The 113,222-nt window shown below is 68.1% G+C and carries 111 protein-coding genes, 3 tRNA genes and 1 riboswitch (1 of these 115 running past the window's edge); of the genes, 76 read left to right on the plus strand and 38 right to left on the minus strand.

Annotation, left to right across the window (positions count from 1 at the left end; all coding sequences use genetic code 11):
* On the plus strand, positions 1-1,240 hold a 1,240-nt coding region (locus tag E3O28_RS14300; RefSeq protein WP_166784842.1), incomplete at its 5' end, for an AAA family ATPase.
* 47 nt (positions 1,241-1,287) lie between these two features.
* Here the strand turns inward: E3O28_RS14300 and E3O28_RS14305 are convergent.
* The gene (locus E3O28_RS14305) at positions 1,288-1,668 is read right to left on the minus strand and encodes a four-helix bundle copper-binding protein (RefSeq protein ID WP_134342632.1); all 381 of its coding nucleotides are present in this window, start codon (positions 1,666-1,668) and stop codon (positions 1,288-1,290) included.
* A 488-nt stretch (positions 1,669-2,156) separates the two neighbouring features.
* On the opposite strand from E3O28_RS14305, the gene ftsY reads away from it, so the two are divergent.
* Complete coding sequence (gene ftsY, locus E3O28_RS14310; protein WP_104103088.1) at positions 2,157-3,032, plus strand: signal recognition particle-docking protein FtsY; 876 nt, start codon at positions 2,157-2,159, stop codon at positions 3,030-3,032.
* Positions 3,033-3,039: 7 nt separating this feature from the next.
* Complete coding sequence (locus E3O28_RS14315; RefSeq protein ID WP_134416567.1) at positions 3,040-3,543, plus strand: DUF2004 domain-containing protein; 504 nt, start codon at positions 3,040-3,042, stop codon at positions 3,541-3,543.
* A gap of 30 nt (positions 3,544-3,573) precedes the next feature.
* Here E3O28_RS14315 and E3O28_RS14320 read toward each other — a convergent pair whose 3' ends face one another.
* Entirely contained in the window at positions 3,574-3,885 is a 312-nt protein-coding gene (locus E3O28_RS14320) for a putative quinol monooxygenase (RefSeq protein WP_134416569.1), read from the minus strand.
* Positions 3,886-3,961: 76 nt separating this feature from the next.
* Here E3O28_RS14320 and ffh point away from each other — a divergent pair, with 76 nt between their 5' ends.
* Together ffh and E3O28_RS14330 are read left to right on the plus strand one after the other, a co-directional pair.
* Complete coding sequence (ffh, locus tag E3O28_RS14325; protein WP_104103097.1) at positions 3,962-5,536, plus strand: signal recognition particle protein; 1,575 nt, start codon at positions 3,962-3,964, stop codon at positions 5,534-5,536.
* 70 nt (positions 5,537-5,606) lie between these two features.
* A complete protein-coding gene (locus E3O28_RS14330) occupies positions 5,607-6,458 on the plus strand; it encodes an LLM class F420-dependent oxidoreductase (RefSeq protein ID WP_134416571.1) in 852 nt (283 codons plus the stop codon).
* Positions 6,459-6,806: 348 nt separating this feature from the next.
* Here the strand turns inward: E3O28_RS14330 and E3O28_RS14335 are convergent, their stop codons facing one another.
* On the minus strand, positions 6,807-7,943 hold the full coding sequence (locus E3O28_RS14335) for a glutamate--cysteine ligase (RefSeq protein WP_104103102.1): 1,137 nt from the start codon (positions 7,941-7,943) through the stop codon (positions 6,807-6,809).
* 285 nt (positions 7,944-8,228) lie between these two features.
* Between E3O28_RS14335 and rpsP the strand changes: the two genes are divergently transcribed.
* The 11 genes from rpsP (at position 8,229) to E3O28_RS14390 (ending at position 15,826) form a co-directional block, all read left to right on the plus strand.
* A complete protein-coding gene (rpsP, locus tag E3O28_RS14340; RefSeq protein WP_104103105.1) occupies positions 8,229-8,654 on the plus strand; it encodes a 30S ribosomal protein S16 in 426 nt (141 codons plus the stop codon).
* Between the two features lie 2 nt (positions 8,655-8,656).
* Positions 8,657-8,893 (plus strand): RNA-binding protein, encoded by a 237-nt coding sequence (locus tag E3O28_RS14345; RefSeq protein WP_104103108.1) that lies wholly within the window; start codon positions 8,657-8,659, stop codon positions 8,891-8,893.
* 31 nt (positions 8,894-8,924) lie between these two features.
* Positions 8,925-9,590: a ribosome maturation factor RimM gene (gene rimM / locus E3O28_RS14350; RefSeq protein ID WP_241973146.1), complete on the plus strand. Its 666-nt coding sequence runs from the start codon at positions 8,925-8,927 to the stop codon at positions 9,588-9,590.
* A gap of 87 nt (positions 9,591-9,677) precedes the next feature.
* The gene (locus E3O28_RS14355; protein WP_134343031.1) at positions 9,678-10,559 is read left to right on the plus strand and encodes a formate/nitrite transporter family protein; all 882 of its coding nucleotides are present in this window, start codon (positions 9,678-9,680) and stop codon (positions 10,557-10,559) included.
* 9 nt (positions 10,560-10,568) lie between these two features.
* Positions 10,569-11,318, plus strand: a complete 750-nt coding sequence (gene trmD / locus E3O28_RS14360; RefSeq protein ID WP_104103117.1) for a tRNA (guanosine(37)-N1)-methyltransferase TrmD — start codon at positions 10,569-10,571, stop codon at positions 11,316-11,318.
* Between the two features lie 36 nt (positions 11,319-11,354).
* Positions 11,355-11,933: an MFS transporter gene (locus E3O28_RS14365; RefSeq protein WP_104103120.1), complete on the plus strand. Its 579-nt coding sequence runs from the start codon at positions 11,355-11,357 to the stop codon at positions 11,931-11,933.
* 192 nt (positions 11,934-12,125) lie between these two features.
* Complete coding sequence (gene rplS, locus E3O28_RS14370) at positions 12,126-12,470, plus strand: 50S ribosomal protein L19 (RefSeq protein ID WP_104195167.1); 345 nt, start codon at positions 12,126-12,128, stop codon at positions 12,468-12,470.
* Between the two features lie 85 nt (positions 12,471-12,555).
* The gene (lepB, locus tag E3O28_RS14375) at positions 12,556-13,302 is read left to right on the plus strand and encodes a signal peptidase I (RefSeq protein WP_104103128.1); all 747 of its coding nucleotides are present in this window, start codon (positions 12,556-12,558) and stop codon (positions 13,300-13,302) included.
* Positions 13,303-13,305: 3 nt separating this feature from the next.
* Positions 13,306-13,947, plus strand: coding sequence for a ribonuclease HII (locus E3O28_RS14380; RefSeq protein WP_134374266.1), 642 nt, complete (start codon positions 13,306-13,308; stop codon positions 13,945-13,947).
* A gap of 12 nt (positions 13,948-13,959) precedes the next feature.
* Positions 13,960-14,283 carry a DUF2469 family protein gene (locus E3O28_RS14385; protein WP_066596196.1) on the plus strand — a complete coding sequence of 108 codons (324 nt, stop codon included), beginning with the start codon at positions 13,960-13,962 and terminating at the stop codon, positions 14,281-14,283.
* 73 nt (positions 14,284-14,356) lie between these two features.
* Positions 14,357-15,826 (plus strand): glyceraldehyde-3-phosphate dehydrogenase, encoded by a 1,470-nt coding sequence (locus E3O28_RS14390; protein ID WP_134374264.1) that lies wholly within the window; start codon positions 14,357-14,359, stop codon positions 15,824-15,826.
* A 30-nt stretch (positions 15,827-15,856) separates the two neighbouring features.
* Here the strand turns inward: E3O28_RS14390 and E3O28_RS14395 are convergent, their stop codons facing one another.
* Both E3O28_RS14395 and E3O28_RS14400 read right to left on the minus strand, forming a co-directional pair.
* A complete protein-coding gene (locus E3O28_RS14395) occupies positions 15,857-16,303 on the minus strand; it encodes a nitroreductase family deazaflavin-dependent oxidoreductase (RefSeq protein ID WP_104103135.1) in 447 nt (148 codons plus the stop codon).
* Between the two features lie 60 nt (positions 16,304-16,363).
* Positions 16,364-17,176 carry a metal-dependent hydrolase gene (locus E3O28_RS14400; protein WP_104103138.1) on the minus strand — a complete coding sequence of 271 codons (813 nt, stop codon included), beginning with the start codon at positions 17,174-17,176 and terminating at the stop codon, positions 16,364-16,366.
* A 141-nt stretch (positions 17,177-17,317) separates the two neighbouring features.
* On the opposite strand from E3O28_RS14400, the gene E3O28_RS14405 reads away from it, so the two are divergent.
* The 5 genes from E3O28_RS14405 to dprA all read left to right on the plus strand — a co-directional run bounded on the left by E3O28_RS14405 (position 17,318) and on the right by dprA (position 22,600).
* A complete protein-coding gene (locus E3O28_RS14405; RefSeq protein ID WP_134416573.1) occupies positions 17,318-18,433 on the plus strand; it encodes a dipeptidase in 1,116 nt (371 codons plus the stop codon).
* Positions 18,434-18,491: 58 nt separating this feature from the next.
* Positions 18,492-19,202, plus strand: a complete 711-nt coding sequence (locus tag E3O28_RS14410; RefSeq protein ID WP_104103143.1) for an SGNH/GDSL hydrolase family protein — start codon at positions 18,492-18,494, stop codon at positions 19,200-19,202.
* A gap of 241 nt (positions 19,203-19,443) precedes the next feature.
* Entirely contained in the window at positions 19,444-19,800 is a 357-nt protein-coding gene (locus E3O28_RS17085; protein WP_104103537.1) for a YraN family protein, read from the plus strand.
* Positions 19,800-21,335 carry a YifB family Mg chelatase-like AAA ATPase gene (locus E3O28_RS14420; protein WP_134343034.1) on the plus strand — a complete coding sequence of 512 codons (1,536 nt, stop codon included), beginning with the start codon at positions 19,800-19,802 and terminating at the stop codon, positions 21,333-21,335. The genes E3O28_RS17085 and E3O28_RS14420 overlap by 1 nt, the downstream gene beginning before the upstream one ends.
* Positions 21,332-22,600: a DNA-processing protein DprA gene (dprA, locus tag E3O28_RS14425; protein ID WP_134416575.1), complete on the plus strand. Its 1,269-nt coding sequence runs from the start codon at positions 21,332-21,334 to the stop codon at positions 22,598-22,600. The genes E3O28_RS14420 and dprA overlap by 4 nt, the downstream gene beginning before the upstream one ends.
* A 110-nt stretch (positions 22,601-22,710) precedes the next feature.
* On the opposite strand, the gene E3O28_RS14430 is transcribed toward dprA, so the two are convergent.
* The 3 genes from E3O28_RS14430 to E3O28_RS14440 form a co-directional block, all read right to left on the minus strand.
* Positions 22,711-23,580, minus strand: coding sequence for a hypothetical protein (locus E3O28_RS14430; RefSeq protein WP_134416577.1), 870 nt, complete (start codon positions 23,578-23,580; stop codon positions 22,711-22,713).
* 54 nt (positions 23,581-23,634) lie between these two features.
* Positions 23,635-24,687, minus strand: a complete 1,053-nt coding sequence (locus tag E3O28_RS16465; RefSeq protein WP_166784843.1) for a hypothetical protein — start codon at positions 24,685-24,687, stop codon at positions 23,635-23,637.
* Between the two features lie 113 nt (positions 24,688-24,800).
* Entirely contained in the window at positions 24,801-25,307 is a 507-nt protein-coding gene (locus E3O28_RS14440) for a hypothetical protein (RefSeq protein WP_134343035.1), read from the minus strand.
* Between the two features lie 199 nt (positions 25,308-25,506).
* Between E3O28_RS14440 and E3O28_RS14445 the strand changes: the two genes are divergently transcribed.
* Positions 25,507-26,406, plus strand: coding sequence for a phosphodiesterase (locus tag E3O28_RS14445; RefSeq protein WP_134416579.1), 900 nt, complete (start codon positions 25,507-25,509; stop codon positions 26,404-26,406).
* A gap of 11 nt (positions 26,407-26,417) precedes the next feature.
* Positions 26,418-27,464: a tyrosine-type recombinase/integrase gene (locus E3O28_RS14450; RefSeq protein ID WP_104103161.1), complete on the plus strand. Its 1,047-nt coding sequence runs from the start codon at positions 26,418-26,420 to the stop codon at positions 27,462-27,464.
* A 56-nt stretch (positions 27,465-27,520) separates the two neighbouring features.
* On the opposite strand, the gene E3O28_RS14455 is transcribed toward E3O28_RS14450, so the two are convergent.
* Positions 27,521-28,084: a M23 family metallopeptidase gene (locus E3O28_RS14455; RefSeq protein ID WP_104103164.1), complete on the minus strand. Its 564-nt coding sequence runs from the start codon at positions 28,082-28,084 to the stop codon at positions 27,521-27,523.
* A gap of 323 nt (positions 28,085-28,407) precedes the next feature.
* On the opposite strand from E3O28_RS14455, the gene rpsB reads away from it, so the two are divergent.
* From rpsB to E3O28_RS14500, 9 genes are all read left to right on the plus strand, one after another.
* Complete coding sequence (rpsB, locus tag E3O28_RS14460) at positions 28,408-29,328, plus strand: 30S ribosomal protein S2 (protein WP_104103167.1); 921 nt, start codon at positions 28,408-28,410, stop codon at positions 29,326-29,328.
* A gap of 9 nt (positions 29,329-29,337) precedes the next feature.
* The gene (gene tsf, locus E3O28_RS14465) at positions 29,338-30,165 is read left to right on the plus strand and encodes a translation elongation factor Ts (protein ID WP_134343040.1); all 828 of its coding nucleotides are present in this window, start codon (positions 29,338-29,340) and stop codon (positions 30,163-30,165) included.
* A 205-nt stretch (positions 30,166-30,370) separates the two neighbouring features.
* The gene (pyrH, locus tag E3O28_RS14470) at positions 30,371-31,087 is read left to right on the plus strand and encodes a UMP kinase (RefSeq protein WP_104103173.1); all 717 of its coding nucleotides are present in this window, start codon (positions 30,371-30,373) and stop codon (positions 31,085-31,087) included.
* 31 nt (positions 31,088-31,118) lie between these two features.
* Entirely contained in the window at positions 31,119-31,673 is a 555-nt protein-coding gene (gene frr / locus E3O28_RS14475) for a ribosome recycling factor (protein WP_104103176.1), read from the plus strand.
* A gap of 15 nt (positions 31,674-31,688) precedes the next feature.
* Positions 31,689-32,684: a phosphatidate cytidylyltransferase gene (locus tag E3O28_RS14480; protein ID WP_241973147.1), complete on the plus strand. Its 996-nt coding sequence runs from the start codon at positions 31,689-31,691 to the stop codon at positions 32,682-32,684.
* 46 nt (positions 32,685-32,730) lie between these two features.
* Complete coding sequence (locus tag E3O28_RS14485) at positions 32,731-33,279, plus strand: DivIVA domain-containing protein (protein WP_104103179.1); 549 nt, start codon at positions 32,731-32,733, stop codon at positions 33,277-33,279.
* 140 nt (positions 33,280-33,419) lie between these two features.
* Positions 33,420-34,028: a lytic transglycosylase domain-containing protein gene (locus tag E3O28_RS14490; RefSeq protein WP_104103181.1), complete on the plus strand. Its 609-nt coding sequence runs from the start codon at positions 33,420-33,422 to the stop codon at positions 34,026-34,028.
* A 39-nt stretch (positions 34,029-34,067) separates the two neighbouring features.
* Complete coding sequence (locus E3O28_RS14495; protein WP_104103184.1) at positions 34,068-34,364, plus strand: hypothetical protein; 297 nt, start codon at positions 34,068-34,070, stop codon at positions 34,362-34,364.
* A gap of 28 nt (positions 34,365-34,392) precedes the next feature.
* Positions 34,393-35,121 carry an alpha/beta hydrolase gene (locus E3O28_RS14500; protein WP_104103189.1) on the plus strand — a complete coding sequence of 243 codons (729 nt, stop codon included), beginning with the start codon at positions 34,393-34,395 and terminating at the stop codon, positions 35,119-35,121.
* Positions 35,122-35,133: 12 nt separating this feature from the next.
* Here E3O28_RS14500 and E3O28_RS14505 read toward each other — a convergent pair whose 3' ends face one another.
* Entirely contained in the window at positions 35,134-36,183 is a 1,050-nt protein-coding gene (locus E3O28_RS14505) for an AI-2E family transporter (RefSeq protein WP_104103192.1), read from the minus strand.
* Between the two features lie 20 nt (positions 36,184-36,203).
* A complete protein-coding gene (locus E3O28_RS14510; RefSeq protein WP_104103195.1) occupies positions 36,204-37,826 on the minus strand; it encodes a hypothetical protein in 1,623 nt (540 codons plus the stop codon).
* Between the two features lie 251 nt (positions 37,827-38,077).
* Between E3O28_RS14510 and E3O28_RS16470 the strand changes: the two genes are divergently transcribed.
* Complete coding sequence (locus E3O28_RS16470; RefSeq protein WP_174721916.1) at positions 38,078-39,880, plus strand: hypothetical protein; 1,803 nt, start codon at positions 38,078-38,080, stop codon at positions 39,878-39,880.
* Positions 39,877-40,878: a tetratricopeptide repeat protein gene (locus E3O28_RS14520; RefSeq protein WP_104103201.1), complete on the plus strand. Its 1,002-nt coding sequence runs from the start codon at positions 39,877-39,879 to the stop codon at positions 40,876-40,878. The genes E3O28_RS16470 and E3O28_RS14520 overlap by 4 nt, the downstream gene beginning before the upstream one ends.
* Positions 40,879-41,081: 203 nt before the next feature.
* Here the strand turns inward: E3O28_RS14520 and glgB are convergent, their stop codons facing one another.
* Positions 41,082-43,427, minus strand: coding sequence for a 1,4-alpha-glucan branching protein GlgB (gene glgB / locus E3O28_RS14525; RefSeq protein ID WP_134416581.1), 2,346 nt, complete (start codon positions 43,425-43,427; stop codon positions 41,082-41,084).
* A complete protein-coding gene (locus E3O28_RS14530; RefSeq protein ID WP_241973154.1) occupies positions 43,424-45,373 on the minus strand; it encodes a maltotransferase domain-containing protein in 1,950 nt (649 codons plus the stop codon). The genes glgB and E3O28_RS14530 overlap by 4 nt, the downstream gene beginning before the upstream one ends.
* Before the next feature lie 206 nt (positions 45,374-45,579).
* Between E3O28_RS14530 and glgP the strand changes: the two genes are divergently transcribed.
* Complete coding sequence (gene glgP, locus E3O28_RS14535; protein WP_134400917.1) at positions 45,580-48,153, plus strand: alpha-glucan family phosphorylase; 2,574 nt, start codon at positions 45,580-45,582, stop codon at positions 48,151-48,153.
* Positions 48,154-48,211: 58 nt separating this feature from the next.
* Here the strand turns inward: glgP and ybaK are convergent, their stop codons facing one another.
* The gene (ybaK, locus tag E3O28_RS14540) at positions 48,212-48,727 is read right to left on the minus strand and encodes a Cys-tRNA(Pro) deacylase (RefSeq protein ID WP_241973148.1); all 516 of its coding nucleotides are present in this window, start codon (positions 48,725-48,727) and stop codon (positions 48,212-48,214) included.
* Positions 48,728-48,767: 40 nt separating this feature from the next.
* The gene (gene glgX, locus E3O28_RS14545; RefSeq protein WP_104103214.1) at positions 48,768-50,810 is read right to left on the minus strand and encodes a glycogen debranching protein GlgX; all 2,043 of its coding nucleotides are present in this window, start codon (positions 50,808-50,810) and stop codon (positions 48,768-48,770) included.
* A gap of 95 nt (positions 50,811-50,905) precedes the next feature.
* On the opposite strand from glgX, the gene E3O28_RS14550 reads away from it, so the two are divergent.
* The 5 genes from E3O28_RS14550 (at position 50,906) to ligA (ending at position 56,482) form a co-directional block, all read left to right on the plus strand.
* Entirely contained in the window at positions 50,906-52,090 is a 1,185-nt protein-coding gene (locus tag E3O28_RS14550; protein ID WP_104103217.1) for a cysteine desulfurase family protein, read from the plus strand.
* A gap of 127 nt (positions 52,091-52,217) precedes the next feature.
* Positions 52,218-52,550, plus strand: a complete 333-nt coding sequence (locus E3O28_RS14555; RefSeq protein ID WP_233191536.1) for a winged helix-turn-helix domain-containing protein — start codon at positions 52,218-52,220, stop codon at positions 52,548-52,550.
* A complete protein-coding gene (locus tag E3O28_RS14560) occupies positions 52,550-52,789 on the plus strand; it encodes a hypothetical protein (RefSeq protein ID WP_104103220.1) in 240 nt (79 codons plus the stop codon). The genes E3O28_RS14555 and E3O28_RS14560 overlap by 1 nt, the downstream gene beginning before the upstream one ends.
* Before the next feature lie 191 nt (positions 52,790-52,980).
* Complete coding sequence (gene mnmA, locus E3O28_RS14565; RefSeq protein WP_134416583.1) at positions 52,981-54,198, plus strand: tRNA 2-thiouridine(34) synthase MnmA; 1,218 nt, start codon at positions 52,981-52,983, stop codon at positions 54,196-54,198.
* Positions 54,191-56,482, plus strand: a complete 2,292-nt coding sequence (ligA, locus tag E3O28_RS14570; protein ID WP_134416584.1) for an NAD-dependent DNA ligase LigA — start codon at positions 54,191-54,193, stop codon at positions 56,480-56,482. Before mnmA ends, ligA begins: the two co-directional genes overlap by 8 nt.
* 1 nt (position 56,483) lies before the next feature.
* On the opposite strand, the gene E3O28_RS14575 is transcribed toward ligA, so the two are convergent.
* Together E3O28_RS14575 and E3O28_RS14580 are read right to left on the minus strand one after the other, a co-directional pair.
* Positions 56,484-57,278: an alpha/beta hydrolase gene (locus E3O28_RS14575; RefSeq protein ID WP_134343097.1), complete on the minus strand. Its 795-nt coding sequence runs from the start codon at positions 57,276-57,278 to the stop codon at positions 56,484-56,486.
* Positions 57,275-57,820: a PadR family transcriptional regulator gene (locus tag E3O28_RS14580; RefSeq protein ID WP_134343098.1), complete on the minus strand. Its 546-nt coding sequence runs from the start codon at positions 57,818-57,820 to the stop codon at positions 57,275-57,277. The genes E3O28_RS14575 and E3O28_RS14580 overlap by 4 nt, the downstream gene beginning before the upstream one ends.
* 298 nt (positions 57,821-58,118) lie before the next feature.
* Here E3O28_RS14580 and E3O28_RS14585 point away from each other — a divergent pair, with 298 nt between their 5' ends.
* From E3O28_RS14585 to E3O28_RS14620, 8 genes are all read left to right on the plus strand, one after another.
* Positions 58,119-59,447, plus strand: a complete 1,329-nt coding sequence (locus E3O28_RS14585) for an alpha/beta hydrolase (protein ID WP_134400920.1) — start codon at positions 58,119-58,121, stop codon at positions 59,445-59,447.
* A 38-nt stretch (positions 59,448-59,485) separates the two neighbouring features.
* A complete protein-coding gene (gatC, locus tag E3O28_RS14590; protein ID WP_174720178.1) occupies positions 59,486-59,782 on the plus strand; it encodes an Asp-tRNA(Asn)/Glu-tRNA(Gln) amidotransferase subunit GatC in 297 nt (98 codons plus the stop codon).
* 3 nt (positions 59,783-59,785) lie between these two features.
* Positions 59,786-61,360 (plus strand): Asp-tRNA(Asn)/Glu-tRNA(Gln) amidotransferase subunit GatA, encoded by a 1,575-nt coding sequence (gene gatA, locus E3O28_RS14595; protein WP_134416586.1) that lies wholly within the window; start codon positions 59,786-59,788, stop codon positions 61,358-61,360.
* A complete protein-coding gene (gatB, locus tag E3O28_RS14600; protein ID WP_104103236.1) occupies positions 61,360-62,865 on the plus strand; it encodes an Asp-tRNA(Asn)/Glu-tRNA(Gln) amidotransferase subunit GatB in 1,506 nt (501 codons plus the stop codon). The genes gatA and gatB overlap by 1 nt, the downstream gene beginning before the upstream one ends.
* On the plus strand, positions 62,865-63,179 hold the full coding sequence (locus tag E3O28_RS14605) for a hypothetical protein (protein ID WP_134400921.1): 315 nt from the start codon (positions 62,865-62,867) through the stop codon (positions 63,177-63,179). Before gatB ends, E3O28_RS14605 begins: the two co-directional genes overlap by 1 nt.
* Before the next feature lie 5 nt (positions 63,180-63,184).
* Positions 63,185-64,282, plus strand: a complete 1,098-nt coding sequence (locus E3O28_RS14610; protein WP_233191537.1) for a VIT1/CCC1 transporter family protein — start codon at positions 63,185-63,187, stop codon at positions 64,280-64,282.
* Positions 64,283-64,828: 546 nt separating this feature from the next.
* Positions 64,829-64,993, plus strand: coding sequence for a hypothetical protein (locus E3O28_RS14615; protein WP_198411617.1), 165 nt, complete (start codon positions 64,829-64,831; stop codon positions 64,991-64,993).
* Between the two features lie 328 nt (positions 64,994-65,321).
* On the plus strand, positions 65,322-65,507 hold the full coding sequence (locus E3O28_RS14620; protein ID WP_241973149.1) for a hypothetical protein: 186 nt from the start codon (positions 65,322-65,324) through the stop codon (positions 65,505-65,507).
* Between the two features lie 29 nt (positions 65,508-65,536).
* Here E3O28_RS14620 and E3O28_RS14625 read toward each other — a convergent pair whose 3' ends face one another.
* Positions 65,537-66,100 carry a TIGR03086 family metal-binding protein gene (locus E3O28_RS14625; protein WP_104103241.1) on the minus strand — a complete coding sequence of 188 codons (564 nt, stop codon included), beginning with the start codon at positions 66,098-66,100 and terminating at the stop codon, positions 65,537-65,539.
* Positions 66,101-66,297: 197 nt separating this feature from the next.
* Between E3O28_RS14625 and E3O28_RS14630 the strand changes: the two genes are divergently transcribed.
* Positions 66,298-67,518 carry a DNA polymerase IV gene (locus E3O28_RS14630; protein ID WP_134343104.1) on the plus strand — a complete coding sequence of 407 codons (1,221 nt, stop codon included), beginning with the start codon at positions 66,298-66,300 and terminating at the stop codon, positions 67,516-67,518.
* A gap of 54 nt (positions 67,519-67,572) precedes the next feature.
* Positions 67,573-67,905 (plus strand): hypothetical protein, encoded by a 333-nt coding sequence (locus tag E3O28_RS14635; protein ID WP_134416588.1) that lies wholly within the window; start codon positions 67,573-67,575, stop codon positions 67,903-67,905.
* A 440-nt stretch (positions 67,906-68,345) separates the two neighbouring features.
* Here the strand turns inward: E3O28_RS14635 and nhaA are convergent, their stop codons facing one another.
* Positions 68,346-69,719: a Na+/H+ antiporter NhaA gene (gene nhaA, locus E3O28_RS14640; RefSeq protein WP_134416590.1), complete on the minus strand. Its 1,374-nt coding sequence runs from the start codon at positions 69,717-69,719 to the stop codon at positions 68,346-68,348.
* A gap of 360 nt (positions 69,720-70,079) precedes the next feature.
* Positions 70,080-70,189: riboswitch (TPP riboswitch) on the plus strand.
* Positions 70,190-70,226: 37 nt separating this feature from the next.
* On the opposite strand from nhaA, the gene E3O28_RS14645 reads away from it, so the two are divergent.
* Genes E3O28_RS14645 through E3O28_RS14665 form a run of 5 tightly spaced genes read left to right on the plus strand, consistent with a single transcriptional unit; the run spans position 70,227 to position 74,070 of the window.
* Complete coding sequence (locus E3O28_RS14645) at positions 70,227-70,859, plus strand: ECF transporter S component (protein ID WP_104103251.1); 633 nt, start codon at positions 70,227-70,229, stop codon at positions 70,857-70,859.
* Positions 70,860-70,869: 10 nt separating this feature from the next.
* The gene (locus tag E3O28_RS14650) at positions 70,870-72,393 is read left to right on the plus strand and encodes an ABC transporter ATP-binding protein (RefSeq protein WP_134416592.1); all 1,524 of its coding nucleotides are present in this window, start codon (positions 70,870-70,872) and stop codon (positions 72,391-72,393) included.
* Entirely contained in the window at positions 72,390-73,172 is a 783-nt protein-coding gene (locus E3O28_RS14655) for an energy-coupling factor transporter transmembrane component T (protein ID WP_134343107.1), read from the plus strand. Before E3O28_RS14650 ends, E3O28_RS14655 begins: the two co-directional genes overlap by 4 nt.
* Complete coding sequence (locus E3O28_RS14660; RefSeq protein WP_241973150.1) at positions 73,159-73,782, plus strand: ATP-binding protein; 624 nt, start codon at positions 73,159-73,161, stop codon at positions 73,780-73,782. The genes E3O28_RS14655 and E3O28_RS14660 overlap by 14 nt, the downstream gene beginning before the upstream one ends.
* A gap of 27 nt (positions 73,783-73,809) precedes the next feature.
* The gene (locus tag E3O28_RS14665; RefSeq protein WP_104103259.1) at positions 73,810-74,070 is read left to right on the plus strand and encodes a hypothetical protein; all 261 of its coding nucleotides are present in this window, start codon (positions 73,810-73,812) and stop codon (positions 74,068-74,070) included.
* Positions 74,071-74,114: 44 nt separating this feature from the next.
* Here E3O28_RS14665 and E3O28_RS14670 read toward each other — a convergent pair whose 3' ends face one another.
* The 5 genes from E3O28_RS14670 to orn form a co-directional block, all read right to left on the minus strand.
* Entirely contained in the window at positions 74,115-75,416 is a 1,302-nt protein-coding gene (locus E3O28_RS14670; protein ID WP_134400925.1) for a hypothetical protein, read from the minus strand.
* Between the two features lie 23 nt (positions 75,417-75,439).
* Positions 75,440-75,790 carry a metallopeptidase family protein gene (locus E3O28_RS14675; RefSeq protein WP_134416594.1) on the minus strand — a complete coding sequence of 117 codons (351 nt, stop codon included), beginning with the start codon at positions 75,788-75,790 and terminating at the stop codon, positions 75,440-75,442.
* 42 nt (positions 75,791-75,832) lie between these two features.
* Positions 75,833-76,717, minus strand: a complete 885-nt coding sequence (locus tag E3O28_RS14680) for an ABC transporter substrate-binding protein (RefSeq protein ID WP_166784844.1) — start codon at positions 76,715-76,717, stop codon at positions 75,833-75,835.
* A gap of 160 nt (positions 76,718-76,877) precedes the next feature.
* Positions 76,878-76,953: transfer RNA gene (locus E3O28_RS14685), tRNA-His, on the minus strand.
* Positions 76,954-76,995: 42 nt separating this feature from the next.
* Positions 76,996-77,616 carry an oligoribonuclease gene (orn, locus tag E3O28_RS14690; protein ID WP_104103271.1) on the minus strand — a complete coding sequence of 207 codons (621 nt, stop codon included), beginning with the start codon at positions 77,614-77,616 and terminating at the stop codon, positions 76,996-76,998.
* 91 nt (positions 77,617-77,707) lie between these two features.
* Here orn and E3O28_RS14695 point away from each other — a divergent pair, with 91 nt between their 5' ends.
* The 3 genes from E3O28_RS14695 to nadE all read left to right on the plus strand — a co-directional run bounded on the left by E3O28_RS14695 (position 77,708) and on the right by nadE (position 78,959).
* A complete protein-coding gene (locus E3O28_RS14695; protein ID WP_104103273.1) occupies positions 77,708-77,968 on the plus strand; it encodes a thioredoxin family protein in 261 nt (86 codons plus the stop codon).
* A gap of 41 nt (positions 77,969-78,009) precedes the next feature.
* Positions 78,010-78,082: transfer RNA gene (locus tag E3O28_RS14700), tRNA-Arg, on the plus strand.
* Between the two features lie 55 nt (positions 78,083-78,137).
* The gene (gene nadE / locus E3O28_RS14705) at positions 78,138-78,959 is read left to right on the plus strand and encodes an ammonia-dependent NAD(+) synthetase (protein WP_104103276.1); all 822 of its coding nucleotides are present in this window, start codon (positions 78,138-78,140) and stop codon (positions 78,957-78,959) included.
* A gap of 58 nt (positions 78,960-79,017) precedes the next feature.
* Here the strand turns inward: nadE and E3O28_RS14710 are convergent, their stop codons facing one another.
* The 4 genes from E3O28_RS14710 to E3O28_RS14725 all read right to left on the minus strand — a co-directional run bounded on the left by E3O28_RS14710 (position 79,018) and on the right by E3O28_RS14725 (position 82,075).
* Positions 79,018-79,716 (minus strand): hypothetical protein, encoded by a 699-nt coding sequence (locus E3O28_RS14710; protein ID WP_134416596.1) that lies wholly within the window; start codon positions 79,714-79,716, stop codon positions 79,018-79,020.
* 73 nt (positions 79,717-79,789) lie between these two features.
* On the minus strand, positions 79,790-80,029 hold the full coding sequence (locus E3O28_RS14715) for a DNA mismatch repair protein (protein ID WP_104103281.1): 240 nt from the start codon (positions 80,027-80,029) through the stop codon (positions 79,790-79,792).
* A gap of 76 nt (positions 80,030-80,105) precedes the next feature.
* Positions 80,106-81,062, minus strand: coding sequence for a DMT family transporter (locus tag E3O28_RS14720; RefSeq protein WP_134343111.1), 957 nt, complete (start codon positions 81,060-81,062; stop codon positions 80,106-80,108).
* Positions 81,063-81,067: 5 nt separating this feature from the next.
* On the minus strand, positions 81,068-82,075 hold the full coding sequence (locus tag E3O28_RS14725) for an aldo/keto reductase (RefSeq protein ID WP_134400928.1): 1,008 nt from the start codon (positions 82,073-82,075) through the stop codon (positions 81,068-81,070).
* Positions 82,076-82,092: 17 nt separating this feature from the next.
* On the opposite strand from E3O28_RS14725, the gene msrA reads away from it, so the two are divergent.
* The 5 genes from msrA (at position 82,093) to E3O28_RS14750 (ending at position 86,377) form a co-directional block, all read left to right on the plus strand.
* Positions 82,093-82,614: a peptide-methionine (S)-S-oxide reductase MsrA gene (msrA, locus tag E3O28_RS14730; protein ID WP_134343113.1), complete on the plus strand. Its 522-nt coding sequence runs from the start codon at positions 82,093-82,095 to the stop codon at positions 82,612-82,614.
* 432 nt (positions 82,615-83,046) lie between these two features.
* Positions 83,047-83,529 (plus strand): single-stranded DNA-binding protein, encoded by a 483-nt coding sequence (locus E3O28_RS14735; RefSeq protein ID WP_134416598.1) that lies wholly within the window; start codon positions 83,047-83,049, stop codon positions 83,527-83,529.
* 123 nt (positions 83,530-83,652) lie between these two features.
* Positions 83,653-84,186, plus strand: a complete 534-nt coding sequence (locus E3O28_RS14740) for a hypothetical protein (RefSeq protein ID WP_241973151.1) — start codon at positions 83,653-83,655, stop codon at positions 84,184-84,186.
* A gap of 5 nt (positions 84,187-84,191) precedes the next feature.
* Entirely contained in the window at positions 84,192-85,874 is a 1,683-nt protein-coding gene (gene ettA, locus E3O28_RS14745) for an energy-dependent translational throttle protein EttA (RefSeq protein ID WP_104103296.1), read from the plus strand.
* Positions 85,875-85,882: 8 nt separating this feature from the next.
* Positions 85,883-86,377 (plus strand): thioesterase family protein, encoded by a 495-nt coding sequence (locus E3O28_RS14750; RefSeq protein ID WP_104103299.1) that lies wholly within the window; start codon positions 85,883-85,885, stop codon positions 86,375-86,377.
* Positions 86,378-86,399: 22 nt separating this feature from the next.
* Here the strand turns inward: E3O28_RS14750 and E3O28_RS14755 are convergent, their stop codons facing one another.
* Together E3O28_RS14755 and E3O28_RS14760 are read right to left on the minus strand one after the other, a co-directional pair.
* Positions 86,400-86,813 carry a Rieske (2Fe-2S) protein gene (locus tag E3O28_RS14755; protein ID WP_134416600.1) on the minus strand — a complete coding sequence of 138 codons (414 nt, stop codon included), beginning with the start codon at positions 86,811-86,813 and terminating at the stop codon, positions 86,400-86,402.
* 63 nt (positions 86,814-86,876) lie between these two features.
* Entirely contained in the window at positions 86,877-87,752 is an 876-nt protein-coding gene (locus tag E3O28_RS14760; RefSeq protein WP_233191540.1) for an acyl-CoA thioesterase II, read from the minus strand.
* A 78-nt stretch (positions 87,753-87,830) separates the two neighbouring features.
* Between E3O28_RS14760 and E3O28_RS14765 the strand changes: the two genes are divergently transcribed.
* A complete protein-coding gene (locus E3O28_RS14765; RefSeq protein WP_104103304.1) occupies positions 87,831-88,508 on the plus strand; it encodes a hypothetical protein in 678 nt (225 codons plus the stop codon).
* An 85-nt stretch (positions 88,509-88,593) separates the two neighbouring features.
* Here the strand turns inward: E3O28_RS14765 and E3O28_RS14770 are convergent, their stop codons facing one another.
* Entirely contained in the window at positions 88,594-89,673 is a 1,080-nt protein-coding gene (locus E3O28_RS14770) for a nitronate monooxygenase (protein ID WP_134416602.1), read from the minus strand.
* Between the two features lie 70 nt (positions 89,674-89,743).
* The gene (locus E3O28_RS14775; RefSeq protein WP_134416604.1) at positions 89,744-91,309 is read right to left on the minus strand and encodes a PucR family transcriptional regulator; all 1,566 of its coding nucleotides are present in this window, start codon (positions 91,307-91,309) and stop codon (positions 89,744-89,746) included.
* A 144-nt stretch (positions 91,310-91,453) separates the two neighbouring features.
* On the opposite strand from E3O28_RS14775, the gene gabT reads away from it, so the two are divergent.
* The 3 genes from gabT to E3O28_RS14790 all read left to right on the plus strand — a co-directional run bounded on the left by gabT (position 91,454) and on the right by E3O28_RS14790 (position 95,861).
* Positions 91,454-92,815 carry a 4-aminobutyrate--2-oxoglutarate transaminase gene (gene gabT, locus E3O28_RS14780; RefSeq protein WP_104103312.1) on the plus strand — a complete coding sequence of 454 codons (1,362 nt, stop codon included), beginning with the start codon at positions 91,454-91,456 and terminating at the stop codon, positions 92,813-92,815.
* Positions 92,816-92,979: 164 nt separating this feature from the next.
* Positions 92,980-94,443, plus strand: coding sequence for an NAD-dependent succinate-semialdehyde dehydrogenase (locus tag E3O28_RS14785; protein ID WP_134416606.1), 1,464 nt, complete (start codon positions 92,980-92,982; stop codon positions 94,441-94,443).
* Positions 94,444-94,502: 59 nt separating this feature from the next.
* Entirely contained in the window at positions 94,503-95,861 is a 1,359-nt protein-coding gene (locus E3O28_RS14790; protein ID WP_241973152.1) for an NAD(P)/FAD-dependent oxidoreductase, read from the plus strand.
* A gap of 130 nt (positions 95,862-95,991) precedes the next feature.
* Here E3O28_RS14790 and E3O28_RS14795 read toward each other — a convergent pair whose 3' ends face one another.
* The 3 genes from E3O28_RS14795 to pepN form a co-directional block, all read right to left on the minus strand.
* The gene (locus E3O28_RS14795) at positions 95,992-96,450 is read right to left on the minus strand and encodes a globin (RefSeq protein WP_134374200.1); all 459 of its coding nucleotides are present in this window, start codon (positions 96,448-96,450) and stop codon (positions 95,992-95,994) included.
* Positions 96,440-97,684: a mechanosensitive ion channel family protein gene (locus tag E3O28_RS14800; protein WP_134374198.1), complete on the minus strand. Its 1,245-nt coding sequence runs from the start codon at positions 97,682-97,684 to the stop codon at positions 96,440-96,442. Before E3O28_RS14800 ends, E3O28_RS14795 begins: the two co-directional genes overlap by 11 nt.
* A 302-nt stretch (positions 97,685-97,986) precedes the next feature.
* Positions 97,987-100,530, minus strand: a complete 2,544-nt coding sequence (gene pepN / locus E3O28_RS14810) for an aminopeptidase N (RefSeq protein WP_134374284.1) — start codon at positions 100,528-100,530, stop codon at positions 97,987-97,989.
* 548 nt (positions 100,531-101,078) lie between these two features.
* Here pepN and E3O28_RS14815 point away from each other — a divergent pair.
* A complete protein-coding gene (locus tag E3O28_RS14815) occupies positions 101,079-101,888 on the plus strand; it encodes a GNAT family N-acetyltransferase (protein ID WP_134400933.1) in 810 nt (269 codons plus the stop codon).
* A 326-nt stretch (positions 101,889-102,214) separates the two neighbouring features.
* Here E3O28_RS14815 and E3O28_RS14820 read toward each other — a convergent pair whose 3' ends face one another.
* Together E3O28_RS14820 and E3O28_RS14825 are read right to left on the minus strand one after the other, a co-directional pair.
* Positions 102,215-103,717, minus strand: a complete 1,503-nt coding sequence (locus E3O28_RS14820; RefSeq protein ID WP_104103326.1) for an SDR family NAD(P)-dependent oxidoreductase — start codon at positions 103,715-103,717, stop codon at positions 102,215-102,217.
* A gap of 126 nt (positions 103,718-103,843) precedes the next feature.
* Positions 103,844-105,430 carry an MFS transporter gene (locus E3O28_RS14825; protein ID WP_233191541.1) on the minus strand — a complete coding sequence of 529 codons (1,587 nt, stop codon included), beginning with the start codon at positions 105,428-105,430 and terminating at the stop codon, positions 103,844-103,846.
* 186 nt (positions 105,431-105,616) lie between these two features.
* Between E3O28_RS14825 and E3O28_RS14830 the strand changes: the two genes are divergently transcribed.
* The 8 genes from E3O28_RS14830 (at position 105,617) to E3O28_RS14865 (ending at position 113,184) form a co-directional block, all read left to right on the plus strand.
* Positions 105,617-106,243: a disulfide bond formation protein DsbA gene (locus E3O28_RS14830; protein ID WP_134416610.1), complete on the plus strand. Its 627-nt coding sequence runs from the start codon at positions 105,617-105,619 to the stop codon at positions 106,241-106,243.
* 23 nt (positions 106,244-106,266) lie between these two features.
* On the plus strand, positions 106,267-106,755 hold the full coding sequence (locus tag E3O28_RS14835; protein ID WP_104103334.1) for a ribose-5-phosphate isomerase: 489 nt from the start codon (positions 106,267-106,269) through the stop codon (positions 106,753-106,755).
* A 2-nt stretch (positions 106,756-106,757) separates the two neighbouring features.
* Positions 106,758-107,741: a DNA-formamidopyrimidine glycosylase family protein gene (locus E3O28_RS14840; RefSeq protein ID WP_104103336.1), complete on the plus strand. Its 984-nt coding sequence runs from the start codon at positions 106,758-106,760 to the stop codon at positions 107,739-107,741.
* A gap of 57 nt (positions 107,742-107,798) precedes the next feature.
* Positions 107,799-108,437, plus strand: coding sequence for an FMN-binding negative transcriptional regulator (locus tag E3O28_RS14845; protein WP_104103338.1), 639 nt, complete (start codon positions 107,799-107,801; stop codon positions 108,435-108,437).
* Between the two features lie 2 nt (positions 108,438-108,439).
* The gene (locus E3O28_RS14850) at positions 108,440-109,939 is read left to right on the plus strand and encodes an amidohydrolase family protein (protein ID WP_134416628.1); all 1,500 of its coding nucleotides are present in this window, start codon (positions 108,440-108,442) and stop codon (positions 109,937-109,939) included.
* 99 nt (positions 109,940-110,038) lie between these two features.
* Positions 110,039-111,448, plus strand: a complete 1,410-nt coding sequence (locus E3O28_RS14855) for a sensor domain-containing protein (protein WP_104103344.1) — start codon at positions 110,039-110,041, stop codon at positions 111,446-111,448.
* 4 nt (positions 111,449-111,452) lie between these two features.
* The gene (locus tag E3O28_RS14860; RefSeq protein WP_104103347.1) at positions 111,453-112,139 is read left to right on the plus strand and encodes a response regulator transcription factor; all 687 of its coding nucleotides are present in this window, start codon (positions 111,453-111,455) and stop codon (positions 112,137-112,139) included.
* 73 nt (positions 112,140-112,212) lie between these two features.
* Positions 112,213-113,184 (plus strand): L-lactate dehydrogenase, encoded by a 972-nt coding sequence (locus tag E3O28_RS14865; RefSeq protein WP_104103349.1) that lies wholly within the window; start codon positions 112,213-112,215, stop codon positions 113,182-113,184.
* 32 nt (positions 113,185-113,216) lie between these two features.
* On the opposite strand, the gene E3O28_RS14870 is transcribed toward E3O28_RS14865, so the two are convergent.
* Positions 113,217-113,222, minus strand: a tRNA-Gly gene (locus E3O28_RS14870) (it continues 68 nt past the right edge of the window).

Genomic DNA, 113,222 nt, shown 5'->3' on the forward strand with positions numbered 1-113,222 from the left:
GGATACCGGACCTCGCGACGCGCTCGTCGCCGCCCTCGAGGCCGCGCGCGAAGCCGAGGTCGAGGCCCGGCTCCAGGCCGAGACCGCCCGCGAACGCGTGCGCGCCGGGCAGGCGCGGGCCGACGCGCTCGCGAAACAGCAGACTGCCGCGCGGGCGGCGGCCGAGGAGGCAGCCCGGCGTGCGGTCATCCGTCGCCGTCAGGTGGATGCCGCCAGCCGGGTGGCCGAGGCGCTCCCGCTGGTGCTTGCCTCGGTCGACGCCTCCGCCAGCGAAGCCAGGCTGCGCCTGGCCACCGCCGAGGCGGAGCGCAGCAGCCAGAACGAGGAAATCGCGGCGCTGCGCCGGGAGGACAGCGCCCTGCGCGCCCGGTTGCAGGCCGTCACCGAGACCGTGCACGGCCTGGAACTGGCCATCTACGAGAAGAAGCTGCACCTGTCCGGGCTGCTCGAGCGCGCCGTCAGCGACCTCGGTCTGACCGAAGACGTGCTCGTGGCCGAGTACGGGCCCGACCAGCCGATCCCGGGCGCCGTCCAGAACAGCCCAGACCCGACCTCCGAACCCGTCCGCTTCGACCGGGACGACCAACAGCGCCGCCTGACCGTCGCCGAGCGCCGCTACGCCCAGCTCGGCCGAGTGAACCCGCTGGCCCTCGAGGAGTTTGCCGCGCTCGAGCAGCGGCACCGCTTCCTCACTGAGCAGCTCACCGACCTCACCAACACGCGCCGCGACCTGCTCACCATCATCGAGGAGATCGACGAGAAGATGGGTGCCATCTTCGGCAGCGCCTTCGACGACACCCAGGCGGCGTTCGCCGAGGTGTTCCCGGTGCTGTTCCCGGGCGGGAGCGGCAGCATCCGTCTCACCGATCCCGACAGCCTGCTCACGACCGGCATCGAGGTCTCGGTCAAGCCCGCCGGCAAGAAGATCGAGCGGCTCTCGCTGCTGTCGGGCGGGGAGCGCTCGCTCGCCGCCGTGGCCCTGCTGATCGCCATCTTCAAGGCCCGCCCGAGTCCGTTCTACATCATGGACGAGGTCGAGGCTGCCCTCGACGACGCCAACCTCGGCCGGCTGCTGACTATCTTCGAGGACCTGCGCGCCACCAGTCAGCTCATCGTGATCACCCACCAGAAACGCACGATGGAGATCGCGGATGCCCTTTACGGCGTCTCGATGCGCCTCGATGGGGTCTCGGCCGTGGTCGGGCAGCGCATCGCGAAGGATGACGAGCAGGCATCCTGACACGTCGCCGCTGATCGCCGCTGATCGCCGCTGTCGAGTGAAGAACGCTAGCGCAGCACGGCCAGGAGTCGCGCGCAGGCCTCGTCCACCCGGCGGCAGGCCATGCTGCAGGTGTGCCAGCCCGGATGCAGCCGGGCCATGTTCTCGCAGGCCGCGATCGATGCCCGGGCGGCCTCGCGGCAGGTTTCCAGCAGCGCGATGGTCATCAGCCCGTCCTTGCGCGCATGCCAGGACAGCAGCCGGCTCGTCGACGAACACACCTCGATGCAGTCCAGGTCGGCGAAGAAGCAGCGGGTGATGTCGCCGTTGCCCTTGATGCGGAGGCAGGCGTGCGCGCAGTCCTCGCTTACCGTCACGAGAGCGTCGCACGCCGCGATGCACCGGTTGATCCCGGTGCGCACACTCTCGGGCCCTGTGCTGACTGCCATGCCGACACCCTAGACCGGGTCCGGGCGGCTGTCGGGGGGCTTGCACATTCCTGCTCGTTTTCGGGTGGTCGTTCCAGGACCGAAAGTCCCTCAGAACAACACCCTCACACCGGGCTGAGGGTCTCCGGCGTGTCCGGGCGCTGCACATCGACGAATCCGAGGGCAACGATCGGCTCCGGCCGCGCGGCCGCCAGCGTACGCATCAGGCTGCCGACCGCCGCCGGGCCGTGCGGGAAGGACGTGCCGTGATGTGGACGATGCCGACACAAGAGGATGAGGTCTGGGCCGTCACCCCGTCATTCTGCCGGGTCGGGTCGCTCGTGTGACGGCACGAATCGCACGAACGAGCGTTATCGGGGCGGTGCCGCTCCCGGTCCGCACCATCGGTTCGGAGGTCCACCGCTCGGTACGCGCCGGCTGCGCCGCTTCGCGCGAGGCACACCTGGGGCGCAGCGGCGCAGATACCGCGCGAGCCATAGGCTGTAGGTATGGCAGAACGCACCCCCTGGTCTCTCTCCGGCGCACTGCGCGGCATGTTCGCGAAGAAGCTCATCGACGCCGAAACCTGGGAAGACCTCGAAGACGCGCTCATCCAGGCCGACTTCGGTCCCAGCATCACGGAGGCGGTCGTGGCCGACCTGCGGGCCAAGGTCGCCAGGTACAACACGACCGACCCGACCGACCTGCAACGGATGCTGCGCGAAGGCCTCGAGGAACGGCTCTCCAAGCTCGACTCCACCCTCAACCTCAGCGCGCGGCCTGCCGTCGTGCTCGTCGTCGGCGTCAACGGCGTCGGCAAGACCACCACGATCGGCAAATTCGCGAAGTTCCTGCGCACCTACAACCGCAGCGTGCTGATCGGGGCGGCAGACACGTTCCGTGCGGCCGCCGTGGAACAGCTGGCAACCTGGGCCGAACGGGCGGGCGCCGACATCGTGCGGCCGCAGGCCCACGGCCAGGACCCGGCATCCGTCGCCTTCCAGACCGTCGAGCGGGCCATGAAAGACGGCACGGAGATCGTGATCATCGACACCGCCGGGCGGCTGCAGACCAAGGGCGGCCTGATGGACGAGCTCACCAAGATCCGCAAGGTGATCGAGAAGCAGACCCCGATCGCCGAGGTGCTCCTCGTGCTCGACGCGACGACCGGCCAGAACGGACTGGCCCAGGCCGAGGCCTTCATCCAGCATGCCGGCGTGACCGGGCTCGTGCTCACCAAACTGGACGGATCCGCCAAGGGCGGCTTCGTGCTCGCCGTGCAGGAGAAGACCGGCATCCCGATCAAGCTCGTGGGCCAGGGCGAGGGCATCAACGACCTCACCGGTTTCACGCCGCACGTTTTCGCACAAAAACTCGTCGGATAGGACAGTCATGACCATCGAACACGATTTCTTCGGAATTCTCGGCAGTGACGATGCTGGCGAGGTCTACTGGTCGGATTCGGCCGAACTGGGCGACCAGGACGTGCAGATCGACCTCAGCTCCCCCGACGAGGAGTCCGTCTCGGCCGAAGCGCTCGACATTGCGGCGGCCATGGTCAACGACATCGAGGGACTCGATTCGCAGGCCCGCGAATCGCTCGTGGCCGACCTCAGCAAGGAGGGCTCGGTGACGGGCGCATACATCACGACCGAACTCGACGAAATGGATCCCGAGGTTCTCGACGACGCCCTGATCTGGGATTCGGGCGACAAACAAATCGATTTCCTGCGCTCCATCCAGCTGCAGCGGATCGGTTTCCACCCGCACCACTTCCGTAGCGAGGAGCACTTCGCGGTGCTCGAGTACTCGATCAGCCCCGATGACACCGACGCCCTGCTCGTGGTCACGATCGACGTGCACGGCGACCCCGTGCTGATCGCCGTCGAGCAGTAGCGCAGCAGTCCGGTCGGACGTCGGTGCTCCCTACTGGATGGTGCCCTTGGCCGGGTCGCCGAACGGCACGTTCTGCAGCACCTTGACGTCCGTGGGGGCGGCCAGTGCGTCATCGGTGAGCGCACCAAGTTCGGTGATTCCCGCGCCGGTCGCGTGCACCGCGAGGTCGGCGACGCTGGCCCAGCGCTCGACCATGACCACCAGGTCACCGTCGGTGTGCGCGGCATACCGTTCGCAGCCGGTCTCGGCGTGCACCGTGGGGGAGACCACGGCGAACGCGTCCAGGAGCTCCTGGCTGCGACCGGGCTTCGGGGTGAGTACGGCGACGACGACAACGGACATGGTGACTCCTGGCTTCGGATGCGGTTTGCGCACCCGAACAAACGTAGGCTCCGCGACCGGTTAAACTAAACGCATTATGGCTACTTTTGGAAACCTCTCAGATCGCCTGGCCGAGACGTTCAAGAATCTCCGCACCAAGGGCAAGCTCAGCGCGGCGGATGTCGACGGCACCGTGCGCGAGATCCGGCGCGCACTGCTCGACGCCGACGTCGCCCTCGAGGTGGTCAAGGACTTCACCGGCAAGGTGCGCGAGCGTGCCCTCGGCGACGAGGTCAGCAAGGCGCTGAACCCGGCCCAGCAGGTCGTCAAGATCGTCAACGAGGAGCTCGTCGAGATCCTCGGCGGTCAGCAGCGCCGACTCGAATTCGCCAAGAAGCCGCCGACCATCATCATGCTCGCCGGCCTCCAGGGTGCCGGTAAGACCACCCTCGCCGGCAAGCTCGCGAAGTGGCTCGCGAAAGACGGCCACACCCCGATTTTGGTCGCGGCCGACCTGCAGCGCCCGAACGCGGTCACCCAGCTCGAGGTCGTCGGCGCCCAGGCGGGCGTGCCCGTCTACGCGCCCGAGCCCGGCAACGGCGTCGGCAACCCGGTCAAGGTCGCCCGCGACGGCGTCAAGTACGCGCAGCAGAAGATGCACGACGTGGTCATCGTCGACACCGCCGGACGCCTCGGCGTCGACGCGGAGATGATGAAGCAGGCCGCGGACATCCGCACGGCCATCGACCCCGACGAAGTGCTCTTCGTGATCGACGCCATGATCGGCCAGGACGCGGTGGCCACCGCCAAGGCGTTCCAGGACGGCGTCGACTTCACCGGCGTGGTGCTCTCCAAGCTCGACGGCGACGCGCGCGGCGGTGCGGCCCTGTCCGTGGCCTCGATCACCGGCCGTCCGATCATGTTCGCGTCGACCGGTGAGAGCCTCGACGACTTCGAGCCGTTCCACCCCGACCGCATGGCCAGCCGCATCCTCGACCTCGGTGACATCCTCACCCTGATCGAGCAGGCGCAGGGTGCCTTCGACGAAGACGAAGCACGCAAGATGGCGGAGAAGTTCTCCACCGACAGTTTCACCCTCGACGACTTCCTCGGGCAGATGCAGCAGCTGCGCAACATGGGTTCGATCAAGAAGATGATGAGCATGCTCCCCGGCGCCGGCGCCATGAAGCAGCAGCTCGAGAACTTCGACGAGCGCGAGATCGTGCGCACCGAGGCCATCATCCAGTCGATGACCAAGGCCGAGCGCACCACCCCGAAGCTGTTGAACGGATCCCGTCGGCTGCGCATCGCCCGCGGCGCCGGATCGACCGTGACCGAGGTCAACCAGCTCGTGTCGCGATTCGAGCAGGCCGCCAAGATGATGAAGACGGTCGCCAAGGGCGGCATGCCCAACATCCCCGGCATGGGCCCGGTCCCCGGCGGCATGGGCGGCGGCGGCCGTGGCAAGCCGCAGCCCAAGAAGAAGGGCTCGAAGTCGGGCAACCCGGCCAAGCGCGCGGCGGAGAACCTGGCGATCGCGTCCGGTGAGAAGCCCGCTGGCGCGGGCCCCGGTGCGGGCGGCGGCACGGGCTTCGGCCTCGGCGGCGCCAGGAAGGCGGGCGGTCCCACCGAAGACGAGATGGCCGCCCTGCAGAAGATGCTCGGTCGATGACACTGCGCCGCAAACGCTGAGCCGCTGACTGCGCTGCGGATGCCCCCGGCCGCCGGTTTAGGATGAGCGCATGACCTCCTCCACGCCTTCCTCCACGCCTTCCTCCACGCCTTCCCCCAGGGCCGACCGAGTGCGTATCGGTGTGCAAATCGCCCCGCAGCACGCCCTCTATCCGAAGATCCGAGTGACCGTGGCGGAGGTCGAGGCCCTGGGCACGGACATCGCGTTCGACTGGGACCATTTCTTTCCGCTCTCCGGCGAGAAGAACGGCCTCCACTTCGAGTCTTGGACGCTCCTCGCGGCCTGGGCGGAGCAGACCTCCACCATCGAGCTGGGCGCGCTGGTCAACTGCAACGGCTACCGCAACCCCGACCTGCAGGCCGACATGGCGCGCACCATCGACCACATCAGCGGCGGCCGGTTCATCTTCGGCACCGGCTCCGGCTGGTTCGAGCGCGACTACGACGAGTACGGCTTCGAGTTCGGCACCGCGGGCACCCGCCTGGACGCCCTCGAAGCCGACCTCCCGCGGATCGAGGCGCGCTGGACGAAGCTGAACCCGCCGCCCCTGCGCGACATCCCGGTGCTGATCGGCGGCGGGGGCGAGAAGAAGACCCTCCGGATCGTGGCGAGACATGCGGACATCTGGCATTCGTTTTCCACTCCCGCGGTGCTCGAGCACAAGCTCGGCGTGCTCTCGAAGTGGTGTGACACGGTGGGCCGGGACCTCTCCGAGATCGAGATCTCCACCGAGCTGCGGGCCCGCACCGTGACCGAGGCCGACGAGCTCTACGACCTAGGCGCCCGCCTGTTCACCCTTGGGCTGTCCGGCCCGCACTACGACCTGGCCTCGCTCACTGACTGGCTCGCCTGGCGTGATACAAAAAACGCGCTTGAGACGGGCTGCACCCGAGATGCGTGAGTCCTAATCGAGTGGTGGTATCGCTCCCGGAAGGTCAGTCCTGCCCGCACCACGTGGACGCTGATCACCACAGGCGGAACGCCGGCTTCGGTGGTGAACCAATTCGACGGAGATTTTGGTGTGAAACGGGTTTTTCGGTGTGTGACGGGCCGATTCCGCCAAAATCGCCGTCGAATTCGTTGGCGACGGAGTTGCTGCAGGGCCGCGGACCCGAGAGACACGGTGGCCGGAACGCACTCACATCCCGCGTCACGGTCCACTGCCTGCCTGCGTCGACATCACGAACACCCGGCTCGGAACCCCCAAGCCGCGATCCCGCATCGTCCACGGCCATGAGGGCTCAGTCAGCTATGCGGGGAGGCCCGTGCGGAGTTCGCGGGTCAGCGACTTCACGACGGCCGGCAGGCTGCCGCCGTGCGCCTCGGCGACGCGCAGCTGCCGCTGGTAGCTCGCACCCGCGGTGATGATCCGGTTCAGGCTCTGCAGCTCGTCCAGGCAGCCCAGACGCTCGGCGACGGGGGAGAGGATGCCGATCAGCCGGCGCACATCGTCGGTCACCAGGCTTTCGGCGCCCGCGGCATCCGTGATGATCTCGGCGTCCAGGCCGTAGCGAGCGGCCCGCCATTTGTTCTCACGAACGAACCACGGCTGCATCGGCCCGACCGTCTCGCCGGCGTCGAGACGCCCAGACATCCAGTCGACCAGGCACTGGATGAACGCGGCAATGGCGCCGAGTTCCTCCGTCGTGGACACGCCGTCGCAGGCGCGCACCTCGATGGTTCCCCATCGCGGCGAAGGACGGATGTCCCAGCGCACCTCGGTCGCATCCTCGATCACCCCGGTGGCCGTCATATCGGCCACGTAGCGCTCCCAGGCCTCCCAGTCCTGCAGGATCCACGGCAGGCCGGCGGTGGGCAACTGCTGGAACATGAGGGCGCGGTTGGAGGCGTAGCCCGTGTTCACGCCGGCCCAGAACGGGCTCGACGCCGACAGGGCCTGCAGGTGCGGCAGGTAGCCGAGCAGGCCGTTCAAAATCGGGATGACCTTGGCCTTGTCCTCGATCCCCACATGCACGTGGATGCCCCAGATCATCATGTTGCGGCCCCACCACTGGGTGCGGTCGATCAACCGCTGGTAGCGGGCCTCGTCCGTGACCTTCTGGTCGAACCACTGGCTGAACGGATGCGATCCGCTAGAGATGAGTTCGACGCCCCGCGGATCCGTGATGGCGCGCACCTCGTCAACCTGGACGGCGACATCCGTGACGGCGCCCGCAACTGTATGGTGCACCCCCGACACGAGTTCGACCGTGTTCAGGAGCAATTCCCCGGTGATGTGCGGATGCGGCGTGCCGTCGGGCGCGGCCAGAGCCGTCAGCACCTCTTCGGCCAGGCAGACCAGGTCACCCGACTCGCGGTCGACGAGGGCGAGTTCCCACTCGATGCCAATGGTTGACCGTTTCGACCGGGCAAATTCGATCCCCATGCGCGGTCCTTCCGATCCTGGTTCACCCCTTCGGGCGTGGTTGTGTGACAATCCTGACACCGATTGGCGAAGCGGCGCCCCAGCCGGACGCGGGTCCGGTGATGACCGCGCCGCCCAGCCGGTCGATTATCAGAAAGTCGTCGATGTCTGACAGAATGATTAGTCGAGTTCTCTTGCGTCCGACCCTCTACTCAGGCGCAGGAAAAAACCTTATTGAGCTTGTGCCGAGTGTGCCCCCACGCTCACGGCCCTCAGTTCGCCAAAAATCAAATACACAGGAGAATTGTGGCTGTCAAAATTCGTTTGAAGCGCATGGGCAAGATCCGTGCACCGTACTACCGCATCGTCGTTGCCGACGCGCGCACCAAGCGCGATGGTCGTGTCATCGAAGAGATCGGCATCTACCACCCCACGCAGGAGCCCTCCGTCATCGAGGTCAAGTCCGAGCGTGCCCTGTACTGGCTGGGCGTTGGAGCACAGCCGACAGAGCAGGTTGAGGCTCTCCTCAAGCTGACCGGCGACTGGGGCATCTTCAAGGGTGACAAGAACGCCGTCAGTACCGTGAAGTTCAAGGAGCCGAAGGCTCCGTTCGTCGCCGACGAGAAGAAGAAGCCGGTTCTGAAGCCGAAGGCCGTCAAGCCTGTGGCCAAGGAAGAGGCACCCAAGGAGACCGAGGCTGCCGCGGAGGCAACCGAAGAGGACAAGGCGTAATTTTGCTCGCTCCCGCGCTCGAGCATCTTGTCAAGGGGATCGTCGATCACCCGGACGATGTGCATGTTGTGACCCAGACGTCCCCACGGGGCGAGGTTCTCGAGGTTCGTGTGAGCCCCGAAGACCTCGGCCGCGTGATCGGGCGTTCCGGGCGCACCGCAAAGGCACTGCGCACCCTCGTGGCCGCGCTGGCCGACGGCCGGCGCGTGCGCGTTGACGTCGTCGACACCGATTTCTGAACTGGTAAATGAGTAGTTGGATATGAGTTCGGTGAACGACAGTACGACTCCGCGCAGCCAGTTGAGGGTGGGGCGCCTGACCAAGGCGCACGGTCTCAAGGGCGCGATCAAGCTGGAATTGTTCACGGATGACCCGGGACGTCGTTTCGTCCCGGGCGCCGTGTTCACCCTGCAGGTGCCCACGGGTTCACCCTGGCACGGCAAGAAAATCGAGCTCGTCGAGCTCCGCTGGTACAACCAGCACGCGGTCGGCTTCTTCAAGGATGTCCCCGACCGTGAAGCGGCCGAAGCCCTCGCCAAGGCGATCCTCTGGATCGACCAAGACGACGCGGAACAGTCCGGCGAAGAAGACGCCTGGTACGACCACCAGTTGATCGGCCTCTCCGTCGTGCGCGACGGCGTCCAGATCGGAACCATCGCGCGGCTGGAGCACCTTCCCGCGCAGGACCTGTTGATCGTGAAGACCCCCGCCGCCGAGGTCATGATCCCATTCGTGAAGGCCATCGTGCCCTCCGTCGACATCACGACCGGCATCGTCACCATCACCCCGCCTCCCGGCTTGCTCGAAGAGCTCCCGGAGGAACCGGACGACGACGATGACAACGTCGACAATAGTGACAACACCGCAGCCACGGCTGCCCCCGAAACTGAATCAGAACCCCAGGCCGAGGTTGACGGAGCCCCCGGCCGGAGCTGAAACACCTCCTCGGGGAGAGGCGCGCCGCGCCCGACCGGCTCCCCACCTCGTCACGACGCGGCAGACCTCTTATTGGAGCACCGTCGCATGTCGTACGTTAAACCGAGCCAACTCGTCGATGACATCACTCACTCCGGCATGCTTAAAACGCAACTGACCCTGGGGCAAATGGTGATGCGGGGTGCGCTTGCCGGGGCGATTCTCGGAGCGGCCACGACCGTCGCCTTAACCGCCACGGCCCAGACCGGGCTGCCGATCGTCGGGGCCGTGCTCTTCCCGGTCGGATTCGCGATGATCCTGCTATTGGGCCTCGAGCTGGTCACCGGTAGCTTCGCCCTTGTCCCGCTTGCGATCATGGAAAGGCGCACGACGGTCACCCGGGGACTCAGGAACTTCTTCGTGGTCATTCTCGCCCACCTCTTCGGGGCCGGACTGTACGCCTTCCTCTACACGACGTCGATCACTTACTTGGGCACGGACATGTCCGACCCGATGGTCCAGGCCATCATCGACCTCGCCGAGCACAAGGTGCTGCCCTACGAGGCGGTCGGTGCCGGCGGCATCCTTGTCGTGATCATCAAGGCCATGCTCTGCAACTGGATGGTCGCCATCGGCACCATCATGTTCTATACGTCCAAGTCCACGGGGGGCAAGATCCTCGCGATGTGGCTGCCGGTGACGACCTTCTTCAGCCTCGGCCTCGAGCACGCGATCGTCAACATGTTCGCGATCCCGGCCGGCATCATGCTCGGCGCCGACGTCACGGTCGGGCAGTGGTGGGTATGGAACCAGGCCCCGGTGCTCCTCGGCAACGTCCTGGGCGCCATCCTCTTCACCGCGCTGCCAATCTACTTCTCGCACCGTACCCATGTGAACCGCGCCCCGGCATCCGGTGAAGCAGTCGACGTCGACGCGGAGGTGGCCGCCGAGGCGACCGAGCCTGCCGAACCCACGCTCGTTCGCTCGTAGACTTCTCCCGTGCGTATCGACATCATCACGATCTTTCCGGAGTTCTTCTCCGTCCTCGACGTCTCCCTGGTCGGCAAGGCCCGGCAATCGGGGCTGATCGACCTTCGGGTGCACAACCTGCGCGACCACACCCACGACCGGCACCACTCCGTCGACGACACGCCCTACGGCGGCGGCGCCGGCATGGTGATGAAGCCGGAGCCATGGGGTGACGCGATCGACGCGATCCTCACCGACGTGCACCCGGGTGCCGAGCCGCCGGATGCGTCCGTCATGCCCGAAACGACGGCGACGGATGCCAGTCCGCTCCTGATCTTCCCGTCCCCGGCTGGGGATTTGTTCACGCAGGCCATGGCCCGGGAGTTGGCCGAGGAATCGAACCTCATCTTCGGCTGCGGACGCTACGAGGGCATCGACCAGCGGGTCTTCGACCACTTCGAGCAGGACGGCCGGGTGCGCTTGGTCAGTCTCGGCGACTACGTGCTCAACGGGGGAGAGGTGGCCGTGATGGCCATGATCGAGGCCGTCGGTCGTCTGATCCCGGGGGTCGTCGGCAACCCGGAAAGCCTTGTCGAGGAATCCCACGAGGACGGCCTCCTCGAATATCCGAGCTACACGAAGCCCGCGGCCTGGCGCGGCCTCGACGTTCCGTCGGTGTTGCTCAGTGGCAACCACGGCGCCGTCGCGGCGTGGCGGCGGGAGCAGCAATTCTTGCGCACGGCCCGGGTGCGCCCGGACCTTCTGCCGCCAGCGAACTGAGCTCGCCGGAGCAGGTCGCCCGGGTAGTCTGGTTTCGTGTTCGTACGCAGGTTCTTCTACTACTGGCAGTTCATTGCCGTCCTCGTGCTTCCGGCGTGGCTCCTGGTCGGCGCCTCCGTTTACGGCAGCGGCGGCTGGGACGTGGTCGGCAGCTTCTTCGGCGGCCTCGTGGTCGGTGTGGGCCTGCTCACCGTGAGCCTGATCTTCTTCGCCCGCACCGAGGTGCGCAGCACCCGCATGGTGTCGTGGGCCGACGTGGGCATCCTCACGCTCTGGCACGCCCTGATCGTGGGCATGGGCTTTACCTACGACGTCGCGCCGGGCCTCGCCGCGCTGGTGATCGTGGTCGGAATCGGCGCGTTCTGGTTCGCCATCTGGGAGCTGATCGCCGCCGCCCGCCGCAGCATGCGGGCCATGATGCTCCTGGTCGAGGAGACGGCGAGGGGCCCCGCGTTCCTGCCGACCGTGCCGCCCACGCTGCCGCCGACCGACGGTTTCATCCCCACGCCGGATCCCTCCGTCATCATCGTGCGCGAGCATTCACTCCGCCCGCCCGGGGAGTCGTTCGAGAAGAAGGAATCCGGGAAGAAGCACGGTCAGGCGCCGGAGGCCTGACCTTCACCCAGCTTTTGCGGGCATGGTGCGTTTCGTGACATAATCATCGCTTGTGCCGTGGCAAGCCTCTGCCACAGGGGAGCTGCAAGGTATCGGCACGAAACACACTCATTCATTTGCTGATTCGCTCGCCTCGCGGGTCGGATCGCATAAGCCGTAGTCGTCCTGTGGCGGATACAGAGAGCGAACAGTATGCATATTCTCGACCAGGTGGATGCCCCATCCCTCCGCAAGGACATTCCGGCGTTCCGCGCCGGCGACACCGTCAAGGTCCACGTCAACATCGTTGAGGGCGCTCGCTCTCGTGTGCAGGTCTTCCAGGGAGTCGTCATCGGACGCTCCGGCGAAGGCGTGCGCGAAACGTTCTGCGTACGCAAGGTCAGCTTCCAGGTCGGCGTCGAGCGTACCTTCCCGGTGCACTCCCCGGTGATCGACCGCATCGAGGTCGTCACCCGTGGTGACGTGCGTCGCGCGAAGCTGTACTACCTGCGCAACCTGCGCGGCAAGAAGGCCAAGATCAAGGAGAAGCGCGACTAACACCCGTCGCAGTCGACTTCCAGCTTGCGCTGAATTCCCCCTGAGCTCCTCACCCGTACACTGGGTCAGGAGCTCAGGCGGTTTAATGACAGATAATTCTCTGCCCACGCGATCCAATCGCCAGGGAACAGAAACAAAGCGCAAGAAGCGCGGCGTTGCACTCTTTATACGTGACCTGCTGGTCATCTTCGTGGTGGCGCTGCTCATCTCGTTCCTGATCAAGACGTTCCTGGTGCGCTCGTTCTACATTCCCTCCGGGTCGATGGAGACCACCCTCCTGATCAACGACCGGATCATCGTGAACCAGCTCGAACCGAAACTGATCCCGGTCGAACGCGGCGACGTCGTCGTGTTCCGGGATCCGGGCGGCTGGCTGCTGCCGCAGGCGCCCCTCGAGCAGAACGCCGTCATCGCCGCCGTGGACTGGGTCATGGCCGCGGTGGGGCTATCGGCGCCGGACAGCAACGACCACCTGATCAAACGCGTCATCGGGCTGCCGGGCGACCACGTCACCTGCTGCAACCCGCTCGGCCAGATGAGCGTCAACGACGTGCCTCTGTCCGAACCCTATGTGTCTCTGCCGACCGGGGAGACGAGCGTTTCGCAGGACGACTTCGACATCGTCGTGCCGGACGGCTCGCTCTGGGTGATGGGTGACAACCGCTACAACTCCAAGGACTCCCGCTACAACACCGAGACCCCCGGCAAGGGGTTCGTGCCCATCGACAACGTCGTCGGGCGCGCCCTCGTGATCAGCTGGCCGACCGCGCGCTGGTCCTGGCTCGACGACTACCCGGAGGTCTTCCAGGGCGTCCCCACGGAGACGAGGTAGGGAATGGTCGTGGATCCGACCCTCGACGTCGAACGGGCGTTGCTGGCCGCCGGGGCGACCTGCGTGATCGGCGTCGACGAGGTCGGCCGCGGCGCCCTTGCCGGTCCGGTGGGGGTAGGTGTGGCCGTCGTCAACGCCTCAGCTTCGGCCTTCCCGGCCGGTTTGCGCGACTCCAAGATGCTCAGTGAACCCCGGCGCGGGCTCCTTGCGCCGCTGGCTGTCGCCTGGGCGCTGCACTCAGCGGTCGGCCTCGCGACGCCGCTGGAGGTCGACCGACTGGGCATCATCGCCGCGCTCGGCCTGGCCGGCAAGCGGGCCCTCGCGCAGCTGTTCGCGGCCGGGGTCGACATCACCGGCGCCGTGGTGCTTTTGGACGGCAACGACGACTGGCTGAACAGGGCACTGAGCACTCCGCTCAACGTGGTGACCCGCGTGCGGGCCGACCAGGACTGCGCGTCGGTGGCCGCGGCATCCGTGATCGCGAAGGTGCACCGCGACGCTCTGATGATCGAGGCGGATGCCGTGACGCCCGGCTACGAGTGGGCCGGCAACAAGGGCTACGGCAGCCCCGCCCACATGGCGGCGATCGCCCTGCTCGGACCCACCCTGCTGCATCGCAAATCCTGGCTGAAGATCACAGCGTAGGATTGAGGAACCATGGAAGAAGATGAATTCGAGGACTACGACCGCGAGGTCGAGCTGGCCCTGTACCGCGAGTACCGAGACGTTGTGGGGCAGTTTCAGTACGTCGTCGAGACCGAACGACGCTTCTATCTCGCGAACGAGGTCGAGCTGGTGCGCCGTGACACGGAGCACGACTTCTACTTCGAATTGACCATGAAAGATGTCTGGGTCTGGGACGTCTACCGTTCCGACCGGTTCGTGAAGTCGGTGCGGGTGCTGACCTTCAAAGACGTCAACGTCGAGGAACTCGCGTCCAAGGAGTTCGAACTGCCGAAGGAACTCGCGCTCGACGAGTAGCACAACGAAGACTCAGGCCTGGGGGTCTGCACACTCGGCGCAACGATGCGGTCGAGAACGAAGGGTATGTCTTTTGCTTCAGGAATCTGATCGCGCTCTGGCCTCGTGGATCAACCGGGAGGCACTCGCTGAAGAGATGATCCCCTTGATCGGCCGTCTGTATCGGGAAAATCACGTCGTCACGAGCGTGCACGGCCGGGGACTGGTCAACCAGTCGGTGATCGGACTGCTCAAGGCGCACCGCTTCGCGCGCCACATCGACGATGTGGAACTGCCCCTGGAGGAGACCCTGCCGCTGCTGCAGACCCTCAGCACCCTCCGGCTCGGGACCGCGTCGATCGACCTCGGCCGGCTGGCCATGACCTACAAACTCGAGGGTGCCGGGCGCGGCCGGGAGGAATTCCTCCGGGCCGAGCTGGCGGATGTCGTCGACCGGCAGGGTGACTTCGTCACCGCGGGCACGGATGTCGTGCTGTACGGCTTCGGCCGGATCGGACGTCTCCTCGCGCGCATCCTGATCGACCACGCCGGCGGGGGACAGGGTTTGCGCCTGCGGGCCATCGTGGTGCGCCGCGGGTCGGACAACGACATCGTCAAGCGGGCGAGCCTGCTGCGCCGCGACTCGGTGCACGGACCATTCGAGGGCACCATCACCGTCGACCCGGTGGGCAACACGATCCTCGCCAACGGCACGCTGATTCAGGTCATCTACTCGAGCGACCCGGCCACCGTCGACTACACCCGATACGGCATCCAGAACGCTGTCGTGGTCGACAACACGGGACGCTGGCGCGACGCCGACGGACTCCGCCAGCACCTGGCCTGCCCGGGTGTCGCCCGGGTGCTGCTCACGGCTCCGGGCAAGGGCGCGCTGAAGAACATCGTGCACGGCATCAACCACGACGCCATCACCGCGGACGACACCATCATCACGGCGGCATCCTGCACCACCAACGCGATCACGCCCGTGCTCAAGGCCGTGAACGACCGCTTCGGTATCCGGGAAGGCCATGTGGAGACGGTGCACTCGTTCACCAACGACCAGAACCTGATCGACAACTTCCATTCGGGCGACCGCCGCGGGCGCAGCGCCGCCCTGAACATGGTGATCACCGAGACAGGGGCCGCGAAGGCCGTCGCCAAGGCGCTGCCCGAGCTGGCCGGCAAGCTCACCGGCAACGCCATCCGGGTGCCCACGCCCGACGTGTCGATGGCGATCCTCAACCTCACCCTCACGCAGGGCACCACCAAGGACGAGCTCAACACCTACCTGCGCACCATGTCGCTGCACTCCGAGTTGCACAAGCAGATCGACTACATCGACTCGCCCGAGGTGGTCTCCAGCGACTTCCTCGGCTCCCGCCGGGCCGGCATCGTCGACGGCCTGGCCACCATCTGCACCGACACGAAGGCCGTGCTGTACGTCTGGTACGACAACGAATACGGGTACAGCTGCCAGGTCATCCGGGTGCTCGAGGAGATGGCGGGCGTGCATCCGCCGGTGTTCCCGAAGGTGTTGATCGAGCCGGTCGCCCTGGTCTGAGTCACCGAGCGGCGTTGGCCCGGGTTCGGGTCAGCGCGGCCGGGGCTCGCAGATCACGACCGGGATATCACGGCCGGTTTTCTGCTGGTAGCCGTCGTAGCCCCGATAGGCCGCCACGATCTGCGGCCACAGCTCGGCTTTTTCCGCGGGGGACGCGGTTCGCGCCCGCAGCTTCAGGGTGGTGCCGCGCACGGTCAGCTCGACGTCGGGGTTCGCGACCAGGTTGAGATACCACTGCGGGTGGCGGTCGTCGCCGCCCTTCGAGGCGATCAGCACGAAGCGTTGGTGCCCGTGCACGGGGGCGGTGAGCATCGTCGTGCGACGCTTGCCGCTGGAGCGGCCGATGGTGTGCAGCTCGACCGCCGGCATCGACCCGAACGAGGCGAGCAGGCGCCCGCCGGAGGCCGTCAGCACCGCGCGGTGCAGCACGCTCATCGTCTTCATCTGCAGATCCGTCAGCCGATTACGCAGTCCCATGCCTCCAGCCTACGAGGTGAACAGGGGCGACCGACGGATGTCCCGGCGTCTTCTGCCCCGCTACAGGGGCAGCGCCCCGGCAATGTCCACCAGCGCGGCCTCCAGGTTGACGCCCCAGGTCTCCAGCAGCGCGAACAGCACGCCGTAGCCCGCATAGGCGGTGACCGGGATCAGCAGCAGCCACTCCCGCAGGGAGCCGGCGTTGCCCAGCACCGGCACGGACAGGTAGCCGCCCGATGACCACAGATTCTCGAGCACCGGCACCCGGCACCACCATCTGGGCGGTTTCGGGATCCACGGCCAGAACAGGGGCAGCCCGCCGGTGGTGAGCAGGTCGCCCAGAAGGTGCACGCCGTAGCCCAGTGTGAAGCAGATCACGAACCACGAGTGCTGCTCCGGGGCGAAAACGGCGATGAAAGCCGCCACGGCGAAGCCGATTGCCCAGGCCAGCCCCCACGACTGCTTCGAGAGGCCGAGCACCTTGGCCGCAAACGCGATCGCCGCGGCGCTCATCAGGGCCGGGCCGACGCGCACCGGTTCCGTGGCCCAGACGGGCTCCCAGAGCACCAGACCGATCACGGTGGCGAGCAGCCACGCCGAGAACAGGCCGAGCAGGCTGTGCAGGCCGTGCCGGTGGCCGCCGGAGGCCCGGGAGATCCCCGTGGTGACGAGCCGGCCGAGCACGGGGACGGATTGCGAGATGGTGGCCGAGTTGTGGTCGGCGTCGGCGAGGAGGGCCGCCCCGGCGCAGAGCAGCGAGCCGGCGATCGTGCCGACGGGCGTCACAGGAAAGAGCCCGAGGCCGTGCCCGGCGGTCGCCGTGACGGCGATCCAGGCGGCGGCGCCGGTCATGGCATGGTGTGCACCCATCATGAGAGGGGGTCCTAACTGGTCCAAGTCTGATTCAGGCCGTCGGGGGCATGCCGAGCCTCGACTAAGCCGGTTCACCAGTTCCCGTTCAACTGTAGGTGGCTTCCGCTCCCCGCCCGTGCCGGCCGGCACTAGCGTGGGGGCATGAGCACACCGGTTCCGTCCGCGCCCGCCGCGGCATCCGTCGTCGTGGAGCAGGCGCTGGCCCTGGCCCCGCTGATCGACGGCCACAACGACTGGGCGTGGGAGTGCCGGCAGAGCCGCGACTACTCCGTGGAGGGTCTCGGGGGCGGTCTGTCCACCGACACCGACATCGCCAGGCTGCGGGCAGGGCAGGTCGGAGCGCAGTTCTGGTCGGTCTACGTCAGCGACGACCTTACAGGCGCCGACGCCGTGCAGGGCACGCTTGAGCAGATCGACTGGGTCTACCGCCTCGCCGCGCGCTACCCCGACGACTTCGGCATCGCGCGCAGTGCCGCCGACGTGGAGGCCGCCCGAGCGATCGGGCGCATCGCCTCCCTGCTCGGCGCCGAGGGCGGATACAGCCTCAACGACTCCCCAGCCGCGCTGCGCATGTTCGCCCGGCTGGGCGTGCGCTACCTCACCCTCACCCACGTGCACAACACGACCTGGGCCGACTCGGGCACCGATGAACCCGAGCACGGTGGCCTCACACCCCGCGGCGTCGACTACGTGCACGAACTCAACCGGCTGGGCATGCTGGTCGACCTCTCGCACGTCTCCCCGGCCACGGCGCACGCGGCGTTGGACGCGTCCGACTCGCCCGTCATCTTCAGTCACAGCTCCTGCCGGGCCCTCAGTGACCACCCCCGCAATGTGCCCGACGACGTGCTGTGCCGACTGGCCGCCAACGGCGGGGTGCTCATGCTCACCTTCGTGCCCCAATTCCTGTCCGAGGACTACTCGGTCTGGTTCGAGGGCGACCGGGCCGGGCCGGCGCCGGTCGTGACGCTGACGGATGTCGCCGACCACGTCGAACACGCCCGCCGCGTCGCCGGAATGGCCCACATCGGCCTCGGAGGCGACTTCGACGGCACCGACGAGTTCCCTGCCGGCCTCGAAGGCGTCGACGGTTACCCGGCGCTGCTGTCCGAGTTGGCCCGGCGCGACTGGTCGGCCGCCGACCTCGCGGCTCTTGCCGGCGCCAACGTGCTGCGGGTGTTGCGCGAGACGGATGCCGCGTTCGCGGCCGCCGGACACGCGGCATCCGGCGCCTCGGTGCCCCGGTTGGTGCGCTGAGCATGCCGGGCCGGCGTGTTCCGCCAACCCTGCCGGTGCCCGGCTCCGAATCAGTGTCATGACCCCTCGACGACGCCCTGCCTTCTGGATCACCGTGTGGATCGCCGCCGCCGTGCTGCTCGCGGGGGCGGTGGCCCTGGCAATGCTCGCCCAGAGCGGCGTCCTGGGCCGCGGCCTGGGCGAGGCCGACCCGGGTCCCGCGGCCCGCGGCCCCGGCGAGACCGTGGTCGCCTTCTACGGCGACTCCTACACGCGCGGCACCGGCGGCTCGGCTGCGGACAAACGTTGGTCGACCATCGTCTCGGCAGAGCGCGACTGGACCGAGGTCAACCCGAGCCGCAACGGCCTCGGCTTCGTGAACCAGCGGCGGGGGGATGATCTGATCGACCAGGTCATCGCTGCCAGGCCGGACATCGTGATCAGCACCATGGGGCTCAACGACAACTTCTCGATGCCGTCCCGCGCCGACGAGATCGAGGCGGCGATCACCCGCGACTTCGAGACGATCCGGGCGGCCCTGCCAGAGGCGCGCCTCATCGTCGTGGAGCCGTTCTGGTACACCGAGGAGCGCCCGGACTCCGTGGAGCAGATCATCGGCTGGGTTCAGGCGGCCGCGCTCGGCGCCGACGCAGACTACATCTCCGGCGCCTCCTACTGGCTCGACGGGCACCCCGAGTGGATGGCCGACGACGGCCTGCACCCCAATGACGCCGGCTACGCAGCCCTCGCCGAGCGGATGGACGCGGCGCTCGCCGCGCTGGGGCTGTAGCTGGGGGAGTCCTGATCGATTGGTTGTGTCGCTCCCGGAACGGCAGAGCTGGTTGCACCGCGTGGACGCTGGTCAGCACAGACGGACCGCCGTGCCGGCGTCGAATTCGTTCGGGACGGTGGTGCTGAAGGCCGGGCCGGGGGTGGTCCTCCCCAGACGCGGCCGCGCCGCCGACCGCACAGCTTCTCGACCCCGCGAGTGCCGGGAGCGCCTACCCGGCACGCTGGGGGCGGAGGTGCTCGTGGCACGCAAAGACGAACTGGGCAGGCAGGGCGAGGAGTGCGCCGCCCTCTTCCTCGCCGCCGCCGGCTACCGGGTCGTGGAGCGCAACTGGCGCTGCGGGCAGGGTGAGATCGACCTGGTCGCCGAGCTCGGGGGAGAGGTCGTCTTCGTCGAGGTGAAGACGCGTTCGGGAACCCGCTTCGGGCATCCGTTCGAGGCCATCACTGTCGCCAAGCTCGCCCGGCTGCGTCGCCTCGCGGCGGCGTGGTGCGAACAGGCGGATGCCCGGCCCGCCCGCATCCGTGTCGACGCCATCGCCGTGATCATCCGTCCCGGCACCGAGCCCGTGATCGAGCACCTGACGGGCGTGTTCTGATGGGGCTCGCCCGCACGCATGCGGTGGCCCTGGCCGGGATGACCGGGGCACTGGTCGAGGTGGAGGCCGACATCTCCGGGCAGCTGCCGGGTATCATCCTGATCGGGCTGCCCGATGCGGCCCTGTCGGAGGCCACCGAGCGGGTGCGGGCTGCGGCGAAGAACTCGGGCTGTCCGCTCACCCGTAACAAGCTCACCATCAACCTCTCCCCGGCGTCGTTGCCGAAGCACGGGTCGGGCTTCGACCTGGCCATCGCGCTGGCCTGCCTCGGGGCCGACCAGGTGGTCTCGGCCGCGTCGGTGGGCCGGGTGGTGCACATCGGCGAGCTGGCCCTCGACGGACGGCTGCGGCCGACGCCGGGCATGCTCCCGGCGGTGATCGCGGCCTCCCGGCTTGGCCACGGCACGGTGATGGTGCCCGCCGGCAACGTCGATGAGGCGTCCCTCGTGCCGGGCGTGCGGGTGATCGGTGTCGCCTCCCTGCGGGACGCCGCCATCTGGCATGGCGCCGAACTCGAACCGATCCCGGTTGACCCCATCCTCGTTCCCGGCGACGCCGCGGCGGAGACGGCCGAACCCGACCTGGTCGACATCATCGGCAATGACGATGCGATCCTGGCGTTGCAGATCGCGGCGGCCGGCGGTCACCACGTCTTCATGGTGGGGCCGCCCGGCGCCGGCAAGACCATGCTGGCGGCCCGGCTGCCCGGACTGCTGCCCGACCTCGACGCTGAGGCCTCCCTCGAGGTCAGCTCCATGCGGTCGCTCAGCGGCCGCGCCGTCGGGCGCGCCCTGATCACCCGCCCGCCGCTTGAGGCCCCGCACCACACGGCGACGGCGGCGGCCATGGTCGGCGGAGGCAGCGGGCAGGTCCGGCCTGGCGCGGCGGCGCGCGCCTCGCACGGGGTGCTCTTCCTCGATGAGGCTCCCGAATTCGCCTCGGCGGTGCTCGACGCGCTCCGGCAGCCGCTGGAATCCGGGGTGATCAGCATTCACCGCGCCAACGCGGTCGCTCACTTCCCGGCCCGCTTCCAGCTGGTGATGGCGGCCAACCCGTGCCCCTGCGGGCAGTACGGCGCCCCTGACCTGGACTGCACCTGCCCGCCGAGCTCCCGGCGACGGTACTTGGCGCGCATTTCGGGACCGCTGCTGGACCGTATCGACATTCAGCTGCGGGTGCAGCGCATCACTGCCGCCCAGCTGAGGCTGGCCACCGAGACGCCCCGACTGGCGAGCGCCGTCGCCCGCGGACGGGTGATCGAGGCCCGAGCCGCCGCGGCCCAGCGCCTCGCCGGCACGCCGTGGACGCTGAACTCCGATGTGCCCGGCCCCTGGCTGCGCGGCCCCCAGGCCCGGCTGGGCAGAGCGGCCACGGCCATCCTTGACCGGGCGCTTGAACGCGGAGGCATCACCATGCGCGGATATGACCGAGTACTGCGGGTGGCCTGGTCCATCGCCGACCTCGAGGGCGTGTCCCGGCCCGGCATTGAACAGGTAGGGCAGGCCTTGTACCTGCGGAAGGGAATGACGTCATGATGCTGTTTGGGCTGGAGGAATCCACGGTGGTTGCGCTGACCGGGGGCGTGCGGGCATCCGCCGGGTCTGGCCCGACAGATGCCGCGGCCGCCGCCGATGTGTTCGCGCGCGCCGCGTGGACCGGCATCTCGGAGCCGGGCGACGGCGCCGCCGGACTGCTCGTGCAGGGGCTGGGGGCCGGGCCGGCACTCAGTGCCGTCCTCGACCTGTGGACCGGGGCCCGGCTCGCGGGCGCGCTGGCCGCAACGGGGTTGCCACTGACCGACGACCTGCAGGCCCTACTGGAGCAGGCCCTGCAACGCTGGCGGCCGCGGTTATCCTCGGCCGAGGTGATCCGTTCCCTGCAGCAGGCGGCGCGCGCGTCCGCCGGGCTCCTGGTGCCCACTGATGCACATTGGCCGAGAGGCGTCGACGACCTGGCAGTCCACGCGCCGATCGCACTCTGGTGGCGGGGCATCCCGACCGCTCTGACGGCGCTGACCGCGCTGTCCAACTCGATCGCCCTGGTGGGTGCCCGCGCGGCCACCGGCTACGGCGAGCATGTGACGATGGAGGCCTCCGCCGGGCTCGTCGACCGCGGCTTCCTCATCGTCTCCGGGGCGGCGTACGGCATTGACGGCATGGCGCACCGGGCGGCACTGGCCAGCTCGGGGCTGACCGTCGCGTTCCTCGCCGGGGGAGTGGACCGCTACTACCCGAGCGGCCACGACGCCCTGCTGAGCCGTATCGCCACGATGGGGGCGATCATTTCCGAACTGCCGTGCGGGGCCGCGCCCACCAAATGGAGGTTCCTGCAACGCAACCGGTTGATCGCCGCTGCCAGCGCGGCCACGGTCGTGCTCGAGGCCGGCTGGCGCTCGGGTTCGCTCAACACTGCCGGGCATGCCGCCGCTCTCGGCCGGCCGCTCGGGGCCGTTCCGGGCCCGGTGACCTCGCCGACGTCGGCCGGCTGCCATCGGCTGATCCGCGAGTATGACGCCGTTTGCGTCAGCACAGCCGCGGAAATGGCCGAACTGGTGGGCGAACGGATGCTGGGCCTCACCCTCGACCTGCCGCCCGCCGATGGAGACACGGCCGGGTTCGGCGGCCGCACGAGCGAGCAGGTGCGCGTGTTCGACGCTCTGAGCACGCGGGCGGCGCGCAGCGTGACCGACATCGCCCGTCGGGCCGGACTGTCGATGTCAACGGTGCAGGGGTCCCTCGGCGCCCTCGACCTGGAGGGGGTGGTTCGGGAGAAGGAGACCGGCTGGGTGCGCGGCCGGTAACGGTTCGCCGTTCACCCGACCACCCCCCTGGTCGTCCCCGTCCTTTCGGCGTACGAGCACGTCGACCGTGGCCCCGTCGTTGTCATCCATGATCACTGGAAGACTCCTGATCACTGGACGATCGTGACGATGACGGAGGCGCTCACAAGCCCCGAAACTTCCGCCGTGAACGTGTACAGGCCCGCTTGATTGCCTTGGTAACTGACCTGGCAGCCACTGAACGTAGCAACACCGTTGAGAGAAGTCCTGGTTGTCGCCGCGCACGACAGCGTGCCGGATCTGTTGGACGGTGGACTCGCAGAGAGCGTGACGCTTACAGCGGCGTTCGCTGTGTTGCCGAAGGCATCCTGGATCGTGATTTCCGGCTGAGGCACGAAGAAGCCGTTCCTCTTATGGCTCTTCTGAGGGAATGTTCCGGTGAAAGCGAGTTTTGACGCGGCCCCGGCCGAGATCGTGGTGGTGTTGCTCGTGGCCGTGATGGGGCCTGCCACGACGGCCGTCAGTGTGTAGGCGCCGGCCTTGTCGATCCGACAACCGGTGAAGGTCGTGACGCCGGCGGTGCTGGCGGAAGCACACGCGGACAGGGTGGCCCCGACGGGTGTGTTGGTGAGGCTCAATGTCACGGCTGCGGTGCTGTTCGTGACGGTGTTGCCACCGGCATCCTGCACCGTGACAACCGGTTGGGTGGAGAAGGCACTCTGACTGATGGCGGTGCTGGTCGGGAAGGCGATGGCTAGTTTCGCTACGGAGCCGACCGATATGGTGAGGCTGCTGGACTCGGCCGTCCAGGTCCCTGAGGCCGCCGTGAGTGTGTAGCTGCCGGGTTTGTCGATCCGGCAACCGGTGAAGGCCGCGACACCGGACGCGGCCGCGAGCGGGTTGCCTGAGGTGCAGGACAGCGCGGCGCCTGCCTGGGTCGTGAAGCTGAGGCTGATGGGGGCAGTGCTGGTGGTGACGGCGTTTCCGAACGCATCCTGCACGGCAATGACAGATTGGGTTGAGAACGGGGTTCCGCCGCTACTGCTGTTGGCGGGCTATGCGGTGAAGGCGAGTCTCTCAGGGGGCCCGGCGGTGACGTTGATGCCGTTGCTCGTGGCGTCGGCGAGCCCGGCCGAGCTGGCGGTGAGCGTGTAGCTGCCGGCCTTGTCGATCTGGCAGCCGGCGAAGGCGGCGATGCCTGAGACGGCAGTCCGGGCGTTCGCGGCGCAGGTCAGGCTGGCCCCGGCGGGTGAGGTGAGGCCGAGGCTGATTGTTGCGGTGCTGCCGGTGATGGAGAAGTCAACGGCAGGTTGGGTGAAGGACAGTTTCTTCGCGGAGCCCACGGAAACGGTCAGGGCGGTGCTCGTGGCGGCGGTCAGGGCACCGGAGGCCGCGGTGAGCGTATAGGTGCCGGCCCTGTCGATGGCGCAACCGTTGAAGACCGCGACACCGGATGCTGCCGCCAGCGGGTTGGTTGGGCACGTGAGCCTGGCGTCCGCGGGCGACCCGGTGATTGCCAGTGTGACCGGGCTGGTACTGGTGGGCACGGTCTCTCCGGCGGCATTCTGGATCGCGACGCTGGGCTGGGCAGTGAAGACGGCGCCGCTGGTCGCGTCGGACGGTTGGGCCTGGAACGCGACTTTCGTCGGATTCGAGATCGTCACGCTGCCACTGGGGGCGCTCGCCGCGGTCCAGCCGTTGTAGACGGCGGTGACCGTGTAGGTATAGTCGCCGGTCAGAACGAGCAGGTCGTCGCAAAACGCGGTGGCCACGATGATGGTCGGGCTGGTGCCGCAGGCCGGGGTCGGCGTGCCGGTGCCGGTCTTGGTGCGGGTGGCGCAGGAGCCGGTCGGCGCGGGCGTGCCGACGGATGCCGTCCAGCGCAGGCTCACGGTGCCGGCGCTCGTCGCGGGAACGAGCACGTCGGTGGGCGGAAGCAGCGTGCCGAGGGCTGCCGAGCCGGAGCCGAACCCGGGGGCGGTGTAATACGCGGAGGCGCCACCGGTTACGGACACGACCAACACGGCAAGGGTCACGGCGGCGGTGAGGCCGAAGAATGAGAGGCGGGTGTTTCCGGATGCGGAACGGTGGGCACGGAGGGAAGTCACGTCAACCTCTCACAGCTGTCGAACGAGCATGAATGTTCAGGGACTCAGATGTACCAAAATGAAAATCGCACAGGTGGGCAGGCTCGGAGAGAGCCTGCCCACCTGTGATCGAGCTAGTTGGACTTGAGCGTCAGCGTGACGGTGGCGCCCTTGCAGGCGTCCTGGTCGTCAGCGGTGTCAAGGAACATGAGCGTCGAGGCTCCCGTGATGGTCACATCGACGACGGTCTGGCTCCTGGGCATGCCCATCACGCGTGCGTCGGAGACGACGGACGGGGCGATCGTAAAGTTGTCGGCGAAGACACACCCCGGGGCGTCAGTGCTGCCGGTCTGGGAGATGGTTGCGACCTTGAGGCTGGACGTGCCCGCATTTTTTGCGGAGTACGTCACCGGCACGGAGGCGCCCGGGGTCAGACCGTCGGCCAGGTGGGCGCTCAGCACCAGCGAGCCGTTGGACTTGGCGTTGGCCGCCGCACCGGTGCCGGAGCCGGTCGTCGACCAGTAGGCGTACGCTCCGCCTCCGCCGACCAGGAGCATCGCGGCCGCGACGAGCGCGATGCTCCTCACCCGCAGCTGCTTGGCGGTGCCGGCGGTTGCCTCGGGTGTGGTCTTCTTGGTCATGTGATGCCCTTCTATCGATTTCGGGTCTCGACAGTCCTCATCTGTGAGGACACGTGCTGAAAGCTAGGGCGGTCTCGTGTGCGCCGTTAGGCCGGATGAGCCCACAGAATGGGGCTGCGGGCCCCCCCAATAGTGGGTTCGCGCGAATCCCACGTCGGGGGCAGGCCGTAGTCTGGGCGGCACCCACGAAAGGTGAGTCATGTCAGCCGTGCAACTGGGCCAGTACCCTCCAGCCACCCACCTCATCGCGCATATCAGCGACACCCACTTCCTCGGCGGAGGTCGAGCGCTCTACGGCGCGGTCGACACCGACACCACCGTGTACCAGGCGATGGCACAGTTGGAGCGGTCCGGTCTCCGGCCCGACGCGCTGCTCTTCACCGGTGACATCGCCGACCGCGGTGAAGCCGCTGCGTACCGCCGGGTGCGTGACATTGTCGAGGCCGCGGCCGAACGGATGGGCGCCCCCGTCATCTGGGTGATGGGGAACCACGACAAGCGCGAGGCCTTCCGCACCGAGCTGCTCCGGGAAAAAGGATCCTCGGCGCCGATCGACCGGGTATTCGATATCGGGGGAGTGCGCATCATCGCACTGGACACGAGTGTTCCGGGCTATCACCACGGCGACCTGTCCGGCGCGCAGTTGGCGTGGCTGGCCGAGGTGCTCAGCGAGCCTGCTCCGCACGGCTCCCTGCTGGCGCTTCATCATCCGCCCGTGCCTACGATGTCGCCGCTGATGTCCATCCTCGAGCTGCGGGGGCAGCCCCGACTGGCCGAGGTGGTGGCCGGCAGCGATATCCGGGCGATCCTGGGCGGACACCTGCACTACGCGACGACCGGACTCTTCGCGGGTATCCCGGTGTCGGTCGCCGCAGCGACCTGCTATACGATCGATCCGACCGCGCCGCAGGGGGCGCTCAGCGGTCTGCAGGGTGGGCAATCGATCAACCTCGTGCATGTCTACGACGACCAGATCGTGCACTCGCATGTGGCTCTCGGCGAGTTTCCGGCAGCGACCGGCTTCGACGCGGCCTTCCTCGACCGGATGGAGGCGCTCACGCCCGACGAGCGCACCGAGGCCTTTTCGCGGCAGGCCTGACCGAGGTGACTATGCCTGAGTCCGTTCGCATACCACCGCCGGTTCCCGCGCCGGTGCACCTCCTCGATGCGTCTGTCGACGACTTCGTGGTCTACCTGGCCGTTGAGCGCGGCTTCTCCGTGCACACCGTGCGCGCCTACCGCACCGACCTTGCGGGACTGATCGCCTTCGCCGAAACTCGCAGCGTCATCGACCCGGCGGCGCTGAGCCTCGATCTGCTCCGCGATTGGCTGTGGGTCGGAACCCAGTCGGGGCTGGCGCGGGCGACCATTGCCCGGCGGTCGGCCTCCGCCCGCAGCTTCACGGCCTGGCTGGCACGCACCGGCGGCAGCGCAACCGACCCCGCCGTGCGGCTGCGCTCGCCGAAACCCGGCAGACCACTGCCCCGAGTGATCAACCACACCCAAATGCAGGAGCTACTCACCCACCTGGAACTTCGTGCTGCCGGTCCCGACCCGGCGGCGCTGCGCGACCTCGCGATAGTGGAACTGCTCTATGCGTCGGGGTTGCGGGTCTCGGAGCTCGTTGGCCTCGACGTCACCGACGTCGATCTGCACCGACTCACCGTGCGGGTCACCGGCAAGGGTTCCAAGGAACGCGTCGTTCCCTTCGGCGTGCCGGCCCAGCACGCGATCCTCGCCTATCTCGAACGGGGCCGCCCCCGGCTCGTTGAGACCGCAGCGCCCGCCGAGACCGCAGCCCCCGCCGGGACCGTGGGGCCCGCTGCCGAGAACCGCGCGCACGCAGCGAAAACCGCTGCCGAGAACGCCGCGACGCCGGTGAGCGCGCTGTTCCTTGGTGCGCGCCGCCAGCGCCTCGGCGTGCGGGCGGTCTACCGGCTGGTCGCCACTCTGCTCGCCGATGTGCCCGGCAACGGGCCGGCCGGCCCGCACGCCCTCCGCCACACGGCGGCCACCCACCTGCTCGACGGCGGAGCCGACCTCCGGGCCGTGCAGGAGCTGCTCGGCCACTCCAGCCTCGGCACCACCCAGATCTACACTCATGTCTCGGCCGAACGCCTCAAACAGAGCTACCGCACCGCGCACCCGCGCGCCTGACTCCCCGGCGACGGGTTCCGGGACTGCTCCGCGACTACCTCGCGGCTGCCGGCCCCTCAGCTGTCTCCTCTCAGGAGCAGTGCCGGCAGCAGCACCGCGCGAGGAACTCCGACCAGATACAGCAGTGGTGACACATAGCCACCGTTCAACCGGGCGCCAAGATGCAGGCACTGCCCAGCGCAGTGCCCGCCGTCGGCAACCTGGCCGACGGGCTGCCCTGCCGCGACCCGGTCACCGACCGCGACACTGGCCGACACCGGCTCGATGCTGGATACCAGGCCGTCGGCATGTTCGATCGAGAGTACGGGGCGGTCGACCACGACCCCGGCGAACGAGACGATACCCTCGGCCGGTGCAACCACCTCCCGGCCGGCCTCGGCCGACAGGTCCAGACCTCGATGGCCCGGCGCATACTGGGTGGCCGGCGCCAGGAAACCCCGGAGCAACGGATGCGGCGGAGCCAGCGGCCAGTGCCAGGTGCCGGAGGTGGCCGTCTCCGCGGCCGTCTCCGTGACCGACGCCGCCCCGGGTAATGTCACACCCGCCGCGTCGCTCCGCACCATGGACAGGCAGGACAGCGGCAGCAGCGCGGCCGCGATGAGCAGACGGAAGGCATTCATGCCACCACCGTGCGGCCTCCGTCCCGCCCTAAACCGGCGAGGGCGGTATCCGTGACCGGATCCCGTACCACCCCGCCTGGGGAGGGACGCCCGCACGTGCCGGCGCGCGCACGGGGCACCCCCGTGGGTGCTAACCTTTGAGGAGCAGCGCTTGCGTGCTGACTACGCGTGCCCATTCGGCCTCCAGACCCACTCGGTCCTCGTTTCTTTCAGATGCGAGGCGGTTCTGTGCCGGGCACCAGGAGTGGTGATCATCCGATCACGACACAAACCGATTGGCGTTCGTCTGCATCGCAGCGCGCGCCGGACAAGGAGAACGGCTCATGGCCGTCGTAACCATCCGCCAGCTGCTCGACAGCGGCGTGCACTTCGGGCACCAGACCCGCCGTTGGAACCCGAAGATGAAGCGCTTCATCTTCACGGAGCGCTCCGGCATCTACATCATCGACCTGCAGCAGTCGCTCGGGTTTGTCGACAAGGCCTACGACTTCGTCAAGGAGACGGTTGCCCACGGCGGCACCATCCTCTTCGTCGGAACGAAGAAGCAGGCGCAGGAATCGATCGCCGAACAGGCCATCCGCGTGGGCCAGCCCTACGTCAACCAGCGCTGGCTCGGCGGCCTCCTCACCAACTTCCAGACCGTTTCCAAGCGTCTGGCCCGCATGAAAGAGCTTGAAGAGCTCGACTTCGAGGACACCGCCAAGAGCGGTTTCACGAAGAAGGAAATGCTCATCAAGAAGCGCGAGCTCGTCAAGCTGCACAAGAGCCTCGGCGGCATCCGCAACCTCACGAAGACGCCGTCGGCGCTGTGGGTTGTGGACACCAACAAGGAGCACCTCGCCATTGACGAAGCCCGCAAGCTCGGCATCCCCGTCATCGCGATCCTCGACACCAACTGCGACCCGGACGACGTCCAGTACCCGATCCCGGGCAACGACGACGCCATTCGTTCCGTCGGCCTGCTGACCCGCATCATCGCGGACGCTGCGGCCGAGGGCCTCATCCAGCGCCACGCCAAGCCGGAGGCTGAAATCGAGCCTCTCGCCGCGTGGGAAGCCGAGCTCCTGGCCGCTCCTGCCGAGAACGCCCCGGCAGCTGACGAAGCCGTCGCCGTCTCCGACGAGACCGCAGAGGCCGTCGTGGCCGCGCCGGTTGCCGACGAGGAAGCCGCCGCAGCCCCAGCCGCAGAAGCCGAAGCCGCAGCCGTTGTTGCAGCCGACGCTCCCGCCGAAGAAACCAAGTAAGGACCAAGCATGGCAAGCATCAGCCTCGCAGACGTCAAAGCGCTGCGCGAGCGCCTCGGTACCGGCATGGTCGACACCAAGAACGCCCTCGTTGAAGCCGAAGGCGACATGGAAAAGGCCGTCGAAATCCTTCGAATGAAGGGTGCGAAGGGTAACGCCAAACGCGCCGATCGTTCCACCTCCGAGGGACTCGTCGCTGCCAAGGAAATCGGCAACACCGCCACCCTGATCGAACTTGCCTGCGAGACCGACTTCGTCGCCAAGGGCGATAAGTTCGTTGCACTAGCCGAGAAGGTCTTGGACGCGGTCGCCGCTGCCGCGGCCACCACGGTCGAGGAAGGCCTGGCCGCTCCGGTCGACGGTCAGACCGTCGGCCAGCTCATCGACGGCGAGGCCGCGATCATTGGCGAGAAGTTCGAACTTCGCCGCGTCGCATCCGTCGCGGGTGAGAAGTTCGCGATCTACCTGCACAAGACCAGCAAGGACCTGCCCCCGCAGGTCGGCGTTGTTCTGGGTTACTCCGGAGGTGACGCGGAGACCGCGCGCAGCGTGGCTCAGCACATCTCCTTCGCGAACCCTGAGTACCTCGCTCGCGAAGACGTTCCCTCCGACCTCGTTGAGGCCGAACGCCGGATCGTCACCGAGATCTCGAAGAACGAGGGCAAGCCGGAGGCTGCACTGCCCAAGATTGTCGAGGGTCGCGTCACCGCGTACTTCAAGCAGGTTGCACTCCTCGAACAGGATTATGCCAAGGACAACAAGCTGTCCGTCAGCAAGGTCCTGGCTGACGCCGGACTGACCGTCTCGGGCTTCGCCCGATTCAAGGTCGGCGCGTAACCGGTCGTTTGATCGTAGTGAAGGAGATCGGGTTGCAGTCGCAATCCGGTCTCCTTCTGTGTGTGGGCACCCACCAGCCCACCCAGTAGTTTTAGAACACCGCCGGAACACGGCACGGCACGGCGCAACACAACCCAACACAACCCAACGCAACACTGCACGGCACAGCACGGCACAGAGCATCACGAGGGAAGAAGCGCACAGAATGTCAGACACGGTCAAGAAGCGCAGGGTCCTCCTCAAACTTTCCGGCGAAGCCTTCGGGGCAGGCAGCCTGGGCGTCAATCCCGACGTCATCAGCGCCCTCGCCCGCGAGATCGCCGAGGCGGCCAAGACGGTGGAAATCGCCATCGTCGTCGGCGGCGGCAACTTCTTCCGCGGCGCCGAATTGTCCCAGCGTGGAATGGACCGCGGCCGTGCCGACTACATGGGCATGCTCGGCACCGTGATGAACGCCCTTGCCCTCCAGGACTTCCTCGAGCAGGCCGGATCCGAGACACGGGTGCAGTCCGCGATCGCGATGACCCAGGTCGCCGAGCCGTACATCCCTCGTCGCGCGGAACGCCACCTCGAAAAGGGCCGCGTGGTCATCTTCGGCGCGGGCGCCGGGCTGCCCTATTTCTCCACCGATACGGTTGCGGCCCAGCGTGCCCTGGAAATCGATGCGGACATCGTGCTCGTCGCCAAGAACGGCGTCGACGGGATTTACTCCGACGACCCGCGCACCAACCCGGACGCGCACAAGATCGACCACATCACCTACCAGGAGGCCCTGCAGCGCGGCCTCAAGGTCGTCGACTCGACGGCCTTCAGCCTCTGCATGGACAACGGAATGCCCATGCAGGTGTTCGGCATGGCCCCGCACGGCAACGTGACGGCTGCCATTCTCGGCGCCGATCTGGGAACCCTTGTCTCCAACTAAGCTTGACAACGCCATCGAAGAAGGAGTCATCGTGATCACGGATGTTCTGTCCGACGCCACCGCCCGCATGCACAAGGCCGTGGAAGCTGCCAAAGACGACTTCGCGACCGTGAGAACCGGTCGTGCGAACCCGCAGATGTTCGCCAAGATCCTGGTGAACTACTACGGCACACCGACGCCACTGGAACAGCTCGCCTCGCTGCAGAACCAGGAGGCCCGCACGCTCCTGATCGGGCCGTACGACAAGGGCGCCCTGCGAGACATTGAGCAGGCCATTCGCGACACTCCGAACCTGGGCGCCAACCTCGGAAACGACGGCAACGTCATCCGGGCCACGCTGCCGGAGCTGACCGCGGACCGCCGCAAGGAATACGTCAAGATCGTGCGCACCAAGGCCGAAGATGCCAAGGTGTCGGTGCGCAACCTGCGCCGCAAGGCCAAGGACGACCTCGACGCCCTCAAGAGTGAAGTGGGAGACGACGACGTGGCCCGCGGCGAGAAAGAACTCGAACACATCACCAAGACCCACGTGGATGCCATCGACGACGCCCTCAAGCGCAAAGAAGCAGAACTCCTCGAGATCTAAGGACGATCCAGCCTCATGACGGACGAATCAGGCGATTCCGGAGAACGCGAAGGGCTGCGCGCCAAGCGCGAGCATGGTGTCAGTCGCGCCGAGTTCAGGGCCCAGATGCAGTCGAAGAAGGCCGATCTCGAACGTCAAATGCTGGCGACCCGGGCGCAGCTGGATGCGACTCAGGAACGCATCCAGGCGCGCACCGGGCGCAACCTGATCCTGGCAACCCTGATCGGGCTCGCGCTTGGCTTGTTCATGCTGTTCAGCCTCATCTTCATCAAAGACCTGTTCATGGTCTGCGCGATCGCGTTCGTGGGCTTCACGGCCTTCGAGCTCGCTCAGGCTCTCCGTCTCGCCGGACGTAACGTGCCGCGCGTACCGGTCGTCCTGGCATCCGTGGGCGTCGTGCCTGCCGCGTTCTACCTCGGCGCGGCGGGCCAGTGGCTGGGCACGCTCGCCGGCATTGGGTTGATCGCCCTGTGGCGGCTGGCTTTTCTCGTCCGGCGCGCCTACCGCGCTCCCTCCCGGGAGGTGCTCGGCGACATCGGTGGTGGCTTCCTGATCCAGGCCTACGTCGTCTTCCTCGGCAGCTTTTCTGTGCTCCTGGTCGCCCAGCCCGACGGGCAGTGGTGGACCCTCGCCTTCCTGCTGCTGGTCATCTCCGCCGACACCGCGGCGTACGCCGCCGGCCTCAGCTTCGGCAAGCACCGCATGGTCCCCTCAATCAGCCCGAAGAAGACCTGGGAAGGGTTCGCTGGCGCCGGCGTCGCCTGTATCGGGATCGGCGTGCTGCTGGCAGTGTTCATGCTCGACCAGCCCTGGTGGTTCGGCCTCGTCTTCGGTGTGGTCATCTTGTTCACCGCGACCTTCGGCGACCTGGCCGAATCCCTGATCAAGCGTGACCTCGGCATCAAGGACATGAGCTCCTGGCTGCCTGGTCACGGCGGTCTCCTCGACCGGTTGGATTCGATCCTGCCGTCGGCCGCAGCCGCGTACGCCCTCTACCTGATTTTCGCTTAGCGGCCTCGGTTTAGTCAGGCGCGCGGCAGTGAGGCAGAATGTTCCGGTGACCTCCACCTTCCCTCGGACCGGCAAGAAGACGCTCGGCTACAGCGCTCCGCAGGTGGAGGAGTTCCTCGCTGTCGCCCGAAAAGCGTATGACGCCACCGACGACAGCGTCGGGTTGACCGCCGAGGACATCCGTCACACTGCGTTCAGCATGCACAAGGGCGGATATTCGCCTGCGCACGTGGATGCGGCCCTCGAGCGTCTCGAAGACGCCTTCGCGACGCGCGACCGGGACCGTGCGGCGCAGGCGCAGGGCACCGAGGCGTGGCTCGCTGAGGTGCATGACCTCGCTCAGGTGCTCGTGAACCGGCTCAGCCGGAAGGACGGACACCGCTTCCACCGGGTGAGCGTTCTCAGCGTCGGCTACAGCCGGGCGGATGTCGACCGGTTCTCCCACAAGCTCGTCCGGTACTTCGAAGACGGGCTCCCCATAACGGTGGAAGATGTGCGCTGCGCCGTGTTCCGGCCCCAGCGCGGCGGTTACCGGGAAGCCCAGGTCGACGTTGTGCTGGACAGCGTCGTCGATGTGATCCTGGCCGTCCGTTGAGTTGCGCCGCGCGCCGTGTCGAGGTCAATCGGCACCGTTATCTGGCTGTTATGTCGGATTTCCGATAGGATCGGCAAATCGTGGGTAGACATTTGAACATCATTGCATCCGAACACGCCGGTAGGCCCTTCAAGGTGAGAATGAGAAGGTCCCGCTCGCGCGGGCGCGTCCCCCTCTTCGCCTTCACCGCCGCAGCGGCGTTCGTGCTCGTCACTATCGTCGACCCGTATTCCGGCGCGACGGCGTCACCCTACTTCCAGGTTGCCGGCGACCGATTCAACGGTGAGGCAGCCCAGGAGATCCAGGTCGCTGCGGCAGCCTCGAACATCTTCACGCGTGACAGTTTCACCGTCACCGAGAAACCCAAGCCTGTTCCCGTTCCCGTCGCCGCTCCCGTCGCGTCCAAGTCCGCGTCGAGTTCGGCTCCATCGGCGGCCGTTCCTGACCCCGGTTCGGCGCAGGCGATCGCCGCTGATGCGGTGGCCGCCCGCGGCTGGGGCGACGATCAGTTCAACTGTCTCGTGTCGCTCTGGAACAAGGAGTCCGGCTGGCGCGTCAATGCGGAGAACAGCTCCAGCGGTGCCTACGGAATCCCGCAGTCACTGCCGGGCTCCAAGATGGCCACCGCCGGCGACGACTGGGCGACCAACCCCGCGACCCAGATCCAGTGGGGCCTCGGCTACATCTCGGGCCGCTACGGCACCCCCTGCGGCGCCTGGGCGCACTCCGGCGACGTCGGCTGGTACTAGCGCTCCTTGTTCTTCCAGGCTCGCACGTAGACTGGCTCAATGGCCCGCAGCAACCGACCCCGTGGCCGCAAGCCCGGTCCGGGAGCCGCTGATGACGGCCTTGAGCGGATGCGTGCCGGCTGGCGACGCACGGAAACCCGCCGCGACGGCCTCTGGACGGTGCAACCCGTACCGGGGCCGCAAGCCGTGAAATCGTACGTGTGCCCCGGTTGCCACCGCGAGGTTGCGCCCGGCACCGCGCACGTGGTCGCCTGGCGCGGCGACGGCGTCATGGGTGAGGCATCCGACCTTGCCGCGAGGCGCCACTGGCACTCGCACTGCTGGAAGATCAAATAACCGCCCAAGCGGCACCAGGGGAGAAACCATGACTTCGAGTGTGGAAATTCGCGGCGGCGTCGAGCTACCGGCCGTGCGCGAGCAGATCGAGCTGCACACCGCGGACGGCCTGACCTTGGTCGGCGAACTGGCCACGCCCGTGAGCCGGGCACCGGTGGCGACGCTGGTGACGCTGCATCCGCTGCCCACCCACGGCGGCTTCATGGACTCGCACATCCTGCGCAAGGCGGCCGGGCGGCTGCCGGCCTTGGCCGACCTGGCGGTGCTGCGCTTCAACACTCGCGGCACGACCTCGCCGCGCGGCACGAGTGGCGGCAGCTTCGGCGGCGGCGTCGATGAGCGCCTCGACGTTGCCGCCGCGATGGCGTTCGTCGCCGAGCGCGGGCTGCCCGATCCCTGGCTGCTCGGCTGGTCGTTCGGCACGGAGCTTGCAATCAAGTACGGCCTGGAGCACCCGATCCGGGGTGCCATCCTCTTGTCTCCGCCACTGCACCGGGCCTCTGACGCCGAGCTGGCCGCCTGGACCGGCCGGGACGCGCGGCTGGTGGCCGTCATCCCCGAGTTCGACGACTATCTCCGCCCCGAGGAGGCCCGGGAACGCTTCGCGAGCGTGCCGGACACCCGGCTCATCGCCGTGGAGGGCGGGAAGCACCTGTGGGTGGGGGAGAGTGCCACCCGCCGCGTACTCGACGAGATCGTCGCCGTGGTCAACCCGGCCGCCGCGCCTCTGCCCACGGAGTGGACTGCGTCGGCCTAGTACCCGATCGGCCTAGAGTTTGTTCTGTCGGGGGATCACGACCTGCTTGATGATCATGATGGTTGCCGCGGCGACGGGGATGGCGATCAGCGCGCCGAGGATGCCGAGCAGACTGCCGCCCGCGAGAGCGGCGACCACAACGACGGCGCCGGGAACGGACACGGCCCGGTTCATGATGTTGGGGCTGAGCAGGTAGGCCTCTACCTGCATGTAGATCAGGTAGTAGATCGCGGCGACCAACGCTGTGAACGTCGAGCTGCCGATTCCGGGGATCAGGCAGGTCAGCACGATGATGATCGACCCGGAGATCGTGCCCACGAGGGGGATCAGCGAGAACAGGAACGCGATCAGCGCGAGCAGCGCCGGGAACGGCGCGCCGATGATCGACAGGAAGGTGAAGCTGAGCACGCCGTTGCAGAGCGCCAGGGCTCCCTGGCCGATCACGAATCGGCCGACGGATGTCGTGATCTGCTCACTGAGATCGGCGAACCGAGCCCGCTTCGAGGCTGGTACCAGCTGGTATACGGCCTGCTTGATGCTGTTCAGCGATGCCGTGAAGTACAGCGTGAGGATCAGGATGATCAGGGCGCCGAAAAGTCCGCTGACGATGGCGAGGCCGGACTGGATGATCGTGCTCGTGATGTTGGTGATGTTGCCGCCGACGAAATCGGTGACCGACTCTGTGATTTTCGATAGCGGGAGAGCCGGAAACTGCCTCTGTACATCGGCGAGAAAGGTGGAGGTGTTGATCGACGTGACCAGGTCCGGGATGGCCTTGGAGAGGTTAGAGACCTGGTTGACGATGATCGGCACGACGGCGAAGATCACTCCGGTCAGAACCCCGATCACGGCAACAAGCACCGTGAGCATGGCTGCCCAGCGGGGAAACCTCTTCTTCTCCAGCCAGGAGATGGCCGGGTCGAGCCCGAGCGCGAGGAACAGTGCCGCACCGATGTAGGTGATGATCGTTTGCAGAGTGATCACCGACGTGATGATGAGCAGGCCGACGCCGACGCCCAGGGTGCCGATCAGTCCGACGCGAAAAGCATTCTGGATCTTCACTGATATCCCCTCGGCTGGTGTCAGCGCTCGTCGTCGTCGCTGGCGGCGACCTTTTCCGCCTGTGTGAGCAGACCGCGCAGGCTCTCGAAGTAGCCGGCCACGGCGTCACGCTCAATCCTAATCTGGGACAGACGCTCCTCCGCGTCGGCCACAAGCACGCGCGTGCGCAGTTCGGCATCGGTCGCCAGCGCGGCGGCCCGCGTCTCGGCGTCCCGCACCAGACGTTCCGCCGACTCCTCGGCAACCTTCTTCGATGCCCTGACCTCGTCGCGGGCGGAGGCGTCCAGCTGGTCGTTCAATGCGCGCAGTTCGACCGTGCGCCGGTTGGTCTCGGCAAGCTGCTTGGTGGCATCCGCGACGAACTTCTGCGTCTGGGCCACCGCCTCCTGGTGGCGCTGCAGCTGGCCCTGCTCCGCTTCGTCCCGCCGGGCCTTCAGCTCGACGTCGAGGTCGGCCCTGGTCTGATCGATCTCGCGCTTGAGCTTGGCGGCTTCGTGCTCTCCCCGCTTGCGGGTGGCCGTCAGATGGTTCTCCAGGTCGATGCGCAGCTGCTCGCTTTCGGCGGTGAAGTCGGCGCGGGTCTGCTCATTGTCCCGACCGAGGTCGGCGTGTGACTGTTCGATCTCGGCCGCGAGGCCCACGCGCGCCTTGTCGACCTCGCGGCTGAGGTCGGCGCGCTGGCGTTCGAGGTCGCGGGCTAGGTCGGTCTGGGCCTGCTCGCTTTCAACGGACAAATCGGCGCGCTGCTGCAGCGTCTCCCGTTCGAGGTCGGTTTTCGCCTGCTCGATCTCGATCGCGAGAAGGTTGCGGGCCTGCTCGGTCTCGTGGGCGAGGTCGATGCGAGCCTGTTCGGTTTCCCGGGCGAGGTCTATGCGGTGCTGTTCCGTCTCGGCGGCGAGGTCGATGCGAGCCTGTTCGGTTTCCCGGGCCAGGTCGGCGCGTTGCTGGTCGAGTTCGTGGGCGACTTCGGAGCGGGTCAACTCGGTCTCGCTCGTGAGCCCGGCCGCGACCTCGCGGGCCTCGGTCGCCTCCCGCTGGGCCACCACGCGAACCTCGGCGGCCTCGCGCTCCGCTTCCGAGCGGATCGCGGCGACTTCCCGCTTCACGGTTGCGCGCAGCTCGGCGGCCTCGGTGGCCACCGCTCCGCGGATGGCCGCCGCTTCGTGCACGGCGTCCTGGGTGAGCGTGGTGGAGTCCTCGTGGGCCCGGGCGAGTAAGTCGTCGGCTTCAGCGACGGCATCATTGAGGATGCGGCCGGCCTTGACCGCGGCATCCGACAGTGCCCGTTCGGCCTGCTCCTTGCCCTCGCGGAGCAGGGTCTGCACTTCGCTTGCTGCGGAGGCGCGCAGCCGTTCGGCGTCGATGTCCGCCTGGGCGATCACCCTCGTCGACTGCTCTTCCGCCACGCGCAGGGTGTTCTCGAGCTTGGTGCCGAGGCCGGAGAACGTGGGGCTGCCGACCTCTTCGATTTCCGCGTTCAGATCGTCGATCTGGGTGGTGAGACGTTTGATTTCCTTCTTCGCCTCGGTGCCCTGGGTATTCGCCTGAATCAGGTCGCGGCGCAGTCCCTGGATGGTCTTGTCGACTTCGTCGCGGTCGTAGCCGCGGAATACCTGGGTGAAGTCTGCTTCGTCGTTCGCCACGCTGTCTCCTCAAAATGGGCCTCTGACCCCCGTTTACGGACTGACGAAGGAAGCCTCCACAATTTTAGTCTGTTCAGTAGGCACTGGCGCGTCCCAACCCGAGGGATTATTAGGTGCCTCTCAGGGGCAACCAGTATCGTAAGACGTCCTGTCTGTTGCTGATCGGGCCCGCATCCGGGTCCAACGTGCCCGTGTGCGCGATGAGCGGCCGGCGACACAGGAGGGTTGACGTGCGTTTTGTTCTTGCCATAGTGGCATTCGTCCTTGCTGCGGCAATGATTGTGCTCGGCATCGCCCAGCGGACCATTTTTCTCGATCCGGCCTCGGTGAGCCTGAGCGCATCCGTGGAGGACGCCCGCTTCGCGGTGGTCGAGCCCAGTGCTCTCAACGCCGTGCCGGGAAGCCAGACGATCACCGTCAGCGGTTCCGACACGGTTTTCCTGGCCTACGGGCGCACCGACGACGTCAAGGCGTGGCTCGGAGACGAACCGTACGTCGACATCCGCAAGGACAAGGACACGGTCGCCCTCAGCAGCACACTCATCGATCCGGCTACGGAGGCCGAATCGGCCGCCGAGTCTGAGTCCGGCTCTGCGGCGCCAGCGGACTCCGCGGCTGAGTCGGAGACGGTCACCAACCCGGAGGGCTCCGACCTGTGGCTGCAGGAGTTCACGGCTGAGAACACGCTGACCACCACTCTCAAGGTTCCCGACGGCATCTCCCTGATCGTGGCCTCAGACGGCACGGCCTCCGCGCCCACAGATGTCAGCCTGTCCTGGCCCACCGACAACTCCACACCCTGGGCAGGCCCGCTGATCGTCGGCGGCGCGGCCGTCGGCCTAATCGGCTTGATCATCTACCTCCTGGCGCTCCTGCACCTGCGCCGCTCCCGCGGCCCCCGCCGCAATCTGCCCCGCGGGCCACGGATGCCCCGGCTCCCGCGCGTGCCCCGTCCGAAGGCCATCAAGCCGAGCCAGATCAACGGATCCGGTAAGTCGATCGCTCGGTCCATGGTCGCCATGCCCCTGATCCTGGTCAGCGGTTTGGTGCTCAGCGGTTGCTCGGCCGATTTCTGGCCGGCCACGTCCGCTCCCGACGCCGCCACCAGCGGGACGCCGACTCCGACCGACACCGCCGGCCCGGCCCAGGACGTGCCGCCGCCCGCCGTGACGGTGCCGCAGCTCGAACGCATCGTGGCCGATATCGCCTCGCTGACCGCGGATGCCGATGCGAACCTCAACGCCGACATCCTCGCCACCCGGTTCACCGGCCCGGCACTGGAGAAGCGACTGGCGAACTACAAGATCCGGGGGGCCGACCCGGCCATCGCCGCGCTGCCGGCGCTGCCCACGTCACCCCTCCGGCTCACGCTGCCGCAGCAGTCCTCCACCTGGCCGCGCGTCGTCATGACGGTCCTCCAGGACGAGGCTGACACTGCCGCCGCGCCGACGGCCCTCGTGCTGCGACAGGAGTCGCCGCGGGCCGACTACCTGGTCGAATACATGATTCAGCTTGAAGCGGCCGCCACGGTTCCCAAGGTCGCCCCGGCGACCATCGGCGCCCCGATCATTGCACCCGACTCCACGTTCCTCCTGCTCTCACCCGACCAGGTCGCCGCGGCCTACGCCGACGTGCTCCAGCTGGGGGAGGCCAGCCCCTCCTACGCCCTGTTCGAGGCGGAGGGCGACAGCTTCCGCACCCAGGTCACCGAACTGAAGACCTCACGCCAGGCCGGCCTGCCCTCGACGGCGTCGATCGAATTCGGTGCGGCCGCCGGCACCGGGCGCACCGTGGCATTGGCGACCAACGACTCCGGCAGTATCGTCGCCGTGAGCCTGACCGAGACCGAGACGGTGAAACCGGTGGATGCCGGCGCGACCGTGAGCCCCGAGGGTGCCAGCAAGGCCCTCTCCGGCATCACCGCCACGGCCAAGGGCATCACCAGCACCTACGGCGACCAGCTCCTGTTCCATGTTCCGGCCGCCGGTTCGAACGAAAAAATCGTCTTCCTTGGTTTCTCCCAGGGTCTGATCTCATCAACGGAGCTTCCATGAGTGTTGTCCCCCCGTCCCTGTCCGGCATGAACCTGCGCGGAGCCGTCGACCTGTCTACGCTGGTGAACCGTCCACCGGCGCCGGCCGCGGGCGCACCGCCGGCGCCGGGCGCACCGCCGGCGCCGGGCGTGCCCGGTACACCCGCGGCGGGTCCGGTCGCGGTACCCAGCCTCGTGCTCGAGGGCACGGATGCGAATTTCGGCGAAATACTGGAACTCTCGATGAGTGTTCCGGTCATCGTGGACCTCTGGGCCGAATGGTGTGAGCCGTGCAAGCAGCTCACGCCGATCCTGGAAAAGCTCGTCCTGGAATACGCCGGCCAGTTCGTGCTGGCCAAGGTCGACGTGGACTCGAACCCGCAGCTCACCCAGGCCTTCCAGGCGCAATCGATCCCGACCGTGGCCGCCGTGATCGGCGGTCAGCCGGTGCAGCTGTTCAGTGGCGCACTGCCTGAGGGCCAGGTGCGCGAGGTTCTGCACCGGGTCTTCGAGCTCGCGGCGCAGCACGGCGTCACCGCCATGGCGGCCGCCCCGGAGGCCTCCGGCGACGCCGAAGCGGAGGCGCCGGCCTCCGGAGAACCCGAGCTGCCGCCGCTGCACCAAGAGGCCTACGACGCCATCGACCGCGGAGACTATGACGCGGCGATCGCTCTCTACAAGACCGCGCTGGCGCGGGACCCCCGGGACCAGATGGCCGTCGCCGGCCTGGCCCAGGTGAGCCTCCTGGCCCGGTTGCACGGCAAGACCATGGCCGAGATCCGCTCAGCCGCCGCGGCCGCGCCCGACGACCTGCTAACGCAGCTCGCGGTCGCCGACCTCGACCTCTCCGGCGGTCACATCGAGGATGCCTTCGATCGGCTGCTCGCCCTCTTTCCCGCGCAGGAGCCGGCCGGCCGCAACCTGATCCGCGAGCGCATCCTGGAGATGTTCGAGGTCATCGGCCAAGACGACCCGCGGGTGCCGCCCACCCGCTCCCGCCTCACCGCGCTGCTGTACTAGACGACGGCGTCGAACCAATTCGACGGAGATTTTGGTCTAGAACCGCTTTTTAGTGGTGTCTAGCGCTGATTTCGGCAAAATCTCCGTCGAATTCGTTTGGAATGGAGTCGCTCAGGCCCACGCGTCCGAAGTGGCAAAAAAATGGCCCCGTCGGCGTTTCGACGGGGCCATTTCCGCGCTCTCGCGAACTGGGGCGAAGCGGGTCAGCGTTGCAGGCGCAGCCAGAGACCGGCCAGCGGGGGCAGGGTCACCACAGCGGATGCCGGGCGTCCGGCCCACGGCACGTCGAGCGCGGTCACGGCACCCAGGTTTCCGACCCCGGAGCCGCCGAAGTCCGCGGCATCCGTGTTCAGAATCTCCTCCCACACCCCGGCGAACGGCAGGCCGACCTGGTAACCGTTGTGCGGCGCCCCGGAGAAGTTGAACAGGCAGGCAATGGGGTTGCCGTCGGCGTCCCAGCGCAGGAACGAGACCACGTTCTGGGCGGCCGCGCCGCCCTCGAGCAGCTCGAAGCCGCTCGGGTCGTTGTCCTTAGCCCAAAGGCTCGGGTTCGACCGGTACACCCGGTTCAGTTGACCGACAAGCGTGAACAGGCCGCGGTGAGCCGGCTGGTCGAGGGTCCACCAGTCCAGGCCGCGCTCTTCGCTCCACTCAGAGCGCTGCCCGAATTCCTGGCCCATGAACAGAAGTTGCTTGCCGGGGTGCGCCCACATGAAGGCGAGGTAGGCGCGCACGTTGGCGAGCTGCTGCCAGGAGTCACCGGGCATCTTCGCGACCAGCGAGCCCTTGCCGTGCACGACCTCGTCGTGGCTGATCGGCAACAGGAAATTCTCGCTGAACGCGTAGACGAATGAGAACGTGATCTGGTTGTGGTGGTGCGCCCGGTACATCGGGTCGACCTGCATGTACTCAAGCGTGTCGTGCATCCAGCCCATGTTCCATTTGAAACCGAACCCGAGACCACCGGCACTGGTCTGCGCCGTGACCCCACCCCAGTTAGTGGACTCCTCGGCGATCATGACCGCTCCGGGATTGCGCTTGTAGGCGGTGGCCGTGATCTCCTGCAACAGGCTGATCGCCTCGAGGTTCTCGTTGCCGCCGTGGATGTTCGGCTCCCACTGACCGTCTTCGCGGGAGTAGTCCAGGTAGAGCATCGAGGCCACGGCGTCGACCCGCAGCCCGTCGATGTGGAACTCCTCGAGCCAGTAGAGGGCGTTCGCGACCAGAAAGTTGCGAACCTGCTTCTGGCCGAAGTCGAAGACGTAGGTGCCCCAGTCCATCTGCTCGCCGCGGCGAGGGTCGGGATGCTCATACAGCGCTTCGCCGTCGAAGCGGGCCAGCGCAAAGTCGTCCTTCGGGAAGTGCCCGGGCACCCAGTCCATCAAGACGCCGATGCCGGCCTGGTGCAGCCGGTCGATCAGGTAGCGCAGGTCGTCGGGGTGGCCGAACCGGCTCGTCGGCGCGTAGTAGCCGGTGACCTGGTAGCCCCACGAGCCGCCGAACGGATGCTCGGTGAGCGGCATGAACTCCACGTGCGTGAACGCCAGTTCGTTCAGATAGTCGATCAGCTGGTCGGCGAGGTCGCGGTAGCTCAGCCCCGGACGCCACGACCCGACGTGCATCTCGTAGATGCTCATGGCCCGGTTGTGGGGGTCGGTGGCCGAACGGTCGGTGAGCCAGCGGGCATCCGCCCACTCGTAGCTGGTCTCACCGATGATGGAGGCCGTCTTGGGCGGGATCTCGGTGTAGCGGGCCATCGGGTCGGCCTTACGCACCCAGTCGCCCGAGCGGGTCATCAGCTCGAACTTGTAGTTGGAGCCGGCGGTCAGCCCGGGCACGAACAACTCCCAGACCCCGGTACTGCCCATGTTGCGCATGGCGTGCAGCGTGCCGGTCCAGGCGTTGAAGTCGCCGATCACGCGGACGGCCCGGGCATGCGGGGCCCACACGGCGAAGGATGTGCCAGACGTGGTGCCGAGCGGGCCCGCGTTCGGCCGGTAGTGGGCGCCGAGAACATCCCACAGGCGTTCGTGTCGACCCTCGCCGAGAAGGTGCAGGTCGAGTTCGCCGAGGGTGGGCAGGTAGCGATAGGGGTCATCGACGATCCAGGTGGGGGCGTCGCTGTAGCGGGCCTCCAGCAGGTAGTCCTGAAGGCCGAGAGTGCTCACGCCCTGCCAGATACCGTGGCCCAGGTGAGCCAGCTCCACATGCGCGCCCGTGGGCAGCACGGCGAAGACCTCGGTCGCGAGCGGGCGGAGGGCACGGATGACGGTGAGCGGGTCCGCGATACCTGCCTGCTCGATCAGGTGCTGGCCGAGGACCTCGTGCGGGTTGTAGTAGCTGCCGGTGGAGACGGCCTGGAGGACGTGGTCGGCGATGACCGGCAGCTCGAACGGCGCGGGGGAGTGCAGCGCTCCGGCAGGCTTCGGCACGCTCGCCTTGACGGTTCCCTGAGGCTGGGCGGCGCCCGCCTTGTCCAGGGTCTTCTTGTCAGCGGTCTTCTTGTCTGCGGCCCTTTTGGCCGCCGGACCTCCCTGTGCGTGCTTCATTGAGCTGGTCCTTTCACGTGCAGGATGTGCACCGGTTCGGTGAATGCGTTGAGGCGCACGAAGTTGTCGGCCGACCAGGTCCAGATGGCACCGGTGATCAGGTCCTCGACCTCGAACACGGAGCCGTACGGCAGACCGAACCGGGCGACGTCGAGGTGCACGACGGTTTGGCGCACGGAGTGGGGGTCGACGTTGGCGACGATGATCAACGCGTCCGAGTGCCCGCTGCCTGTGAACGGCGCGTCGAGGAATTTGCTGTAGACGAGGATCCCCTCGTCTTCGCTCTCGTGGAGATCGAGGTTGCGCAGCTGCCCGAGGGCCGGGTGCTCGGCGCGGATGCGGTTGAGGAGGGTGAGGTAGGGCGCCAGGGACGCGCCGGCCGCTTCGGCGCCCGCGAAGTCACGCGGCCGGTACTGGTACTTCTCGTTGTCGATGTTCTCCTCGGCGCCGGGCCGGGCCACGCACTCAAACAGGTCGAAGCCCGTGTACACGCCCCAGGTCGGCGCCGCGGTGGCCGCGAGGGCCGCCCGGATCTTGAACGCCGCCGGGCCGCCGAACTGCAGATACTCGGAGAGGATGTCGGGAGTGTTCACGAACAGGTTCGGTCGCAGGAAGTCGGCGGTCTCGTGGGCGAGGCCATCGAAGAATTCCGCAAGTTCCTGCTTCGTGTTGCGCCAGGTGAAGTAGGTGTACGACTGCTGGAACCCCACCTTGCCCAGGCCCTGCAGCAGGGCCGGCCGGGTGAAGGCCTCGGCGAGGAAGAAGACATCGGGGAATTCGGCGTTGATCTCGAAAATCAGCCACTCCCAGAAATCGAGCGGCTTCGTGTGCGGGTTGTCGACCCGGAAGATATTGACGCCCACTCCGATCCAGTACCGCACGATCCGCAGCACCTCGGCGCGGATACCCAGAGGGTCGTTGTCGAAGTTGACCGGGTAGATGTCCTGATACTTCTTCGGCGGGTTCTCGGCGTAGGCGATGGACCCGTCGGGCAGCGTGGTGAACCACTCCGGGTGCTCGGTGACCCAGGGGTGGTCGGGCGACGCCTGCAGGGCCAGGTCGAGCGCGACCTCGAGGCCGTTCTCGCGAGCGACCGCAAGAAAGAACTGGAAGTCGGCGACGGTGCCGAGGTCCGGGTGGATGGCGTCGTGGCCGCCGTCCGCCGACCCGATCGCCCAGGGCGAGCCGGGGTCGTTCGGTCCGGCGTTGAGGGTGTTGTTGGGTCCCTTGCGAAAAGCCAGGCCGATCGGGTGGATCGGCGGCAGGTAGAGCACGTTGAAGCCCATCGCGGCGACGGCCGGAAGCCGGTTAGCCGCGGTGCGGAAGGTGCCGCTCTGCCAGGAGCCGTCGGCGCGCTTCACGGCGCCCTCCGACCGAGGGAAGAACTCGTACCAGGAGCCGACGCCGGCCCGGGTGCGTTCGACCAGCACGGTCCGGGATTCCGAGACCGATTCGAGGCTAGCCATCGGGCGCACGGCGGCCGCGGCAGCCAGCTTCGGGCTGCTGAGCACATCGAAGCGGGCGGCGACGGACTTGGCCGGGTCGACGAGGGACTTCGCGGCCGCGGTGAACGTGCGCCGCTCGTTCAGAGGGCGGGTCTTGACGGCGCTCTCTCGGATGAGCAGCTCAGAGCCGATCAGGAACATGAGTTCCACATCGACCTCGGCGGGGATCTTCAGCGAGGCGTTGTGCCGCCAGGTGGCCCAGTCGTCGGCGTAGGCGCGCACGCGGTAGGTCCAGCGGCCCTGGGTTCCGAGGGTGACGAGCGTCTCCCAGCGGTCGGTGCCGGGGGAGTTCAGGGACATCGGATGCTGCGACTCGGTTCCATCGGGAGCGGTCAGCAGCAGCATGACGCCGATGAGGTCGTGTCCCTCCCTGAACGCGGTCGCGGCGAACGGAACCGCTTCGCCCACGAACGCCTTCGCGGGCCAGAGGTCGTCGTTCAACTGAGGGGACAGATCGAGGATCGGGATACGGCCGATCCGGGGTTCTGCCGGGTCTGTCGTCTGGACTTCCTGAACCGCGCCGAGGGTTTCAGGAGCCGCGCCTGTGCGTTTTACTGTCTTAGCCACCTACTGACCGTAGCGCGGATTGGGGGTGTAATGCTGCCTCTATTCACCCGCCGGACACGCCCCGCGCCTAGGCTGAGGATGTGAAAGCGATCCGCAAATTTACCGTCCGAACCGTGCTGCCCGAGTCGCTCGCCGCGCTCGACGAGCTTGCCGGCAACCTGCGCTGGTCCTGGCATGAGCCGACCCGCCAGTTGTTCGAGCACATCGCCCCTAAATTGTGGCGTGAGAGCGGTACCGACCCGGTCGCGTTGCTGGGGGCCGTCGACACGGCCCGCCTCGAAGCCCTCGCCCAGGACAACGACTACGTGGCGTGGGCGAACGCCACCCGCGACGAACTGCGCGAGTACCTCGAGAAGCCCCGCTGGTACCAGGGGCTCGAGGGCGACAAGCCGGCATCCATCGCCTATTTCTCCCCGGAGTTCGGCATCGCCGCCGCGTTGCCGCAGTACTCGGGCGGCCTCGGCATCCTCGCCGGCGATCACCTGAAAAGCGCCTCGGACCTTGGCGTGCCGCTGGTCGGTGTTGGCCTGTTCTACCGTGCCGGGTACTTCAGCCAGGCCATCTCACCCGACGGCTGGCAGCTGGAGAGCTACCCGCTGCTCGACCCCGACGGCCTGCCGCTGTCGGTGCTGCGCCGGGCCGATGGCTCGCCCGTGCAGGTCTCCCTCGCACTTCCCGACGACCGGACCCTGCACGCGAGGGTCTGGCAGGCGATGGTCGGTCGCATCCGGCTCTTGATGCTCGACACCGACATCCCCGAGAACACCGACGACCTGCGACTGGTCACCGACCGCCTGTACGGCGGCGGCGGCGAACACCGTCTGCTGCAGGAGCTGCTGCTCGGCATCGGCGGCGCGCGCGCCGTGAAGAAGTGGAGCAGCCTCAACGGTCAGGCCGACCCTGAGGTGTTCCACACCAACGAGGGTCACGCCGGTTTTCTCGGCCTCGAGCGCATCTCCAGCCTGATCGGCGAGGGGCTCAGTTTTTCGGAGGCGCTGCAGGTGGCCCGGGCCGGAACGGTGTTCACGACCCACACGCCGGTCGCCGCCGGCATCGACCGGTTCGAGCGCAGCCTGGTGCGGCGCTACTTCGAGACCGACCTGCTTCCGGGCGTCGCCGTCGACGACCTCCTCGCCCTCGGCGCGGAGAACTTCCAGGATGGCAACCCGGACGTCTTCAACATGGCCCTGATGGGCCTGCGACTGGGGCAGCGCGCCAACGGCGTCTCGAAGCTGCACGGCGAGGTCAGCCGGGTGATGTTCAAGGGTCTATGGCCAGGTTTCGACGCCGACGACGTGCCGATCGCCTCGATCACGAACGGTGTGCACGCCCCCACCTGGACCGACCCGGCCCTTCTCGCGCTCGCGCAGAGCCGTCTGGGCACCAGCGACACGTCCGACGCCGATTGGGCGTCGCCCGCCGTGTCCGACACGGACCTGTGGCAGGTGCGCGGCCAGATGCGCCTGCAGTTCGTCGAGGACGCCCGCCGACGGATCGCCGCGGCCTGGGAGGGCCAGAACCCGGGCGGCATCGTGCCGTCCTGGATCGGGCGGGTCTTCGACCCGAACGTTCTCACGATCGGGTTCGCCCGCCGCGTGCCGACCTACAAACGTCTGACCCTGATGCTGCACGACCCCGAGCGGTTGCGCGCGCTGCTGCTGCACTCCGAACACCCGATCCAAATCGTAATCGCAGGCAAATCGCATCCGGCCGACGAGGAGGGCAAGCGCCTGATCCAGAGGATCGTGCAGTTCGCGGCCGACCCGGCGCTGCGCACCAAGATCGCGTTCCTGCCCGACTACAACATCGGTATGGCCCAGCTGATGTACCCAGGCACGGATGTCTGGCTCAACAATCCGCTGCGCCCGCTCGAGGCGTGCGGCACGTCCGGCATGAAGGCGGCCCTCAACGGCGCCCTCAACCTGTCGATCCTCGACGGCTGGTGGCCGGAATACTACGACGGCAACAACGGTTGGGCGATCCCCACCGCAGACGCCGCCGGTGACGCGGCCGAACGTGACCGGCTCGAGGCGGACGCGCTGTACGAGCTGATCGAGCATCAGGTCGCACCGAAGTTCTACGACCGCAACGCCGACGGAGTGCCCGAACGCTGGGTCTCCTCGATTCGGCAGACGCTCGCGAAGCTCTCACCGGAACTCAACGCCGGTCGGATGGTGCGCCAGTACGTGCAGGAGCTGTACCGGCCTGCCGGCACGGCCGCGGCCCGCCTGTCCGAGAACAACTACCGGGCCGCCCGGGAATTGGCCGCCTGGAAGGGGCGGATCGTCTCGGCCTGGCCCGGCGTCGCCGTGACCCACGTCGAATCCGGCGGCGTCGCCCCGGTGCCGCAGGTCGGCGACGAACTGCACCTCCGCGCACACGTGCAGCTGAACGGTCTTGCGCCCGAGGACGTCACCGTCGAGGTCGTCTACGGCAAGAGCCTCACCAATGACGACCTGAGTGACGTCAACACCCTGCCGCTCAATACGGAACCGTTGGGGACCGGTGCGACGGATGCCAGTACGCCGACGCTCTTCACCGGCACGATAGAACTCGACCGTGGTGGCGCATTCGGCTACACGGTGCGGGTCGTGCCGCACAACGCGCTTCTGGTGAGCCCCGCCGAGATGGGTCTGATCGCCGTCGCCGGCTAGCGCTGACCGGCCTCACGAAAAAGCACCTTCGTTCCGACGGAGGTGTTTTTTCGTGCGGTTACGGGCGCGCGATCGCCGCGAAGACCGCGGAGGCGGCCCGGGCCAGATCGGCCGGCGTCAGCTCGATGTCGAAACCGCGGCGCCCGCCGGAGACGAAGACGGTGTCGAACGTCAGGGCGCTCTCGTCGACCACGGTCGTGAGCCGGCTCTTCTGGCCGATCGGGCTGATACCGCCCACCACGTAGCCGGTCTTGCGCTCGGCGAGCGACGGGTCTGCCATCACGGCCCTCTTTGCACCCACGGCGGTGGCCAAAGCCTTGAGGTCGAGCTGGCCGGTGACCGGCACGACGCCGACGACCAGCCGGCCGTCGACATCCGTCAGCAGAGTCTTGAACACCCGGCCGGCGGCGACGTCGAGTTTCTCCGCCGCTTCCAGGCCGAAACTCGTCGACGACGCCTCGTGCGGGTAGGCGTGCGGGGTGAACGGGATGCCGGCGCGCACCAGCGCCACCGTCGCCGGAGTACCGGCGCTTCCCTCCACCCGTTTGGCCACGGTCAGCGGCCCCCGGTCCAATTGCCCATGGTCCGGTTGCCCATGGTCCGGTTGCCCACGCTCAGTGCGCCCGGAGCAGCTGCATCGAGGCGGCCGGTACGAGGAACCGGTCGCCGGGGGCGTGCTCGATGACGGCGTCGCTCAGGTCGTCGTGGCTGGAATCCCAGAGCAGCGAGTACGAGGTGACGCCCGTGTGCAGGGGCAGCGTCACCGTCACCTCCTCCTCACGGCCCTGCACGATCAGCAGGATACGGTTGAAATCCTCGTGCTCCGGGGTGCTCGCCGCCAGGTACTGCAGAGTGCGCTCACCGGACGAGTGCCAGTCGTCCTCGGACATGGACCGGCCCTCCGCGTTGTACCAGTTCATTTCGCTGGCGCTGAGGGTCGTCTCACCGGGGCGTCCGAACCGTACCGGGCGCAGCGCCGGGTTCTCGCGGCGCAGCTGGAGCAGGCGCCGAGTCACCCGGTGCAGGTCCTCCTGCCAGTCGTCGAGGTCCCAATTCAACCAGGTGAGCTCACTGTCGTGGCAGTAGGCGTTGTTGTTGCCGCGCTGGCTGCGACCGAATTCGTCGCCCGCGGTGATCATCGGCACGCCGGCCGACAGCAGCAGGGTCGCGAGCAGGTTGCGCATGGCCTTGCGCCGGGCGGTCAGGATGTCCCGGTCCCGGGTCGGACCCTCCGCGCCGTGATTGAACGAGTTGTTGGAGTCGGTGCCGTCGCGGTTCGACTCCCCGTTGCCGACGTTGTGCTTGACGTTGTACGAGGTCAAATCGGCCATCGTGAAACCGTCGTGGGCCGTGATGAAGTTGAGCGAGGCGAGCGGGCCGCGCTCCCGGGAGAAGGTGTTCGCGGAACCTGCGAGGCGGGTCGCAAAGCGCCCGATCCCGCTCCCGGCGTGCCCGTCGCGGGCGGCCGCCAGGTCGGTCAGCCAGAACGACCGCATGCGGTCGCGGTAGCGGTCGTTCCACTCGGTCCAGCCGTCTGGGAAATTGCCGGTCTGCCAGCCGCCCATCCCGATGTCCCAGGGCTCGGCGATCAGCTTGACCGTCGAGAGTTCCGGGTCGGCCGTGATCGAGGCGAGCAGCGGGCTGTCCGCCTGGAAGTCGACGTTCTCGTCCCGGGCGAGCGTGGCGGACAGGTCGAAGCGGAAACCGTCGATCTGCACCTCGTTCGCCCAGTAGCGCAGCGAGTCGAGCACGAGTCGGCGGGGAACGTCGTGGGAGACGTTCAGGGTGTTGCCGCAACCCGTGACGTCGATGTATCCGCCGGCGCTGTTCTGCCGGTAGTAGGCGGCGTTGTCGATGCCGCGGAGGCTGCTGACGGGGCCGTTCGGGCCCTCCTCGGCGGTGTGGTTGTAGACCACGTCGAGGATGACCTCGAGGCCGGCCTCGTGCAGGAGCTTGACCATGCCCTTGAATTCCCGGAGCACCGCTTCGGGACCGGCGGCCTGGGACTTCTGGGTGGCGTAGTCGGCGTGCGGTGAAAAGAAGTTGAAGGTGTTGTAACCCCAATAATTGCTCAGACCCTGCTTTATCAGGCGCTGCTCGGACACGAACGCCTGCACCGGCAACAGTTCGACGCTGGTCACGCCGAGGTTCTTCAGGTAGCCGATGGTCGACTCGTGGGCAAGGCCCGCATAGGTGCCGCGGAGGTTCGCCGGCACCGAGGGGCTGAGGTTGGTGAGGCCGCGAACGTGGGCCTCGTAGACCACGGTGTGGTCCAGGGCGATCCTCGGTTTGACCGAACCGGCCCAGTCGAAATCGCCGTCGACTACGGAAGACTGCCACTGGTCGGGGCCGACCCGCACGAGTCCCCGGGAATAGGGTTCGATCAGTGTCTTCTCGGGGTGGAAGGAGTTGCGGGGGGCGGTGGGACCAGAGACGCGGATGCCGTAGCGGCGTCCGGGGGAGAGGGTTCGGGAGTGTCCGGACCAGACGCCGTGCTCATCCTTGACCATGGGCACGGTCTTGATGATCCAGTGGGGGTCGGTGGCGTCGAAGATGCACAGGTCGATGGCGTCGGCGGTCTCCGACCACACGCGGAGTTCGCCGCCGTGGGTCGTGACTCGCACGCCGAGGCTGCGCAGGGGATCAGGCGGGGTCATGCGTTCTAGAGTAATGAGTACAGAAGCCGTGATTTACCACCAGGAGACCCGCCGGTGGGACCTGGCGAAACTCGAGCGAGCGCGAAAGGAGCGAGATGGCGATCTATCTGGACCATGCGGCAACCACCCCCATGCTGCCCGAAGCCATTGACGCCTACGTTCGGGCGATGGGGGTGGTGGGCAATCCCGCATCCGTTCACAGCCAGGGTCAGAACGCAAAACGGATGCTCGAGGAGGCCCGCGAGCAGGTCGCTGCCAGCCTCGGCTGCGACCCGATCGAGGTAGTCTTCACCGGCGGCGGCACCGAGGCGATCAACCTCGGCATCAAAGGGCTGTTCTGGGCCAGGCAGCCGCGCACCCGCATCCTCGTTCCCGGAGGCGAGCACCACGCCACCATGGACACGGTCGAGTGGCTCGATCGGCACGAGGGAGCCGTAGTCGAGTGGCTGCCGCTGGACGCCGTCGGCCGGATCGACCTGGCAGCGGTTGCCCAGTCCATCGCCGCGAACCCCGACGACATCGCCCTGATCACCTGTCTCAGCGCCAACAACGAGGTCGGAACCCTGCAGCCGGTCGCCGAGGTGGCCGCGCTCGCCGCGGCGCACGGCATCCCGGTGCACGTCGACGCGGTGGCGGCGTACGGCCACGTTCCGATCGATTTCCACGCCCTCAGCCAGGCCGGCGTGGCCGCGCTCAGCGTCTCGGCACACAAGATCGGCGGCCCGGTGGGGATCGGGGCGCTCGCCCTCTCGCGCCGGGCCACGGTCGAGCCGCTGCTGCACGGCGGCGGGCAGCAGCGTCAGGTACGCAGCGGCACCCAGGACGTCGCGGCGGCCGTGGCGTTCGCGGTCGCGGCAAACGCCCTGCACGACCTTCCGGCGGAGAACGCGCGGATCTCCGCGCTGCGCGAGCGACTCGTCGTCGGCGTCTCTTCGGCCGTACCCTCCGTTGTGGTGAACGGCGACCCGGACCCGCAAAACCATCTGCCGGGCACCGCGCATTTCAGCTTCCCGGGCTGCGAGGGTGACTCGCTCCTGTTCCTGCTCGACGTGGCGGGCATCTCGGTGTCCACGGGGTCTGCCTGCCAGGCGGGCGTGGCCGAGCCCTCCCACGTGCTGCGCGCCATGGGCCGCAGCGAAGTGGAGGCGCGCGGCGCCCTGCGGATCACCCTCGGCCGCACCAACACTGAGGCCGACGTCGACGCTCTGCTCGCCGCCCTCCCGGCCGCCCACGTCCGGGCGGCCCGGGCCGGCCTGGCCGACCGGATGCCGGGCCGCTGAGCCGCGCCGCGGCATCCGTGCTCTGCTGCACGTCGTCGCTCCTCACCCGCGGCGCAGCTGCCGCGCGGCTGACGTGGCGGTGCTGGACGGCTTGGGCCTACACGTGTAAGGTATTTATTGCAGGTAGATGGATGTCGAGGGGAGCGTGGGCACGATGACGCTCGACGAGGAGATCGCCCGGCTGTCCGCCCTCGCCAACCCGCACCGGTTCCGCATCATCGCCCTGCTGGCGGAGGAGTCCCTCCATGTGAGTGAGCTCGCCCGCCGGCTGGGGATGTCCCGGGCCCTGCTGTACATGCACCTGCAACGACTCGAATCGGCCGGTTACGTGACCGGGCACCTCGAACTCTCCGACGACGGCAAGGCCCTGAAATTTTTCGAGGTCGTTTCGTTCGAGGTCACCACCAACGTCGCACGCATCGTTGCGGCGGTCGCAGCCGACACAGAAAGCACACATTGATGGACAACATTCCCTGGTTCGCCTGGATCGCCATTGTCGGCATTATCGCCGGCGTCACATCGAGCATCGTGGCGGCCGTGCTGCGGTCGCGCGAGAAGCAGGCGGAGTTCGCCGAAGCGGCGGACCTGCGCGGCCTCGTCGAGCAGAGCACCGCGAGCAACCAGGCCGTGCTCGACCGGCTCGCCCTGCTGGAGCTTCGCCTCGCCTCGATTGAGCGAACCCTGACCGATATCCCCTGACACCGGCCCTGGCCCTGGCTGGTGCCGCGGGCGTCTGTCGTCGCTCGCCCCGGCCCATCGTTTCGTTGCGCGGGGGCTGCGCCGCTGCGCGCCTGGCACGCCACGCGCGCAGCGACGCAGCTGCCGCGCTGGGGCTGCGCGAGGGCTGCGCGAGGGCTGCGCGGGGGCGCTCACCCGATTACACTCGTCAAGTGAAGGTTTTGGCAGCAATGAGCGGTGGGGTGGACTCCGCCGTCGCCGCAGCCCGCATGGTCGAGGCGGGACACGAGGTGGTCGGGGTGCACCTGGNAGCCCGCATGGTCGAGGCGGGACACGAGGTGGTCGGGGTGCACCTGGCCCTCAGCCGGATGCCCGGAACCCTGCGCACCGGCAGCCGCGGCTGCTGCACGGTCGAGGACTCGATGGATGCCCAGCGGGCGGCCAACATCATCGGCATCCCGTACTACGTCTGGGACTTCTCCGAGCGGTTCAAGCTCGACGTGGTCGACGACTTCATCGCCGAATACGCCGCTGGCCGCACCCCGAACCCCTGCATGCGCTGCAACGAGCGCATCAAGTTCGCCGCCCTGCTCGAAAAGGCCCTCGACCTGGGCTTCGATGCCGTCGCCACCGGTCACTACGCCACGATCGTGACGGATGCCGACGGCAACCGCGAGCTGCACCGCGCCAGCGCCTGGGCCAAGGACCAGTCCTATGTGCTCGGCGTGCTCACGCAGGACCAACTGGCGCACTCGATGTTCCCGCTCGGCGCGACGCCGTCCAAGGCCGAGGTGCGAGCGGAGGCCGCGGCGCGCGGTTTCTCGGTGGCGAACAAGCCCGACTCCTACGACATCTGCTTCATCCCCGACGGCGACACCCGAGGCTGGCTGGCCGAGCGCGTGCCGCCGGCGACCGGGGACATCCTCGACCGGGACGGCAACACCCTCGGCACGCACGACGGGGCGGCCGCGTTCACCGTCGGGCAGCGCAAGGGGCTGCAGATCGGCACCCCGGCCGCCGACGGCAAGCCTCGGTTCGTGCTCGAGGTGCGCCCGATCTCCAACACCGTCATCGTCGGGCCGAAAGAGGCGCTCGCGATCAAGAAGATCGCCGGCACGAAGTTCACCTGGTGCGGCGTGGCCCCCGCGCACCCGGAGATCGCCTTCGACTGCGACGTGCAGATCCGCGCCCACGCCGACCCGGTTCCCGCCGTGGCCCAGGTCGTTCCGCTCAAGGCCGGCTCGTCCGCCGAGACCAGCGCGAGCCGCGGGAGCGGCGCCACCACCGAGCTCGTGATCATCCCGGCCGAGCCGCTCACCGGCGTCGCGCCCGGGCAGACCGCCGTCGTCTACCTCGGCACCCGCGTGCTCGGGCAGTGCACCATCGATCGCACGGTTAGTGCCGTCAGTGCGGTCGCCGTCGATGCATAGCCCGGCGCCCGACCCGGCGGCAGACGCGCCCCTGCACGTCGCCGCGGCCGAGGTCTCCGACCTGACCCAGCGCATCCTGGAAGCCCGGGACGCGTACTACGACCGCAACGAGGCCGTCATCACCGACGCGGAGTACGACGCGTTGGTGCACCGCCTCGCCGAGCTCGAGCGGGAATTCCCTGAGCTGGCCAGTCAGGACAGCCCCACCCAGACCGTGGGCGGCCGCGCCGAGACCAGCCTGTTCGATCCGGTGCAGCATGCCGAACGCATGCTCAGCCTCGACAACGTCTTCTCGCTCGACGAATTCGGCCTCTGGGCCGCGAAGGTCGAACGGGACGCCGGGCGACCCGTGCACTACCTCTGCGAGCTCAAAATCGACGGACTCGCGATCAACCTGCGCTACGAGCAGGGGGTGCTGGTCAGCGCCGCCACCCGCGGCGACGGGGTGGTCGGCGAGGACGTCAGTGAGAACGTCGCCTTGGTGCCCGGCATTCCGAGAAAACTGCGGGGCACCGGGCATCCGCCCCTGATGGAGGTGCGCGGTGAGGTGTTCTTTCCGGTCGCCGAATTCCTCGAGCTCAACGCGCAGCAGGTCGCCGCCGGCGAACGCGTCTTCGCGAATCCGCGCAACGCGGCGGCCGGCTCCCTGCGCCAGAAGGCCGAGGGTAAGGCCGCGGAACCGCTGCGCCTGATGCGGGCCAGGCTCGGCCGGCTCCGGATGCTGGTGCACGGCATCGGCGCGTGGTCCACCCCGCCGGTCGCGTCCCAATCCGGGGTCTACGAGCTGTTGCAGGGCTGGGGTCTGCCTACCAGCAGCTACTACCGGGTGGAACCCTCCGCGGCTCTCGCGGCGGACTTCGTCGCCTACTACGGCGAGCACCGCGCCAGCGTCGACCACGAGATCGACGGCATCGTGATCAAGGTCGACGAGCTGGCCCTGCACGCCGAACTCGGTGCCACCAGCCGGGCGCCGCGCTGGGCGATCGCCTACAAGTACCCGCCCGAGCAGGTCAACACCAGGCTGCTCGACATCGTCGTCAGCGTCGGCCGGACCGGCCGGGCCACGCCGTTCGCCGTCATGAAGAAGGTGCGGGTCGCCGGTTCCGAGGTGCGCCAGGCCACCCTGCACAACCAGGACGTGGTCCAAGCCAAGGGCATCCTGATCGGCGACATCGTCGTGCTGCGCAAGGCCGGCGACGTCATCCCCGAGGTGCTCGGCCCGGTGGTTGAGCTGCGCGACGGCACCGAGCGAGCCTTCGTCATGCCGGTGAACTGCCCGGAGTGCGGCACGCCGCTCGCCCCGGCCAAGGAGGGCGACATCGACCTCCGCTGCCCGAACGCGCGCAGCTGCCCGGCTCAGGTGCGCGGCCGGGTCGAGCACATCGGCTCCCGCGGCGCCCTCGACATCGAGGTGCTCGGCGAGGTGGCTGCCGCCGCTCTCACCCAGCCCACCCGTCCGGTGGAGCCGCCCCTGCCCACCGAGGCCGGCCTGTTCGACCTCACCCTCGACGACCTGCTGCCGATCGAGGTCATCGTGCGGGACGCCGAGACCGGGCTGGCCAAGGAAGAGGATGACGGCTCCGTGCGGCTGCGCACGCCGTTCCGGCGCAACCCCACGGCCGCCGAGAAGAAGAAGGGCGTCGAGGGACCGCAGCCATCGTCGAGTGCGCTGAAGCTCCTGCGCGAGATCGAGCTGGCGAAGACCAAGCCGCTGTGGCGGCTTCTGGTGGCCCTCAACATCCGTCACGTCGGGCCGGTGGCGGCGCGCGCCCTGGCCGGCCACTTCGGTTCTCTCGAGCTGATCCGGGCCGCGTCCCGCGAGGAGCTCGCCGAGGTCGACGGGGTGGGCGGCATCATCGCCGACGCCATCATCGCGTGGTTCGAGGTGGACTGGCACCAGGGCATCGTGGAGCAGTGGACGGTGGCCGGTGTTCAGTTCCGCATATCGGAGCACCCCGGTCCGGGAGCCGCTGCGGCGGCCGGGGGAGTGCTGGCCGGGCTCACGGTGGTGGCCACCGGCTCGATCGAGGGCTACACCCGGGAAGAGGCGCAGGAGGCGATCATTTCCGCCGGGGGCAAATCCGCCGGGAGCGTGTCGAAGAATACCGACTTCGTGGCCGCCGGTCCGGGCGCGGGGTCGAAGCTGGCCAAGGCGGAGGCGCTCGGCCTGCGGATCCTCGACGCCGCAGAATTCCACCTGCTGGTCACGAGCGGCCCGAAGTCCCTGGCCGAGACGACGGCCGACGCCGACGCCGACGCCGACGCCGACACTGACCCGGTTTGATTCAACGGCTCTCCTCGCCCGGCACCTCTGACGCGTCGACCCAACCGAGCACCATCCGGGTGAACAGGTCCACATCCTCGATGCTCCAGACATGGTGCATGCCGGGTGCGGTCCAGGCGCGAGTCTGCGGCAGATGCGCGAGCAGCGCGGGAAAGCTGTCCCGGACGAGGCGGGACTCCCGTTCGCCCGCCACCGCCAGCAGGGGGCCGCGGTAGTCCTGCAGCCTCTCCGGGACGCCGCCGCGGTTCACCTCGGCGAAGACGCGCCGGGCGTTGTCGGTTCGGAGGCTCAGACCGTGTTCCACGAACAGGTCGACCGCGTCGGCGGGCAGGCCGAAAGCCTTCGCCTGGGCCCGCCAGTACCAGGGGCGGTCCCAGAGCCGCAGTTGCATCGTGCTCAGGAATCGGGCCGTGCCGTGCACCCCGGTGAGCGGCACGCCGGACACCAGGCAGGAGTGCAGCAGTCCCGGGTGCCGGGCCATGACGTGCGTGGCCACGAGGCCGCCCAGGGACAGCCCCACCAGATGGGCCCGGCCGCCGCGCGCGTGAGCGGCGATGATGCCGGCCACATCGTCGGCGGTCTGACCGAGGGAAAGCCAGTCCTCTCCGGCCCGGGCGCCGAAACCGGGCAGGTCGGGGGTGAGCAGATGCCGGTCGGGCATTCCCTCCACCTGCGGTCTCCAGGACCACGACGCGACGCTGCCGCCGTGCAGGAACATGATCGTGTCGGTCCCCGTGGTGTCAACGCCGTGCTGCAGGGGATAGCGGAATTTCAGGCGCTGGCGGGGACGGCTCATCCGAGGGCCTCCTTCGTCTCGACCAGCCACGCGAGTTCCGCCTCGGCGTGGAGGATTCCGTTCCGCAGCGTTGCGAAGCGCAGCCTGCGTCCGAGGTCGTCCGGGGCACGATCGTCGGGCTCGCGGTGGGCCTGCTCCTGCTCAGCGACGGAACGCAGTGCGGCCAGCATCGCGGTGGCCTGGCCGCGCCGCGCCCGCATCAGTGCCCGGGTAGCCGGCACCCCCAGGGTGCCGACGAAGAACAGCCGCATCAGGAACGCGTCGTGCGAGGTTTCGGGTTCCAGCGGCGCCCGCAGCCAGTCGCCCAGGGCCGTCCGGCCGGCCGAGGTGATGTGGTGCTCGCGCCGGTCGGGGCGTCCCTCCTGCGGAATGACCTCGACGTCGGCGAGACCGTCGGAGACCAGTGCCGCCAGCGTGCGGTAGATCTGGGATTGGTCGGCGGACCAGAAATGGGCGACGGATGCCTCGATGCTCTTTTTGAGGTCGTATCCCGTCATCGGTGCGAGGTCCAGGATCCCGAGGAGGGCGATTTTCAACGACATGTTTATATGGGATCACACCTATATAGGTTTATGCAAGTATCAACTTTGGCGCGATTGACCCTCGATCGGGGGTCTCCCAGACCCACTGTGGGGGCACGGCCGCACCATCCGTTTCAGTAGTCTGGAGACGCAATGCTTGTCTGTTAGGGGCCGGGTTGTTTTGCTACTCGGTGTTCGTGAGGGGACGTGCCCAGGTTTGCTGTTAGAAGCGGCGGTTCTAACGCTCTCCCTGGCTCTCAATGGAGTCAGTGAGACCTCTGGCGCGCACGCTCTCAGCACCACAGTCCAGGGCCAGCCGGTGCCGAACCGGGGCGCCGAACCCGCCGCGGCGGAACCGTTGTGGCTGAACCTGTCGGCGCGCACCGGCACCTCGGTCGCGGGGCCCGGCGCCGGCGACCCGCGGGTGTCCGCGCAGCCGATCGCATCCGTGCCGAAGTCCGCCACGGTCGCCACGGTCGAATCCGTGCGGGGACTGACCGGAGCCAACCTGCTGGCCGGGCTGTCCACCCTCTCCGTGGCCGACATGGCCGCGTTCGTGGAGCAGTCCCCCGGCCAGGTCGACGCTCTGTTGACGGCGCCGCCCGCAGCCTCCGCGGTGGCCGGCCTCTGGACGGAACTCGGCGCCTCCGAGCGGTCGTCGCTGCTGGCTGCCGCACCCAAGCTTGTGGGCAACCTGGAGGGTGTCCCCTTCCGGGAGCGGGGCAGGGCCAACGCTCGCTACCTCACGCAGAGCCTGGCCGACGTCACCCAGCGGCTGGCCGACGCGACCGACGACAGCGAGCGCACGCTGCTCAACCGAGAACTCGCCGTCCTGACCCAGGTCAAGGCGGCACTGAGCACCCCCGACGGCGCCCCGCGCCGTTCCTTGATCCTCCTCGACCCCGCAGGCGGCGGGCGTGCCGCGATCGCCCTCGGCAACCCGGACACCGCCGCATTCGTCACCTATCTGGTACCCGGCATGAACTACACCGTCGAGCAGCAGATCGTCAACTGGGCCGACACCGCAGACGCCGTGTACACGGAACAGATCGCGGTGCTGCGCGGGGGGGCGCCGTCCGGGCACGCCCTGACCGGCGGCATCCGCGCCGCCGGCGTCGCCACGATCGCCTGGATCGGCTACGAGGCCCCCACGGTGTTCACCGTGGGCGGGACGGGCCTCGCGGAGGTCGGCGCCGACTTCCTGGAGCAGTCGGCTCTGGGCATCGCGGCCGACCGAGGCACGCGTCGGCCCTTCGTTTCGGTGCTCGCGCACTCGTACGGGTCGACCGTGGCGCTCACGGCGCTGGCCCGCGGCACGTTCGGGGTGGACGCCCTGGTGCTGGTGGGGTCCCCGGGCAGCCAGGTGCAGTCCGTCGATAGCCTGAGCGTCGCGCCGGGCAGTGTCTATGTGGGCAGCGCCGACTGGGACCCGACCGTGAACAGCGCTTTCTTCGGCAGCGATCCCGGTGCGGAGTCGTACGGCGCGAACACCCTCGGCGTGTCCGGCGGGAACGATCGGATCACCGGCTCCTGGCTGAACGGATCGGTCGGCCACAACGCCTACTTCGACGCTGGAAGCGAGTCCCTGCACAACATGGCGTTGATCGGAACCGGCAACGCGGATCTTGTCACCGACGGCTCCGAATAGAATTGGGGAATCCACCCTCGACGATCGTACGGAGCAACATGTCTGAAATCACGGCCGAGCAGGTTGCCCATTTGGCCAACCTTGCCCGGATCGACCTCAGCTCGGAGGAGATCGCCCGCCTCACGACTGAACTCGGTCAGATCGTTGACTCGGTCGCGAAGGTAGCCGAAGTGGCCAAGCCGGATGTGCCGGCGACGAGCCACCCGATGCCGCTGACCAATGTCTTCCGCGCCGACACGGTGGTCCCCTCGCTCACGGTCAAACAGGCGCTCTCCGGGGCTCCCGACCGGGACGGCGACAAGTTCCGCGTGCCCGCAATCCTGGACGAGGAGTAATCCATGACCAACGTGATCAAGCTGTCCGCCGCCGACCTCTCGGGTCTGCTTGTCGAACGGTCCATCAGCTCCGTCGAGGTGACCCAGGCTCACCTGGACCAGATCGCGGCCGTCGACACCGGTGTGCACGCGTTCCTCCACGTGGCCGGTGAGGCCGCGCTCGCCGCCGCAGCCCGCGTCGACGCCCGGCGTGCCGCCGGCGAGGTGCTCGGGCCGCTCGCCGGGGTTCCGATCGCCATCAAGGACGTGCTCGCCACCATCGACATGCCCTCGACCGCCGGTTCCAAGATCCTCGAGGGCTGGATCCCCCCGTACGACGCCACCGTGGTCAGGCGCGTGCGCGACGCCGGGCTGATTTTGCTCGGCAAGACCAACATGGACGAGTTCGCGATGGGCTCGTCGACCGAATTCTCCGCCTACGGCCCGACGCACAACCCGTGGGACTACGACCGGATCCCCGGCGGCTCCGGCGGTGGCTCCGCGGCCGCGGTCAGCTCCTTCGAGGCGCCGCTGGCGCTCGGCAGCGACACCGGCGGCTCGATCCGCCAGCCGGCCGCCGTCACCGGCTCGGTCGGCGTCAAGCCCACCTACGGCGGTGTGTCCCGCTACGGCTCGATCGCTCTCGCATCCTCGCTCGATCAGGTCGGCCCGGTGACCCGCACGGTGCTCGACGCCGCCCTGCTGCACGACGTGATCGGCGGGCACGACCCGCTCGACTCGACGTCGCTCACGGACACCTGGCCCTCGATGGCGGCCGCCGCACGCGCCGGCCTCGCCGACGGGGCGCTCACGGGGGTGCGGGTCGGCGTGATCAAGGAGCTGAGCGGCGACGGATTTCAGGCCGGAGTTGAGCAGCGCTTCACCGAGACCCTCACGTTGCTTTCCGCGGCGGGCGCCGAGATCGTCGAGATTTCCGCCCCCAGCTTCGAGTATGCGATCGCTGCCTACTATCTGATCCTCCCGGCGGAAGCGTCGAGCAACCTGGCGCGCTTCGACTCGGTGCGCTTCGGCATCCGGGTCAACCCGGAAGACGGCCCGCTGACCAGCGAACGGGTCATGGCGGCCACGCGCGACGCGGGCTTCGGCCCCGAGGTCAAGCGCCGCATCATTCTCGGCACCTACGCCCTCAGTGCCGGCTACTACGACGCCTACTACGGCAGTGCGCAGAAGGTGCGCACGCTGATCCAGCGCGACTTCGACGCGGCCTTCTCGAAGGTCGACGTGCTGGTGTCGCCGAGTGCGCCGACCACCGCGTTCAAGTTCGGCGAGAAGATGGCCGACCCGATGGCCATGTACCTCAACGACGTCACCACGATCCCGGCCAACCTTGCCGGGGTCCCCGGCATGAGCCTGCCGATGGGACTCGCGCGCGAGGACGGCCTGCCGGTCGGCCTTCAGATCATGGCGCCCGCGAAAATGGATGCTCGTCTCTACAGCTTCGGAGCCGCCGTCGAGGCGCTGCTCGAAGCATCCTGGGGGCACACCCTCCTCAGCCGGGCGCCGGAACTGGCGCGGAGAGAAATGTTCGCCGGCACAGCCACAAGCACAGCGTTCACGAGCACAGAGGGAGCCGTCTGATGAAGAAGGCCGAACTGATGGACTACGACAAGGCCCTGGAGCTGTTCGAGCCGGTGCTCGGCTTTGAGGTGCACGTCGAGCTCAACACCAAAACAAAGATGTTCTGCGGCTGCGCAAACGAATTCGGCCAGGGTGCCAACACCAACACCTGCCCCACCTGCCTGGGTCTGCCCGGAGGGCTGCCGCAGGTGAACGCGAAGGCCATCGAATCGAGCATCCGTTTAGGGCTCGCCCTCGGCTGTGAGATCGCGGAATACTCGCGGTTCGCCCGCAAGAACTACTTCTATCCGGACACCGCGAAGAACTTCCAGACTTCGCAGTACGACGAGCCGATCGCGTTCAACGGTCAGCTCACGATCGAACTCGAAAGCGGACGCCTGGTCACGGTCGACATCGAGCGCGCCCACATGGAGGACGACGCCGGCAAGCTCACCCACGTGGGTGGGGCGACCGGTCGCATCCAGGGTGCCGACTACTCGCTGGTCGACTACAACCGCGGCGGAGTGCCGCTGGTCGAGATCGTCACCCAGATGATCGAGGGCGGTGAGGCGGACTCACCCGAGATCGGCCGCACCTACGTTGCCGCCATCCGCGAGATCGTGAAAGCGCTCGGCGTCTCCAACGCCCGGATGGAAGAGGGCAACGTGCGTTGCGACGCGAACGTGTCCCTGCGCCCGCGCGGCTCGAATGTGCTCGGTACGCGCACCGAGACCAAGAACGTGAACTCGCTGCGTTCGGTCGAGCGGGCCGTGCGGTACGAGATCCAGCGTCAGGCGGCCCTGCTGCACGCCGGTGGAACCATCACTCAGGAGACCCGGCACTGGCATGAGGACACCGGCATCACTTCGGCCGGCCGGCCCAAGTCCGACGCCGACGACTACCGGTACTTCCCGGAGCCCGACCTCGTTCCCGTGGCCCCGTCGCGGGAATGGGTGGAAGAACTCCGCGCCACCCTGCCGGAGCCTCCGGCCGCCCGCCGCAAGCGGCTTCAGGCCGAATGGGGCTTCGCCAACCTCGAATTTCAGGATGTCGTCAACTCCGACCTCCTCGACGTCGTCGAGGCAACCATCGCAGCCGGCGCCGCAGCCCAGGCCGCCCGCAAGTGGTGGACCGGCGAGGTTGCCCGCCTTGCGAACGCCTCCGGTGTGTCCGCCGACTCGCTTGTGCAGCCGGCGCAGGTCGCCGCACTGATCGAACTCGTCGTGGCCGGAACGCTCACCGACCGCCTGGCCCGGCAGGTGCTCGAGGGCGTCATCGGCGGCGAGGGCACTCCGCTCGAGGTCGTCGAGTCCCGCGGTCTCGCGGTCGTCTCGGACGATGGCGCGCTGATCGCGGCGATCGATGAGGCTCTGGCCGCCCAGCCCGATGTTCTGGCCAAGATCCGCGACGGCAAGGTTCAGGCGGCCGGAGCCGTGATCGGCGCCGTTATGAAGGCCATGCGCGGACAAGCGGATGCCGCGCGCGTGCGCGAGCTCGTGCTCGAGCGTGCCGGAGCGGCCGAGTAATGGGCCTCGGGAACACGCGCCAACCTGCCGCCGACGGGTACCCCGGTTCCCAGCCGGGTGCCCTCGGTGTGGGAGCGCAGGTCGTGGTGCGCTTGGACCGTGGTCGGTATCCGGACGCCGACGCCGAAGACCCGAGCGGCGTGATTGTGGCGGCCGGAGAACTCCAGGGCGCGGCCCTGTACGCCCCCGTTTCCGGACGGGAAACCGTATGGATCGTGGAATTCGACGAACCCTTCTACGGTCTCGACGGTTCTGGCCCGCACGCGTCGGCTCGGGTGGCGCAGAGCTCGCTCGAAGCCGCCCCCGAGGCGTAACCGTCGTGGAGCAGAAGCGCCCGGCCACCGCGCGGGACATCCGTCGCTGGCGCCGCTACCTGGCAGACGAACGGGCCGAAGCGACGGTGTACCGCGACCTCGCCGGACGCCGTAGCGGCGAGGAACGCGAGATCCTGCTGGCTCTGGCCGACGCCGAGGGGCGCCACGAACAGCACTGGCGGCACCTTCTCGGTGACCAGGTCGGAGCCCCACACCGGGGAGCGATCCGCACCCGTTTTCTGGGGTTCCTGGCCCGCAGGTTCGGATCGGTTTTCGTGCTTGCCCTCGCCCAGCGTGCCGAGGCCCGCTCCCCGTATGACGCCGATGCCGACGCCACAGACACCATGGCCGCCGACGAGCGCATCCACGAGGAGGTCGTGCGTGGGCTGGCCGCTCGCGGCCGGCAGCGGCTGGCTGGCACGTTCAGAGCCGCGGTCTTCGGGATCAACGACGGCCTCGTCAGCAACCTGGCCCTGGTGCTGGGCATCGGCGCCACCGGAGTGCCCGCCGCCACGATCCTCTTCACCGGTATCGCCGGTCTTCTCGCCGGGGCACTCTCGATGGGTGCCGGCGAATATGTCTCGGTACGGTCCCAGCGTGAGCTGCTCGAAGCCTCAACGCCGAATCCGGCCTCCCGGAACGTGCTGGCCCATCTCGATTTGGCTGCGAACGAACTGACCCTGGTCTATCGCGCGCAGGGGATGCCCCCGGAGAAAGCGGAGATCCATGCACGCGAGGTTCTGCGCACGGTGGCCATCGCGACCGGCCCGGTCGACGTCAAGAAGACCGGCGGCCTGGCTCCGGCGGTCGACGAGCACGAAGCCATCGGCACGGGAATCGGAGCGGCCACGTCGAGCTTCTGCTTCTTCGCCTCCGGGGCGATCCTGCCGGTGCTGCCGTATCTGTTCGGCCTCGACGGGATCACCGCGGTCATCGCGGCAGCCGTGCTCGTGGGGCTCGCCCTGCTGGCCACTGGCGCCATCGTCGGGCTGCTCTCGGGCGGGCCGCCCTGGCGGCGCGCCATCCGTCAGCTCATCATCGGTTTCGGTGCCGCCGGCGTCACCTATCTGCTGGGTCTTCTCTTCGGAACCTCGATCGCCTAACGCTGCTCCCGAGCCGCCGTGCTTGAGGTGGCCGCAATTCCGCTCAGAACGGCGCCGGTTGTTTCGTGTGCGCCTGCCGCACGGCCGGCTCCTATTCGGCCCTTTTTCCGGTGCACGGATGTTCGTGGCCGGTTCGCTGAGGAGGGTGCGCCCGGTCGGTGAGGTCCACTGCAGGGTTCTGCCGGGCAGGGGCACGAAGCTCCACCGGGTCTCGGACTGCTCGCTATATATGGGCTTCATGAGGGAGACGTTACGGGTACCCACTGACATTCGATGCCCCAGGTCGGCGACCGTCAGTGCCCAGTGGATAACCCGATCAAACTCATATTGCGGAGGAGGAGTGGTGCTCGCTGCGGGGCCTGCTTCGGGCATCCGTGATGGGGCGCGCCACCCGCATCCGTCCTCGCGGTATTACGGAGATTTTTGGGGAAACGCCGGTTTGGGAGCCGGTCTGGGCGGCGTGTTGCGACAATCTCCGAAGTAAGTGACTACGGCCGCGACGGGTGCTCCGGGCTGGGCGGCAACCAGAGCCCCTGCGACTTCACGGTGAGCCCCGACCAGTGCGAGATCTCCCACGCCGGCGACGAGGAGTACGCGGCGCAGATCTGGTACTGGTCCACTCCCATTGAGGACTGCCTCGACGGCCGCACCGATGTGAAGTGCACCGACTACTCCGACTGGACGACCGCCTGGCAGGAGATCAAGGGTTAGCGCGGCATCCCCATCCGGCCGAGCCGAATCGGAGGAATCATGACGGGTGACACGGCGTCGCCGGGGCAACGGATGCCGGTGCCGCCGCACCGGGACACGCTCGCCCGGCGGGGTTCGATCACGCTGAGCCGGCATCCGCGGCTTCGCCTGACGCTGATGCTGTCCACCCCTCTGCTCTGGCTCGGCCTGATCTACATCGTTGCCCTCGTTGCCCTCGCCGCCCCGCTGATCACCTCTCTGTGGACGGTCGACAGCTTCACGGGCACCACCACACGGTCCTGGACGCTCGATAACATCATCACCGTGCTCCGGTTCGCTCTACCAGACGGTGACGACCTTCACCGCGGGGGCGGGCATCAAGACCCTGCCGATCTGGATTCTGGACAACCTGTTTCGCCCCAGCCAGGCACCGATCGTCAACGTCATCGCCGTGGTGCTGGTGCTGGTGCTGGTGTCGATCGTTTCGATCTACATCGCCCAACGCATTACCGGCTCGGAAAAGGAGAGCCGCTAGCCCCACGCCTGGCAGGTGCAGCCCGCGGGCTACGGCCGGCGCGGATCCCGGCCGGTCAGGGCGAGCAGCCGCGTCTGCAGGGGCGCGTTCTCGTCGGATGGTATCGGGGAGGCGAAGAGGCCGCTGGCCTCGAGGGTGTCCCGCTGGGGCTCGAACACCGTCCAGACCGCCTCGATCAGGGCCGGGTCGAGGGACTCGTCGGCGGCCGTTGCCCGCGCCAGGTCCCAGGAATGGATCGTGACGTCGGAGACCTGCTCGCGCAGGTAGTCGGATGCCGCTACCGTGTCATACGACAGGGTCACCGGTGCGTCGGCCGGGGTCGTTGCCCAGGCTGCGGCCGCCAGCGCCGAGTAGATGGCCCATTCCTTCGCGAGGTCCGGGCCCAGCGGGGTGAGTGAGCGCCGGGCGTCGAGCACCGAGAGGCCGCGCAGCAGCGCGGGGACCCACTGCTGTTCCAGCACCACGTGGCGCACCAACTCGGTCACGGTCCACTCGGTGTCCGGTGTGGCGGCGGCCCAGTCGGTGATCATGTCGACGCGGGCCCCGAACTCCTCGGCGGCCTGTTTCTGCAGCGCAAGCCAGTCATGCGTCATGGGACTCCCTCGGTAGAACGGGTGGAACGGATGCCCCTGCAACGCTACAACCGGCATCAGTCCCCGTGCATTCCGTCACCGTGCATTCCGCCCCGGCGCTGTTTACGTTCTCCCGTCGCGGAATCGGTCGCGGCCTGTCGCCGGTCCGGGTTAGGGTCTCTCCATGAGCAGGCAGGACGCATGAGCAGGCAGGACGCATGAGCAGGCAGGACGGCAGCGATCGCACGGTCTCGACAGGCGCGGTCGACGACAGCACCGCGACCCTGCTCCACATCGACCTGGACGCGTTCTTCGCGTCAGTCGAACTTCTCGATCACCCCGAACTGGTGCACCGCCCGGTGATCGTGGGGCACCGGTCCGGGCGCTCGGTGGTCACGGCGGCGAACTACGTGGCCCGGCGCTACGGCGTCAATTCGGCCATGCCCATGGCGCTCGCCCTGCGGCGCTGCCCGGAGGCGGTGGTGCTCGAACCGCACATGGGGCGGTACAAGGAATACTCCGACCGGGTGATGCGCATCTTCGAAGAGTTCACGCCGCTGGTCGAGCAGCTGGGCATCGACGAGGCCTTCCTCGACGTGGCGGGTGCCCGGCGCCTGCACGGCACCCCGGCCGAGATCGGCGCAAAGATCCGGGCCCGGGTCAAGGCCGAAACCGGACTCACCTGCTCGGTCGGTGCGGCGAGCACGAAGTTCGTCGCCAAGATGGCGTCGGGCCGGGCGAAACCCGACGGCCTGCTCGTGATCCCCGCCGACGAGACCCTCGCATTCCTGCATCCGTTGCCCGTCGGCACCCTGTGGGGGGTCGGCGCCACGACCGAGCAGGCGCTTCTCGGGCAGGGCCTGCGTCAGATCGGTGACCTCGCCCGCACCCCGCTCGCGGTGTTGCAGAAGTGCGTGGGCGACGCGTCGGGCCGCAAGCTGCACGAGCTTGCCTGGGGGAGGGACCCTCGGGTGGTCACGGTGGAGCACGAGGAGAAAAGTGTCGGCCACGAGGTCACCTTCGAATACGACGTGACGGATGTCGCCCGGCTCCGTAGCGAACTGCTGCGGCAGTCCGTTGCGGTGGCTGCCCGGCTGCGCCGCGCAGGCCTCGTCGGCCGCTGCGTGGTGCTCAAGGTGCGCTACACCGACTTCAGCACCGTCACCCGCTCCCGCACCCTGTCGGAACCGACCAGCGTCGGACGCCGGATCTACGAGGAGGTGGCTGCCAGCTTCGAGGCTCTGGCGGCCTCCGGCATCCGGGTGCGCCTCATCGGCGTGCGCGTTGAGCAGCTCAGCGGTGGCGACGGCACTGGCACCGGTCTCTGGGACCCCGACGACGACTGGCGGGGAGCCGAACGGGCCGTGGACTCGGTCACCGCAAGGTTCGGGCGCGGCACGGTGCGCCCGGCGTCGCTGCTGGATCCGGACACACCCTGATCAGGCCCACTCTGATCAGGCAACCGCAAACCAGACAGGGGGTAGCCTGAATCCATGACTAGCCTTCCAGAGAAGCTCGCAGATATCTCTCGTACCGCCGGCGTCAGGTCGGCCTACGGTGATCCGGTCCAGGTGGACGGCGTCACCCTGATTCCCGTTGCTCTCGTCTACTACGGCTTCGGCGGTGGCGAGGGTGACTCCGCCGCCACCGGCAGCGGGTCCGGCGGCGGGGGCGGCGGGGCATCCCTGCCGATCGGCGCCTACGTCAAATCGGGCACGACGGTGCGCTTCGAGCCCAACGTCATCTCGTTGCTCGCGGTCGGCATCCCGTTCCTCTGGGTGGCCGGCAAGGCGGTCTCCCGCGTAGTCCGCGCGCTCAAACGCTAGCAGCGCAGGCTCCCAGCCGCCCGGTCGCCCAGCCACTCCGACTGAGGATGTCGGGCTGCTGACTGCGCTCCGGCGCTATCAGTGCCCGCCGGCCAGCTCGATGAGTGAGTCTCCATAACCGAGGTTGAGGGGGGTTCGCGGATCGCGGGCTCCGTTGCGCTTGTTCCCGATTCCGACGCGCGTTTTCCCGCGGACAGCGACGCGGTGGATGAACGTAGGCTCTAACCGCCGCGTCTTTCGAGTCCGCGGACCTGCGGCACATCCGTCCTGAACGAATTCGACGGAGATTGTGCCCTGAACAGCGCGTTTGGGCTCAAAAACGGGTGTTGATCGATGAATCTCCGTCGAATTGGTTCGGTGCCGGGCACGGCGTTCCGCCCGTGACGACCAGCAGACACTCCGGCTGAGGGAGTTGGGCGGCTGGGTGCGCTCCGGCCCTGTCAGTGCCCGCCGAACCGCTCGTCGCGAGCCGGATCGGCCCCGAACACGTCTGGGACGCCGTCGTTGTCGGCGTCGAGTGCCTCTTTGGCGGCGATGCGCCCGTAGTGCCGGTTGCGGCTCCGCAGCACCACGGTCGCGAGTAGTGCCGCCAGCAGCGAACCGGTCAGGATAGCCACCTTGGCGTGTTCGTCGTGCGGACTACCCTGCCCGAAAGCCAGCTCGCTGATCAGCAGCGACACCGTGAAGCCGACACCGGCGAGCATGGCGACGCCGATCACATCCACCCAGGCCAGGTCCGGGTCAAGGGCGCCCCGGGTGGTCTTGGTGACCAGCCAGGTGGCGAGCATGATGCCAACCGGCTTGCCCACCACCAGGGCTACGACGATTCCGATCGCGACCGGGTCGGTGAGGGCCGTTGTCAGGCCTGACACGCCGCCGATCGTGACCCCGGCGGAGAAGAATGCGAACACCGGCACGGCGAAACCGGCCGAGAGCGGGCGGATGCGGTGCTCGAGGTTCTGCGCCAGGCCCGGGCCGGCGTCGGGTCCGCCGCCACGTCGGCTGCGCAGCACGGGCACGGCGAAGCCGAGCAGCACTCCGGCCACCGTGGCGTGGATGCCGGAGCCGTGCACGAGAACCCAGGTGGCGAGGCCGAGCGGCAGCAGAACGGCGCCCGCGGCCCACCTGGTGGTGCCGAACAGATAGGAGTGCGTATGCGCCAGAAAGGCGAAGAGGCTCAGCGGCACGATGGCGAGCAGCAGCAGAACAGGCTGGAGGTCGCCGGAATAGAAGAAGGCGATGATGGCGATGGCGAGCAGGTCGTCGACCACGGCCAGGGTCAGCAGGAAGATGCGCAGAGCGCTGGGCAGTTTGGAGCCGATCACGGCGAGCACGGCCACGGCGAAGGCGATGTCGGTGGCGGTGGGGATGGCCCAGCCTCGTAACATTTCCGGCCCCGAGCTGAACACGATCGCGGTGAAGATCACAGCCGGAACGATGACGCCGCCGACGGCCGCGGCGACCGGGACGACCGCGCGGCTGAAGGTGCGCAGATCGCCGGCGACGAACTCACGCTTGAGTTCGAGCCCGGCAATGAAGAAGAAGATCGCCAGGAGTCCGTCGGCGGCCCACGCGCCGAGGCTCAGATTGAGGTGCCACGGCTCGTAGCCGATCTGAAAGTCCCGCACCGCATAGTAGAAATCGGAGGCCCCGGTGTTGGCCAGGGTCAGCGCGAGAACCGTCGCCACCAGCAGGAGAGCGCCGCCCACGGTCTCTTTGCGCAGGATCGTCGAGACGTGCAGGTACTCGGGATAGCTGCTGCGGCGAAAGACGTTAAGTTTCGGGGTGGGAGGAAGAGGTGGTGGTTTCGGCATGGACGAGCCTCAGTCAATCAGGATTTTGTGGCACACGGACATTGCTGTCGACCAGACTTCCCGACACACCACGTCGAGCGTACCGCGTTCGGGCGGTCAACGCCGCCCGCGCCAGTTACACCGCCAGCGTCCCAGCCGCTGGCGGGAGCCCGGCCCTTCCCGCCAGCTGCGGGGGATGTGCCAGGGTCCGCGCACGGGTAGCCCGCGTCGCATCCGTCGTCGCCGCAAAATGAAGTGGCGCAGCAACAGAAGCAACAGCCCGGCGAGGATCAGGGGAACGGTGAACGTCATTCGCGCCCGACAGTGATGCGGGGGCGAGGCGAGGACTCCATCCCGCGAGTCTAGGCCGAGGTCTATACTTGAATCGAACACGGGAGTCCGGTCAACCGGGCTGAGAGGAAGCTTCTGAAGCTTCGACCGTCGAACCTGATCTGGATCATGCCAGCGCAGGGAGGCAAATTTTCTCGTTCCCGTGCCCTGGAACCATCTACGGAAAGGGCACGACCAGTGCACGCTACAACAACTCTTCTCACCTCCACCACGTCCCGCCAGCCGCGTAACTTCCGGTGGCGGGTCGTCGACATCGTCATCGCCAGTGTCATCGGCGTGGCCAGCGGGCTCATCTTCGTCGTCTGGAACCAGGCGTACAACCCGCTCAGCGGCCTGCTCACCCCGCTGCTGCCGGGCCTGCAGGCTCTCCTGGGCGGCGGATGGCTGTTCGCCGGCGTGCTCGGCGGCCTCATCATCCGCAAACCCGGCGCCGCGCTCTACACCGAGCTGCTGGCGGCGGTCGTGTCGACTCTGGTCGGCGGCACCGCCTGGGGAGCCACCATCCTGGTCTCCGGCCTGGTGCAGGGTCTCGGCGCGGAGCTGGTCTTCGCGCTGTTCTTCTACGCCAACTACCGCCTCGTCGTGGCCCTGCTCGCCGGCGCGGGTGCCGGCCTTGCCCTCGCCGTCAACGACCTGTTGCTCTGGTACCCCGGATCGGCCGTTCCCTTCATCACCATCTACACCGCCTCCTCGATCGTCTCCGGCATTGTCGTGGCCGGACTGCTGTCCTGGCTGGCCATGCGTGGCCTCGCCCGCACCGGGGCACTGTCGCGGTTCGCCGCCGGGCGATCGAACCGCACCCAGGTCTAGGGGGACGGCGATGACACCGGCAGCAGCGGCATCCGTCTCGGGAGCGTCCGTCGTGGCCCGCGGCTGGGGATGGCGGCATGCCGGGCGGCGGGGCTGGGCCGTCAACGGCCTCGACCTGAGAATCGAGCCGGGCGAGCGCGTGCTGCTGCTCGGCGCCTCCGGGGCCGGCAAATCCACTCTGCTGCACGCCCTCGCCGGGGTTCTCGGCGGCGACGAGGAGGGCGAGCAGCGCGGTCAGCTGCTTGTAAACGGCGCCGAGCCGACCGCAGCGCGCGGCCAGGCCGGGCTGCTGCTGCAGGACCCTGACTCCCAGGTGATCCTGGCGCGGGTGGGCGACGACGTCGCCTTCGGCTGCGAGAACCTGGGGGTGCCCCGCGAAGAGATCTGGCGCCGGGTGAGCGACGCCCTGGACATGGTCGGCCTGAACCTGCCGCTCAGCCATCCGACGTCGTCGCTGTCGGGTGGACAGAAGCAGCGCCTCGCCCTCGCTGGGGTGCTGGCGATGCGGCCGGGGCTGCTGCTGCTCGACGAACCCACAGCGAATCTCGACCCTGGAAGCGTGCTGGATGTGCGCGATTCCGTTGCCCGCGTGCTCGAGAACTCCGCGGCGACGTTCATCGTGATCGAACATCGGGTCGCCGTCTGGCAGAACCTTGTGAACCGGGTGATCGTGCTCGACGCGGCCGGGGGAGTGCTGGCCGACGGCCATCCCGACGACGTGCTGACCAGGCAGGGGGAACGGCTCGCGGCCGCGGGTGTCTGGGTGCCCGGGCGGGGCAACGGCCTGACTGCATCGCGGCGCGAGACCAGCTCGGCGTCGGCGCCCGGCTCGGTCCCTCTGCTCCGCACGCCCGGCCTCGCGGTCGCGCGCACGCGCGCCGGCGTGCTCGCCCGGGACATCGACCTCACGGTGCACGCCGGCACCGCTCTGGCAGTCACCGGACCGAACGGCGCCGGCAAATCGACCCTGATGCTCACCCTCGCCGGCCTGCTGAAACCGGCCGGGGGAGCGGTTCTCGCGAGCCCGGAGTTCGCCGGCGGGGCCGACGAGGAACCGATCCGCTGGAAGTCCCGCCAGCTGCTCACCCGCATCGGCACCGTGTTCCAGAGCCCGGAGCACCAGTTCGTGGCCGCCACCGTGCGGGCCGAACTCGCCGTAGGGCCGCGCGCCCTCAAACGGCCGGAGGCGAACATCAATGCCCGGGTCGACGAGGTGCTGCAGCGCCTGCGCCTGGACCACCTGGCCGAGGCGAACCCGTTCACCCTCTCCGGCGGAGAGAAACGTCGGCTGTCGGTGGGCACCGTGCTGGCCACCCAGCCACGACTGCTCATGCTCGACGAGCCCACCTTCGGCCAGGACCTGCGCACCTGGCGGGAGATCGTGGCCCTGCTCGACGAACTCCTGCGGGAGGGCACCGCGGTGGTCGCCGTCTCGCACGACACCGACTTCGTGGTCGCCCTGGCTGACCGGGAGTACCATCTGACCGGGCGGGCCGGCCGCAGCGTCACGCCGCGGGCGGCGGTGTCCCGGTGAGCGTGCTGACGCCTGCCCGGGGAACCCAGGCCATCTTCCGGATCAACCCGGTCGCGAAGCTGGCCGCCGCGCTGCTGCTGGCGGGCGTGCTCATCCTCACCATCGACTGGGTCTCCGCAGTCGTCGCCCTCGCCTGCGAGTTCGTGCTCTTCTTCTGGGCCGGGCTGTCCCTGAAGGCCTTCGCGGTGCGCACCCTGCCGGTCTGGATCGCCGCACCCACCGCCGGCGTCACCACCCTGCTCTACGGGCAGGCGGCCGGGGCGGTCTATTGGTCTTTCGGGCTGGTGAACGTGACCGAGGGATCACTCGAGCTGGCCATCGCCACGACCCTGCGCATCCTCGCCATCGGACTGCCGTCGGTCGTGCTCTTCGTGACCGTCGACCCCACCGACCTGGCCGACGGCCTCGGCCAAGTCGTGAAACTGCCGGCCCGCTTCGTGCTTGGCGGTCTGGCCGGGCTGCGCCTGGTCGGCCTGTTCCTCGAGGACTGGCGCGCCCTCGAACTGGCCCGGCGGGCCCGCGGCATCGCGGACCGCGGCGTCCTGCGCCGGCTGCTCAGCCAGGCCTTCGCCCTGCTGGTGCTGTCGATCCGGCGCGGCAGCAAACTCGCGACGGCGATGGAGGCCCGCGGGTTCGGCGCCTCGGTGCGGCGCACCTGGGCCCGCCCCTCCAGCTTCCGGGGGCGCGAGGTGGCCCTGGTCGGCATCGGTCTGGCCGTGGCCCTGCTCTCGGTGAGCGTCTCCGTGGCGACGGGAAGCTGGAACTTTGTCCTCACCTGATCTGCCCACGGCCGCCCTCGAACCGGCCGCCCCCGATCCGGTCGGTGACCGACGGATGCTGCTGGCCCCCGTGCTCCGCGACCTTGCCGCCGCCGGGATGGCGCCCGTCGTTCTCATCGACGGGCCGAGCGGCGCCGGCAAGAGCACCCTCGCCGACGCGCTCGTCGTCGCCTGGCCGGGACCGCTCCGGCCCACCCTGGTGCGGCTGGACGACATCTACCCCGGCTGGCAGGGGCTGGACGCCGCCGTCACGCACCTGCGCGAACAGGTGCTCGCCCCGAGAAGACTGGGCCGGCCCGCCGCCTGGCGGCGCTATGACTGGGAGCGGCGCGAGTTGGCAGAATGGCACCCGGTCGACCCGGCCCGCCCGCTGATCGTGGAGGGGTGCGGAACCCTGGCGGCCGCCCACGCGCCACTCAGCGACATCCGGGTCTGGCTGGCCGCCGACGACCGCATCCGCAAGCAGCGGGCCCTCGCCCGGGACGGCGAACTGTTCCGGTCGCACTGGGACCAGTGGGAAGCGGGCTGGGACGCTTACCGAGAGCGGGAGGCGCCCGAGCGGCAGGCGACGATCCGGCTGGCCGGGACCCCGGACATCCGTCGCCCGTAAGTCGGTGCCCGGGACTAGGTTGGAGGTATGGCTGATCAAGGTGCTGAAAATGTCGTTTACACCGCGGAATTCATTGACGGTCCCCTCGCGGGCCAGGTCGACACCCGGGTGCTGATCCAGGGCAAACATGACGCCCGGGTCAGCATGATGGCCGCCGTCGAGGGGGTCGAAACGCTGTTCTGGTACGACGAGGAGGACGTGCGCGATGTGCAGGGCCGCGTGCACGTGCGCTACCGGTTCGACGCGGGCGAGAGCGACCCGTTCCTGCCGACCGGCGAGCGCGAGTAGCCGCAGACCAGTAGCCGGCGGGCGGTCGCGGCAGCCTTTCGCCGCTAGCGGTCCGCGGCGATCAGCGCCGAGATCATCGGCACGGGGTGCAGGAGCCGCCAACCGAGGCCCGGCGCGCTGATCGTGCGGTCGAGCACCAGCGTCGACGTCACCTCGGTGCCCCCGGTCTCCACCGTGACCCGGCCGACGGTCTTGCCCGCCCGGCCGGTCGACACCGTCTCCAGGATCACCTCCGCGTCGCCCGGCGCCTGGGCCTGCCAGCCGTACGTCGTCGTGGCCGTGCGCACGGTTCCGGAGGCCTCGGCCCCCCACGGTGTGCTGAACTCCACGTAGGCGTCACCCTGGGCGAGGGTTGGCAGCTCGCGTACCCCGGCGCGGGCGCTCTCCATCAGGGCGGTGACGTCACTGGTCAGGGTGTCGTAATCGGGTTCGCCGAGCAGGGCACCGGCAAAGGTGTAGGTCGAGTCCGGGCCCTGCACCTGACCGGTGAAGAGAAAACAGACGCCCGCCCCGTCCGTGTAGCTGCGGGTGATGCCGGTGACGCCCTCCTCGGCCAGGAACGCCGTGGTGTTGTCCACGCCGCGCTGGCCCACCAGGGCGGAGGCCGGCTGGGAGAGGATGGCACCGATCACCGGGTCGGCGGCGGCCAGGCCGGCCAGCCGGGCAAGGTCGGTGGCCGTTCCGACGCTTTCGTCGTTGAGCCCGGTGGCGTCGGCGACACGAGTGCCGTCGAGGCCCTGCTTGCCCAGCCAGGCGTTGGCGGCGGCGCTGTAGGCGTCGAGGGAGCCGAAGGCCCAACGCGCCAGCGTGTCGGCGTGATTGTTGCTGGAGCCGAGGATCATCGCCTGGAGCAGCTCGGTCTCGGTCCACAGTTCGCCCGGGAAGACCACGACGGTGCGGGCACCGGAATTTCCGTAGTCGATGTAGTCCTGGTAATCCGCGGCCGTGATCGGGATCTGAGGCCCCGTCTCACCAAGGGTCAGCGGTTTCGCGTCGAGCACGACCAGGGCGGTCACGATCTTCGTCGCCGCGGCCATCGGCAGCGGTTCGGCCGTGCCGGCCACGGCGAGAGGCAGGGTGGTGGCGAGAGCGTCGGCGTCCAGCGCCGTCGTCTCCGGGAAGGCCGGATCGGGTGTGACCGTGGCCAGGCCGATGACGGCGCTGCCGCCGGTGGCCGGCAGCGCGGGCGGGAACGGAACCGACTCGCGGGCCGCCGGCGTGACCAGCGTGGCGGTGGCCTCAGGCAACGGCCCCAGTAGGGTGGCCGGCCCGTAGACGCCGACGGACAGGATGACGAGGGCGCCGACCGTGGCGCCGATGACGCGGGCAGGCCGGGATCTACTCATGACGCAAGGCTAACGGTGGTTGGTCATCCCCAGCCGAGGTCGTGCAGCCTGTCGTCGTCGATGCCGTAGAAATGGGCGATCTCATGCACCAGAGTGATGTGCACCTGGTCGCGCAACTCCCCGAGATCCGCGCAGAGGTCCAGCAGCGGCTCCCGGTAGAGCACGATCCGGTCCGGCATCTCACCGAAGCCGTACTGCCCGCGCTCGGTCAGGGCAACCCCGTCATAGAGCCCGAGGGTGTCCATCGTGCCGTCTTCGGGTCGGTCCTCGACCACGAAGATCACGTTGTCCAGGCCGTCGACCATGTCGTCGGGCAGGAGGTCGAGCTCGTCGACGACGAGACGCTGGAACTCCTCGTGAGTCAGCTGCGGCATCCGTTCAGCATCTCACATTCGTTCAGCCTCTCAGGGAGCCGGTCAGCCGTTGATCGTGATGGTGCTCAGGCCGCCGTCGGTGACGCCCCAGGTCTTGAGGATCTCGCCGTAGGAGCCGTCGTCGACCATGGACTGCAGGGCAGCCTGCACGGCCGCTGCCATCCCGGAGTCCTTCGCCACGGCCATGCCGTACGGTGCCTCGTCGAAGGAGGTGCCGGCCTTCTGCAGCTTGCCCGCGGTCTGCTGGATCGCGTAGAGGGTGACCGGGGAGTCTGCGCTGAAGGCGTCGGCCTGGCCGAGCACAGTGGCGTTCGTGGCCAGGTCCTGGGTGTCGAACTTGAGCTTGTCGATCGGGGGCTTTCCGGCGGCGACGCATGCGGCGCTCTTGGCCGGGATTTCATCGGTGTCCTCGTAGGTGGTGGACTGCACGGCGATCTTCAGGCCGCAGGCGCCGTCGGGGTCGACGGTGGTGCCGGTGGCGGAGGCCCACTGGATGCCGGCCGTGTAGTAGTTGACGAAGTCGACCTGCTCCTGGCGCTTCAGGTTGACGGTGAAGGACGAGTTTCCCAGGTCCATCTCGCCGCCGATGATGCTCGGGATGATGGTGTCGAAATTCGCGACCTTGTAGTCGGCGGTCAGACCCAACTTCGCGGCAACCGCGGCGCCGAGTTCGACTCCCCAGCCGATCGGGTTGCCGGAATCGTCCTTGAACTCGTTGGGGGAGTAATTCGGGCTCGTGCCGATCACGAGCGTGTCGGAGGCGCGGACCTTCTCCGGGAGCAGCGCCGAGGCGGCGGCATCTTCGGTCACGGTCTTGGCGGGCGCGGTGGCGTCGGCTCCGGGAACCGGCACAGTGTTGTCGACGCAGCCGGTGAGCAGGAGGGCGGCCACCGCAGCGACGGCGGGGAGGGCGAAACGAGCACGCATGGAGAGATCCCTTTCAGCTGTCCCGGACGCCGTTGGACCGCGGGAAGGCCGAGGCGAGGACACCATTTCGGTGCGGCGTTTCGATGCCGGAAATGCGAACGCGCGGCCGAATCCGAGGGCCCGGTCGCGCGTTCGATGGACTGTTTCTGCGTGTTTCAATTGGGGTGAGTAACGGGGCTTGAACCCGCGGCCTTCCGGACCACAACCGGATGCTCTACCAGCTGAGCTATACCCACCATGCGCTGCTTTCTCACAGAGAAGGCAACTTGACAAGTGTATTACATGTTCGCAGCGAAAATGTTCACGGCTTCGGCCGCGCTGTTCTTCGCCTGTTGGCTGGACGGCCCGGGGTCGGCCACGAACACGGTTTGGCGGTAGTACGCCAGTTCGCGGATGGATTCGAGGATGTCAGCCAGGGCGCGGTGTCCGCCGTCTTTCGCGGGGGCGTTGAAGTACACCCGAGGGTACCAGCGGCGTGCGAGTTCCTTGATCGAGGACACGTCGACGTTGCGGTAGTGCAGCTGGGCGTCGAGGCGAGGCATAAATTTCATCAGGAAGGCCCGGTCGGTGCCGATGGAATTTCCCGCCAGCGGAGCCCTCTGCTCGGCCGGGATGAACTGCAGTACGTATTCCAGCACCAGGGTCTCGGCCTCGGCGGCGCTGATTCCGTTCGGGATCTCGTTGATCAGCCCGCTGGTCTCGTGCATGTTGCGCACGAAGTCGTTCATGTTCTCCAGCGACGCCTGATTCGGCTTGATGATGAGGTCGAGTCCCGGGTCGATGATGTTCAGGTCGTAATCGGTGATCACTACAGCGATCTCCACCAACTCGTCGGAATCAATGTCCAAACCGGTCATCTCGCAGTCAATCCACACCAACCGGTCACTACTTTTTTTCATGTGCCGAGTCTAACGGCGGACGCCGACCGGCCCTGTTGCGCTGATCCCGGCAGCGGTGCGACTGAGACGTGCGCTCCGTAGACTACCTCGCATGGAATTGACGTACTTCTCCTCCGCCTTCTGTGAGCCCTGCATGCAGACCCGGGCAGTCCTGGCCGAGGTCGAACGCCTCGTGCCTCAGGCGACCGTGCGTGAGCTCGACGTGGTGCGGGACGTCGCGGAAGCCGAGGCCGACGGCATCCGGATCACCCCCACGGTGATCATCCGGGACGCGGCCGGGATCGAGGTCTTCCGGGCCACGGGTGTGCCGACACTCGCCCAGGTGCTCGTGGCGGCCGCGAAGGCCGTTTGAGCGCCGGCGGGCCGGGTCTGCGGTATCGTTGATCGTTCTTCGCCCCCGTAGCTCAGTGGATAGAGCAGCGGCCTTCTAATCCGCTTGTCGTAGGTTCGATTCCTACCGGGGGCACCGCACAACACCCGTGAATCCTGTTGCTCTACCCTCGGTTTGGTAGATTCGGGAAATGCGAGAACTACAGGCGCGAATCATCGCGGAGCTGAACGTGTCCCCCCATATCGATGCATCCTCCGAGGTTCGCCGCAGAGTGCAGTTCCTCGCGGACTACCTGGTCCGAACGGGGGCACAGGGCCTCGTGCTCGGCATCAGCGGGGGTCAGGATTCCAGCCTGGCCGGCCGTCTGTGCCAGCTGGCCGTGGAGCAGCTCGCCGAGGCGGGACATTCGGCCATCTTCCAGGCCGTGCGCCTGCCGTACCGGGTGCAGCGGGACGAGGAGGACGCGCAGCTCGCCCTGGAATTCATTCGTCCTGCGTCGACCGTCACCTTCGACATCAAGCGCGCCGTCGACGGCATCGAAGCGGAATTCGCCGATGCGACGGGCCGCCCGCTGCCGGACTTCGACAAGGGAAACGTCAAGGCCCGGGTGCGCATGGTCGCCCAGTATGCCCTCGCCGGCTCGGCCGGCCTGCTGGTCGTGGGCACCGACCACGCCGCCGAGGCGGTCACGGGATTCTTCACCAAGTACGGCGACGGCGGCACGGACATCCTGCCGCTGACCGGACTGACCAAGCGTCAGGGGCGAGCGCTTCTGGTCGAGCTGGGGGCGCCGGACCGGTTATACCTCAAGGCACCGACTGCCGACCTTCTCGACGACAACCCCGGCCAGACCGACGAGGCCAACCTGGGGTTGCGGTACGAGCAGATCGACGACTTCCTGGAAGGGCTGCCCGTCGACGATCTCGTCGCCGAGACGATCGAGAACCGCTACCTCGGCACCGAGCACAAGCGCCAGGTCCCGGCATCGATGTTCGACGAGTGGTGGCGCTGACTCGTGAGAGCTGTGAGCCGCCGCCTCGCTCGGGAGCGCGGCGGCGGCTCACGGACGTCTAGCTCTGGAGCGGGGTGGGGCGCACTTCCAGTGCCTGCACGTCGTCGAGGAGGCGCTGGGTCTCCGTCGACGCCGAGGCCGTTCCAGACGCATATTGTAGCGGGGCAGGCACGGGCGCGGCCGGCGCGGCGGTGAACTGGTCGTGGTGCTGCTGGGCGGTCCAGGCATCCTGCTCGGCGAGGAGGTTCTTCTCGGTGCTGTTCTTGGAGATCTTCCACCGGTCGAGGTCGCTCTGGAAGATCTTGCGGGTGCGGCCCGGCTTGTCCTGCCATTCGACCAGGCGGTCGCGGAACTCGAGCAGCGCGGGCTCGAGCTGGTACCCGAACGTGGCCGAGGTGCGCTTGAGCTCAGCGAGTTGATGCGCGGCCCAGTTCGCGGCGACGCCCGAACCCTTGATCGGCAGGAGGCGCAGCTGCACGTCGGCCTGGCCCACCGCGCGGTCCGCCATGACCTGCTCCTGCGGCGTGAGCGAGTTCCAGACGGATGCCTCGGTCGCGGCATCCACGAGGGTGCCGATCACGGCCGCCTTGAGAGCCCGGTCGTTCTGCGCCAAGAGGCGTTTGATCGCCCCGCGGGAGATCACCGCCGCCAGAAGGCTTGCGACGACGATCGAGACGATGAGCACCACGGCGCTGAAAACCATGGACTGATTGCTGGCTGCCGTGAGCCAGGATACGAAACTATTCCACCACTGCATGAGCGCACTTTACCGGCGTCTCGTCCCGATCTCCGGGAGCGGCGCGGCGTGCCCTGCGGAGAGGTGCGCGCAGTCAGCGGAAGCAGTCGGCCGCGTCGTCAATGCGCCAGAACGAACCGACGTTCATTGTGCGGGTGGCGGCGAGCAGGCGCCGCGCGGCGAAGTGGTCGCCGTCGACCTCGGTGCGCCGCTCGATGTGCCCGAGCACCATGCCGGACCGGTTCGAGACCCGCCAGAGGCCGTCTTTCACGGGAACAAACTGCAGACCGCGGATGACCGGCAGTCGGGGAAGTGGGGACGCTGGTGTGGACATGGAATTCTCCGAGATCGACCGTACGCGGGTGAGGGTCCCCTCAGGCTACGGAGAGCCACCGACAGTGGTTTCGGCGCTACCGCAGAGGTCCGTTCAGCAAAACCATGTCCTGGCTGGCCAGGTCGAGGTCCACAACCCGGTTCGGACGTGCGGTCTGGGCGACGACGATGCCCGCGAGCACAAGGACCACCCCCGCCATCTGCAGCCCGTCGAGGGACTCGCCGAGCCAGAGGAACGCGAACGCGAAGGCGAAGATCACCTCCGAGGCAGACACGATGCCGGCCGCCGTGGCAGTCAGTCGGCCGAGCGCCATGTACGAGAACAGATACGGGGCGAAGGAGCCGAACACGCCGTTCCACAGCGTCAGCAGCCACAGCGGGAGAGACACCGCCCCGAGGTTGCCGTTCAACGCGACATCCTGAACCAGGGTCTGCGGCTCGACCTGCCACCAGGCGCTGAACACGAGCCAGAACGCGCTGGCGAAAAGCATGGACCAGAACGACACGGCCAGTGGCGAGGTCGCGGCGACCTGCCGCTCCCCGACCAGGAAATACACTGCCAGGCAGATTGCGGCGAGGATTCCCGCCAGCACACCCAATTCAGAGAGGGTGCTGGCCCAGATCTGGGCGACGACGGCCATGCCGATCAGAACGCAGCCGATGGCCAGCCAGATGCGGGATTTGACCCGCTCCTTGAAGACGAACCGGGCGACCAGGGCGACGATCAGCACCCCGGTGTACTCGAGCATGAGCGCGATGCCCACCGGCAGCAGACTGATCGCCACTGCGTAGAACCACTGGATCAGGGCGACCCCGGCCACCCCCAGGATGGCCATTACCGCGAGCTGGCGCAGGCTGATGCGGAACGCCCGCCGGTTGGTCACGAGCAACAGACCGCCGGCCAGGAGGGCGACGACCGTGACCCGGAAGAAGGTCAGCTGAGCCGGGGACAGGCCCGCATCCACGATCACCTTGGTGGTGCTGCCGTTGAGGCCGAAGAGCAGCGACGCGAGGAGAGCGTAGAGATAGCCCACTTCGCTCAGCCCAGACCGGTGCCGTGCACGGCGTACGGTTCGATCTCGTCGATTTCGATCTGGGTGAGAGGCGGGGCATCCAGGGCCGCCACGGTCTGCTCGAGCTGGTTCAGGCTGCTCGCGCCGACCAGCACACTGGTCACCGACGGCTGGCGCAGGATCCAGGTGACCGCCAGCTGGGCCAGCGTCTGGCCGCGCGCGGCGGCAATCTCGTTCAGGGCGCGGGCACGGCCCTGGTAGGTGTCGGTGAGAACGTCCTCCGACAGGAAATCGCTCGTCGCGACCCGCGAGCCTGCCGGAACGGTGCCGTCCAGGTAGCGGTCGGTGAGAAGTCCCTGTGCGAGCGGCGAGAAGACGATGCTGCCCATGCCGAGCTCGTCGAGCACGGGGAAGAGCCCGTCTTCGATGTGGCGGTCGAACATCGAGTAACGCGGCTGGTGGATCAGGAGGGGGATCTTGTGCTCGGCCAGCGCCGCCGCCGCGGCCCGCGTCTGCTCGGGGGTGTAGCTGGAGATGCCGACATAGAGGGCCTTTCCCTGCTGCACCGCCGACGCCAGCGCGCCCATGGTCTCCTCGATGGGAGTCTCCCGGTCCGGCCGGTGGGAGTAGAAGATGTCGACGTAGTCGACGCCGAGCCGGCCCAGGCTCGCGTCGAGGGAGGAGAGCAGGTACTTGCGAGAACCGAAGTCGCCGTAGGGGCCCGGCCACATGTCGTAGCCGGCCTTGCTGGAAATGATCATCTCGTCGCGGTAGGCCCGGAAATCTTCGGCGCAGATGCGGCCGAAGTTGGTCTCGGCGGCTCCGGGAGGAGGACCGTAGTTGTTGGCCAGGTCGAAGTGGGTGACCCCCAGGTCGAAGGCACGGCGCAGGATGGCGCGTTGGGTCTCGATCGGGCGCTCGTGGCCGAAGTTGTGCCAGAGGCCGAGAGACAGCGCCGGCAGTTTGAGGCCGCTCCGTCCGACGCGTCGGTAGGTCATGTCGGCATAGCGGTTCGGAGCTGGCACGAAGGTCATGCCGTTACTCTAGGGGTGTGCAAACTTTTGTGGTCGCAGGTGGATGTTTCTGGTGTCTCGATGCCGTGTATCGGGTGTTGCGTGGCGTGAGCGAGGTGGTTTCCGGGTATACCGGGGGAGGGGCTCAACGGCCAACGTATGAGTCGGTGTGCACGGGCCGTACCGGCCACGCCGAGGCCATCGCCGTGACGTTCGACCCGGAGGTCATCCCGGCCAGCGTCATCCTCGACGTGTTCTTCTCGCTGCACGACCCGACCCAGCTGAACCGCCAGGGCGCCGACGTGGGCACCCAGTACCGGTCGGCGATGTTCTATGCCGACGACGCGCAGAAGCGGCTCTTCGAAACCGCTCGCACTCGCGCCGCCGAATGGTGGGGCGGCGGCGTCGTCACCACGATCGATCCGCTCGGCGAATACTTCGTGGCCGAGGACCACCACCAGGACTTCTTCGCCAAAAACCCAGGTCAGGGCTACTGCATGGCCGTCGCGCTGCCCAAGGTGAACAAGATCCGCAAGTCCTACGCCGAATACCTCCTCTAGCAGCGCGAGTTCGTGTATTCGTAGGCGGCGAGTATCGCCGAGCGCGGCGAAATGAACGGGTTTTCTAGCTGCCGTGCCAGCGCCGCCGAGACCGCCGTGCGGAAACCCGGAGCCAAACGAATTCGACGGAGATTTTGCCCAAAGCGGCACTAGAAGCTGGGAAAGAGCGCTTTCACAGGAGAATCTCCGTCGAATTGGTTCGACACCGACCGCGGCGCGCACCCGGACCCTCTCCGTCAGAAGCGAGCCCAGCCCTCCCCAGCTGCGGGGGGCGGTCATTCGGCACCGGTTCCGGATGCCGCGGCCGCGCGTCGTCCTGCCGCCACACACTCGGAGTACGCGATCTGGGGCGGCGGAGACGGGCACGAGCCGTCGCTCCAGGTCGCGTGTTCCGGGCATTCGTCCGGGGCTCACAGGATGAGGGAGACCGTAATGAGCGACAGCATCACCGTGACCGGAATCGTGGCCACCACGCCCCGTCACCTTGTGACCAGTGCGGGGCTGGCCATCACGTCGTTTCGGCTGGCATCAAGCCAGCGTCGCTTCGACCGTGTGAAACAGACCTGGGTTGACGCCGAGACCAACTGGTACACGGTGTCCTCCTTCCGGCAGCTCGCCCACAACGTGGAGCGCTCGGTGCAGAAGGGTGAGCACGTAGTCGTGGCGGGGCGGTTGCGCATCCGGCCGTGGGAAAATGCCGACCGCAACGGTACCTCGGTCGAGGTCGAGGCAGAGACCGTCGGGCACGACCTGGCCTGGTGCAGCACCGTCTACACGCGCTCGCCGCCGCCCGGCGCAGCGTCGGCGCCACATCCGACCGAGCCCACGGACGGCTTCCTACCTGCCGATACTGACGACGCACCCCCGATGCGCGACGAGGCAGAGTCCGCGGCGTTAGTCGGGGTCGATTCCTGATGGCGGCAACTCGGCACAGTATCCGGCACAGTCACCGGGACAGTGACCGGAATAGACTCTCGGGGACACGGGGCATCTGGCAGACTCAGAGGTCTGACCGCACCGCGGTCGCGGAAGGACCACGTGCCGGCACCATCAGATCGGGAAACCCGGAGACGTCGAACCGGCATCCGTTCCCCACGCACCGGTAGCGCGTTGCTGCTCGGGCTGGCCGTCACGGTCAGCCTCGCGGCCTGCTCGGCGGCACCGGCCGCGACTTCCTCGAGCACGGCCACGGCGTCGGCGTCGGCTCGTCCGACCGCGAGCGCGGCGCCCATACCCGCGCCGCAGCTACAGCCGGAGAAGGATGCCGCGGCGAACCTGGCCTACTTCGACAGCGTCGCCACGGCGGTCGTCACCGCTGACGAGAATGCCGGCGGGCGGGCATTCGTGGACGCGCTGGGGGCCTCCGGCTTCGACCGGGCCCAAATGGAGGTTACCTTCGACGAGACCAACATCGACCTCCCAGCGGACTCTATCCAGTTCTCCGTTCGGTTCAACGGCGAATGCCTGATCGGGCAGAACGGACCGGCCACGGGCGGGTACCACAGCGCGGTCACGGCGATCCTCGCATCCGGAACGTGTCTGGTCGGGGCCACGCGGCAAATAGACTGGTAAGCACTATGGCTGAATTTATCTACACGATGGTCCGCGCTCGCAAGGCGGTCGGCGACAAACTGATCCTCGACGACGTCACCATGTCGTTCTTCCCCGGCGCCAAAATCGGTATCGTGGGGCCGAACGGCGCCGGAAAATCCACGATCCTGAAGATCATGGCCGGGCTGGACACCCCCAGCAACGGCGAGGCGAAGCTCTCGCCCGGCTACTCGGTCGGCATCCTGATGCAGGAGCCCGAACTCGACGAGACCAAGACGGTCCTCGAGAATGTGCAGGAGGGCGTCGGCCCGATCAAGGCCAAGGTCGACCGGTTCAACGAGATCAGCCTCGCGCTCGGCGAACCCGACGCGGACTTCGACGCACTGCTGGCCGAAATGGGCACGCTGCAGGAGGCCATCGACGCCGCCGACGCCTGGGACCTCGATTCCCAGCTGGAGCAGGCCATGGACGCCCTCCGCACCCCGCCGGGCGATTACTCCGTCGCCGACCTCTCCGGCGGTGAGAAGCGCCGCGTGGCGCTGACCAAGCTGCTGCTGCAGAAGCCCGACCTGCTCCTCCTTGACGAGCCCACCAACCATCTCGACGCCGAAAGCGTGCTCTGGCTCGAGCAGCACCTGGCCCAGTACCCCGGCGCCGTTCTCGCCGTCACCCACGACCGGTACTTCCTCGACCACGTGGCCGAGTGGATCGCCGAAGTCGACCGCGGCCACCTGTACCCCTACGAGGGCAACTACTCGACCTACCTCGAGAAGAAGCAGGAACGGTTGCTCATCGCGGGCAAGAAGGACGCGAAGATGGCCAAGCGCCTCGCGGACGAGCTCGAATGGGTGCGCTCGAATGCGAAGGGCCGCCAGGCAAAGTCGAAGGCGCGTCTCGCCCGCTACGAAGAGATGGCGGCAGCGGCCGAAAGCACCCGCAAGCTTGACTTCGAAGAGATCCAGATTCCCGTCGGCCCGCGCCTCGGTGCCCAGGTCATCGACGCCAAGAAGGTCAAGAAGGGCTTCGGCGACCGGGTCCTCATCGAGGATCTCTCCTTCACCCTCCCGCGCAACGGCATCGTCGGCATCATCGGCCCCAACGGCGTGGGCAAGACCACGCTGTTCAAGACGATTGTCGGACTCGAGCCACTGGACCTGGGTGAACTGAAGATCGGCGAGACGGTCGACATCTCCTACGTCGACCAGAGCCGCGCGGGCATCGACCCGAACAAGTCGCTTTGGGAGGTCGTCTCCGACGGCCAGGACTATATCCAGGTCGGCAAGACCGAGATCCCGTCGCGGGCCTACGTGTCCACATTCGGCTTCAAGGGTCCCGACCAGCAGAAGAAGGCCGGCGTGCTCTCCGGTGGTGAGCGCAACCGCCTCAACCTGGCGCTCACCCTCAAGCAGGGCGGCAACCTGCTGCTGCTCGACGAGCCCACCAACGACCTGGACGTCGAAACCCTCGGCTCGCTCGAGAACGCGCTCCTTGAATTCCCCGGCTGCGCCGTGGTCATCACCCACGACCGGTGGTTCCTTGACCGAATCGCCACGCACATCCTCTCCTATGAGGGCACCGACGAAGACCCGGCGAACTGGTACTGGTTCGAGGGCAACTTCGAGTCGTACGAGCAGAACAAGATCGAACGCCTTGGCCCGGATGCCGCGAAACCGCACCGGTCCGCGTACCGCAAGCTGACCCGCGACTAGGACCCGCGGTGAAGCTGCGCGTGCCGGTGAAGTTGCGCTGGTCGGATCTGGACGCCTACGGCCACGTCAACAACGCCGAGTTGTTGCGTGTGCTCGAGGATGCGCGCATCCAGGCGTTCTGGCCGGATGAAGACGGCGACGGCCCCGGGGCGTTCGCCGGCACCGCCGTGCTGGACGGGCGCCCGGGCGCGGCGACGCTGACCCTGATCGCGCGGATGGAGGCCGAGTATCTGGCTCCGATTCCGTATCTGAGGCAGCCTCTGGACATCCGTCTCTGGCTCGGCAAGCTCGGCGGCGCCAGCCTCGAGGTCTGCTACGAGGTCTGGACTCCGATCGGCCTGGAGCCAGCGGTTCTCTTCGCGCAGGCGAGCACCACAATCGTGTTGGTGGACGCCGCGACCGAGCGGCCGCGCAAGATCAACGAGGTCGAGCGCGCCGCTTGGGCTCCATACGTAGACGAACCCATCCGATTCACCCGGCGCGCGTCCCTGCCGGCTGAGTAGGCCGGCCCGGACGCAGTCCGCCTCAGCCGGCGGTGACGGCGTCGCCGGTGACGGTGACCTTCACCGACGCCAGCGGTTCGGTCGCCGGTCCGGCGAGGGCCTCGCCGGTGGCACGGTCGAACTTCGAGCCGTGGCAGGGGCAGTCGAACTCGTCCTTTACCGCTTTGACCACGCAGCCCTGGTGGGTGCAGATCGCGCTGAACGCCACCACGGTGCCGGCCGTGGGCTGGCTGATCAGGATGGGCTTGCCATCGAGGGAGGCCTCGATCGAACCGCCCACGGGGATGTCGGCGAGCTTGGCTAACTCCACCGGGCCAATCTTGCCGGTGCCGGAGTCTGCGGCGCCGTCGGTGCTGCAGCCGACCAGCGCGACGGCGGTGCCAGCGGTGCCGAGCAGGAGCGCGGTGCGGCGGGAGATGTCGGTGGCGTTCGTCATGGTTCTCCTCGATCGGGCGGGCGTTCAGAGATGCTCAGAGACGCTCAGAGCATGTGAGAGAGGCTACTCTGCGTTCGTGGGCACGCGCAGCATGCCCTCCTGCGCGACCGTGGCGAGAAGCAGGCCCGCCCGGCTGTAGATGCTGCCGGTGGAGAGACCGCGTCCACCCTGGGCGGTCGGGGAATCCTGTACGTAGAGCATCCACTCGTCGACCCGGCCGAAGCGGTGGAACCACATGGCGTGGTCCAGGCTCGCAACCTTGAGCCCGGGTGTGGCCCAGGCCACGCCGTGGCGACGCATGACAGGCTCCATGATCGAGTAGTCGCTGGCGTATGCCAGCGCGGCGCGGTGCAGGTCAGGGTCGTCGGGCAACGGGCCCATGGTCTTCATCCACACGGCCTGGCGAGAGGTGTGCTCGCCGTCCACCTTGAGGTAGATCGGCGACGGCAGGTGCCGCATGTCGAACGGACGCTCGTTCGCCCAGTAGCGGGCGATGGAGTGGTCGACCTGGGCCAAAGCATCCGCCGCCGTCGGCAAGGACTCCGGGTCGGGCATATCGGTTGGCATCTCGATCTGGTGCTCGAGGCCTTCATCACCGTCCTGGAACGAGGCGATCATCGACAGGATCGGATGCCCGTCCTGATAGGCCTGCGTGCGGCGGGTGGAGAAGGAGCGGCCGTCGTGGATGCGATCGACGGAGAAGGTGATCGGCTGGCCCACGTCGCCGGGGCGCAGGAAATAGCCGTGCATCGAGTGCACATGGCGGTCGTCGGGAACCGTGCGCATCGCGGCGACCAGTGACTGGGCGAGCACCTGCCCGCCGAAAACGCGGCCGAGCGGCATCCACTGCGACGGCCCGGTGAAGATGTCCTCGCTGGTGCGGGCGCCCGTGTCGGTGAGGTCCAGGGCGGTTAGAAGGCCCTCCATCGGCAAGTCCATGTGGCCTCCTCAGGCGCGTGGCGGAGCAGACGCGCGCACCGGTGTGACGCGCGCCGTACCTTGGTAGTTTAGGAGCAGATGAGTAAGTCATTTTCTCTCCCAGAGTCCCTGTCCCTTCGCGACCTCCAGGTCTACCTCTCCCGCGCTAGCCGGGTGGAGGACGGTTCCGTGCGCCTCATTCAGGCCGCGGGGGTGCTCGCTGTCTACACCGCGATCCTCTACCCGCGCGGTCTCCTCGACTCCAGCCCGACCGTGCTGGGCCTGCGCACCTTCGCGCTCACCGCACCGGTCGAGCTCGACGCGGTCGTTCCCGTGCGCTCCCTGCTGGACCGCCTCGCCCGCCTCACCGCGGCCGTGCTGGAGGACGAGGCGACAGTGACCGTAACCGTGCCGCTGGAAGTGACCACCGTGACCTGGGCCGGTATCTCGCCGCCCCAAGGCGGCTGGACCCTGCTCGGTGAAACGGATGCCGCCCTGCTCGACGGTGCGGCGCAGGCCGGCATTGAGGAAGTCGCCGCCGTCATCCCGGCGGGAACCGGCGGGCAGATCGTGCAGCGGGTGCGCTCCGAAGTCTGGAGCCGCCCGATCCCCGGCCTGGAAATCGTGCCGGCCGGCGCCGCCTTCGCGGCCGTCAGCCTCGGTTTCCTGCCGAAAAACGAGCCCGTGCGCCTGTTCGAGACGGGCCTGTGGACCCGGCTGAGCACGAGCCGCGGCCACATCCTCGTGCGTCGCAAGCCCTGGTCGCTGAGCCGCTGACTATTCGCTGGGTGTTCGCACCGTGCCCCGAACGAATTCGACGGAGATTTTGCCCGGATCGGCCTTAAACTGGCCGAGAATCGGCTCAAACATCAAAATCTCCGTCGAATTGGTTCGACACCGGTCGCTGACTCGGCGACACGCGGGCGTCCTGCCACAGCCGGGTGAGCACGTCGGCCGCCGGTTCTGCGCGGGCAGAGCGGAAGCCGGTGCCCGCCCAGAGGGCGAGTCCGTCGGCGTCGCCGCGTCGACCCGCATCCGCCCTGAGGCCACTGGTGAGATGGTTCACCTGAGGATAAGCCCGGGGCGCGGTGGCGTCGTGCTCGATGATGAACGCGTTGCGCAGCCCCCGTGCCGGACGCCCGGAGAACGCGCGCGTGACCACGGTGCGATCAAAGTTCGGGTCGACGAGCGCGTCCTTGTGCGCCTGCTGGGCGCCGGACTCCGCGGTGCGGAGGAACGCCGTGCCCAGTTGCACGGCGTCCGCGCCGGCCGCCAGGAGCGTCGCGATCCCGGCACCGGAGTGGATGCCCCCGGCCGCGATGAGCGGCAGAACCGCCAGGTCCGAAATGGCGCGGACCAGTTCGATCAGGGGAGTGGTCTCCGGTTCTTCGGCCGTCGTGAAGGTCGCCCGGTGTCCGCCTGCTTCCGGGCCCTGCACGCAGAGCACATCGACTCCGCGTTCCTCCGCGAGAACCGCCTCCCGAACCGAGGTGACCGTGGCGATCACGCACGCGTCGACGGCGTGCAAACCGTCCACGGCCTCGGCCGGCGGCAACCCGAAGGTGAACGACACCACGGGGACTCGGTGCCCGATGAGAAGGGACACCTTGGCGGAGAACCAGTCATCGTCTGCGGCCAGTGTCGGGGGCAATTCCACGCCGTGTTCCAGCGCGGTCGCTGCCAGGCTCCGGCGGTAGGCATCGACTCCGGCCTGGTCGGTCAGTGGTGGCCCGGGAACGAATACGTTCACGCCGTACGGCGGCCGCGAGCCCTGGTGCACGTCGGCGATCTGCCGGGCCAGCGCATCCGGGGTCTTGTACCCGGCGGCCAGGAACCCGAGGCCGCCCCCCGCGCTGAGGCTGCGCACCAGGGCTGGGGTGGACGCGCCACCGGCCATGGGTGCCGCGATGATCGGAATGCGAAGGTCCTTCAGACTGAACATTGTCTCTTTCCGGTGTGTGGGTGCTTGCGTCACAGTGTGCGAGCCGCCTCGTGCGTGCGGTGTTTCCGGCCTATCCCGCCGACGCCAGCAGCGCCGCCCAGAGGTCGGCGCGGGCGTGGAAGGCGCCGAGGTCCCGCCCGAGCAACTGCTCGGCGTGGCTGATCCGGCCGCGCACGGTGTGTCGGTGCACGCCGAGCTCCGTCGCGGCCGGGCCGAACTGGCCGTTGCGCTCGAGCCACACCCGCAGGGTGGGGAGCAGCGCCGTGCCGTGGGCGGCATCGTGGTCGGAGAGCGGCCGGAGGGTGGCGCGGCCGACCTCCGAGGCATCCGTTCGGGCCAGGAACGCGAGCACGCCCTGCCGTGAAATCACCTCGAATTCGACGATGCCCGCCGCGCCTTCGTGGGCGCGCTCGAGCGCCTGTCGGGCCTGGGCCGCCGCGTGCGGCAGGGCACGATAGGCGCTCCGGTCGGAGACGCCCACGTGCAGCCCGAGGCCCACCAGCTCGGCGAGCACCGGATCGGCGGCGACATCGAGGACAAGCAGCACCTGGCCGCCGTCGCGGGCGAAGAACAGGTGCCCGGGGCGTTCCTCGACCCGCAGTTCGAGCAGCTCGGCCAGAGCGTCCAAGCGTTCGGGCGGCGGGGAGACGACGGCGACCCGTACCGGCTCGGCCGGGAGGGCACCCCAGAGCTCCCGGGAGATGCTCTGCACCAGCGGCAGGTCGCCGCCGAGCAGCGCCTGCAGCAGCCCGGACCGCAGGTGGCCGCGGGCGCGACCCTGGGCGCTGTTCTGCTCGAGCGCGAGCCCGGCGAGGGCGATGACGCTGGTCACCACCTGCTGGCTGGCCTGGTCGAGCAGGGTGCCGCCCCCGAGGGCCAGCACCCCGCGCAGCTGGCCTTGCCTCCCCAGGGTCTGCAGGGTCAAAGTCGCGCCGCCCTCGTCGAGGGTGGTGCCGGCCCGCTGCCCGCGGCGGAGCAGCCGGCCGGCCTCCGCCTGCACCTGCGGCAGGGCGCTGGAGGAGGCGGAATCGGAGAACGCGTCGCGGGGGAAGACCCGGTCGAGCGTGCCGCTCGCGTCAAAGAGCGCGACCCAGTGGCCCAGCTGCCGGGACAGCTCGCTAAGAATGTTGCTCAGGCCGTCGGGTCGGAGGGCCGCGTGCGAGATGGCCCGCTGGGCGTCCAGCGCCCAGGTGTTGCGGGCATAGCGCAACTCGGCGACCAGGTCGCCGGCCGCGCGGGCCACCGCGATGAACGGAGTGTCATAGGGCACCTCGATCAGGGGCAGCCCCTCGGCAAGGCAGGCCGCAACGAGAGCCTCCGGCGTGCCGGCGCGCACGACCTCCGTGCCGAAGCCGAGACAGGCGATGCCGCGGGCCGTGAGCCGGCGCACGTAGTCGCGGTAGTGGGCATCCGTCATCGGGTCGGCGAACTGGGTGCCGGTGGTGAGGAGCACTTGGCTGGCGGAGAGAAACGGCGTCGGGTCGGCCAGGTCGGAGCCGTGCACCCACTCCACGGGCTGGTCGAGCGCGCGTGCCGGCAGCTGCGGCTCGGCCGTGAGCAGGCGCAGCTGGAGGCCGGGCTGGGCCAGCAGGCGGCGCACGGTGGGCAGGAGCGGCGGGGCCAGGTTCGGAGCCATGCGACGAGTGTACAACGTGGCGAAAGTTCACCCGCGCGTTGTACACGGTGCCGGATGTTGCGGGTGGCCGCCCTGCGTAGCCTTCTGGAATCGGTATCGTCGCCGGCCCCGCGCCGATGCAACAGCCAGCGAACTGGAGCAGCAATGACCCTCGTAGACGCCCTTTCTGTGATCCCGGTCGGCGGACCGTCCCTTCCCCAGGAACGCCGCCTCGTCACCGCCATCCCCGGCCCGAAGTCCCAGGAGCTCGGACGTCGCAAGATCGAGGCCGTCTCCGCCGGGGTGGGAGTGACCCTGCCTGCCTATATCGTCGCGGCCGGCGGCGGTGTGCTTGTCGACGTCGACGGCAACTTCCTGATCGACCTCGGCAGCGGCATCGCCGTGACCGGCATCGGAAACAGCGCCCCCGAGGTCGTGGCCGCCGTGGCCGCCCAGCTGGCCCAGTTCACGCACACGTGCTTCACCGTGACGCCCTACGACTCGTACATCGAGGTAGCCGAGATGCTCAACCGGCTCACCCCGGGCGACCACGCCAAGCGCAGCGCCCTGTTCAACTCCGGCGCCGAGGCCGTGGAGAACGCCGTCAAGATCGCCCGGCACTACACCGGCAAGCAGGCCGTCGTCGCCTTCGACCACGCTTACCACGGCCGCACCACCCTGACCATGGGCCTCACCGCGAAGAACCAGCCGTACAAGAACGGCTTCGGCCCCTTCGCCGCGGAGATCTACCGGGCACCCATGTCGTACCCCTACCGCGACGCCGGACTCGACGGGGTAGGGGCCGCCCGGCGCGCCATTTCCCAGATCGAGAAGCAGGTCGGCGCCGACAACCTGGCCGCCCTGATCATCGAGCCGATCCAGGGTGAGGGCGGCTTCATCGTGCCCGCACCCGGCTTCCTTCCCACCCTGGTGGACTGGTGCCGCGCGAACGAGGTCGTCTTCATTGCCGACGAGGTGCAGACCGGATTCGCCCGCACCGGCGACCTCTTCGCCAGCAACCACGAGGGCATCGTGCCTGACCTGATGGTGATGGCCAAGGGCATCGCCGGCGGCCTGCCGCTCTCCGCCGTCACCGGCCGCGCCGAGATCATGGACGCACCGCAGGTCGGTGGCATCGGCGGCACCTACGGCGGCAACCCGCTCGCCTGCGCCGCGGCCCTGGCCACCATGCGCAGCTATGAGACCGAGAACCTGGCCCAGCGCGCCCGTGAAATCGGCGCCATCCTGACCGAGCGGCTGAACGCCATCCGTGCCGTCGACAAGCGTGTGGGCGATGTGCGCGGCCGCGGCGCCATGATCGCCATCGAACTGGTCGACCCGGTGACCGGAGACCCGGATGCCGCCCTCACCGGCCGCGTCGTGGCTGCCGCCCACGCCATGGGCGTCGTGCTGCTCACCTGCGGCACCTACGGCAACGTGATCCGCTTCCTGCCGCCTCTGAGCATCTCCGACGACCTCCTCGTCGAGGGCCTGCAGGTGCTGGCGAGCGTGCTCGCCGCCGCATGAGCCCTGGCTCCGCGGTCTCCTGCCCGAACCCGACGGGGGCACAGGGCGATCAGTCATACTGGGGGAATGCCGCGGGGAGGGTGGCGGAAACGCACTTTCTGCACGGCCTCCACCCCTGATCAAAACTTCATTCGCATTTCCCGTATCGCATCGGAAAGAGTCTCATCGTGTCCACTCGTGAAACCGAACTGCTCGCCCGCGTCCCGGACGGCCTCTACATCAACGGCACCTGGCAGCAGGGTGGCGGTAAGGCCATCGAGGTCACCGACCCGGCGACCGGTGCTGTGCTCAAACGGATCGCGAACGCGGATGCCGCCGACGGCATCCGTGCCCTCGATGCGGCTGTCGAGGCGGCCGAGTCGTGGGCGGCTACCGCGCCGCGTACGCGGGCCGAGATCCTGCGCCGGGCCTTCGACCTGCTGCAGGAGCGCCGCGATGACTTTGCGCTGCTGATGACCATGGAGATGGGCAAACCTCTCGCCGAGGCCAATGGAGAGGTCACCTACGGCGGCGAGTTCCTGCGCTGGTTCAGCGAGGAGGCCGTGCGCATCAGCGGTCGCTTCGGGCTGAACCCGGAGGGAACCGGCACGATGGTTGTCTCTCAGTATCCGGTCGGACCGTGCCTGCTGATCACTCCGTGGAACTTCCCGCTGGCCATGGCCACCCGCAAGATCGCCCCCGCGCTCGCCGCCGGCTGCACGGTCGTCGTGAAGCCCGCCGAGCTGACCCCGCTGACCACCCTCTTCTTCGTGCAGCTGCTCGAAGACGCCGGGGTACCGGCCGGCGTCGTCAACGTGATCACCACGTCGACCTCTTCCGCCGTTGCCGGGCCGATCATCGCCGACCCCAGGCTGCGGAAACTCAGCTTCACCGGGTCGACCCCCGTGGGCCGCAAGCTCATTCAGCAGGCGGCCCAGGGTGTGCTGCGCACCTCGATGGAGCTCGGCGGCAACGCCCCGTTCGTCGTCTTCGAAGACGCCGACCTGGACAAGGCCGTCGAGGGCGCGATGCTCGCCAAGTTCCGCAACATCGGGCAGGCCTGCACCGCGGCCAACCGTTTCATCGTGCACGAGTCCGTCGCCGCCGAGTTCGCCCGCCGCCTGACCGAGCGTGTCGGCGCGCTGAAGATCGGCCGGGGCACCGAAGCCGGCGTCACCATCGGCCCGCTCGTCAGCGAGGCTGCCGTCGCCGGCACCGACGCCCTCGTGCAGGACGCGCTGGCCCACGGTGCCACCCTGCTCGCCGGCGGCAAGCGCCCCGAAGGCGCCGGCTCCTTCTACGAGCCCACCGTGCTGACGGACGTGGCCCCGGCCAGCGCCCTCCTGACCGAGGAGATCTTCGGCCCGGTCGTCGGCATCGTCACCTTCGCCGAAGAGGCCGAGGGCGTGCGCCTGGCCAACTCCACCGAGTACGGCTTGATCAGCTACGTGTACACCCAGGACCTCGCCCGCGGGCAGCGGATGATCGCCAAGCTTGAAACCGGAATGATGGGTCTGAACACGGGCCTGGTCTCCAACGCGGCGGCACCGTTCGGCGGTGTCAAGCAATCCGGTCTGGGCCGCGAAGGCGGGCTCGAGGGCATCCAGGAGTACCTGTCCACCAAGTACACCCTCATCCCGGTCTCCTGACCGGCGACGTACCTGTTTTTCACCTGCTTCCCCACCACCAGAACGCAATGGAGCAATCCTTGAGCATCATCGAACGTGACATCGTCATTATCGGCGCCGGGGCATCCGGCCTGACCGCCGCGACCGAGCTGCGGAAGACCGGCCTCACCGTGGCCGTGCTCGAAGCGCGAGACCGCGTCGGCGGCCGCCTCCACACCGACGACATCAACGGTGCCATGCTCGAGATCGGCGGCCAGTGGGTTTCGCCCGATCAGGACGCACTCAAGGAGACCATCGCCGAGCTGGGCCTCGAGACCTTCGCGCGGTACCGCGAGGGCGAAAGCGTCTACATCAACGCCGCGGGGGAGCGAACCCGGTTCGAGGGCGAGATCTTCCCGGTCTCGGCCGACACCGAGCGCGAGATGGTGGCCCTGATCGCCACTCTCGACGAGCTCGTGGACCAGATGGACCCCGACCGTCCCTGGGCACACCCGCGTGCGGTGGAGCTCGACCAGATCTCCTTCCGGCGCTGGCTGGAGCAGGAGACCGACGACCAGGAGGCCCGCGACAACATTAGCCTCTTCATCGCCGGGGCCATGCTGACCAAGCCGGCGCACGCTTTTTCCACGCTGCAGGCCCTCCTGATGGCGGCCAGCGCCGGCAGTTTCAGCAACCTCGTCGACGCCGACTTCATCCTCGACGAACGGGTCGTGGGCGGGCTGCAGCGGGTGCCGATCCTGCTGGCCGAGAACCTCGGTGACGACGTATTCCTCGGGCAGGCCGCCCGCACCGTGCGCTGGGGCGACGCCGGCGTGAGTGTGCTCACCGACGACCTCGAGGTGCGTGCGCGTCGCGTGATCGTTGCCGTTCCTCCCGTGCTCTACACCCGGATCTCCTTCGATCCGCCGCTGCCACGCCGCCAGCAGATGATGCACCAGCACCTCTCGATGGGCTTCGTGATCAAGGTGCACGCGGTCTACGAGACCCCGTTCTGGCGGGAGGACGGCCTCTCCGGCACGGCCTTCAGCCCCTACGAGCTCTCCCACGAGGCCTACGACAACACCAATTTCAACGACCCGCGCGGCACTCTGGTCGGCTTCGTCTCCGACGAGGCCGCCGATGGCGTGTTCACCGTCTCGGCGGAGGAGCGCAAGCAGCGCATCCTCACCTCGCTCTCGCACTACTTCGGCCAGAAGGCACTGACGCCCGTCGTCTACTACGAGAGCGACTGGGGCACGGAAGAGTGGACCCGCGGCGCCTACGCGGCGAGCTTCGACCTGGGCGGGCTGGCTCGCTTCGGCGCGGACCTGCGCACACCGGTTGGCCCGATCCTGTTCTCCTGCAGCGACCTCGCCGGAAAGGGCTACCAACACGTCGACGGCGCAATTCGGATGGGACGCGCAACGGCCGCGGAGATCGTCGCCGAGCTCGACTTGTAAAGCAGGCGCGGCGGCATCCGTCGGCCGGCCTGGTTCGGTCGGCCTGTGTCTCGCGGCGCAGATTGCAGAAGCGGGCGCACGGTAGAACGTGCGCCTGCGTCCCAAGGGTGCGCCGAGAGCGGGTGCGCTGCTACTCGTCGAAGGTATTGAGCATTGCGAAGGCCGCGCGCTCGAGGTAGTCCCAGAGCTGGTCGCGCTGCAGCGGTGCAAGAGCGGCCTTGTCGACGGCGGCGCGCATGTGGTTCAGCCAGCGGTCGCGGGAATCCGGGTTCACCTTGAAGGGCTGGTGCCGTTGGCGCAGCCGCGGGTGGCCGCGCTGCTCGCTGTAGGTGGTCGGGCCACCCCAGAACTGCTCGAGGAACATGGTCAGACGCTCGGCGGCCGGGGCCAGGTCGTCCTCGGGGTACATCGGCTTCAGTACCGGGTCGGTGGCGACGCCGCGATAGAACTCGTTCACCAGATTCTCGAAGAACGGCCTACCGCCGACCTGCTCATAGAACGTGGCGCCGATCGCGGTGCCGTTCTCGCCCGCGCGCAGGTGGACCGCACCGGGCGTGGCAGGAGTGGGGGCGCCGGCGTCATTCGTCATCGTGAGTCTCCGGATCTGGTGCCGTGTGCGTGGGTGCCTCGGTCTTGGGTGTCGGGGCCTTGGGTGCCGCGGTCTTGGGTGTCGGGGCCGTGGGCACAGCCGGGTCTGTACCGGAAACATCCGCTGACGCTGCGCGTGGGTGGGCCTCCTGGGGCAGCGCGGTCGCGGCGTTCTTGGGTCGGCGGGGTGCGCGGGGAGCCTTTTTCTTCCGCACCGGGATCGGGGCCGTGAACGGGCCGGTGGTGAGGTCCGGCATGGCCGCGGCTGCTTCCGCGGCCGCGTCGGGCGTTCCCTCGGAGCCGGGGTCGGAGCCGGCGGCGACCGTGCCATCCGTGCCGGCCATGACCACGCTGTTGAGCGGAGTCAGACCGATGCCGAGCCCGTCCAGCGCCTTCTTCAGGTGCAGGCGCAGGTCGCGGGCGAAGTCCCACTTCGCCGCCACCCGGGTCTTGACGACGAGGCGCACGACGAGGGCCTCGGCGGAGATCGACTCGAGTCCCCAGATCTCCGGCTTCTCCAATATCACCGACCGCCACTTGCGGCTGGAGGCGAGCGCCTTCGCGACGCGCAGCAACTCGTTCTGCACCGCCTCGACATCGGACGAGTAGGGGATGGCGAGGTCGATGATCACGCGCGCCCAGCCCTGGGACATGTTGCCGACGCGCAGGATCTCACCGTTGCGCACGAACCACAGAGTGCCGTCGATGTCACGCACCTGGGTGACACGGATGCCGACGGTCTCCACAACCCCGGAAGCGAAGCCCACGTCGACGATGTCGCCCACGCCGATCTGGTCCTCCACGACCATGAACAGCCCGTTCAGGATGTCCTTGACGATGTTCTGCGCGCCGAAACCGAGACCGGCGCCGAGCGCGGCCGTCAGCAGGGCGAAAGAGCCCAGGATTTCATTGTTGATGATGTTGACGATCAGCAGGATAGTCACGATCAACAGGGTCACGTTGATGATATTCGAGAGCACCGAACCGAGGGTGCGGGTGCGCTGCACGACGCGCACGGCGGCTAGCGGCGAAACGCTCAGCGCCTGCGTGTCCTCCACGTTCTGTGTCTTCTTGACCCCCGTGACGATCTGTTGCACGACGCGGTCGATCACGAAGCGCAACACCCACCGGATGACCAGCGCGGCCACAATGATGACGACGATATTGATGACCCTGAGCCACAGGTCGATTTTGAAAAATTGAATCAGTTCAAGCCAGATTGCGTCAAAGTCCATAACGATCCGAGTCTACAGAGCCGCGTCCTGTCCAAGTCCTGAGTCCGCGGCTCCGCACCCAGCCGCACCCTGTTGACCCCTGCCACCCGCCCGAACGAATTCGACGGAGATTTCTACCCAGGTGACGAGCTGAACCGGTTTTGTGCGGCTCGGGGAGCAGAATCTTTGTCGAATTTATTAGGGGCGAGGGCGAGGGCGAGGGTGGGAGCGAGAGCGAGAGCGGGGGTGGGGACGGGGGCGAGGGCGAGGGCGGATGCGGCGTGGGGCACGAACGGCGCGGGCGGGCGGATGCCTCGGCGCGGCTACTCCGCGTCGCGCGCCTGGGCGGCGAGGGCGCGTTCGACCCCGGCCAGGTTCTCGATCACCAGGCGACGCAGTGCGAGCGGCTCCGGGTTGGCGTCGAGCCACTTTCGCGTCGCGGTGACGAGCGCCCGGTCAGCCAACGGCGCCGGGTATAGGCCGAGCACCAGCTTTTCCGCGATGGAGAAGCTGCGGGCGGCCCAAACCGGCTGCAACATGGCGAAGTACTGCTCGACGAACGGCTCCAGCAACGTGGTGTCGTTGGCCCGCAGGAAACCGGCTGCCGTGACCCGCACGATGGTGTTCGGCGCGGTGTCCACGTCGATCAGAGACGACCAGGCGGACTGCTTGCCCTCCAGGGTGGGGATGGCGGCGCGGGCCTGCGCGGCCGACTGGGCGCCGGTCGCGGTGTTGTCCGCGGCCAGTGCTGCGTCGATCTCGACCGCGTCGGCCTTGCCGCCGGCTACGAGGGCGATGAGCAGCTCCCAGGAGAGGTCGGTGTCGATCTCGAGGCCGTCGAGCGGCGCCGTGCCACCACGCAGCGCGGCAACGGATGCCAGCTGGCTGTCGGTGGTCGCGATGGCGGCGAAGAACTTCACGAACTGGAACTGCTCGTCGCTGCCGGCGTCGGCGTGGCGGGCGAGGGACCAGAGCGCGTCACCGACCTCCTTGACTGTACTCGTACGGAATTCCTCGGCGACGTAGTACGAGGCGGCGAGCACAACCTGGCCGAGCACGGTGCGCAGCGTGGTGGACTCGGATTCCGTCGCGACGTTGCCGAGCACAAGCGTGATGAAGTCGCGCGCCGAGGTCTCGGCGTCGCGGGTGGCGTCCCAGACCGCGCCCCAGATGATGGCGCGGGCGAGGGGGCTCTCGATCGCGGAGAGGTTCTCGAGGGCCACCTCCTGCGATTCCGGGTCGAGGCGGATCTTGGCGTAGGCCAGGTCATCGTCATTGAGCAGAACGAGGTCGGGTTGTTGGCGGCCGAGCAGTGACGGGACATCCGTCTGCTCGCCGTCGACGTCGATCTCGATCCGGTGAGTGCGCACCAGGGCGCCGTCCACCCGGTCGTAAAAGCCGATGGCGAGGCGGTGCGGGCGGATGGTGGGGTAGTCGGCCGCGGCGGTCTGCAGCACCGTGAAGCCGGTGATGGCGCCGGACTTGTCCACGACGATCTCGGGACGCAGCGTGTTCACGCCCGCGGTCTCGAGCCACAGCTTCGTCCACTCGGTGAGATCGCGGCCGCTGGAGGCTTCGAGCAGGGCCATCAGGTCGGTCAGCTCGGTGTTGCCCCACTGGTGCTTCTGGAAGTACGCGGCGACGCCGGCGAAGAATTCATCGCGGCCGACCCAGGCCACGAGCTGCTTGAGCACGGAGCCGCCCTTGGCGTAGGTGATGCCATCGAAGTTGACCTGCACGTCTTCGAGGTCGTTGATCGTGGCGGTGATCGGGTGGGTGGAGGGCAGCTGGTCCTGCTTGTAGGCCCAGCTCTTCTCCATCACGGCGAAGGTGGTCCACGCTTCGGTCCACTCGGTGGCCTCGGCGGTTGCCATGGTCGACGCCCACTCGGCGAACGACTCGTTCAGCCACAGGTCGTTCCACCACTTCATGGTGACGAGGTCGCCGAACCACATGTGCGCCAGTTCGTGCAGCACGGTGACGACGCGGCGTTCCTTGATGGCGTCGGTGACCTTGGACCGGAACACGTACGTCTCCGTGAAGGTGACCGCGCCGGCGTTCTCCATGGCGCCCGCGTTGAATTCCGGCACGAACATCTGGTCGTACTTGTCGAACGGGTACGGGTAGTTGAACTTGCCCTCGAAGTATGCGAAGCCCTGGCGGGTCTTCTCGAACAGGTAATCCGCGTCGAGGAACTCGAACAGGCTTTTACGGCAGAAGAGCCCGAGCGGGATGACGCGGGCGTCGTTGGAGGTCAGCTCGCTGCGCACGACTGCGTAAGGGCCGGCGACGAGGGCAGTGATGTAGCTGGAGATGGTGTGGGTGGGGGCGAACGCCCAGGTCTTGTGGCCGCTGCCGGCATCCGTCGGCTCGGGCGTGACGGAGTTGGAGATGACTTCCCAGGCGCCGGGGGCGGTGACGGTGAAGGCGAACGTGGCCTTGAGGTCGGGCTGCTCGAACACGGCGAAGACGCGGCGGGAGTCGGGCACCTCGAACTGGCTGTACAGGTAGACCTCGTTGTCGACCGGGTCGACGAAGCGGTGCAGGCCCTCGCCGGTGTTCGTGTACTCGGCGTCGGCGACGACGGTGAGCGTATTCTCGGCGGCTAGGCCGTCGAGCTGAATCCGGATGCCGTCACTGACGAGTGAGGGGTCGAGCGCGGCGCCGTTCAGCGTCACCGAGTGCACGGTGCGGGTGATCGCGTCGATGAAGGTGGACGCGCCGGGCGTCGCGGTGAAGTGCACCGTGGTCTCGCTGCCGAACGTTTCCGGTCCGGTCGTGAGGTCGAGGGTGACCTCGTAGCTCTGAACGGTGATGAGCGCGGCGCGCTCCTGGGCTTCGATCCTGGTGAGGTTCTCTCCGGGCAACGGTTTCTCCATCTCGGTTTCGCGGTCTGCACGCGCGCCGACGCTTGTGGCGCAGCGCACCGACAATCAGCCTAGCCAAGGAATATGGTGTCTGCACGAGGGTAAGCACCGACCCGCGGGCCGCGACGGACGACCGGTACCGTGAGTTTGCTGACGTGGGAGCGCGCGGTATAAGCGCCTGCTAAGAGGCGTGGGCGCACAAAGTGTCGGATGACCCGGCGACCTCCGCTCCGATCGACCGGCTCTCGGCACTGAAACGGCTTCGTGCTCGCGCCCGATGCCGAACTCCTCGCAGTCCCCCGGCCGCATAGGCGGGCGCTGCACTGGCGGTGAGCAGGGACCGTCGCCCCGGCAGGTGAGCGGAGGCGTCGCCCGGCCGTGCGCGTGCGCTCACCCGACATCCGGTGTCTGGTGTCCCGCGTCCGGTGTCGGGCGTGGAGTCAATTCGACGGAGATTCTGCGGAAAAGGGCGGATTGAGGCCTCCGTGGAGCCGTTTCGCGCAAAATCTCCGTCGAATTCGTTCGGGGCGGCTCTAGGGTTATCCACAATGACAACCCGAGACGCGCTCCGTGATGCCTACGACGCACAGCTTCGGCTCTGGGTTCCGACCGACCGGCCCACGGGCATCCGTTACGAACTGTCGGGCCCGGTTCTGCGGATCTTGGGACGGCACCAGGGGCTCGTCGAGACCGCTCGCGACGTGGGTGCGACCGGCGCGGCGCTCGACGCCCTGATCGCGGAGCACCGCGATTTCTTCGCTGCCCGCGGCGAGGCCTTCGAGTGGAAGACCCGCGGCCACGACCTGCCAGCCGATCTGCCGGACCGCCTGCTTGTGGCCGGCTTCGTGGCCGAGGAGCTGGAGACGGTCGTCGTCGCCGAGACCGAACGCCTGAACGCCGTGCCGGTGCTGCCGGTCGGCGTCACGATCAGGCAGGTCGACACCCGGGCCGACTTCGAGCGCATCGCCGCGCTGCAGTCGCAGGTCTGGGACGAGGACTACGCTTGGCTGGCCGACCAGCTGGAGGCCGGTGTGCGTGAGGCCCCGGGCGACGTGCTCGTGTTCGTCGCCGAGGCCGGCGGCGTGCACGGCGGCGAGCTCGTCTCCTCGTGCCGGCTCGAGTTCACCCGCGGCACTGATTTCGCGGGACTCTGGGGTGGGTCGACCCTGGCCGCCTGGCGGGGCCGCGGCATCTACCGGGCGCTGGTGGCATACCGCGCGCGGCTCGCGCACCAACGCGGTGTGCGCTACCTGCAAGTGGATGCCTCCGACGATAGCAAACCGATCCTGCTGCGGCTGGGCTTTCAGGCCATCACGACGACGACCCCCTGGGTCTGGACCCCGCCGGCTCCTGACTGAGGTGCGGTTCGGCGGGGCGCGATCCCGGTGCCGGCACCCAGCGGCATCCGCTCGCCGCACCAAAATGGCCCGCACCATGTCGCCCGCCCGAACCAATTCGACGGAGATTCTGCCGAAACCAGGCCGCAACCGGCCGCCCGGGTGCGCAAACCTCAAAATCTCCGTCGAATTGGTGAGGGGCCTGCCGGCTGTCCTGCTGCCTGTCCAGCGCGCCGACGTGACTCGCCGACTCGACCCGCCGACTCGACCCGCCGACTCGCAGGCCGACCCCGCCGACGACCTGCCCCGCCGACTCGCAAGCCGACCCCGCCGACGACCTGCCCCGGCTACCAGGCGCCGGGCTTGTAGTCCTTGAGGAAGACGCCGCAGAGGTCCTCGCCGCCCTCGCCGCGCACAATCGGGTCGTAGACCCTCGCCGCGCCGTCGACCAGGTCGAGTGGGGCGTGGAAGCCCTCCTCGGCGAGGCGGATCTTGGTGGGGTGCGGCCGCTCGTCGGTGATCCAGCCGGTGTCGACGCTGGTCATCAGGATGCCGTCGGACAGCATTTCCTTCGCGCTCGTGCGGGTGAGCATGTTCAGCGCGGCTTTGGCCATGTTCGTGTGCGGGTGGCCGGGCCCCTTGTAGCCGCGGCCGAACACGCCCTCCATCGCCGACACGTTCACAATGTAGGTGCGGCGGGCGTCGGATGCCGCGAGCGAGCCACGCAGACGGCTCACCAGCAGGAACGGGGCCGTGGTGTTGCACAGCTGCACCTCCAGCATCTCCAGCGGGTCGACGTCTTCCACGTTCGCGGTCCAGCTGTTTTGGGAGTGCAGGTCGGGCACGAGCCCGCCGGCGTCGATCGCGGTGCCGGCGGCGAGACGCGCTAGAGACGAGGAGCCCGGTGCGAGCGCCAGGGCGGTCAGGTCGTCGGCCGTGAGTGCGCCACTCGCTCCGGCTGCTGCGGCCAGGATCGGGTGGCTGGTGACGGATGCCGCGAGCGCGGTCGGGTGCGCGTCACTGGTGTGCCCGAACGTGACGATCTCCGGGATGACGCCCTCCGGCAGCGGCGACTGCTCGGCCTCGACCAGCATCGAGTAGGAGCCGGGGGAGCGGCGCACGGTCTGGGCGGCGTTGTTGATCAGGATGTCCAGCGGCCCGGCCGCGGCGACGGAGTCGGCCAGGCCGATCACCTGGGCCGGGTCGCGCAGGTCGATCCCGACGATGCGGAGACGGTGCAGCCAGTCGGCCGAGTCCGGCATGGCGCTGAAGCGGCGCACCGCGTCGCGCGGGAACCGGGTGGTGATGGTGGTGTGGGCGCCGTCGCGCAGCAGGCGCAGGGCGATGTACATGCCGATCTTGGCGCGGCCGCCCGTGAGTAGGGCGCGCCTGCCGGTCAGGTCGGTGCGGGCATCCCGCTTCTCATGGCTCATCGTCGCGCAGGCAGGGCAGAGCTGGTGGTAGAAGGCGTCGACGAGGGTGTACTTCTGTTTGCAGATGTAGCAGGCCCGCGGCACGAGCAACTCGCCGGCCGACGCCCGGTCGGTGCCCAGGCGCAGCTGGGCGCCAATGGTCTCGTCGTCGATGCGGGTGGCGGCGCCGGTCGCGGTCGCGGCGATGACCTCCCGGTCGGCATCCGCAATCGCCTGCCGCTTCTCGCCGCGTCGCACCATCTTGACGGACTTGAACATCTTGGCGGTGGCCTGCCGCACGGTGACGAAATCGGGGTCTTCGGGGTCGATCTCGCTGAGCGAGGCGAGCACGCGCAGGGCGATCGCCATCTCGGCAGGGTCGATGCTGAGGGTGGACACGGCCCCGGGAGCGGGCTCGGTCGGAGGCGTCGTGGTCATCGAACAATTCTACGATGGCCCCCGCGATGGCCCGGCCCGGTGCACACAGCACACAGACCGGTGGCCCGGCGCGCCGAGACCAGGGTCTCCGAACGCCGGGCCACCGGTCGATGCAGCAGGGTGTCGCTAGACCTTCAGCGGCTCCGGCTCGGTTTCCGGCTCCGTCGCGAGCGATGAGAGATCCATCGACGAGGTCGGCGGCTCATAGGTCTCGTCGAACGGCATCTCGTCGGTGTCCAGGGCAGGGTTGTCATCCTGCGTGGCTACCAGTTCGCGGGCCTCGAAGACCGAGTCCACGCTGGGCATCGAGCCGATCAGCGGACGCCCGGCAGACTCGCGCAGGAAGAAGATCGCGATTCCACCGATGACGGATGTCCCCATCAGGTAGTAAGCCGGCATCATGTCGTTCTCGGTCGTGGCGATCAGCGCCGCGATGATGAACGGCGTCGTGCCACCGAAGATGGCCACCGAGAAGTTGTACGCGATGCCCATGGCACCGTAACGGCTTTCGGTCGGGAACAGCGCCGGCAGGGCCGAGGCGAGGTTGGAGACGTAGAACGTGACGGGCAGGGCGATCAGAGCCAGGCCGAGCAGCGTCGTCCAGATCTCGCCGACGCCGATCAGCATGAAGGCGGGGATGGAGAGCACTACGGCGCTGAGCGAACCCATCCAGAGCACGGGACGACGACCGATCTTGTCGGACAGGCGGCCGGCCAGGGGGATGCAGAGCGCCATGATAACGAGGATCGGGATGGTGAGCAGTGTCCCGTGCAGCTCGTCGTAGCCCTTGGTGGCGGTGAGGTAGGTCGGCATGTATGAGGTGAGCGCGTAGCCGAGCGTGTTGGCCGCGGCGACGAGGATCATGGCGACGATGATGCCGCGCCAGTGGTTCTTGAAAATGCTGACCGGGCTGTTGGACGGGGCGGACTCGTCGGAGAACGACGGGTCGGTCGCGGCCAGTTCCTTCGCGTCCAGGGTGGCCTGGAAGGTGGGGGATTCCTCGATCTTCAGACGGAACCAGATGGCGATCAGGCCGAGCGGTCCGGCGATCAGGAATGGGATGCGCCAACCCCAGTCTTCCATGACGGGCTGCCCGAGGGTGACCTGCAGGATGGACACGAGCGCGGCGCCGATGGCGAAGCCGAGGTAGCTGCCCATATCGAGCAGGCTGGCGAAGAAGCCGCGGTGCTTGTCGGGCGAGTGCTCGCTCACGAAGGTGGTCGCACCGGCGTACTCACCGCCGGTGGAGAAGCCCTGCACGAGTTTGGTGAAGACCAGCAGCGCGGCGGCGAGCATGCCCACTTGGGCGTAGCCGGGCAGCAGGCCCACGGCGAAAGTGGATGCCGCCATCAGGATCAGGGTCATCGACAGCACCTTCTGGCGGCCGATCTTGTCCCCGAGCCAGCCGAAGAACACACCACCCAGCGGACGGGCGATGAACGTCGCGGCGAAGGTGCCGAGCAGGAACAGGGTCTGCACGGTCGGGTCGGACTCGGGCAGGAACACCGGACCCATGGTCGTGATGAGGTAGCCGAACACGCCGACGTCGTACCACTCCATCGTGTTTCCCACGATGGTTCCGCCGAGGGCTTTCTTCAGCCTTGACTGATCGACCACGTTCACGTGCGACACCTTCAAGCGGCGCTGCAGGAGCGGATTCTTGGTCTTCACCGCCGTGCCGTCGGCACCGGAAAGTGAGCTGGTTCTGGGCATGGGAACTTCTCTCGTAGAGATCATGTTGCTGCGAAAAAAAGGGGCCCGCTTTCGGGCATAACGAATAATTTTAGTCGGAAATAGGCAACAACCAGACATTTTGCCGAGGATACCCTCTCTGGACAGGGGTTTACGTCCGGTCTCCGTCGGCGCTTTCCCAGCCGGGAGACACTTAGGCTGGGCCCCATGGCTGACTCTGTGAAGTTCTGGTTCGACCCCTCCTGCCCCTGGGCCTGGATGACCTCCCGCTGGGTGGAGGAGGTCTCCGCCCTGCGCGGTTTCGACGTCGAGTGGAAGGTGATGAGCCTCGCCGTCCTGAACGAGGACCAGGACGTGTCCGAGGAGTACCGCGCGTTCTTCCCCCGGGCTCTCAAGTACACCCGCCTGGTTGCTGCCGCACAGGAACTGCACGGCCAGAAAACGGTCAAGGCGCTCTACGATGCCCTGGGCGCCCGCATCCACCTCGGTGGCAGCACAAACCCCGACGAGGTCATTCCCGCCGCGCTCGCCGAGGTGGGCCTGCCGGCATCGTTCGCGGAGTGGGCCGACAGCGACCACTACGACGTGCAGATGCGCGCCAGCCACTTCGACTCCATGGAGCGGGTGGGCCAGGATGTCGGCACCCCCGTCATCGCCGTGAACGACGTGGCCTTCTTCGGCCCGGTCATCTCGCCCGCGCCGAGCGGAGATGTGGCGCTCAAGCTTTGGGACGGTGTGGTGGCCGTTGCCGGGTACGACGGTTTCTTCGAGCTGAAGCGCTCCCGCACCCGCGAGCCGATCTTCGCCGCGGCTGCGACGGTACCAGCCGAGTAAGCCGAGTAAATATAATCGGTTGCATGCGCATCCACATCGCCACTGACCACGCCGGCCTCGACTTCAGCCACCAGCTGGTCACGCACCTCGCCCTTGCCGGTCACGAAGTCGTGGACCACGGGCCGGAGGTCTACGACGCCCTCGACGACTACCCCGGTTTCTGCATCCGGGCGGCCGAGGCCGTCGTCGCCGACCTGTCCGTCGGCGTCGACGCGCTCGGCGTCGTCTTCGGCGGCTCGGGCAACGGCGAGCAGATGGCCGCTAACAAGGTGAAGGGCGTGCGCGCCGCGCTGGTCTGGAGCCTCAGTACCGCCAGGCTCGCCCGCGAGCACAACGACGCGAACGTCATCTCCATCGGTGCCAGGCAGCACAGCATCGAGGACGCCATCGACTTCATCGACGCCTTTATCTCGGAGCCGTTCCCCGGCGACGAACGCCACTGCCGCCGCATCCTGCAGCTGGCGGAGTACGAGGCGCACTGCACCATCAACGGCACGCGTCTCGCCGACTAGCCGTGCCTGAGGGTCATTCCGTCCACCGCATTGCGCGCCAGTTCGCCCGCAACTTCGTGGGTAAAAGCATCCGACTGTCGTCGCCGCAGGGCCGCTTCGTGGACGGCGCGGCGATGCTCGACGGCCACATCATGACGGATGCCCGTGCCGTCGGCAAGCAGATGTTCCTCGAATTCGACAACGGGCTCTGGCTGCGCGTGCACCTGGGGCTCTACGGCGCCTGGGACTTTGCCGGGGACATCCAAGCGCACGGTACGGACGCCGCCATCAAGGGTCGCAGGCGCCGGACCGTCAGGCGCGACGCGGGTGACGTCATGCAGGGCCTGGCGGGGGAGGACTCGCTGCAGAGCATCGGCGCGCCCCGGCTGACCCGGCTGCGGATGGCGGAAGACGAGAAGGTCAGCGTCGAGCCCGACGGCTTCCCGCCCGCACCCATCGGCCAGGTGCGGGTGCGTCTGCTGGCCGACGACGTCGTTGCGGACCTGCGCGGGCCCACGGCTTGCGTGGTGCTCGACTCTCAGGAGGTGCACGTGGCGATGGACCGTCTCGGGCCGGACCCGATGCTCGACGACAGCCGCGCCGCCGAGGACCGCTTCGTCACGGTGGTGCGGAAGAAGCCCACCCCGATCGGGCGCCTTTTGATGGACCAGTTGGTGGTCAGCGGCATCGGCAACGTCTACCGGGCCGAGTTGCTCTTCCGTGCGCGCCTGAACCCGTATGCGCCGGGCAAGTCGCTCAGCGACGAGCAGTCCCGTGCGCTCTGGCGAGACTGGGCGCACCTGCTGAAGATCGGCGTGTCGACCGGGCAGATGATGACCATGGACGGCCTCGGCGACGCGGCTTATGGGCGAGCCCTGAGGCGACGGGCCGACCGGCACTGGGTGTACAAGCGCGAGGGGCTGCCCTGCCGGGTCTGCGGCACCCACATCACCGTTGAGGAGATGGCCGCACGCAAGCTCTACTGGTGCCCGAAATGCCAGGCCTGACCTGCTCGCCCTGATCTGCTTCACCTGATCTGAACCCACGACCAGAACGGGACACCGATGAGACACAACCCCATTTTTGAGCAGGGCGACCCGGCCGAGATCCGCCGTCTCATCCGGGAGAACCCATGGGCCACGCTGATCAGCCACACCGAGTCCGGTCTGGTGGCCTCGCACTACCCGGTACTGCTCGACGAGGAGGCCGACGAGACCGACGGAATCGTGCTGGTCAGCCACGTCGGACGCCCCGACGAGGCCCTGCACGAACTCGGCCGGCACGAGCTGCTGGTGATCATCCAGGGACCCCACGGCTACATCTCGCCCGGCTGGTACGACGCGGCACCCGCCGTTCCCACCTGGAACTTCGTCGCCGCGCACCTGAACGGCACACCCGAACTACTCAGCGACGAGGAGAACCTGCGGGTGCTGGACCGCCTGGTCGACCACTTCGAGGAGCGGATGCCTGAACCGCGTCGCCTGTCCGGCACCGAGGCCAACGCCGCCTACGCCGCCCGTATTGCGGCCGGTACGGTCGGCTTCCGGCTCAGGGTGAACCGCCTCACCGCCAAGTGCAAGCTCAGCCAGAACAAGCCGGCCGAGACCGTGGCGCGCATTCTGGGTGAACTCGAGGGAGACGGTCCCTATGCGAGCCCGGGCCTGGCAGCCGAAATGCGCCGGGTGCACGGGGTCGACCGGTGAGCGTGTCCACGCCCGCTCCGGCAACAGCGTCGGCCCCTCCGCTCGTCTTGCGGAACGGCCGGCTGCCGGGAAGCGACGAGATCGTCGACACGCTGATCGTCGACGGCCGGGTGCGCCGGCTCGGGTATCTGAGTCAGTCGGCTGCGGGCATCCGTTCGGTCGATCTGGAAGAACGCTGGCTGATTCCGGGCCTCTGGGACAACCACGTGCACTTCAGCCAGTGGGCGCAGACGAATCAGCGGCTGGATCTGTCCGGCACCGACGGTGCCGCCGCCGCGGCCGACCTGGTGGCCGAACGGGTGCCCGGCGTTTCGAGGGGGGAGACCCTGGTCGGGTTCGGGTTTCGCGACGCTCTGTGGCCGGATGCCCCGAGCCGGCCCCTGCTGGACGCCGCCGCCGGCACCGTTCCGACCGTGTTGATCAGCGGTGACCTACACTCATGCTGGCTGAACTCGGCCGCGCTCGCCCGCCACGGCCACACGGAGCACCCGACCGGGCTGCTCCGTGAGGAGGACTGCTTCGCCGTGGTGCGCACGCTCGCCGAGGTGCCCGATGTCGTGATGGACGGCTGGGCCGACAGCGCGGCCCGGGCCGCGGCGGCTCGCGGGGTCGTGGGCATCGTCGACATGGAGATGGACTGGAACCTCGCCACCTGGCTGCGGCGCATCCAGGGCGGCACCGACTCGCTGCGGGTGGAGTTCGGTATCTACACCCAGCATTTGGAGCGCGCCATCGCACTCGGTCTGCGGAGTGGGGCCGGCATCGACGGCACCGGCGGGCTGCTCACGGTGGGATCCTGCAAGGTGATCACCGACGGCTCGCTGAACACCCGCACCGCGTACTGCGTCGACGAGTACCCCGGCCTGGAGGGCCAGCCCGGGTCACGCGGGATGCTCACCGTGCCGCCGGAGGAGCTGCTCGCGCACCTGGGCCGGGCCGTGGCCGCGGGCATCCGCCCCGCCGTGCACGCCATCGGCGACCGGGCCAACGCGCTGGCCCTCGACGCCTTCGAGCAGCTCGGCTGCGCCGGCAGCATCGAGCACGCGCAGCTGCTCACGAGGGAGGACGTCGCCCGTTTCGCCCGGCTCGGCGTGGTAGCGAGCGTGCAGCCCGAGCACGCCCTCGACGACCGGGACGTCGCCGACCGCTACTGGGTGGGACGCACCGACCGGGCCTTCGTGCTGAAGAGCCTGCTGAACGCCGGGGTCACGCTCGCGCTCGGGTCCGACGCCCCGGTCGCTCCGCTGGACCCGTGGGTGAGCATCGCCGCCGCCGTCGGGCGCACTCGCGGCAGCCGCGAACCCTGGCACGCCGAGCAAGCCATCTCCCGGCAGGCCGCGCTCGCCGCGTCCGCGCGCGGCCGGCACCGCGTTCTGGCGGGAGACGTCGCCGACCTCGCGGTGTGCGAGATCGACCCGTTCGTCGCCTCAGTGCCCGACCTGCGACGGATGCCCGTGGCCGCCACCCTGCTCGCCGGCCGCTTCACCCACACCACCCTCTGACCTGGGGGGTTACCCCCGGCGAGATCCGGTTGGCAGCGGGATGTCGTCTACTCGACCCGGCGATCAGGCTGAGTACCGACAGACTTACTGGAGGACACCATGACCGCACCGACCGAAACCCCCGCACGCGCCGGCTATCGCGCGCTCTGGCGGCGCGTGCCGCAGGAGCTGCTCTTTCTACTGCTGACCCTGCCGGTGGTCGTGATCGCCCTCACCGTTCTGAGCACCGTATTCTTCACCGGCATCGGCCTGCTCGCCGCCGTCGTTGGGATCGTCGTCGTCGTGGCGTCCCTCTACCTCGCCCGCGGCATCGGTCTGGTCGAACTCGCCCGCCTGCGCTGGGCCGGCCAGCCTGCCATCACCCCGCCGCGGTGGGCGACGCCGGGGGAGCCGGCCACCACCCTCCGCGCCCTGCTCGGCCCGCTCGTCAACGGGCACTACTGGCTCTACCTGCTGCACGGCATGGTCGTGAACTTCGTGGTCGGGCTTGTCAGCTGGATCGTCACCGTAGTCTGGCTGTCGGTGGGCCTCGGCGGCGTCAGCTACTGGATCTGGGGCCGCTTCCTCCCCGAGGACCGGAACGACGACCTGCACGCGATCATCCTGAACTGGATTCTGCCGGGCACCACGCTCCCGATCGACCCGCTCCTGGCCGAAAGCCTCCTCCAGCTCGTCCTGGGCATCCTCTTTCTGCTGACCCTGCCGTACATCACCCACGCGTTCACCCGGCTGCACCAGTTCGCGGCCCGCGGCATGCTGGGCGCCTGGCGGTCCGAGGCCCTGCAGCGTGAGGTCGCCGACCTCAGCGCGTCGCGCGGGGCGGCCGTCGCCGCGGAAGACCAGTCCCTGCGACGCCTGGAACGGGACATCCACGATGGTCCGCAGCAGCGCCTGGTGCGCCTGCAGATGGACCTCGCCAGCGCCGAGCGCAAGCTCGATACCGACCCGGATGCCGCGCGCACCCTGATCGTGGAGGCCCGGGAGCAGGCTCACGACACCCTCGAGGAGCTGCGGGCGCTGTCCCGCGGTCTGGTGCCGCCCCTCCTGCAGGACCGCGGTCTCCTCGCCGGCCTCGAGTCCCTGGCCGCCCGTAGCACCATCCCTGTGCGGCTCGAGCTGCAGGTCGACCCGGCGCTGCGGCTGCCCAGCGAAATCGAGCGGAGCGCGTATTTCGTCGGCGCGGAGTTGCTCACCAACGCCGCCAAGCACTCGCGGGCCACGGACATCCGTCTGCACCTGGCCCTGCGCGCCGTCCCCGACGATGGGAGCACCGGCAGCCCTGCCAGCACGGGGGCCGCCGGCGTCATCTGGCTCGACATCTGGGTGATCGACGACGGCATCGGCGGGGCCCGGCTGACCGATGCCCACGGCCTGCAAGGACTCGACGAACGCCTGCACGGCCTTCGCGGGGTGTTGTCGGTGCGGAGCCCCGAGGGTGGCCCGACCGCGATCGGGGCACACATCCCACTGCCCGCGGCCCGGCCGGCGCGAGCGGTCGCCGTATCCTGAACGGATGACCGACCTCGCTTCAGCCATTCTCGCCGCTCCCTCCGCCCCACCCCTGCGGCTCGTGCTGGCCGAGGACTCGGTGCTGCTCAGAGAAGGTCTGATCCGCCTGTTCGACGAGGCCGGGTTTGTGACCGTCGCGTCCTACGGCGACGCGGATTCCCTCCTGGCCGAGGTAGACGCGCTGCGGCCCGACATCGCCGTGCTGGATGTGCGGATGCCGCCCACCTTCCGGGACGAGGGCGTGCGCGCCGCGCTGGAACTGCGCCGCAGGTTGCCGTCGGTGGGCATCCTGCTGCTCAGCCAGTATGTGGAGGGCACCTACGCGCATGAACTTCTCGCCGCCGGCAACGGGGGACTGGGCTACCTGCTCAAGGACCGGGTGGCGTCGCTCGACGAGCTGCGGGACGCCGTGACCCGGATCAGCGCGGGCGGCACCGTGCTCGACCCGCAGGTCGTGCGCGAGTTGCTGGCCCGCCGCACCGACCCGGTCGCGGCCCTCACCCCGCGTGAGCGTGACGTGCTCGGGCTGATGGCGGAGGGGCGCACCAACGCCGGCATCGCCGCGAAGCTCGTGATCGGCGTCGGCGCGGTCGAGAAGAACGTCACCTCGATCTTCCAGAAGCTTGGCCTCGACGACTCGGGCTCCGACCACCGCCGGGTGCTGGCCGTGCTCACCTACCTGCGGCACTGACCCTGCGGCACTGACTCAGCCACGGATATCCGGATACTCGGATCCGGCCCGGTCAGGGGTGCAGAATGAGCTTATGAGCGAGATCGCGAATTCCAAGCTGGCCATCATCGGAGCCGGGGCCGTCGGGTCGTCCCTGGCCTACGCCGCACTGATCCGGCAGTCCGCGCGGGAAGTCGTGCTCTACGACATCAACGGGCCCAAGGTGGAGGCCGAGGTTCTCGACCTGGCCCACGGCACCCAGTTCACGGGTGCTTCCTGCGTGGCCGGCGGCAGCGACCTCGACGCCATCGCGGGGGCGAACATGGTCGTGATCACGGCCGGGGCCAGACAGCACCCCGGTCAGTCCCGGCTCGAGATGGCCGGCGTCAATGTCGGGATCCTGCGGGAGCTGATGCCCCAGCTGGTCGAGCGAGCCCCGGACGCCGTCTATATGCTCGTCACCAACCCCTGCGACGTGCTTGCCTATGCTGCCCGCCAGTTCAGCGGGCTGCCGGCCACGCGCGTCTTCGGGTCGGGCACGGTGCTCGACTCCTCCCGGCTGCGCTGGATGCTCGCGCACCGGGTCGGCGTCGCGATCGCCAATGTGCACGCCGTGATCGTCGGAGAGCACGGCGACTCGGAGTTCCCGCTCTGGTCCCAGGCCCGGATTGGCCCGATCTCCCTGGCCGAGTGGGTGCAGGACGACATCTCGCCTAAGGGTCTGGTGCCGTTCTCGGAGGCGGAATTCGACGCGATCACCGAGAGCGTGAAGACCGCGGCGTATACGGTCATCGCCGGCAAGGGCGCCACGAACTACGCGATCGGGCTTTCGGGCGCCCGGATCGTCGAGGCCGTGCTGCGCGACGAGGGCGCCGTGCTTCCGGTCAGCTCGGTGCTCACCGACTACCGGGGCGTCAGCGACGTGGCGCTGTCGGTGCCGAGCGTGATCAACGCCGAGGGCGTCTCGCGCGTGATCGAGGTTCCCTTCAGCGAGAAGGAGCAGGAGCTGTTCGAGCACTCGGCGGCGACGTTGCGCACGACGCTGAACGGGCTCGGACTCGACTGAGCCGTGTAAGACGATCCGTCCAGGATGTTGTGTGGAGG

Origin of the sequence: Cryobacterium sp. TMT2-14, from assembly GCF_004402465.1 — a bacterium.
Lineage (GTDB): Bacteria > Actinomycetota > Actinomycetes > Actinomycetales > Microbacteriaceae > Cryobacterium > Cryobacterium sandaracinum.

Bases quoted from the DNA above. Each gene is read 5' to 3' on its own strand.
- E3O28_RS14305 (WP_134342632.1), bottom strand. From the start codon at position 1,668: ATGGCAGTCAGCACAGGGCCCGAGAGTGTGCGCACCGGGATCAACCGG.
- ftsY (WP_104103088.1), top strand. From the start codon at position 2,157: ATGGCAGAACGCACCCCCTGGTCTCTCTCCGGCGCACTGCGCGGCATG.
- E3O28_RS14315 (WP_134416567.1), top strand. From the start codon at position 3,040: ATGACCATCGAACACGATTTCTTCGGAATTCTCGGCAGTGACGATGCT.
- E3O28_RS14320 (WP_134416569.1), bottom strand. From the start codon at position 3,885: ATGTCCGTTGTCGTCGTCGCCGTACTCACCCCGAAGCCCGGTCGCAGC.
- ffh (WP_104103097.1), top strand. From the start codon at position 3,962: ATGGCTACTTTTGGAAACCTCTCAGATCGCCTGGCCGAGACGTTCAAG.
- E3O28_RS14330 (WP_134416571.1), top strand. From the start codon at position 5,607: ATGACCTCCTCCACGCCTTCCTCCACGCCTTCCTCCACGCCTTCCCCC.
- E3O28_RS14335 (WP_104103102.1), bottom strand. From the start codon at position 7,943: ATGGGGATCGAATTTGCCCGGTCGAAACGGTCAACCATTGGCATCGAG.
- E3O28_RS14355 (WP_134343031.1), top strand. From the start codon at position 9,678: ATGTCGTACGTTAAACCGAGCCAACTCGTCGATGACATCACTCACTCC.
- rplS (WP_104195167.1), top strand. From the start codon at position 12,126: ATGCATATTCTCGACCAGGTGGATGCCCCATCCCTCCGCAAGGACATT.
- lepB (WP_104103128.1), top strand. From the start codon at position 12,556: ATGACAGATAATTCTCTGCCCACGCGATCCAATCGCCAGGGAACAGAA.
- E3O28_RS14380 (WP_134374266.1), top strand. From the start codon at position 13,306: ATGGTCGTGGATCCGACCCTCGACGTCGAACGGGCGTTGCTGGCCGCC.
- E3O28_RS14385 (WP_066596196.1), top strand. From the start codon at position 13,960: ATGGAAGAAGATGAATTCGAGGACTACGACCGCGAGGTCGAGCTGGCC.
- E3O28_RS14395 (WP_104103135.1), bottom strand. From the start codon at position 16,303: ATGGGACTGCGTAATCGGCTGACGGATCTGCAGATGAAGACGATGAGC.
- E3O28_RS14400 (WP_104103138.1), bottom strand. From the start codon at position 17,176: ATGATGGGTGCACACCATGCCATGACCGGCGCCGCCGCCTGGATCGCC.
- E3O28_RS14405 (WP_134416573.1), top strand. From the start codon at position 17,318: ATGAGCACACCGGTTCCGTCCGCGCCCGCCGCGGCATCCGTCGTCGTG.
- E3O28_RS14410 (WP_104103143.1), top strand. From the start codon at position 18,492: ATGACCCCTCGACGACGCCCTGCCTTCTGGATCACCGTGTGGATCGCC.
- E3O28_RS14420 (WP_134343034.1), top strand. From the start codon at position 19,800: ATGGGGCTCGCCCGCACGCATGCGGTGGCCCTGGCCGGGATGACCGGG.
- dprA (WP_134416575.1), top strand. From the start codon at position 21,332: ATGATGCTGTTTGGGCTGGAGGAATCCACGGTGGTTGCGCTGACCGGG.
- E3O28_RS14440 (WP_134343035.1), bottom strand. From the start codon at position 25,307: ATGACCAAGAAGACCACACCCGAGGCAACCGCCGGCACCGCCAAGCAG.
- E3O28_RS14445 (WP_134416579.1), top strand. From the start codon at position 25,507: ATGTCAGCCGTGCAACTGGGCCAGTACCCTCCAGCCACCCACCTCATC.
- E3O28_RS14450 (WP_104103161.1), top strand. From the start codon at position 26,418: ATGCCTGAGTCCGTTCGCATACCACCGCCGGTTCCCGCGCCGGTGCAC.
- E3O28_RS14455 (WP_104103164.1), bottom strand. From the start codon at position 28,084: ATGAATGCCTTCCGTCTGCTCATCGCGGCCGCGCTGCTGCCGCTGTCC.
- rpsB (WP_104103167.1), top strand. From the start codon at position 28,408: ATGGCCGTCGTAACCATCCGCCAGCTGCTCGACAGCGGCGTGCACTTC.
- tsf (WP_134343040.1), top strand. From the start codon at position 29,338: ATGGCAAGCATCAGCCTCGCAGACGTCAAAGCGCTGCGCGAGCGCCTC.
- pyrH (WP_104103173.1), top strand. From the start codon at position 30,371: ATGTCAGACACGGTCAAGAAGCGCAGGGTCCTCCTCAAACTTTCCGGC.
- E3O28_RS14480 (WP_241973147.1), top strand. From the start codon at position 31,689: ATGACGGACGAATCAGGCGATTCCGGAGAACGCGAAGGGCTGCGCGCC.
- E3O28_RS14490 (WP_104103181.1), top strand. From the start codon at position 33,420: ATGAGAAGGTCCCGCTCGCGCGGGCGCGTCCCCCTCTTCGCCTTCACC.
- E3O28_RS14495 (WP_104103184.1), top strand. From the start codon at position 34,068: ATGGCCCGCAGCAACCGACCCCGTGGCCGCAAGCCCGGTCCGGGAGCC.
- E3O28_RS14500 (WP_104103189.1), top strand. From the start codon at position 34,393: ATGACTTCGAGTGTGGAAATTCGCGGCGGCGTCGAGCTACCGGCCGTG.
- E3O28_RS14520 (WP_104103201.1), top strand. From the start codon at position 39,877: ATGAGTGTTGTCCCCCCGTCCCTGTCCGGCATGAACCTGCGCGGAGCC.
- glgB (WP_134416581.1), bottom strand. From the start codon at position 43,427: ATGAAGCACGCACAGGGAGGTCCGGCGGCCAAAAGGGCCGCAGACAAG.
- glgX (WP_104103214.1), bottom strand. From the start codon at position 50,810: ATGACCCCGCCTGATCCCCTGCGCAGCCTCGGCGTGCGAGTCACGACC.
- E3O28_RS14550 (WP_104103217.1), top strand. From the start codon at position 50,906: ATGGCGATCTATCTGGACCATGCGGCAACCACCCCCATGCTGCCCGAA.
- E3O28_RS14555 (WP_233191536.1), top strand. From the start codon at position 52,218: ATGGATGTCGAGGGGAGCGTGGGCACGATGACGCTCGACGAGGAGATC.
- E3O28_RS14560 (WP_104103220.1), top strand. From the start codon at position 52,550: ATGGACAACATTCCCTGGTTCGCCTGGATCGCCATTGTCGGCATTATC.
- ligA (WP_134416584.1), top strand. From the start codon at position 54,191: ATGCATAGCCCGGCGCCCGACCCGGCGGCAGACGCGCCCCTGCACGTC.
- E3O28_RS14575 (WP_134343097.1), bottom strand. From the start codon at position 57,278: ATGAGCCGTCCCCGCCAGCGCCTGAAATTCCGCTATCCCCTGCAGCAC.
- E3O28_RS14580 (WP_134343098.1), bottom strand. From the start codon at position 57,820: ATGTCGTTGAAAATCGCCCTCCTCGGGATCCTGGACCTCGCACCGATG.
- gatC (WP_174720178.1), top strand. From the start codon at position 59,486: ATGTCTGAAATCACGGCCGAGCAGGTTGCCCATTTGGCCAACCTTGCC.
- gatA (WP_134416586.1), top strand. From the start codon at position 59,786: ATGACCAACGTGATCAAGCTGTCCGCCGCCGACCTCTCGGGTCTGCTT.
- gatB (WP_104103236.1), top strand. From the start codon at position 61,360: ATGAAGAAGGCCGAACTGATGGACTACGACAAGGCCCTGGAGCTGTTC.
- E3O28_RS14605 (WP_134400921.1), top strand. From the start codon at position 62,865: ATGGGCCTCGGGAACACGCGCCAACCTGCCGCCGACGGGTACCCCGGT.
- E3O28_RS14625 (WP_104103241.1), bottom strand. From the start codon at position 66,100: ATGACGCATGACTGGCTTGCGCTGCAGAAACAGGCCGCCGAGGAGTTC.
- E3O28_RS14630 (WP_134343104.1), top strand. From the start codon at position 66,298: ATGAGCAGGCAGGACGGCAGCGATCGCACGGTCTCGACAGGCGCGGTC.
- E3O28_RS14635 (WP_134416588.1), top strand. From the start codon at position 67,573: ATGACTAGCCTTCCAGAGAAGCTCGCAGATATCTCTCGTACCGCCGGC.
- nhaA (WP_134416590.1), bottom strand. From the start codon at position 69,719: ATGCCGAAACCACCACCTCTTCCTCCCACCCCGAAACTTAACGTCTTT.
- E3O28_RS14650 (WP_134416592.1), top strand. From the start codon at position 70,870: ATGACACCGGCAGCAGCGGCATCCGTCTCGGGAGCGTCCGTCGTGGCC.
- E3O28_RS14665 (WP_104103259.1), top strand. From the start codon at position 73,810: ATGGCTGATCAAGGTGCTGAAAATGTCGTTTACACCGCGGAATTCATT.
- E3O28_RS14670 (WP_134400925.1), bottom strand. From the start codon at position 75,416: ATGAGTAGATCCCGGCCTGCCCGCGTCATCGGCGCCACGGTCGGCGCC.
- E3O28_RS14675 (WP_134416594.1), bottom strand. From the start codon at position 75,790: ATGCCGCAGCTGACTCACGAGGAGTTCCAGCGTCTCGTCGTCGACGAG.
- E3O28_RS14680 (WP_166784844.1), bottom strand. From the start codon at position 76,717: ATGCGTGCTCGTTTCGCCCTCCCCGCCGTCGCTGCGGTGGCCGCCCTC.
- orn (WP_104103271.1), bottom strand. From the start codon at position 77,616: ATGAAAAAAAGTAGTGACCGGTTGGTGTGGATTGACTGCGAGATGACC.
- E3O28_RS14695 (WP_104103273.1), top strand. From the start codon at position 77,708: ATGGAATTGACGTACTTCTCCTCCGCCTTCTGTGAGCCCTGCATGCAG.
- nadE (WP_104103276.1), top strand. From the start codon at position 78,138: ATGCGAGAACTACAGGCGCGAATCATCGCGGAGCTGAACGTGTCCCCC.
- E3O28_RS14710 (WP_134416596.1), bottom strand. From the start codon at position 79,716: ATGCAGTGGTGGAATAGTTTCGTATCCTGGCTCACGGCAGCCAGCAAT.
- E3O28_RS14715 (WP_104103281.1), bottom strand. From the start codon at position 80,029: ATGTCCACACCAGCGTCCCCACTTCCCCGACTGCCGGTCATCCGCGGT.
- E3O28_RS14725 (WP_134400928.1), bottom strand. From the start codon at position 82,075: ATGACCTTCGTGCCAGCTCCGAACCGCTATGCCGACATGACCTACCGA.
- E3O28_RS14735 (WP_134416598.1), top strand. From the start codon at position 83,047: ATGAGCGACAGCATCACCGTGACCGGAATCGTGGCCACCACGCCCCGT.
- ettA (WP_104103296.1), top strand. From the start codon at position 84,192: ATGGCTGAATTTATCTACACGATGGTCCGCGCTCGCAAGGCGGTCGGC.
- E3O28_RS14755 (WP_134416600.1), bottom strand. From the start codon at position 86,813: ATGACGAACGCCACCGACATCTCCCGCCGCACCGCGCTCCTGCTCGGC.
- E3O28_RS14760 (WP_233191540.1), bottom strand. From the start codon at position 87,752: ATGGACTTGCCGATGGAGGGCCTTCTAACCGCCCTGGACCTCACCGAC.
- E3O28_RS14765 (WP_104103304.1), top strand. From the start codon at position 87,831: ATGAGTAAGTCATTTTCTCTCCCAGAGTCCCTGTCCCTTCGCGACCTC.
- E3O28_RS14770 (WP_134416602.1), bottom strand. From the start codon at position 89,673: ATGTTCAGTCTGAAGGACCTTCGCATTCCGATCATCGCGGCACCCATG.
- E3O28_RS14775 (WP_134416604.1), bottom strand. From the start codon at position 91,309: ATGGCTCCGAACCTGGCCCCGCCGCTCCTGCCCACCGTGCGCCGCCTG.
- gabT (WP_104103312.1), top strand. From the start codon at position 91,454: ATGACCCTCGTAGACGCCCTTTCTGTGATCCCGGTCGGCGGACCGTCC.
- E3O28_RS14795 (WP_134374200.1), bottom strand. From the start codon at position 96,450: ATGACGAATGACGCCGGCGCCCCCACTCCTGCCACGCCCGGTGCGGTC.
- E3O28_RS14800 (WP_134374198.1), bottom strand. From the start codon at position 97,684: ATGGACTTTGACGCAATCTGGCTTGAACTGATTCAATTTTTCAAAATC.
- E3O28_RS14815 (WP_134400933.1), top strand. From the start codon at position 101,079: ATGACAACCCGAGACGCGCTCCGTGATGCCTACGACGCACAGCTTCGG.
- E3O28_RS14820 (WP_104103326.1), bottom strand. From the start codon at position 103,717: ATGACCACGACGCCTCCGACCGAGCCCGCTCCCGGGGCCGTGTCCACC.
- E3O28_RS14825 (WP_233191541.1), bottom strand. From the start codon at position 105,430: ATGCCCAGAACCAGCTCACTTTCCGGTGCCGACGGCACGGCGGTGAAG.
- E3O28_RS14830 (WP_134416610.1), top strand. From the start codon at position 105,617: ATGGCTGACTCTGTGAAGTTCTGGTTCGACCCCTCCTGCCCCTGGGCC.
- E3O28_RS14835 (WP_104103334.1), top strand. From the start codon at position 106,267: ATGCGCATCCACATCGCCACTGACCACGCCGGCCTCGACTTCAGCCAC.
- E3O28_RS14845 (WP_104103338.1), top strand. From the start codon at position 107,799: ATGAGACACAACCCCATTTTTGAGCAGGGCGACCCGGCCGAGATCCGC.
- E3O28_RS14855 (WP_104103344.1), top strand. From the start codon at position 110,039: ATGACCGCACCGACCGAAACCCCCGCACGCGCCGGCTATCGCGCGCTC.
- E3O28_RS14860 (WP_104103347.1), top strand. From the start codon at position 111,453: ATGACCGACCTCGCTTCAGCCATTCTCGCCGCTCCCTCCGCCCCACCC.
- E3O28_RS14865 (WP_104103349.1), top strand. From the start codon at position 112,213: ATGAGCGAGATCGCGAATTCCAAGCTGGCCATCATCGGAGCCGGGGCC.